General features: G+C 69.8%; 114 protein-coding genes and 1 tRNA gene (2 of these 115 cut by a window edge). 50 read left to right on the plus strand and 65 right to left on the minus strand.

The genetic code is table 11. The features are described from left to right. Both ACM26Y_RS22670 and ACM26Y_RS22675 read right to left on the minus strand, forming a co-directional pair. Positions 1-731, minus strand: partial view of a homogentisate 1,2-dioxygenase gene (locus ACM26Y_RS22670; protein ID WP_054373019.1) — the 5' portion only. The gene continues 466 nt to the left of window position 1, outside the view; 731 of the gene's 1,197 nt are visible here — the first part of the coding sequence; the start codon lies at positions 729-731; its stop codon lies off the left edge, out of view. A gap of 115 nt (positions 732-846) precedes the next feature. Next, entirely contained in the window at positions 847-1,380 is a 534-nt protein-coding gene (locus ACM26Y_RS22675) for a MarR family winged helix-turn-helix transcriptional regulator (protein ID WP_003934374.1), read from the minus strand. Between the two features lie 468 nt (positions 1,381-1,848). Here ACM26Y_RS22675 and ACM26Y_RS22680 point away from each other — a divergent pair, with 468 nt between their 5' ends. From ACM26Y_RS22680 to ACM26Y_RS22690, 3 genes are all read left to right on the plus strand, one after another. Next, entirely contained in the window at positions 1,849-2,181 is a 333-nt protein-coding gene (locus ACM26Y_RS22680) for a hypothetical protein (protein WP_416062036.1), read from the plus strand. A gap of 408 nt (positions 2,182-2,589) precedes the next feature. After that, positions 2,590-3,558 (plus strand): alpha/beta hydrolase, encoded by a 969-nt coding sequence (locus tag ACM26Y_RS22685; RefSeq protein ID WP_416063736.1) that lies wholly within the window; start codon positions 2,590-2,592, stop codon positions 3,556-3,558. 276 nt (positions 3,559-3,834) lie between these two features. Further along, positions 3,835-4,437, plus strand: a complete 603-nt coding sequence (locus ACM26Y_RS22690; RefSeq protein WP_054372122.1) for a C40 family peptidase — start codon at positions 3,835-3,837, stop codon at positions 4,435-4,437. A gap of 831 nt (positions 4,438-5,268) precedes the next feature. Here ACM26Y_RS22690 and ACM26Y_RS22695 read toward each other — a convergent pair. The 3 genes from ACM26Y_RS22695 to ACM26Y_RS22705 form a co-directional block, all read right to left on the minus strand. Continuing rightward, positions 5,269-5,652, minus strand: a complete 384-nt coding sequence (locus ACM26Y_RS22695; protein WP_416062037.1) for a Zn-ribbon domain-containing OB-fold protein — start codon at positions 5,650-5,652, stop codon at positions 5,269-5,271. Then, complete coding sequence (locus ACM26Y_RS22700; protein ID WP_416062038.1) at positions 5,649-6,605, minus strand: alpha/beta fold hydrolase; 957 nt, start codon at positions 6,603-6,605, stop codon at positions 5,649-5,651. The genes ACM26Y_RS22695 and ACM26Y_RS22700 overlap by 4 nt, the downstream gene beginning before the upstream one ends. Positions 6,606-6,683: 78 nt before the next feature. Beyond that, positions 6,684-9,977: a protein kinase domain-containing protein gene (locus ACM26Y_RS22705; RefSeq protein WP_416062039.1), complete on the minus strand. Its 3,294-nt coding sequence runs from the start codon at positions 9,975-9,977 to the stop codon at positions 6,684-6,686. 847 nt (positions 9,978-10,824) lie between these two features. Here ACM26Y_RS22705 and ACM26Y_RS22710 point away from each other — a divergent pair. Continuing rightward, complete coding sequence (locus tag ACM26Y_RS22710; protein ID WP_416062040.1) at positions 10,825-14,295, plus strand: protein kinase domain-containing protein; 3,471 nt, start codon at positions 10,825-10,827, stop codon at positions 14,293-14,295. Between the two features lie 375 nt (positions 14,296-14,670). Here ACM26Y_RS22710 and ACM26Y_RS22715 read toward each other — a convergent pair whose 3' ends face one another. Beyond that, on the minus strand, positions 14,671-15,087 hold the full coding sequence (locus ACM26Y_RS22715) for a DUF4247 domain-containing protein (protein ID WP_371383768.1): 417 nt from the start codon (positions 15,085-15,087) through the stop codon (positions 14,671-14,673). Between the two features lie 192 nt (positions 15,088-15,279). On the opposite strand from ACM26Y_RS22715, the gene ACM26Y_RS22720 reads away from it, so the two are divergent. Continuing rightward, positions 15,280-16,614 (plus strand): YhgE/Pip domain-containing protein, encoded by a 1,335-nt coding sequence (locus tag ACM26Y_RS22720; RefSeq protein ID WP_054372112.1) that lies wholly within the window; start codon positions 15,280-15,282, stop codon positions 16,612-16,614. A 103-nt stretch (positions 16,615-16,717) separates the two neighbouring features. Continuing rightward, a complete protein-coding gene (locus ACM26Y_RS22725) occupies positions 16,718-18,292 on the plus strand; it encodes a bifunctional 3'-5' exonuclease/DNA polymerase (RefSeq protein ID WP_416062041.1) in 1,575 nt (524 codons plus the stop codon). Here ACM26Y_RS22725 and ACM26Y_RS22730 read toward each other — a convergent pair. From ACM26Y_RS22730 to ACM26Y_RS22745, 4 genes are read right to left on the minus strand one after another with little or no spacing between them, the layout of a single operon-like run. Beyond that, positions 18,271-19,128 carry a DNA-3-methyladenine glycosylase family protein gene (locus tag ACM26Y_RS22730; RefSeq protein ID WP_416062042.1) on the minus strand — a complete coding sequence of 286 codons (858 nt, stop codon included), beginning with the start codon at positions 19,126-19,128 and terminating at the stop codon, positions 18,271-18,273. The two genes, ACM26Y_RS22725 and ACM26Y_RS22730, sit on opposite strands and share 22 nt — an antisense overlap. Next, a complete protein-coding gene (locus ACM26Y_RS22735) occupies positions 19,125-19,706 on the minus strand; it encodes a methylated-DNA--[protein]-cysteine S-methyltransferase (RefSeq protein WP_003934428.1) in 582 nt (193 codons plus the stop codon). Before ACM26Y_RS22735 ends, ACM26Y_RS22730 begins: the two co-directional genes overlap by 4 nt. Continuing rightward, positions 19,703-20,194 carry an RNA polymerase sigma factor gene (locus ACM26Y_RS22740; RefSeq protein WP_003934429.1) on the minus strand — a complete coding sequence of 164 codons (492 nt, stop codon included), beginning with the start codon at positions 20,192-20,194 and terminating at the stop codon, positions 19,703-19,705. The genes ACM26Y_RS22735 and ACM26Y_RS22740 overlap by 4 nt, the downstream gene beginning before the upstream one ends. Further along, positions 20,181-20,678 (minus strand): methylated-DNA--[protein]-cysteine S-methyltransferase, encoded by a 498-nt coding sequence (locus ACM26Y_RS22745; RefSeq protein ID WP_416062043.1) that lies wholly within the window; start codon positions 20,676-20,678, stop codon positions 20,181-20,183. Before ACM26Y_RS22745 ends, ACM26Y_RS22740 begins: the two co-directional genes overlap by 14 nt. Positions 20,679-20,969: 291 nt before the next feature. On the opposite strand from ACM26Y_RS22745, the gene ACM26Y_RS22750 reads away from it, so the two are divergent. The 5 genes from ACM26Y_RS22750 (at position 20,970) to ACM26Y_RS22770 (ending at position 24,317) form a co-directional block, all read left to right on the plus strand. Then, positions 20,970-21,260: a hypothetical protein gene (locus ACM26Y_RS22750; protein WP_416062044.1), complete on the plus strand. Its 291-nt coding sequence runs from the start codon at positions 20,970-20,972 to the stop codon at positions 21,258-21,260. Positions 21,261-21,309: 49 nt separating this feature from the next. Continuing rightward, a complete protein-coding gene (locus ACM26Y_RS22755; RefSeq protein WP_416062045.1) occupies positions 21,310-21,987 on the plus strand; it encodes a TMEM175 family protein in 678 nt (225 codons plus the stop codon). A gap of 346 nt (positions 21,988-22,333) precedes the next feature. After that, complete coding sequence (locus tag ACM26Y_RS22760) at positions 22,334-22,456, plus strand: hypothetical protein (RefSeq protein ID WP_255325546.1); 123 nt, start codon at positions 22,334-22,336, stop codon at positions 22,454-22,456. A 234-nt stretch (positions 22,457-22,690) separates the two neighbouring features. Continuing rightward, positions 22,691-22,858, plus strand: a complete 168-nt coding sequence (locus tag ACM26Y_RS22765) for a hypothetical protein (protein ID WP_416062046.1) — start codon at positions 22,691-22,693, stop codon at positions 22,856-22,858. Positions 22,859-22,949: 91 nt separating this feature from the next. Further along, complete coding sequence (locus ACM26Y_RS22770; protein ID WP_416062047.1) at positions 22,950-24,317, plus strand: hypothetical protein; 1,368 nt, start codon at positions 22,950-22,952, stop codon at positions 24,315-24,317. Between the two features lie 120 nt (positions 24,318-24,437). Here ACM26Y_RS22770 and ACM26Y_RS22775 read toward each other — a convergent pair whose 3' ends face one another. From ACM26Y_RS22775 to ACM26Y_RS22805, 7 genes are all read right to left on the minus strand, one after another. After that, on the minus strand, positions 24,438-24,788 hold the full coding sequence (locus ACM26Y_RS22775) for a DUF86 domain-containing protein (RefSeq protein WP_416062048.1): 351 nt from the start codon (positions 24,786-24,788) through the stop codon (positions 24,438-24,440). Continuing rightward, positions 24,785-25,243, minus strand: coding sequence for a helix-turn-helix domain-containing protein (locus ACM26Y_RS22780; RefSeq protein WP_416062049.1), 459 nt, complete (start codon positions 25,241-25,243; stop codon positions 24,785-24,787). The genes ACM26Y_RS22775 and ACM26Y_RS22780 overlap by 4 nt, the downstream gene beginning before the upstream one ends. A 155-nt stretch (positions 25,244-25,398) precedes the next feature. Further along, a complete protein-coding gene (locus ACM26Y_RS22785; RefSeq protein WP_416062050.1) occupies positions 25,399-26,205 on the minus strand; it encodes an acyl-CoA thioesterase domain-containing protein in 807 nt (268 codons plus the stop codon). Between the two features lie 36 nt (positions 26,206-26,241). Next, on the minus strand, positions 26,242-27,495 hold the full coding sequence (locus tag ACM26Y_RS22790; RefSeq protein ID WP_416062051.1) for a hypothetical protein: 1,254 nt from the start codon (positions 27,493-27,495) through the stop codon (positions 26,242-26,244). Between the two features lie 748 nt (positions 27,496-28,243). Further along, positions 28,244-29,863 (minus strand): alpha/beta fold hydrolase, encoded by a 1,620-nt coding sequence (locus ACM26Y_RS22795; protein ID WP_416062052.1) that lies wholly within the window; start codon positions 29,861-29,863, stop codon positions 28,244-28,246. Between the two features lie 133 nt (positions 29,864-29,996). Then, a complete protein-coding gene (locus ACM26Y_RS22800; protein ID WP_054372088.1) occupies positions 29,997-30,257 on the minus strand; it encodes a Txe/YoeB family addiction module toxin in 261 nt (86 codons plus the stop codon). Between the two features lie 2 nt (positions 30,258-30,259). Next, positions 30,260-30,520: a type II toxin-antitoxin system Phd/YefM family antitoxin gene (locus ACM26Y_RS22805; RefSeq protein ID WP_003934441.1), complete on the minus strand. Its 261-nt coding sequence runs from the start codon at positions 30,518-30,520 to the stop codon at positions 30,260-30,262. Positions 30,521-30,835: 315 nt separating this feature from the next. On the opposite strand from ACM26Y_RS22805, the gene ACM26Y_RS22810 reads away from it, so the two are divergent. Continuing rightward, positions 30,836-31,150: a hypothetical protein gene (locus ACM26Y_RS22810; protein ID WP_416062053.1), complete on the plus strand. Its 315-nt coding sequence runs from the start codon at positions 30,836-30,838 to the stop codon at positions 31,148-31,150. A gap of 65 nt (positions 31,151-31,215) precedes the next feature. On the opposite strand, the gene ACM26Y_RS22815 is transcribed toward ACM26Y_RS22810, so the two are convergent. Beyond that, entirely contained in the window at positions 31,216-31,674 is a 459-nt protein-coding gene (locus tag ACM26Y_RS22815; protein WP_416062054.1) for a hypothetical protein, read from the minus strand. 311 nt (positions 31,675-31,985) lie between these two features. On the opposite strand from ACM26Y_RS22815, the gene ACM26Y_RS22820 reads away from it, so the two are divergent. Beyond that, positions 31,986-32,618 (plus strand): ribulose 1,5-bisphosphate carboxylase large subunit, encoded by a 633-nt coding sequence (locus tag ACM26Y_RS22820; RefSeq protein ID WP_416062055.1) that lies wholly within the window; start codon positions 31,986-31,988, stop codon positions 32,616-32,618. 3 nt (positions 32,619-32,621) lie between these two features. Here the strand turns inward: ACM26Y_RS22820 and ACM26Y_RS22825 are convergent, their stop codons facing one another. Next, positions 32,622-33,677, minus strand: coding sequence for a 2,3-butanediol dehydrogenase (locus ACM26Y_RS22825; RefSeq protein WP_010595688.1), 1,056 nt, complete (start codon positions 33,675-33,677; stop codon positions 32,622-32,624). A 220-nt stretch (positions 33,678-33,897) separates the two neighbouring features. Between ACM26Y_RS22825 and ACM26Y_RS22830 the strand changes: the two genes are divergently transcribed. Continuing rightward, positions 33,898-35,163, plus strand: a complete 1,266-nt coding sequence (locus tag ACM26Y_RS22830) for a GAF domain-containing protein (RefSeq protein WP_040274623.1) — start codon at positions 33,898-33,900, stop codon at positions 35,161-35,163. A gap of 4 nt (positions 35,164-35,167) precedes the next feature. On the opposite strand, the gene ACM26Y_RS22835 is transcribed toward ACM26Y_RS22830, so the two are convergent. From ACM26Y_RS22835 to ACM26Y_RS22855, 5 genes are all read right to left on the minus strand, one after another. Next, positions 35,168-35,920 (minus strand): SDR family NAD(P)-dependent oxidoreductase, encoded by a 753-nt coding sequence (locus tag ACM26Y_RS22835; RefSeq protein WP_003934447.1) that lies wholly within the window; start codon positions 35,918-35,920, stop codon positions 35,168-35,170. Then, positions 35,917-36,948, minus strand: a complete 1,032-nt coding sequence (locus ACM26Y_RS22840; RefSeq protein ID WP_416062056.1) for a phosphotransferase family protein — start codon at positions 36,946-36,948, stop codon at positions 35,917-35,919. The genes ACM26Y_RS22835 and ACM26Y_RS22840 overlap by 4 nt, the downstream gene beginning before the upstream one ends. Next, complete coding sequence (locus ACM26Y_RS22845; protein WP_289377434.1) at positions 36,945-38,162, minus strand: acyl-CoA dehydrogenase family protein; 1,218 nt, start codon at positions 38,160-38,162, stop codon at positions 36,945-36,947. Before ACM26Y_RS22845 ends, ACM26Y_RS22840 begins: the two co-directional genes overlap by 4 nt. Before the next feature lie 139 nt (positions 38,163-38,301). Continuing rightward, positions 38,302-38,922: a TetR/AcrR family transcriptional regulator gene (locus ACM26Y_RS22850; protein ID WP_416062057.1), complete on the minus strand. Its 621-nt coding sequence runs from the start codon at positions 38,920-38,922 to the stop codon at positions 38,302-38,304. Between the two features lie 83 nt (positions 38,923-39,005). Beyond that, on the minus strand, positions 39,006-40,133 hold the full coding sequence (locus tag ACM26Y_RS22855) for an NDMA-dependent alcohol dehydrogenase (RefSeq protein WP_416063737.1): 1,128 nt from the start codon (positions 40,131-40,133) through the stop codon (positions 39,006-39,008). Positions 40,134-40,275: 142 nt separating this feature from the next. On the opposite strand from ACM26Y_RS22855, the gene ACM26Y_RS22860 reads away from it, so the two are divergent. From ACM26Y_RS22860 to ACM26Y_RS22870, 3 genes are all read left to right on the plus strand, one after another. Further along, positions 40,276-40,719, plus strand: a complete 444-nt coding sequence (locus tag ACM26Y_RS22860; protein ID WP_416062058.1) for an SRPBCC family protein — start codon at positions 40,276-40,278, stop codon at positions 40,717-40,719. Positions 40,720-40,808: 89 nt separating this feature from the next. Then, positions 40,809-41,678, plus strand: a complete 870-nt coding sequence (locus ACM26Y_RS22865; protein WP_235431173.1) for an IS5 family transposase — start codon at positions 40,809-40,811, stop codon at positions 41,676-41,678. A 166-nt stretch (positions 41,679-41,844) separates the two neighbouring features. Continuing rightward, on the plus strand, positions 41,845-42,288 hold the full coding sequence (locus tag ACM26Y_RS22870) for an SRPBCC family protein (protein ID WP_416063738.1): 444 nt from the start codon (positions 41,845-41,847) through the stop codon (positions 42,286-42,288). A 19-nt stretch (positions 42,289-42,307) separates the two neighbouring features. Here ACM26Y_RS22870 and hppD read toward each other — a convergent pair whose 3' ends face one another. Next, positions 42,308-43,513, minus strand: coding sequence for a 4-hydroxyphenylpyruvate dioxygenase (hppD, locus tag ACM26Y_RS22875; RefSeq protein ID WP_003934454.1), 1,206 nt, complete (start codon positions 43,511-43,513; stop codon positions 42,308-42,310). A gap of 184 nt (positions 43,514-43,697) precedes the next feature. Here hppD and ACM26Y_RS22880 point away from each other — a divergent pair, with 184 nt between their 5' ends. The 3 genes from ACM26Y_RS22880 (at position 43,698) to ACM26Y_RS22890 (ending at position 47,083) form a co-directional block, all read left to right on the plus strand. Then, a complete protein-coding gene (locus ACM26Y_RS22880) occupies positions 43,698-44,207 on the plus strand; it encodes an Lrp/AsnC family transcriptional regulator (protein WP_003934455.1) in 510 nt (169 codons plus the stop codon). 208 nt (positions 44,208-44,415) lie between these two features. After that, entirely contained in the window at positions 44,416-45,681 is a 1,266-nt protein-coding gene (locus tag ACM26Y_RS22885; protein ID WP_416062059.1) for a Glu/Leu/Phe/Val dehydrogenase dimerization domain-containing protein, read from the plus strand. Further along, positions 45,674-47,083 carry an amino acid permease gene (locus tag ACM26Y_RS22890; RefSeq protein WP_416062060.1) on the plus strand — a complete coding sequence of 470 codons (1,410 nt, stop codon included), beginning with the start codon at positions 45,674-45,676 and terminating at the stop codon, positions 47,081-47,083. The genes ACM26Y_RS22885 and ACM26Y_RS22890 overlap by 8 nt, the downstream gene beginning before the upstream one ends. A gap of 80 nt (positions 47,084-47,163) precedes the next feature. Here ACM26Y_RS22890 and fabG read toward each other — a convergent pair whose 3' ends face one another. The 4 genes from fabG to ACM26Y_RS22910 all read right to left on the minus strand — a co-directional run bounded on the left by fabG (position 47,164) and on the right by ACM26Y_RS22910 (position 51,262). Continuing rightward, a complete protein-coding gene (fabG, locus tag ACM26Y_RS22895) occupies positions 47,164-47,925 on the minus strand; it encodes a 3-oxoacyl-ACP reductase FabG (protein ID WP_416062061.1) in 762 nt (253 codons plus the stop codon). A gap of 27 nt (positions 47,926-47,952) precedes the next feature. Continuing rightward, the gene (locus ACM26Y_RS22900; protein WP_003934459.1) at positions 47,953-48,714 is read right to left on the minus strand and encodes an SDR family NAD(P)-dependent oxidoreductase; all 762 of its coding nucleotides are present in this window, start codon (positions 48,712-48,714) and stop codon (positions 47,953-47,955) included. Between the two features lie 148 nt (positions 48,715-48,862). Beyond that, on the minus strand, positions 48,863-50,080 hold the full coding sequence (locus ACM26Y_RS22905; RefSeq protein WP_289377431.1) for an acetyl-CoA C-acetyltransferase: 1,218 nt from the start codon (positions 50,078-50,080) through the stop codon (positions 48,863-48,865). A 36-nt stretch (positions 50,081-50,116) separates the two neighbouring features. Continuing rightward, entirely contained in the window at positions 50,117-51,262 is a 1,146-nt protein-coding gene (locus ACM26Y_RS22910; protein ID WP_003934461.1) for an acyl-CoA dehydrogenase family protein, read from the minus strand. Positions 51,263-51,371: 109 nt separating this feature from the next. Between ACM26Y_RS22910 and ACM26Y_RS22915 the strand changes: the two genes are divergently transcribed. The 8 genes from ACM26Y_RS22915 to ACM26Y_RS22950 all read left to right on the plus strand — a co-directional run bounded on the left by ACM26Y_RS22915 (position 51,372) and on the right by ACM26Y_RS22950 (position 58,003). Then, entirely contained in the window at positions 51,372-51,974 is a 603-nt protein-coding gene (locus tag ACM26Y_RS22915) for a TetR/AcrR family transcriptional regulator (RefSeq protein WP_010595708.1), read from the plus strand. 364 nt (positions 51,975-52,338) lie between these two features. Further along, positions 52,339-53,628 (plus strand): WXG100 family type VII secretion target, encoded by a 1,290-nt coding sequence (locus ACM26Y_RS22920; protein ID WP_416062062.1) that lies wholly within the window; start codon positions 52,339-52,341, stop codon positions 53,626-53,628. After that, positions 53,625-54,383 carry an ESX secretion-associated protein EspG gene (locus tag ACM26Y_RS22925; RefSeq protein WP_416062063.1) on the plus strand — a complete coding sequence of 253 codons (759 nt, stop codon included), beginning with the start codon at positions 53,625-53,627 and terminating at the stop codon, positions 54,381-54,383. Before ACM26Y_RS22920 ends, ACM26Y_RS22925 begins: the two co-directional genes overlap by 4 nt. After that, positions 54,376-54,849: a DUF309 domain-containing protein gene (locus tag ACM26Y_RS22930; RefSeq protein ID WP_289377427.1), complete on the plus strand. Its 474-nt coding sequence runs from the start codon at positions 54,376-54,378 to the stop codon at positions 54,847-54,849. Before ACM26Y_RS22925 ends, ACM26Y_RS22930 begins: the two co-directional genes overlap by 8 nt. After that, positions 54,849-55,469, plus strand: a complete 621-nt coding sequence (locus ACM26Y_RS22935; RefSeq protein WP_289377426.1) for an LON peptidase substrate-binding domain-containing protein — start codon at positions 54,849-54,851, stop codon at positions 55,467-55,469. The genes ACM26Y_RS22930 and ACM26Y_RS22935 overlap by 1 nt, the downstream gene beginning before the upstream one ends. A gap of 163 nt (positions 55,470-55,632) precedes the next feature. Further along, positions 55,633-56,418 (plus strand): hypothetical protein, encoded by a 786-nt coding sequence (locus tag ACM26Y_RS22940; RefSeq protein WP_289377425.1) that lies wholly within the window; start codon positions 55,633-55,635, stop codon positions 56,416-56,418. Then, on the plus strand, positions 56,418-57,638 hold the full coding sequence (locus ACM26Y_RS22945; RefSeq protein WP_416062064.1) for a hypothetical protein: 1,221 nt from the start codon (positions 56,418-56,420) through the stop codon (positions 57,636-57,638). The genes ACM26Y_RS22940 and ACM26Y_RS22945 overlap by 1 nt, the downstream gene beginning before the upstream one ends. After that, the gene (locus ACM26Y_RS22950; protein WP_289377423.1) at positions 57,635-58,003 is read left to right on the plus strand and encodes a hypothetical protein; all 369 of its coding nucleotides are present in this window, start codon (positions 57,635-57,637) and stop codon (positions 58,001-58,003) included. The genes ACM26Y_RS22945 and ACM26Y_RS22950 overlap by 4 nt, the downstream gene beginning before the upstream one ends. 59 nt (positions 58,004-58,062) lie before the next feature. On the opposite strand, the gene ACM26Y_RS22955 is transcribed toward ACM26Y_RS22950, so the two are convergent. From ACM26Y_RS22955 to ACM26Y_RS22965, 3 genes are all read right to left on the minus strand, one after another. Beyond that, positions 58,063-59,571: a cation acetate symporter gene (locus tag ACM26Y_RS22955; protein WP_289377422.1), complete on the minus strand. Its 1,509-nt coding sequence runs from the start codon at positions 59,569-59,571 to the stop codon at positions 58,063-58,065. Between the two features lie 5 nt (positions 59,572-59,576). After that, the gene (locus ACM26Y_RS22960) at positions 59,577-59,903 is read right to left on the minus strand and encodes a DUF485 domain-containing protein (protein WP_054372125.1); all 327 of its coding nucleotides are present in this window, start codon (positions 59,901-59,903) and stop codon (positions 59,577-59,579) included. Positions 59,904-60,010: 107 nt separating this feature from the next. Next, positions 60,011-60,550 carry a MarR family winged helix-turn-helix transcriptional regulator gene (locus ACM26Y_RS22965; RefSeq protein ID WP_054372057.1) on the minus strand — a complete coding sequence of 180 codons (540 nt, stop codon included), beginning with the start codon at positions 60,548-60,550 and terminating at the stop codon, positions 60,011-60,013. A 125-nt stretch (positions 60,551-60,675) separates the two neighbouring features. Between ACM26Y_RS22965 and ACM26Y_RS22970 the strand changes: the two genes are divergently transcribed. Beyond that, positions 60,676-61,638: an MBL fold metallo-hydrolase gene (locus ACM26Y_RS22970; RefSeq protein WP_289377421.1), complete on the plus strand. Its 963-nt coding sequence runs from the start codon at positions 60,676-60,678 to the stop codon at positions 61,636-61,638. Positions 61,639-61,666: 28 nt separating this feature from the next. Then, positions 61,667-63,292 carry an FAD-dependent monooxygenase gene (locus ACM26Y_RS22975; protein ID WP_371383794.1) on the plus strand — a complete coding sequence of 542 codons (1,626 nt, stop codon included), beginning with the start codon at positions 61,667-61,669 and terminating at the stop codon, positions 63,290-63,292. A 140-nt stretch (positions 63,293-63,432) separates the two neighbouring features. Here the strand turns inward: ACM26Y_RS22975 and ACM26Y_RS22980 are convergent, their stop codons facing one another. The 4 genes from ACM26Y_RS22980 to ACM26Y_RS22995 are packed head-to-tail and all read right to left on the minus strand — an operon-like array spanning position 63,433 to position 66,564. Further along, entirely contained in the window at positions 63,433-63,684 is a 252-nt protein-coding gene (locus tag ACM26Y_RS22980; RefSeq protein WP_003934475.1) for a WhiB family transcriptional regulator, read from the minus strand. Then, complete coding sequence (locus ACM26Y_RS22985) at positions 63,681-64,304, minus strand: LutC/YkgG family protein (protein WP_416062065.1); 624 nt, start codon at positions 64,302-64,304, stop codon at positions 63,681-63,683. Before ACM26Y_RS22985 ends, ACM26Y_RS22980 begins: the two co-directional genes overlap by 4 nt. Then, positions 64,301-65,803, minus strand: coding sequence for a LutB/LldF family L-lactate oxidation iron-sulfur protein (locus ACM26Y_RS22990; protein ID WP_371383796.1), 1,503 nt, complete (start codon positions 65,801-65,803; stop codon positions 64,301-64,303). Before ACM26Y_RS22990 ends, ACM26Y_RS22985 begins: the two co-directional genes overlap by 4 nt. After that, a complete protein-coding gene (locus tag ACM26Y_RS22995) occupies positions 65,800-66,564 on the minus strand; it encodes a (Fe-S)-binding protein (protein WP_003934478.1) in 765 nt (254 codons plus the stop codon). The genes ACM26Y_RS22990 and ACM26Y_RS22995 overlap by 4 nt, the downstream gene beginning before the upstream one ends. 187 nt (positions 66,565-66,751) lie before the next feature. On the opposite strand from ACM26Y_RS22995, the gene ACM26Y_RS23000 reads away from it, so the two are divergent. The 4 genes from ACM26Y_RS23000 (at position 66,752) to ACM26Y_RS23015 (ending at position 70,735) form a co-directional block, all read left to right on the plus strand. After that, entirely contained in the window at positions 66,752-68,419 is a 1,668-nt protein-coding gene (locus ACM26Y_RS23000) for an L-lactate permease (RefSeq protein ID WP_003934479.1), read from the plus strand. A gap of 106 nt (positions 68,420-68,525) precedes the next feature. Next, a complete protein-coding gene (locus tag ACM26Y_RS23005) occupies positions 68,526-69,278 on the plus strand; it encodes a FadR/GntR family transcriptional regulator (RefSeq protein WP_416062066.1) in 753 nt (250 codons plus the stop codon). A gap of 12 nt (positions 69,279-69,290) precedes the next feature. Continuing rightward, a tRNA-Met gene (locus tag ACM26Y_RS23010) sits at positions 69,291-69,367 on the plus strand. Positions 69,368-69,571: 204 nt separating this feature from the next. After that, positions 69,572-70,735, plus strand: coding sequence for an AI-2E family transporter (locus tag ACM26Y_RS23015; RefSeq protein ID WP_416062067.1), 1,164 nt, complete (start codon positions 69,572-69,574; stop codon positions 70,733-70,735). Positions 70,736-70,739: 4 nt separating this feature from the next. On the opposite strand, the gene ACM26Y_RS23020 is transcribed toward ACM26Y_RS23015, so the two are convergent. After that, positions 70,740-71,291 carry a peroxidase-related enzyme gene (locus ACM26Y_RS23020; protein ID WP_416063739.1) on the minus strand — a complete coding sequence of 184 codons (552 nt, stop codon included), beginning with the start codon at positions 71,289-71,291 and terminating at the stop codon, positions 70,740-70,742. A 106-nt stretch (positions 71,292-71,397) separates the two neighbouring features. Continuing rightward, positions 71,398-71,901, minus strand: a complete 504-nt coding sequence (locus tag ACM26Y_RS23025; RefSeq protein ID WP_416062068.1) for a MarR family winged helix-turn-helix transcriptional regulator — start codon at positions 71,899-71,901, stop codon at positions 71,398-71,400. Positions 71,902-71,927: 26 nt separating this feature from the next. On the opposite strand from ACM26Y_RS23025, the gene ACM26Y_RS23030 reads away from it, so the two are divergent. Next, a complete protein-coding gene (locus ACM26Y_RS23030) occupies positions 71,928-72,545 on the plus strand; it encodes a carboxymuconolactone decarboxylase family protein (protein WP_416062069.1) in 618 nt (205 codons plus the stop codon). Positions 72,546-72,626: 81 nt separating this feature from the next. Here the strand turns inward: ACM26Y_RS23030 and ACM26Y_RS23035 are convergent, their stop codons facing one another. Beyond that, the gene (locus ACM26Y_RS23035) at positions 72,627-73,280 is read right to left on the minus strand and encodes a CoA transferase subunit B (protein ID WP_003934485.1); all 654 of its coding nucleotides are present in this window, start codon (positions 73,278-73,280) and stop codon (positions 72,627-72,629) included. Further along, complete coding sequence (locus ACM26Y_RS23040; protein WP_003934486.1) at positions 73,277-74,023, minus strand: CoA transferase subunit A; 747 nt, start codon at positions 74,021-74,023, stop codon at positions 73,277-73,279. Before ACM26Y_RS23040 ends, ACM26Y_RS23035 begins: the two co-directional genes overlap by 4 nt. Positions 74,024-74,192: 169 nt before the next feature. On the opposite strand from ACM26Y_RS23040, the gene pcaH reads away from it, so the two are divergent. From pcaH to ACM26Y_RS23070, 6 genes are read left to right on the plus strand one after another with little or no spacing between them, the layout of a single operon-like run. After that, positions 74,193-74,912, plus strand: a complete 720-nt coding sequence (gene pcaH / locus ACM26Y_RS23045; RefSeq protein WP_054372046.1) for a protocatechuate 3,4-dioxygenase subunit beta — start codon at positions 74,193-74,195, stop codon at positions 74,910-74,912. Then, positions 74,905-75,501, plus strand: coding sequence for a protocatechuate 3,4-dioxygenase subunit alpha (gene pcaG / locus ACM26Y_RS23050; RefSeq protein WP_416062070.1), 597 nt, complete (start codon positions 74,905-74,907; stop codon positions 75,499-75,501). The genes pcaH and pcaG overlap by 8 nt, the downstream gene beginning before the upstream one ends. 13 nt (positions 75,502-75,514) lie before the next feature. Next, positions 75,515-76,855, plus strand: a complete 1,341-nt coding sequence (locus ACM26Y_RS23055) for a lyase family protein (RefSeq protein WP_416062071.1) — start codon at positions 75,515-75,517, stop codon at positions 76,853-76,855. Further along, on the plus strand, positions 76,852-78,018 hold the full coding sequence (pcaD, locus tag ACM26Y_RS23060; protein ID WP_416062072.1) for a 3-oxoadipate enol-lactonase: 1,167 nt from the start codon (positions 76,852-76,854) through the stop codon (positions 78,016-78,018). The genes ACM26Y_RS23055 and pcaD overlap by 4 nt, the downstream gene beginning before the upstream one ends. Continuing rightward, positions 78,015-78,812 carry an IclR family transcriptional regulator gene (locus tag ACM26Y_RS23065; RefSeq protein ID WP_054372041.1) on the plus strand — a complete coding sequence of 266 codons (798 nt, stop codon included), beginning with the start codon at positions 78,015-78,017 and terminating at the stop codon, positions 78,810-78,812. The genes pcaD and ACM26Y_RS23065 overlap by 4 nt, the downstream gene beginning before the upstream one ends. Before the next feature lie 28 nt (positions 78,813-78,840). Next, a complete protein-coding gene (locus ACM26Y_RS23070) occupies positions 78,841-80,052 on the plus strand; it encodes an acetyl-CoA C-acetyltransferase (RefSeq protein WP_416062073.1) in 1,212 nt (403 codons plus the stop codon). A gap of 54 nt (positions 80,053-80,106) precedes the next feature. Here the strand turns inward: ACM26Y_RS23070 and ACM26Y_RS23075 are convergent, their stop codons facing one another. The 18 genes from ACM26Y_RS23075 to ACM26Y_RS23160 all read right to left on the minus strand — a co-directional run bounded on the left by ACM26Y_RS23075 (position 80,107) and on the right by ACM26Y_RS23160 (position 95,582). Then, positions 80,107-81,390 carry an MFS transporter gene (locus ACM26Y_RS23075; protein WP_054372038.1) on the minus strand — a complete coding sequence of 428 codons (1,284 nt, stop codon included), beginning with the start codon at positions 81,388-81,390 and terminating at the stop codon, positions 80,107-80,109. A 52-nt stretch (positions 81,391-81,442) separates the two neighbouring features. Beyond that, the gene (locus ACM26Y_RS23080; RefSeq protein ID WP_416062074.1) at positions 81,443-81,847 is read right to left on the minus strand and encodes a RidA family protein; all 405 of its coding nucleotides are present in this window, start codon (positions 81,845-81,847) and stop codon (positions 81,443-81,445) included. Further along, a complete protein-coding gene (locus ACM26Y_RS23085) occupies positions 81,844-82,176 on the minus strand; it encodes a hypothetical protein (RefSeq protein WP_040781011.1) in 333 nt (110 codons plus the stop codon). Before ACM26Y_RS23085 ends, ACM26Y_RS23080 begins: the two co-directional genes overlap by 4 nt. Then, positions 82,173-83,267 (minus strand): Rieske 2Fe-2S domain-containing protein, encoded by a 1,095-nt coding sequence (locus ACM26Y_RS23090; RefSeq protein WP_054372036.1) that lies wholly within the window; start codon positions 83,265-83,267, stop codon positions 82,173-82,175. Before ACM26Y_RS23090 ends, ACM26Y_RS23085 begins: the two co-directional genes overlap by 4 nt. Before the next feature lies 1 nt (position 83,268). Next, positions 83,269-83,511 carry a recombinase-like helix-turn-helix domain-containing protein gene (locus tag ACM26Y_RS23095; RefSeq protein WP_003934497.1) on the minus strand — a complete coding sequence of 81 codons (243 nt, stop codon included), beginning with the start codon at positions 83,509-83,511 and terminating at the stop codon, positions 83,269-83,271. Next, positions 83,508-83,972 (minus strand): alpha/beta fold hydrolase, encoded by a 465-nt coding sequence (locus ACM26Y_RS23100; protein WP_003934498.1) that lies wholly within the window; start codon positions 83,970-83,972, stop codon positions 83,508-83,510. The genes ACM26Y_RS23095 and ACM26Y_RS23100 overlap by 4 nt, the downstream gene beginning before the upstream one ends. Continuing rightward, positions 83,969-85,654 (minus strand): thiamine pyrophosphate-binding protein, encoded by a 1,686-nt coding sequence (locus tag ACM26Y_RS23105; RefSeq protein ID WP_416062075.1) that lies wholly within the window; start codon positions 85,652-85,654, stop codon positions 83,969-83,971. The genes ACM26Y_RS23100 and ACM26Y_RS23105 overlap by 4 nt, the downstream gene beginning before the upstream one ends. 31 nt (positions 85,655-85,685) lie before the next feature. Further along, positions 85,686-86,471 carry an SDR family oxidoreductase gene (locus tag ACM26Y_RS23110; protein WP_054372033.1) on the minus strand — a complete coding sequence of 262 codons (786 nt, stop codon included), beginning with the start codon at positions 86,469-86,471 and terminating at the stop codon, positions 85,686-85,688. A gap of 39 nt (positions 86,472-86,510) precedes the next feature. Beyond that, positions 86,511-87,248 carry an SDR family oxidoreductase gene (locus ACM26Y_RS23115; RefSeq protein WP_003934501.1) on the minus strand — a complete coding sequence of 246 codons (738 nt, stop codon included), beginning with the start codon at positions 87,246-87,248 and terminating at the stop codon, positions 86,511-86,513. After that, positions 87,248-88,015 (minus strand): alpha/beta fold hydrolase, encoded by a 768-nt coding sequence (locus ACM26Y_RS23120; protein ID WP_371383809.1) that lies wholly within the window; start codon positions 88,013-88,015, stop codon positions 87,248-87,250. Before ACM26Y_RS23120 ends, ACM26Y_RS23115 begins: the two co-directional genes overlap by 1 nt. Next, positions 88,012-89,010 carry a VOC family protein gene (locus ACM26Y_RS23125; RefSeq protein WP_416062076.1) on the minus strand — a complete coding sequence of 333 codons (999 nt, stop codon included), beginning with the start codon at positions 89,008-89,010 and terminating at the stop codon, positions 88,012-88,014. Before ACM26Y_RS23125 ends, ACM26Y_RS23120 begins: the two co-directional genes overlap by 4 nt. Positions 89,011-89,027: 17 nt before the next feature. Beyond that, entirely contained in the window at positions 89,028-89,915 is an 888-nt protein-coding gene (locus ACM26Y_RS23130) for a PDR/VanB family oxidoreductase (protein WP_416062077.1), read from the minus strand. Positions 89,916-90,019: 104 nt separating this feature from the next. Then, the gene (locus ACM26Y_RS23135; protein ID WP_416062078.1) at positions 90,020-90,538 is read right to left on the minus strand and encodes a cupin domain-containing protein; all 519 of its coding nucleotides are present in this window, start codon (positions 90,536-90,538) and stop codon (positions 90,020-90,022) included. 29 nt (positions 90,539-90,567) lie between these two features. Then, on the minus strand, positions 90,568-90,939 hold the full coding sequence (locus tag ACM26Y_RS23140; protein ID WP_416062079.1) for a RidA family protein: 372 nt from the start codon (positions 90,937-90,939) through the stop codon (positions 90,568-90,570). Then, positions 90,936-92,495 (minus strand): aldehyde dehydrogenase, encoded by a 1,560-nt coding sequence (locus tag ACM26Y_RS23145; RefSeq protein WP_416062080.1) that lies wholly within the window; start codon positions 92,493-92,495, stop codon positions 90,936-90,938. Before ACM26Y_RS23145 ends, ACM26Y_RS23140 begins: the two co-directional genes overlap by 4 nt. Positions 92,496-92,734: 239 nt before the next feature. Then, positions 92,735-93,256: a MarR family winged helix-turn-helix transcriptional regulator gene (locus ACM26Y_RS23150; protein WP_416063740.1), complete on the minus strand. Its 522-nt coding sequence runs from the start codon at positions 93,254-93,256 to the stop codon at positions 92,735-92,737. A gap of 79 nt (positions 93,257-93,335) precedes the next feature. Beyond that, on the minus strand, positions 93,336-94,088 hold the full coding sequence (locus ACM26Y_RS23155; RefSeq protein ID WP_416062081.1) for an isocitrate lyase/PEP mutase family protein: 753 nt from the start codon (positions 94,086-94,088) through the stop codon (positions 93,336-93,338). A 123-nt stretch (positions 94,089-94,211) separates the two neighbouring features. Then, positions 94,212-95,582, minus strand: a complete 1,371-nt coding sequence (locus tag ACM26Y_RS23160) for an NAD(P)/FAD-dependent oxidoreductase (protein WP_416063741.1) — start codon at positions 95,580-95,582, stop codon at positions 94,212-94,214. A 142-nt stretch (positions 95,583-95,724) separates the two neighbouring features. Here ACM26Y_RS23160 and ACM26Y_RS23165 point away from each other — a divergent pair, with 142 nt between their 5' ends. From ACM26Y_RS23165 to ygiD, 3 genes are all read left to right on the plus strand, one after another. Continuing rightward, positions 95,725-96,627 carry a LysR family transcriptional regulator gene (locus ACM26Y_RS23165; RefSeq protein WP_289377398.1) on the plus strand — a complete coding sequence of 301 codons (903 nt, stop codon included), beginning with the start codon at positions 95,725-95,727 and terminating at the stop codon, positions 96,625-96,627. Between the two features lie 96 nt (positions 96,628-96,723). Further along, positions 96,724-97,560: a lysophospholipase gene (locus tag ACM26Y_RS23170; protein ID WP_416062082.1), complete on the plus strand. Its 837-nt coding sequence runs from the start codon at positions 96,724-96,726 to the stop codon at positions 97,558-97,560. Between the two features lie 25 nt (positions 97,561-97,585). Then, positions 97,586-98,428 carry a 4,5-DOPA dioxygenase extradiol gene (ygiD, locus tag ACM26Y_RS23175; protein WP_003934513.1) on the plus strand — a complete coding sequence of 281 codons (843 nt, stop codon included), beginning with the start codon at positions 97,586-97,588 and terminating at the stop codon, positions 98,426-98,428. 97 nt (positions 98,429-98,525) lie between these two features. On the opposite strand, the gene ACM26Y_RS23180 is transcribed toward ygiD, so the two are convergent. The 5 genes from ACM26Y_RS23180 to catA all read right to left on the minus strand — a co-directional run bounded on the left by ACM26Y_RS23180 (position 98,526) and on the right by catA (position 103,190). Beyond that, a complete protein-coding gene (locus ACM26Y_RS23180) occupies positions 98,526-99,503 on the minus strand; it encodes an alpha/beta hydrolase (RefSeq protein ID WP_054373227.1) in 978 nt (325 codons plus the stop codon). 65 nt (positions 99,504-99,568) lie between these two features. After that, positions 99,569-100,702: an alkaline phosphatase family protein gene (locus ACM26Y_RS23185; RefSeq protein ID WP_289377393.1), complete on the minus strand. Its 1,134-nt coding sequence runs from the start codon at positions 100,700-100,702 to the stop codon at positions 99,569-99,571. 24 nt (positions 100,703-100,726) lie between these two features. Beyond that, complete coding sequence (gene catC / locus ACM26Y_RS23190; protein WP_010595761.1) at positions 100,727-101,014, minus strand: muconolactone Delta-isomerase; 288 nt, start codon at positions 101,012-101,014, stop codon at positions 100,727-100,729. A gap of 69 nt (positions 101,015-101,083) precedes the next feature. Continuing rightward, positions 101,084-102,211 (minus strand): muconate/chloromuconate family cycloisomerase, encoded by a 1,128-nt coding sequence (locus ACM26Y_RS23195; protein ID WP_003934517.1) that lies wholly within the window; start codon positions 102,209-102,211, stop codon positions 101,084-101,086. Positions 102,212-102,338: 127 nt separating this feature from the next. After that, positions 102,339-103,190 carry a catechol 1,2-dioxygenase gene (catA, locus tag ACM26Y_RS23200; protein WP_003934519.1) on the minus strand — a complete coding sequence of 284 codons (852 nt, stop codon included), beginning with the start codon at positions 103,188-103,190 and terminating at the stop codon, positions 102,339-102,341. A gap of 197 nt (positions 103,191-103,387) precedes the next feature. Between catA and ACM26Y_RS23205 the strand changes: the two genes are divergently transcribed. Beyond that, positions 103,388-104,158, plus strand: a complete 771-nt coding sequence (locus ACM26Y_RS23205; protein WP_040781014.1) for an IclR family transcriptional regulator domain-containing protein — start codon at positions 103,388-103,390, stop codon at positions 104,156-104,158. Positions 104,159-104,164: 6 nt separating this feature from the next. Here the strand turns inward: ACM26Y_RS23205 and ACM26Y_RS23210 are convergent, their stop codons facing one another. Continuing rightward, the gene (locus tag ACM26Y_RS23210; protein ID WP_289377391.1) at positions 104,165-105,094 is read right to left on the minus strand and encodes an AraC family transcriptional regulator; all 930 of its coding nucleotides are present in this window, start codon (positions 105,092-105,094) and stop codon (positions 104,165-104,167) included. A 288-nt stretch (positions 105,095-105,382) separates the two neighbouring features. On the opposite strand from ACM26Y_RS23210, the gene ACM26Y_RS23215 reads away from it, so the two are divergent. The 3 genes from ACM26Y_RS23215 to ACM26Y_RS23225 all read left to right on the plus strand — a co-directional run bounded on the left by ACM26Y_RS23215 (position 105,383) and on the right by ACM26Y_RS23225 (position 108,182). Then, complete coding sequence (locus ACM26Y_RS23215) at positions 105,383-105,946, plus strand: flavin reductase family protein (protein WP_054373214.1); 564 nt, start codon at positions 105,383-105,385, stop codon at positions 105,944-105,946. 53 nt (positions 105,947-105,999) lie between these two features. Beyond that, complete coding sequence (locus ACM26Y_RS23220; protein WP_054373213.1) at positions 106,000-107,619, plus strand: 4-hydroxyphenylacetate 3-hydroxylase family protein; 1,620 nt, start codon at positions 106,000-106,002, stop codon at positions 107,617-107,619. A 71-nt stretch (positions 107,620-107,690) separates the two neighbouring features. Beyond that, on the plus strand, positions 107,691-108,182 hold the full coding sequence (locus ACM26Y_RS23225) for a hypothetical protein (protein ID WP_416062083.1): 492 nt from the start codon (positions 107,691-107,693) through the stop codon (positions 108,180-108,182). A 65-nt stretch (positions 108,183-108,247) separates the two neighbouring features. Here the strand turns inward: ACM26Y_RS23225 and ACM26Y_RS23230 are convergent, their stop codons facing one another. Then, on the minus strand, positions 108,248-109,207 hold the full coding sequence (locus tag ACM26Y_RS23230; RefSeq protein WP_416062084.1) for an AraC family transcriptional regulator: 960 nt from the start codon (positions 109,205-109,207) through the stop codon (positions 108,248-108,250). A 138-nt stretch (positions 109,208-109,345) separates the two neighbouring features. Between ACM26Y_RS23230 and ACM26Y_RS23235 the strand changes: the two genes are divergently transcribed. Together ACM26Y_RS23235 and ACM26Y_RS23240 are read left to right on the plus strand one after the other, a co-directional pair. Next, positions 109,346-110,557 carry a cytochrome P450 gene (locus ACM26Y_RS23235; RefSeq protein WP_416062085.1) on the plus strand — a complete coding sequence of 404 codons (1,212 nt, stop codon included), beginning with the start codon at positions 109,346-109,348 and terminating at the stop codon, positions 110,555-110,557. 26 nt (positions 110,558-110,583) lie between these two features. Beyond that, a protein-coding gene (locus ACM26Y_RS23240) for a 2Fe-2S iron-sulfur cluster-binding protein (protein WP_054373209.1) crosses the window boundary here: on the plus strand, positions 110,584-111,222 show its 5' portion. 360 nt of this gene lie beyond the right edge of the window; only the first 639 of its 999 coding nucleotides appear in the window; its start codon is at positions 110,584-110,586; the stop codon falls past the right edge of the window.

The following is a 111,222-nucleotide window of genomic DNA, read 5'->3' on the forward strand; positions in this document are numbered from 1 at the left end:
TCGAACGGGTGGTTGGGCACGAGGTAGCGGGTACCGACGATGCCGTGCGACGTGCGGTGCTTGACCAGGACCTCGACGTTGCTGTCCTCGACCTGGATCAGCTCGGTCGGGCCGTGCAGGTCGCGCTCGCAGAACGGTGCGTGCTCGAGGAACTGGCCGAACCGCGACAGGAAGCGCTTCGGCGGGACGATGTGGCTGTTGGCCTCGATGACGTAGGCGCGCAGCGGCTCGTCGCCGGTGGGAATCCAGCGGTGGGTGGTGGCCATCGGCAGCAGCACGTAGTCGCCGGCCTTCGCGTCGAGCACACCGAAGACGGTCTCGACGCGGGCGGTTCCCGACTCGACGTAGACCATCTCGTCGCCGACGACGTTGCGGTAGAGCGGCGACTCCTTCGCCGACACGACGTACGAGAGGCGCACGTCCGCGTTGCCCAGGATGAGCCGGCGGCCGGTGACCACGTCGGTCTCGGCCCAGACGGTCTGCGGGAACAGATCGTGCAGCTTCAGGTGGCGCGGCTTGAGCGGGTGGTTCGGGGTGGTGGCCTGGTCGGGCAGCTTCCACTCGGTGGCGTCGACGATGGCCGACGGGATGTGCCGGTGGTACAGCAGCGCCGAGTCGGAGGAGAAGCCCTCCTCGCCCATCAGCTCCTCGTAGAACAGTCCACCGTCCTCGTTGCGGTGCTGCGTGTGCCGCTTCGGCGGGATGACGCCGAGCTGTCGGTAGAAGGCCATGGGTTTCAGCTCCTCGGGCTCGTGCTGACCGATCCGCGGTGAACCCCGCGGGATGTTAGTTAATACCTTAACTAGATTTCGGGCGTGAGCGCAACCACATAGGCCGAATCGGTCGTCAGTTGCGGCCGCGGATGTCGAACTGGCTGCGTTTGGTGATGAGCTTGTTGAGCAACATGACCAGAATGTGCTGTTCGGCCTCGGTGAGCACGTCGACCCAAGCCGCTTCCCGCTCGTTCTGCGCCCGGAACGTCTCCACGATCTCGCGTTCGCCGGTCTCGGTGAGCGACAACCGGACCGACCGGCCGTCCTCCGGGTCGGGGGTGCGCGTCAACAGACCCGCCTCGACCAGCGGTTTCGCCAGATTGGAGACGGCGGCGCGGCTCATGCCGGTGAGCTTGGCGGCCATCTTCGGCTCGATCGGACCGGCCAGCCAGGTGACGAACATCAGGCGGTAGGCCGACCACGACCGCCCCCGCGGGCGGTGCACGGCCGCCTCGAGGTCATACGTGACGATGTCGGAGGCGCGGTTGAGGGTCAGCAGCACCTCGGTGGCCTGCTCGTGGTAGTCGCCGTATCGATTGCTCAGACGCCGGTTCGCAAGCTCGACGAAGGACCAGTAGTCGAGTTCGCCGGCGTCCGTTTCGGTCATGGGCGCCACTTTATCCGAGACCGTCTATTTAGTACACGTATTAATCAACATGGGCGGTCCGAGCGGGGACCTGAACAGTTCGCGGCGCTGCACGTCGATACGACGTTGGACGCGGCAGCGGGCGCCGGCAGCGATGTGGGCCTCGATGTACCGGTGCGAGAGGGCGTGGCACAGCCTCTCCTCTTTGCTTGCCAGTCCATGAAGGCCGACGCCGCGATCGGTCCCGTGGTCGCACCGAACCGGTCCCGGTGCGGGCGCACGAACCGTTGCCCACCTCGCTCGAGGGTGCGGGAGGCGAGAAAACAGGTATACCCCGGGTCATTCGGCCGATGCCCTGCGGCCCCGCGGCGGGCAACGATACGACCTGCCACAAGCCGCGAGCCGGTCCCCTGGTGACGCCGACACCGTTGATCGTCGCACTTCGGAACGGACCCGTCGCGTGGACTGCACGGAAAGGGGTCTGCACCGATGACGGCAGAATCGTCCAGCTGGGGTGACTATGTCACGGCGACGTTCTCCCGCGATTTCGCCGCCGAGGGCGTCGACTACGACACCGTCGCACAGATCCATCGTGGTGTCGTCGATGAGTGGCGTGTGGCGCTGGCTCGCTCGGGGCTGTTCACCAACCGCGCCGTCGCCGAGGCGGCGCGCTGTTGGCAGAACAATCCCTCCTCCCTACTGGACGCCCTGCTCGCGGACGCGGACGAGATGACCGTCAAGCGCTACCGGACTGTCTGGGACATCCTGGATCGCACCGCCGGCCAGGCCGATTCCATCCGCACCGCGGCTCGGTACGCGTGAGCACTCACCGCAGCAGAGCGATATGCAGCACGCTCAGGCCTCGGCGCAGCACGCCCAGCGTCGCTGGACGCCGACCGGCAGATACTGCAATCGCCCGGCCGGCATCGTCGGGGCGTGGACCCCCGACCGGCACCGCGACCAGACTCCGACGGCGGCACTGCCGCTGTGCCGATGCCCCTGTAACCCTGTGAAATACGCGCACGCCGACTTCGACGTCGCATTGTGCGTAGTCCCCCGGCAACGCGTGGCCGAACCGCTGGGGCGAAGGAATGAACTGATGTGAGGACCATCGTGACGACCAACCCGCCGTGGGAACCCGGCGATCTCGACGGATGCGCTACGCATGACGAGCCAGGAATCCCCCACTGGCCGGCCCCTCTGCACCAGCGGCATTTCCCCGGAACCAGCGTGCAGGCGCAACTGCTCGCGCGTTCGCTCCAGCTGACCTTGCGCCCGGTGCTCTCCCTGTGGGCGCGCGCGTCCGGGCTGCCGTGGCCGACCAACCTGATCGAATCCGTCGGAAACCTGCTGCCGCCGATCGAGGGCACCCGGTGCCGGCCCGCGACACTGCCGAACTGCGGCGCCCTCTGGGCCGAAGCGAGGGACGTCGGTATCGACCGCGTCGTCCTCTACCTGCACGGCGGCGCGTTTCTGTGCTGTGGCCTGCGCACGCACCGGCGCCTCGTCTCGCGCATCTCCGCCGAGGCACAGGCACCGGTGCTGATGGTCGACTACCGAATGCTGCCCACCCATACGATCGACGACGCCATCGCCGACAGCATCGACGGGTACCGTCTCCTCCTGACCGTCGGCTACCGTCCCGAGCAGATCGTGATCGCCGGCGACTCCGCCGGCGGCTACCTGTCGTTCATGGTGCCGCTACGGCTCCGGGACGAGGGCCTGCCTGCGCCCGCTGCGGTCGTGGCCCTGTCGCCGCTCACGGAGCTGGATCCGGCCCGCAAACTGGCACACGTCAATGCGGACCGATGTGCACTGCTGCCCGGGACCGCCGTGGCGGAACTGTCCCGACTCACCCGGCGCATCGATGCACAGAAGGCGACAGACCCGAACGCGCAGGCCCGGAGGTGCCCGATCGATCACGATCTGCGCGGCATGCCCCCGACGCTGATCCAGGTGGGGTCGGACGAGCTGCTGCTGCCGGATGCCGAAACGATAGCCCACCGGCTCGCGGCGGCCGGAACCGAGTGCGAGCTGCAAATCTGGGACCGCCAGGTGCACGTGTTCCAAGCCGCGGCCGATCTGCTGCCCGAATCCCGCCGCGCCATCGCCGAGATCGGCCGCTTCATCCGGTCCGCGGTTCCGGCCCGGGCACCCGGTGCGGCGTGCCCCGAGAAGGAATCGGGATACCCGGCGTAGCAGTGGATTTCGATTCCGAAGTGGGGTCGATGTCCGCCGACTCACCGACCGATTCCGGCGGGACGAGTTCCAGGGCGGCGACACACCTCAGCGTGGGTGACCCGCCCGCCGGTGCCGGTCGGCAGGCCCGGTTCGTGATCTACCCGCATCACCGAAATAGGTATGCGTATCGGCCGTTCGACCGTTGTCCGAGTCGTTCGTGACCGGAATGTTATGGAGTGTCACGTCCGAGCCGCACAGTCCTCGGACACCGTCCCCCACGAAGGACTCCATTCCATGGCCAAACACAGAGCGCATCGGGGCTCTCGCCTGCAACTTTCGCCCGTAGGTCTCCTGATCGCCGGGAGTGCGACAGCGGCAGCATGCCTGTTTCCGGCGGCTCCGGCCGCAGCGGAGCCGATCACCGTCCCCGGGATCGGCACGTTCGACTTACCCCACCCGCCGGGGCTTCCTCCGGTCCCCACCCCAGCACCCCTCCCGGTACCGGACCCCGCACCGCGCCTCGACACGGCACCCTCCCTGCCGCCGTCACCGTCGACCCACGGTGCGCAGGCGCTCGCCGCGGCCGAGTCGAAGATCGGGTCACCGTACGTCTGGGGTGCGGCAGGGCCGGATGCATTCGATTGCTCGGGCCTGGTCCGGTGGGCGTACCAGCAGGTCGGGGTCGTCGTGCCGCGCACCACCTACGACCAGCTCGACGGGGGACACCCGGTGGATCGGGCCCACCTGCAGCCCGGCGATCTCGTCCTGTTCAACGGAGCGCAGCATGTCGGGCTCTACGCCGGGAACGGCACGGTCATCCACTCCCCCACCACCGGGCAGTCGGTGAAACAGGCACCACTGGACTCGATGCCGTTCTACGCGGCCCGCCGATACTAGCCTCGGCCACCCCTGGTGCCGGTCGAGAAGCCGCCGGCACCAGGGCTGCACGGGCCCTGAGCCCGACGAGTCGCGGGGATCGAATCCACGACCCGGCCGGACTACGCATCGATCCCCGCCTTGCGCCGAACCTTCCTTCCCGCGGGGCGTGCTCGGTGATATCGGTGCTGCGCTCGGTCGGTACGAAGTCGCACTCGACGGGGTCCGCCCCCAGGAGCACGCGCGTGCCCCTCGGGAATATCCCACCCAGAAGCCTGGCATGCCCTGGATGTCAACGCTTTTCGTCAATACGTGCATGCGTTCGGCTCCCGATCGCGATGCCCTTCGCGATCGTCGGTTTCGCGCGCCCGGACCGATGCCGATACCGTGCCCCGTCCCGACCGAGACCACTGGGCACCGCCCGGGGGTGGCCTGTCGCCATCCTCGACGAGCGTGACAGCCGTCCGCATGGTGCACAGCTCTTCGTCACGCCCCGACGGCGCGAACGCCATCCAGGCGATGCCGGGACGTGGGCGCAGGTACGAGCGTGGCGACGTCACCGATAACCCGTCGCCGACGGGACGCCCAAACCGCGAACAACCCCGACTTCCGACCTCTGATCGGCATCACACCCGAGACGGCCGCCCTTTCCGGACGCGTGCATCGTGTCGTGCTGGAAGGAAAGCGCTGTCCAACAGCGGTCGACGACGAGGCGCTGTCCGACTCGGTCGGGTTCTGTGTCACGACACCGGGACAGCAACGACACAGGCTTCGGCGAGGAGTTGACCGCTCCGCGCCTGCCTCCCAATGTTGTTTACCGGCACTGTCCTCCGGTTCAGACAGGACCGGAAGTCAGTCGGGGTCGCGGGGTGCGAAGACCGGGAATCGCTCGCCTGGCTGCGTGGACCGGAACCGCACCCGCACCGGCCGCTCCGACCGCACCGGCACGTCGCCGTCGATCCACGAATAGACCCAGGGGCCCTCGTCGAGCGCGACGATGGCCATGACCGACGGGCACGGCTCGCCGCACACCGGGTCGGGGGTGCGATCGACGACCCGGTACGAGACGATCACGCCCGCGCCGGCCGAGGCGATGGGCTCGAGGGTGCCGGCCCCGCACGAGGGACAGCACCCGGTCAGGGGCGCGAGCAGTGCAGCGCATCCCCGACATTTCCAGATGACGAGTTTCCCGGAGCGGGTGGTCTCGCGCCCGCGACGGGCGAGTCCGGCGCTCACGACGCCACCTCGGTGGGGATCCACTCCAGGACGGTGCGCATCGTGTGCCCGAAACACTCCGGGTCGGTGATCGGCCACCCGTGTCCGCCCGCAACGGTGAACACCGGCGGTCCGCCCAGGCAGGCGCGGAGCGATTCGACACTCGCACGCGATATCAGGCGGTCGCCCCGGCTCCACATCAGCGCTACCGGCAGACGTCGTTGCGCCAGTCGGTTCAGCTCCCCGGTCAGGCCACCACCCGCGGCGATGAGGTCGGTGCGCCCGACGCGTCCCGGAGCACCGACGTCGTGGCCGATGGTGGCGGTGCGGCGCGGCGGCGTGGCCGGGGCGAGCATCCGCAGCGCCAGCGCGTCCCCCAGAGCCGCAGCGCCCCGCTCCCACAGTGGTCCGTCACCGAGCGGGGGCACCGCACTCTCGACATCCGGCCACCCCTCTGCACCCACGGGGTTCACCAGAACCAGGCGCGCTATCCGATCCGGAAGATCATCGGCGGCTCGGACCGCCAGCGCCCCGCCGAACGAATGCCCGACCAGGGTCACCGGACCGAGTCCGGCAGCGTCGAGGAACCGACCGAGCCAGGCGGCGCAGTCTGCCACGGTTCGCTCATCGAGGGGACGGTCCGGCACGCCCGAGAAACCCGGTATCGCCGGGGCATAGACACGACAGCTCCGGGCCAGCCGGGCCAGGGCGTGCCGGTAGATCCAGGGCGTCAATCCCCATCCGGGAACGAAGACCACCGGCGATCCTCGCCCGAGGACGGCACACATCTCCGCTTGTGCGTCGACTCGAACAGTGGACCAGTGCATCGCGGTGGACTGGCCGTCGGCTCGGGTCATGGTCGATCGGCGTCGGTAGTGCATCGGTGGACCTTCGATCGAACGGGTGAGGCATGTCCCACCCTGCCGTATCCATCGAGGATGGACCACGGCCGGAATACCTAGAGGCATACCCATTTTCCCCGAAGGAAGGAAACTGGTCGGTACGAGCTGGCGGCGATCGGTCGCCAGTTCGGAGCGGACCTTCGCATGAGGCTAGTCGTGCGTCTGCTCCGCGACCCAGGCCGCGACCTGGGCCCGAGAGGTGAAGCCGAGTTTGGCCAGGATGTGCTCCACATGACCTTGTGCCGTGCGAGGGGAGATCACCAGCCGACGGGCGATGGCCTGATTCGTCAGGCCTTCGCCGATGAGGTCGGCGACCTGCCGTTCCCTCTTGGTCAGTCGCATCGACGCGTCGGCGCCGGGCGTGGAGGCGGCCGGCGGTTGTTCGCGCAGGGCGTAGGCGATGGCCGCGTCGAACCCGAATTGTTCACCTCGGCGGTGGGCCGACCCGAAATCCTTGTCCCCGAGTATTTTCCGAACATTTCGTACATAATCTTCATGATGCACAACTAGATTGGAATAGATGATCGGGGAACTGCCGATCGCCTGCGCCAGTCCGTCCGCGGCGCCCATCAGAACTGCGGCCCGACGTGCATCGCGCCGGTCGGCGCTGATCCAGGCCAGCGCCGCGAGGGAGGCTGCCGCGGTGTGGGGAGCACGCACTTGTCGGGACAACGCCAGCGAGTCTTCGAGGAACCGGACCGCACGATCTGCATCACCCTGCTGCCACTGGACGATACCCAGGGCCCACAGCGCATACGATCGATGCACCGTCTCGCCGTACGTGTTCGTGATCGCCAGGACCCGCTCATGACATTCGACGGCCTCCTCTGTCAGGCCGGACAGTTCATAGGCCGTCCCCAGTGTGGTCAGGGCGGTTATCTCGAGCGCCCGGTCTCCGCGTTCGCTGAACTGTGCGAGTGCGGATTCGAGGCGAGAGCGGGCATGGTCGAGATCACCGCGCAGGACGCCGAGCCTGCCGTCGGCGGCGTCGACGAACGCGCGGATCAGGGGGTCGGTGGTCTGCGCCGCCAGGGTGCGCCCGTGCGCGACCATTGTTGTCCCGGTGGGGAGGTCGCCCTGGACGCTGGCCATCACGCTGGCGCCGTAGAGCGCCTTGGCCCAGTCGAGCGTGGGCGGGCCGCTGTGGCGGGCGAGCAGTCTCTCGTACCACCGCCGCCCCTCGTGGTAGAGGCCCTGCGAGATCCAGAACGAGAACAGCGCGGCGGCAATACGCAGCCCGGCGGCAGGCTCGTCCTCGACGGAGAAGTCGAGGGCTTCGCGCAGGTTGGGTTGTTCGCGCTTGAGGCGGGCGATCCAGTCGAGCTGACGGGCGCTGATCCACTCGGCCTCCGCGGTAAGAGCCAACGCCTCGTACCAGTCCCGGTGCCGGCGACGCACGGTCAGACCCTCACCGGACTGTCCGAGCTTCTCGGCGCCGTAGTCGCGCAACGTCTCGAGCATCCGGAACCGCACCACCGACCCGGCCTCTTCCCGGATCAGGATCGACTTGTCCACCAGGGCGGTGAGCGTGTCGAGCACCTCTCCCGCGGCGAGCCCCTCACCGCACACCTGCTCGGCGGCGTCGAGGTCGAAGCTGCCCGCGAACACCGCCACCCGAGCCCACACGCGCTGTTCGACGGCGGTGCACAACTCGTAGCTCCAGTCGATGCACCACCGCAGGGTTTGTTGTCGCGTCGGCGCGCCCCGGTGGCCGCGGGTCAGCAGGGTGTAGCGGTCGGTGAGCCGGTCGAGGATCTGCTCGGGCGAGAGCGCCCGCAGCCGGGCCGCGGCCAGCTCGATCGGCAGCGGCAGCCCGTCGAGCCGGTGGCAGATCCGCGCCACCGTCGCCGCGTTGTCCTCGGTGAGCGCAAAACCCGGCACGGCGGCCGCGGCGCGTTCGGTGAACATTTTCACCGCCTCGTATCGCGGCAACTCCCGCATCGAGGGCGGCTGCTGCGGATCCGGGACCGTCAGCGGCGGGACATCCAGCACGGCCTCCCCGCCGACGGCCAGGGGTTCGCGGCTGGTGGCCAGGATCCGCACCCGAGGACACCGGCGCAGCAGCACCTCGACCAGGTCGGCGACCGCGTCGATCACCTGCTCGCAGTTGTCGAGCACCACCAGCACCTGCCGTGGGGCGAGGAACTCGACCAGCACCTCCCGCATCGGCCGGCCCGACTGATCCCGCAGTCCCACGGCGGCGGCCACCGCCTCGAGCAGCGACGCGCGGTCGTGCAGCTCCCCGAGTTCGACCAGCCGGACCCCGTCGGCGTAGTCGCGCTGCACCGCCGCCGCCACCCGCACCGCCAGCCGGGTCTTGCCGACCCCGCCGATCCCGGTCAACGTCACCAGCCGGGATCCGGCCAGCAGGTTCTTCGCCTCGGTCAGTTCGTGGCGACGGCCGACGAAACTGGTCAACTCCAGGGGCAGGCTGCCGGTGGCGCCCGACACGGTGGGCACCGGGGTCCGGCGCCGGCCGCTCCGCACCGGCCCGGGGTCCCCGGCCTCCGCCTCTCCTCCGGCCTCGACGGCTTCGGCCTCGACGTCGGCGCGCAGGGCCATCTCGTCGACCGGTAAGCCGTGGGCGCGTTGCAGGGCTCGGAGCGCCTCCCCGAGGTCGGCGGCGGTGGCCGGACGCTGCTCCGGGGTCCGGGCCATCGCCCGTGCGATCGCGTCGGCCACGTCGTCGGGGATGCCGTGCTCGCGCAGGTCGGGGACCGGCTGCGTGGTGATCCGCAGGAACTGCGCGACCACCTGCTCCCCGCTGCGGCGTTCGAACGCCGCATGACCGGTCAGCGCGCTGAACAGGGTGGCGCCCAGACCGTAGACATCGGCGGCCGCACTCGGCGGCTCCCCGCCCAACACCTCCGGCGCGGTGTAGGCCGGCGATCCGGTGACGGCGCCGGTGGCGGTCTCGAAAGCGCCGGCGATGTGCGCGATGCCGAAGTCGGCCAGCTGCGGTTCGCCGTACTCGGTGAGCAGTATGTTCGCCGGTTTGACGTCGCGGTGCAGGATCCCGAGCCGGTGCGCGGTCTCGAGCGCACCGGCCATCTTCACCCCCAGCCGCAGCGCCTCGCCGAGCGGCAGCGGCCCGCGGCGGCGGAGCCGCACGTCGAGGCAGCCCTGCCGGTGGTACGGCATCACCAGGTAGGGGCGGCCGCTGTCGGTGGCGCCGACCTGCAGGACGGGGACGATGTTCGGGTGCCCGGTCAACCGTCCCATCGCCCGCTGCTCGCGGAAGAACCGCGCCCGGTTCTCCTCGTCGAGGTCGACGGTGAGCACCTTCACCGCCACCGTGCGCTCCAGATCGGTCTGGGTGCAGCGGTAGACCACCCCGAACCCACCGCGGCCGATCTCTTGGGCGTCGTCGAACCCGGCCTCGGTCAATTCCGCGGCCGGGGCGGGCGGGTACCGCTGCGTGTCGAGCGGATCACCTGCACCCATCGGAACGCGCTGCTCACTCCGTCGGCTCGTCACTCCCGCGCACCGGACCCGACGGCCCGACCAGTACACGTTCCTCCGTGACCTCACCTGGTGAGGCGTACCTCCAGGTTATCGCCGTATACGGTCCACGGGACCGTCGACCACCCCCGGCCGGTACCCGACAACGGTCCTCGGGCCGACTCTGTCGCTCGGGATCGTCGAGATACACGTCGAAGCCGGCAAGCAGCTGTACGGTGGCGGCCATGCATGGCCAGGTCGGTCCGCTGGCGCACCGGACGGCCGACGTCGAGACCGCCGGCCGCGTCGCGATCACAGGCGACGCCGCATGGCCGGTGCCGTTCAATCTGCGCGACAGCTTCACGTCGAGTCACACGACCGCGCGCGGTGTGCTCCGCCGTATCGCGCCCGCCCGCGCCGGTCCGGCTTGGCCCCACTCCGGGCGGGGGCGGTGGGGGCCGCGTTGGCGGCGCCCGAGTCGAGCCGATCGGCCAGCGGGGCGAGGGTGTCCCGGATCGTCGTGGCAAGGCGGGACACGAGCTGCAGATCGACCGTGGGTAAGGCCAGTTGCCGACCGAGGGCGCCGATGTTCGCGCCGAGGGCGGGCAGATCCGCACGTGCGCGGCTTCGCCGAACTCATGGCATCCGGTCCTCGGTGTTCCACCACGTCAACGCCGGACCGGGCGAGTGCGGAGGCGTAGTAGCCCCCGTCGTCGTCTGGTCGAGCCACAACACCCACTCCCTCAGTGGAGAGGCCATCGGTCGTCGATTGACGATCACTCCACCTCAGATCCCCCGGGAATATGATGGTGGGGTCATTCGAACAAACCGGCTATGGACGAGGCAACCGATGGCCGAGATCGATCCGTTGGCCACGCAGCGGGAGAACCCGCCGCCCATCGTGGCCGAACTGATCACGGCCGGGTTCGAGGACGTCCACGAGATCGGCCGCGGCGGCTTCGGCGTCGTCTACCGATGCCGACAGCCTGCCCTCGATCGCACCGTGGCAATCAAAGTACTGACCGCCGAACCGGACCCCGACAACCTCGAACGCTTCCTACGTGAGCAACGCGCCATGGGGCGGCTGTCCGGACACCCGAACATCGTCACCGTCCACGAGGTCGGCGCCACCGCATCCGGTCAGCCGTACATCGTGATGGAATACCACCGCCGCAACTCCCTCGAGGCCCGAATCCGAGACCAGGGCCCGCTGGGGTGGGAAGACGCACTCGGGATCGGCGTCAAGATCGCCGGCGCCCTGGAAACCGCGCACCGCATGGGCATGCTGCATCGAGACGTGAAACCGGCCAACATCCTGCTCACCGACTACGGGGAGCCGCAGCTGACCGACTTCGGGATCGCGCGGATCGCCGGAGGGTTCGAGACCGCCGCGGGCGCCGTCACCGGATCCCCGGCATTCACCGCCCCGGAGGTGCTTGCCGGCCAGTCCCCATCCCGCTCGGCCGATGTGTACGGCCTCGGCGCGACCCTGTTCTGTGTGTTCACCGGACACGCGGCGTACGAGCGGCGCCGCGGCGAATCGGTGGTCGCGCAGTTCCTGCGGATCACCGGCGGCCCGGCCCCGGACCTGCACGCCGGCACCGGCATCCCCGATGACGTCGGCGAGGTGATCGCGCGCGCGATGGACCGAGACCCGACCGCCCGCACCGGCACCGCCGCCGAATTCGGCGAACAGTTACGGGCAGTCGAGCAACACCACGGGCTGCTGGTCGACGAGCTACCGGTACCCGACACCAGCGAGCCCACCGCCCCCGGCGCCACTCACCCCCGCGCCACCACCGGCACCGGCCACCGGCGGCGAACCGGATCCGGCCGGCTGACCCCACCGGTGCCCGCCACACGGCTGCGCCCACCGACCGCGACCCGCCCCCTGGTGAACCGCGAGCGTCTGCTGCAGCTGCTGCGCGCAGGCGGGCGGCGCACCCTGACCGCCATCACCGCCCCGCCGGGTTTCGGCAAGACCACCCTGGCCGCACAGTGGTCGCGCGAACTGGCCGACACCGGCGTCCAGGTGGCCTGGCTGTCCGTCGACAGCGACGACAACAAGCCGGTATGGCTCCTGGCGCATCTGGTCGAATCCCTCCGGCAGGTGCGGCCGGCCCTGGCCCAGGACCTCGACGCAGTCCTCGAGGAGTACGGCGACGACGCCACCCAGTATGTGCTCACCGCATTGATCAACGAGATCGAGCAGTCCGGGGAGCACATCGCCCTGATCATCGACGACTGGCACCGGGTCTCCGACCCCGCGACCGTCGCTGCGATGACGTTCCTACTGGACAACGCCGACCCCCGTCACCTGCAGATCATCGTGACCAGCCAGGCACGCACCGGACTGCCGCTCAGCCGCCTACGGCTGCGCGACGAGCTGATCGAGATGGACGCGGCCAGTCTGCGGTTCGACGCCCCCGAGGTGAGACAACTGCTGGTCGAGCTGGCCGGACTGCCCCTGACCGACAACGACATCGACGCCCTGACCCGTGCAACCGGCGGCTGGGTGGCCGCGCTGCAGTTGGTCTCGCTGTCACTGCGCGACAGCGACGATCCGGCAGACCTGATCCACGGCATCACCGGACGCCACCAGGTCATCGGGGAATACCTCGCCGAGAACGTCCTCGACACCCTCGAACCCCGAATTCTCGAGTTCCTGCTCACCACCTGCATCTGCGAATACGTCTCCGCAGAATTGGCGACCGTTCTCACCGGCGACACTCGATGCCAGTCGATGCTCGAGGAAATCGAGGACCGCGGCCTGTTCCTGCGCCGAGTAAACAACGACCGCACCTGGTTTCGCTACCACCACCTGTTCCGGGAGTACCTGCAACGCCGGATCGAACGCGAGAACCCCGAACGCGTGACACAGCTGCACCGCACCGCGGCCCGGTGGTTCGCCGAGCACGGGGTCATCCGCGACGCAGTGACCCACGCCCAGGCCGCAGGCGAGCAGGAGATGGCCGTCGACCTGGTCGAGCAGCACGGCACGAGCCTGCTCGAGCACGCCCACGTGGCCTCCACGCTGGCGCTGCTCGACAAGCTACCTCCGGCGGTGCTGTCCACACGCCCCCGCCTGCAACTGATGCTGGCATGGACCACCATCCTGTCGAACCGCGTTCGCCCCGCCGAGCAGGCCCTCGATACCGTCGAATCCCTCCTCACCACCGCCCCTCTCACCGCTGACGAAACCGAGGACCTGCGCGCCGAGGTCGGGGTGGTGCGCGCCGTCGTAGCGGCCCGATGCGACCGTTTCGACACCATCGACGAGGTGGTCCGCCCCGCCCTGAACCGGGCCGACTCGCTCTCCCCCTGGGTGGTCTCCGCGGCCGCGAACCTTGCCGGCCTGGCCGCGATCTACCGGTTCGATTTCGACGCGACCGAACGGCTCCAGCAGTGGGCCGCGCCCTACCACGCCCGCAACCGCGGGCCGTATGCCCAGACGCTCGGCTACTGCTGTCTCGGCATCGCCGCGCACGAACGACTCGCCATCGCCACCGCCGAAGAGGAGTTCCGGCAGGCGGTGCGGGTAGCCCGCAACCCGGGCGACGGACACTCGCTCACCGCACGGCTCGCCGGGTCACTGCTCGGCGAACTGCGCTACGAGCAGGACCGCCTCGACGAGGCGGAACGGCTTCTCGACGAGGCCTACCTGCTCGGCTCCGAAGGCGGAGCCGTGGAGTTCAAGGCGGCCCGGTACGCGATCGGCGCCCGGATCAAGGCACTACGGGGCGATCGCAGCGCGGCCGCGCAGCGCCTCGATGCCGGCGCCCGGGCCGCGCACACGTTGGCGCTGCCCCGGCTTCGGGCCCGGATCGAGGACGAACGTGTGCGGTTGGGGCTGCCCCCGACCGTCGGCATTCCCCCACCCCCACCGATCCCCCATCCGCAGCGGCGCCGGCCGGTGCACGGAATCGAGGCGATCACCGCCCAACTCGACGAGACCGTCGCCATCTGGGCACTGCTCGCCGACGGCACGCCGGCGTCGAGGGAGCTGGCGTGCACCTGGGCACAGGAATGGGTGGACATGCTCGACGACGCCGACCGCCCGCGGGCGCTGCTGCAGGCACGACGATTGCTGGTCAACACCCTCGCCGCGGCCGGCCGCACCGACGAAGCCAAGAAGTTGCTCGCGACGATCACCGCACAGTGCGCCACCCTCGGCATCGTGCGCTATCTACTCGACGGCGGGTCATACCTGACGGCGCTGCTCGAGGATTTGCGGGCGGACCGGGAGTCCGGGCGGTGGCGAGACGACTGGCCCGCGGTGCCCGACCGATTCTGGAACGCGCTCGCCCCGACCGAACCGTGACGCCAGGCGCCAGATGTCGACTCGGCGCCGGGCTCTGGGTGACCCGCACGCCGACACGGGCACCGTACCCGCTGCCCCGGCGAGCACCCGACCCTGGTGAGCACCCGGATCGCGCAGGCCCGTGACCGTGAACCGCCCTGGACGAGGTGGGGCTTCCGATGCTGCTCGACTGCCCGCTCGCTGAACCGCTTTCCGATCCTATCTCGAACCCATTGCTTTGCACGATTATCGAGGAACGATCCGCTTTCTCCACTGAACGTGATGTCCGGGCGGCCGGCGCGTGCCGCGAGTGACCGAGCAGCATCTCGGATCCTCCGCGGAGAAGTACTCCGGCACCGTCGAACGGGTCCGATCCAGAGCGGTGTAGTGCCGCACCTACCTCACCCCTCGCTCGGATCCCGGCCGGTGCCCCGCTCCGGACGAGTCGGACCCGAACAGCGCCCCCAGCCGCTGCAGCAGACTCCGGCGCGGTCGCCGGTCGAGGTCCCGGACGGTGACTGTGCTGCCGCCCTCGGCCGCGGCCTCGACGGTCACGACGTCACCGGGGAATCGCAGCTCCCACCGGCCGCGATCGACCGTCTGCGCGGTCGGCTCCTGCCTGCGCACGATCGCCTCGACCGTCACCTGCACCGGATCCGGCGAGTGGTAGATCTCGACGCCTCCCCGCGTCTCCCGATGCTCGTAGGTTGCGGCGATGTGATCCCGGCTCCCGCCGCCGCAGCCCACGAGCAGCAGCAACGACGTGAGCACCGGCACCGCCCGTTTCGCGACGGACGCCCGGCTTACGCGCACGATTCCCCCCATGAAATCCCCCCGTATCGAATTGTTCCGCGGGGCACCCTACAGTCCGGAAGTGACATGCCTCGCGCGCGTGCCCGTTTCGTGTCTCGTACCACGAGGAGGCCGACAAGGCCCCACATCTGAACACGTGCGTGCACAATTGAAGGGCACCGCACCGACTCCACGCATCACGGAAGGCCTGGAATGAGTTCGACGGAGATCAGCGCCGACCCGCACGCCGGCACCCTGCGCAGCCCCCGCTTCTGGCTCGCGCCGGTCGTCGTGGTTACCGCTGTGATGGCGGCCCTGGCGGCCCTCTACATCGGCAGCATGATCAATCCGGCCGACAATCTGCACAGGTTCCCGGTCGCCATCGTCAACCAGGACGTCGGCGACGTGCTGCCCGGTTCGGACCAGCAGCGCAATCTCGGCGCCGAGATCACCGCCGCCGTCGCCGACGGGGTCGATCCAGCGGAGATCGACCTGCAGCAGGTCGGGATCTCCGGGGCGATCTCGGGACTCGACTCGGGCCGGCTCTACGGCGCGATCGTGATCCCGAGCGACTTCACCAAGCGCACGTCCATCCTCGCGCAGGGCAGCGTGATCCCCGGCGACATCGAGAAGCCGATCATCACCGTCTACACCAACCCCCGCACCGGCACCTTCGGCAAGGGCATCGTCGAGTCGATCGCCGACCGTGCCCTGACCACCGTGAACACCACCGTCGGGGAGCAACTCACCACCACGGTCACCGACACCCTCGCCACCAGCGCCCCGGATCTTCAGCTGTCCGGCGGCAGCCGGTTGACGCTGGCCGATCCCATCGACGTCCGCTTCGTCGAGCACAAGCCACTGCCCGACGGCACCGGGCTGGGCCTGTCCGCGTTCTACTACACGCTGCTGCTCATCCTCGCGGGCTTCACCGGCGCCACCATCGTCAACTCGCTCGTCGACAGCGCCCTCGGATTCGTCCCCACCGAGTACGGGCCCTGGTACGTCGACCGGAAGACGGCGCATCTGTCGCGGTTCCGGGTGCTACTCGTGAAGTGGGCGATCATGGTGATCCTCGGGTTGATCGTCTCGGCGCTCTACCTGTGGATCGCCACCCTGCTCGGCATGCCGGTGACCCGCGCCCTGCTGCTGTGGGAGTACGGGGCCCTCGCAATCACGGCCGTGGGCGTCACCTCGATCTCGGTGATGGCCGTGTTCGGTTCCGCCGGACTGCTGGTGAACCTGTTGATCTTCATCATCCTGGGTCTGCCGTCGTCGGGCGGGACCGTGCCGCTCGAGGCGATGCCGCCGCTGTACGCGTGGCTGTCGACCTTCGAACCGATGCACCAGGTGTACATCGCGACCCGGGCCATCCTGTACTTCGACGGCAGCGGCCCCGCCGGCCTGACCCGCGGCGTCCTGATGACCCTGCTCGGCCTCGGGATCGGCCTCGTGCTGGGCGCGGTGGTGACCCGGATCTACGACGTGCGCGGGTTCCACCGCCGCAGCGACGCCGAGCCCGCACTCGTTCCGGCGCAGGACGCGTGAGACAGGACCCCGCTGCTCCTCGAGGGCAGAGCAGCGAGGTCCCAGGTCCCGAAGGTAGCGTTCCGCTTCCGCCCGGCCCAGCCGCGACGGGGTGAAACGGGGGATGAAATCGGACGGGGTGCAGACTGGACGGGTGCGTACCGTGCTGGTTCCCGACACCGCCGGCGGGCAGTCGCCCGGCGGATGGACCGTTCCGGTCGACGCCGACGGACGACCGCTCGCCGCGGCCGAACACCACGGCGACCTCACGGCATTCGTCCGGGGGTGCGAGGCGACGGACCCGCCGCGGTGGATCTGGACCGGCACCGCCTCCGTCTACCCCGCACTGCTGCGCGGCGGAGCCCGCGTGCGCCGATGTCACGACCTCGCCTCGACACGCGCGATCCTGAACGTACGCGCCGGGATTCCCGCACCACCGGAGCAATCGGTCGACGAGCGTCCGGGACTGTTCGACGTCGTCCCCTCCGCCGACCTCGACTCGGTGCTCGCCGAGTTCGCCCGGCAGCGCGCCGAACTCGGCGGCCGTGCCCGGCTCGAACTGCTCGTCGCCGCCGAATCGGCGGGCACGCTGGCCGCCGCCGAGATGAGCTTCGACGGGTTGCCGTTCTCCGCCGACGCCCACCGGCAGGTGCTCGAGCGCACCCTCGGCCCACGCCCCACCGACGACGGGCTGCCGCCTCGGATAACCGAACTGAACGCAAGGATCGGTGCGGTGTTCGGTCGTGCGCTCAACCCCGCCTCGCACACCGAGGTGCTCGACGCGTTCCGGCGCGAAGGCATCGAGGTGCCGTCCACCCGCAAACGGGTACTGCGCGAACTCGACCATCCGGCGGTGCCGCTGCTCCTGCAGCACCGGGATCTGTCGAAGCTGCACAGCACCAACGGCTGGCACTGGCTCGACACCTGGGTGCGCGACGGCCGGTTCCGCCCGGTCTATGTACCCGGTGCCGTGGTGTCCGGGCGCTGGGCGAGCCGTGGCGGCGGGGCCCTGCAGATCCCGAAGGCGTTGCGGTCGAGCGTGATCGCCGAGACCGGCCACGTTTTCGTGATCGCCGATGCCGGCCAGCTCGAACCGCGCATCCTCGCCGCGATGTCCGGCGACCCGCGGATGACGACGGCGGCGGGGGCCGAGGACCTGTACGCGCCGGTGGCGGCGACCACGTTCGGCGGCGACCGCGCGAAGGCGAAGGTGGCCGTGCTCGGTGTGCTCTACGGCGCGACGTCCGGCGAGTCACGAGCGTTGCTCACGATGCTGCGGCGGAGTTTTCCCGAGGCGGTGGAGTTCGTCGAGCGCGCCGCGCGGGCCGGGGAACGCGGCGAGGTGGTGCATTCGTGGCTGGGTCGCGCGTGCCCGCCCCCCGACGCCGGCTTCTTCACGCACGGCGACGCGCGGGCCCGGGGACGGTTCACCCGCAACTTCGTCGTCCAGGCGACGGCCGCCGAGTGGGCGCTATGCGTGCTGGCCGATCTGCGCCTGCGCCTGGCCGCCGACGACGCCGGTGAACTCGTCTTCTTCCAGCACGACGAGATCGTGGTGCACACCCGCACGCCGGAGACTGCGACGGCACATCTGTCCGCCGCGGTGGGGTCGGCCACCCGGTTGCTGTTCGGTGACACGAAAGTGCGGTTCCCCATGCAGGTCTCGGTGCGCGACTGCTACGGCGCCGACGAGCCGTAGGCGGTGTACGTCCACAGGTGGAACGCGGCGTAGGCCCGCCACGGACTCCATCGCTGCACCCGGGCCGTCACCGCACCGGCGGTGTCCACGCCGAGGGCCCTGCGCAGCACCAGATCTCCGGCGGGACAGGCGTCGCGGTCCCCGAGCACGCGCACGGCGAGGTAATCCACGGTCCACGGCCCGATTCCCGGCAGCGCGAGAAGGTCCCGGCGGAACCGCACCGGGTCGGACGGGTCCAGACCGTCGGCTGCGGCGCGGGCGAGCACGAGCACGGTACGCACCCGGGCACCGGTCAGCCCCACCGCCGCCTGCAATTCGTGCGGATCCGCACCCGCGAGCCCACTCGGCGACGGGAAGCAGCGCAGACCGTCGCGTCCCGGATCGCCGTAGCGCGCGACGAGGCGGCCGGCGAACGTGGCGGCCGCCGCGACGCTGACCTGCTGTCCCAGCACGGTCTGCACGGCGGTGTCGAACCAGTCCGTCGTTCCGAGCACGCGCAGTCCCGGCCGGGCCGCCACCATCGGCGCGAGGTACGGATCGGCGCCGAGCGCGGCGTCGATCGGGGCCGGGTCGGCATCGAGGTCCAGCCACCGCCGGACCGTCTGCTCGAGCTCGGGTAGGTCGCGACGATCCGCGCCGATCCGGACGGACACGTGCTCGGAGCGGGGCCGGATCGCGACCACCGCGGGACCGTGCCGCCCCCGCACCGACCGGACGTGCGTGCCGGTGTCCACGTCGTGCCGTTCGAGGCCGGGAACGGTGTGGGCGCGCAGCGCGGCGAGCATCGGCGCCGCGGCCAGCGGCGGTGTCACGGTCGGCCGCAGGACGACGCTCACGCCGCGAGCTCGAGCCGGAGCAGGACGCGCTTGGCCTCCACCCCGCCCACGTACCGGCCGAGGTCGCCGTCGCTGCGCACCACGCGATGGCACGGCAGCACGACGGGCAGCGGATTCGTCGCGCACGCCGTGCCCACCGCCCGGACGGCCCGGGGGCTGCCCGCCACGGCCGCCACCTCGGCGTAGCTCGCGGTCCGGCCGTAGCCGGGCAGGTGCGTGATCACCTCGCGCCGGAAGCCCCGCGCCAGGCTCAGGTCGAGCGGCAGGTCGAACGTGGTTCGGGTGCCGCGGAAGTACTCGTCGAGTTGGCGGGCGGCGGTGTCGAGCCGCGCGGGCGCGGCCAGGATGCGGGGGCTGAGGTCGGCGGCGAGCCGGTCGAGGACCGCGTCGTGGTTCTCGACGGCGTAGGCGACTCGCACGAGTCCGGCGGGGGTGGCGGCGAGCAGCAGCGGCCCCACCGGGGTGTCGACGATGCGGTAGGCGACGTCGAGCAGGTCGGCGTCGGCGGCAGCGGCGGTCAGCCGGGCGTGCAGGCGGGTCAGGTCGGCGGTGTCGACAGGGGACGGTTCGAGCGTCATGACGGTTCCTCCGTCGGATAGCGGCGGCGCAGCGCGGCCCGGCCGTCGGCGGCGGCGCGGCGCGCGGCGTCGGTGGAGTTGCCGAGGATCGTGGCGATCTCGGCGTAGGGCAGGCCGACCACATGGTGGTAGACGACGGCGGCGCGTTGGGTGAACGGCAGCGCGGCGACCGCGGACCACAGGTCGTCGTCGGGTGCGGGGATGCCCACCTCGGCCGGGCGCTCCGGGAGAACGGCGACCGGTACCGGCGTGCGAGCCCGGGACCGGTGGACGTCGACGGCCTTGCGATGGGCGATCGTCACGAGCCACGCTTCGACGTTGCTGCCCGGACGCAGCGCCGGGTAGGCCCGCAGCGCGGCGAGGAACGTCTCGGACCAGGCGTCGTCGGCATCGACGGGACCGAGCAGCGCACGGCACACCCGCAGGACGGTGCCACCGTGTTCGGCGACGACCCGCTCGAACGGGGGCAGCGGGTCACTGGCGTGCACGGGTCACCTGCGCCTCCTGGTCGAGCAGGTAACGCTTGCGGTCGAGACCGCCGGCGTACCCGGTGAGGGTGCCGTCGCGACCGATCACGCGGTGGCAGGGCACCACGATGCTCACCGGGTTGCGGCCGTTCGCGGCGGCCACCGCGCGCACGGCGGTGGGGTGCCCGACCGCGGCAGCGAGCTCGGTGTATGTGCACACCGTGCCGTACGGGACGCTCTGCAGCGCCTGCCATACCCGGCGCTGGAACGGGGTCCCGTGCAGCTCGAGCGGCACGGTGAACTCGGTGCGCCGGCCCGCGAAGTACTCGTCGAGCTGCTCGGCGATCTCCTCGAAGCCAGTCGCTGCGGCATCTCCGAAGGCGTGCGGGCCGGGCCGGTGCCGGTGTTCGGCGAGGTACAGGCCGCTGAGGGCCCCGTCGGTCCGCACCACTGTCAGCGGTCCGATCGGTGAGTCGACGACCGTGTGGGTTCGCGTCGCGTTCACAGGTTCGATCCTTCCATCCGGCGTATACGAGGTAGACGCCTCCACGGACGCAAACGTGAGATCGCTCCGTGACGCAGTTCACCGGGGTGTGGCTGGAATACCCGGGAACGGGTCCGTGTTGAAGAGTTCGGATCGGCACGCTCCGTGTCCCCCGGGCTCAATATTTCTGCCTTTGCAGAGTTCCGTCCGGCTGGAGCTGCATTGCGCCTTTCGCCGTGAGGCGACCGAGCGTGCCGGTCCTTCATCTTTCCTCGGGTGCGTGGCTCCGCCCCGGCTGGGGAACCCGGACTCATGGCCAGGCGAACCGAACCCGCGGTCGCGGCGTCGAGCCAGTGGATCGACGACGACGACGGAATCCGATACCCGCGCGGCGATACGCACGCCTGGACGCCCGGCACCAATCAGACCCTGTGCGGAGTCCCGCTCTCCCGTGCCCGCCTCGCCCGGTTCCCGCACGTGCCGTGGAGCGAGGCGCTGTACCTGGCGGACACCGGCGAGCACGGTGTCGTACCGTGCCGCCGCTGCACCGCGGCCACACGCCACGATCGGCCCCGCTGGACCCGCACGGGCCCGCGGCCCTGACCACCGGTTCGGCCCCGAGCCGGGACGCGCGATGCCATGCTGAGGAGCCATGACGGAACCGAGAGAGCGGGCCCGGAGCTTCGAACGGTATCTGACGTTCCTCGACGCGATCGTGGCCATCGCGATCACCCTGCTGGTGTTGCCGCTCGTCGATCGAGCCTCCGATCACGAGGGGACGACGATCGAACTGCTGCACGACGCCGCCGGGGCGCTCGGGGCGTTCGCCCTGAGCTTCGTCGTCATCTTCCGGTTCTGGTGGGGGCAGCACCGGCTGGTGCGCGACATCGTCGCCGACGATCCCTGGGTCGATCGGGCGCTGTTCCTGTGGGTGTTCACCATCATCTTCCTGCCGTTTCCCTCCGCGCTGGTGGCCACGAACTCCGACGAGACCGCGACACGCGCGCTGTACATCGGCACCATGGCGGCCAGCGGGGCGGCGCTGATGCTGTCGGCGTGGGCCGCCGGCCGGCACCCGGCCATCACGGCAGGTGCCGCGCCACCGGATCTGGCGGGGACCGTCGCATTGACGGCGCTCCTGCTGGTCGCACTGGTCCTGAGCGTCACCGTTCCGCCGCTGTCGTACTATCCGCTGCTGCTGTTGCTGCTGTCGGGTCCGTTGACGAGGCTCGTGCGGCGCGGCCGACACCCGTCCGGCGCTCGAGTCAGGTCACCGATGGGAACCGCTCGCCGCCCAGTCATCCGCGGCGACGATCGTCAGAGCGGATGACCGGCCGGAGAGCGGGTACCCGCTCGGACAGCACCCGCTCGAGCTTCCCGGCCGCGCCCCGCAGTACCTCGGTCGCGTTCCTCGGCAGCATCCCGTAGTTCGGTGCCGCGGCGAGCACCGCAAACCCTCCGCCCGTGCAGAATCCGATCACGCCGGCCTTGCCGGTGCAGTCGGCTGTCCACCGGCAACAGCCGCGCGCCGGCCGGTCATCCGCGGCGACGATCGTCGACTCGGATGACCGGGCGACGCGCGGGTGTGGGAACGCCTCACCTCCGAAGTGGACTTATTTTTTCTTTTGGGTATGGTCGAGCCGAGTTCGCGATTGCCGATTCGGAAAGGATTGACAATGGCTGCCAAGTCCGCCGTCAAAAGTTCCAAACAGTCCGCCCGCGCTTTGAAGGAGCGCCGCGCGGAAAAACGCGCCAAGGCTCAGGATGCGGGTCAGCTCATCCGCAAGCGCAAGAGCTGATCACTCGAGCAGAGCCAGGACACTCATTCGAATGCACTCCACGACAACGACTCTGGAGACACTCTACCGGAATATCGGGGAAATGATGACGCGAGGCCGGAATCTCGAAATCGATTTTCCGGGATACCGCCAGGGGCTGGAAACCGCCCGGTTGTACGTACTCGACGAACTCGCCCGATGCTCCGGATTTTCGATGGCGAGAAAGGACAGCACCGAGCAGAAGGCACGAGCCGCATGAAAATCACCAGACGCGCGCTGCAGAATATTCGCAGCAATCTGGAAAACGAACTGGCGACCGTCGGATCGTCCACCCATACCGCGGGCTACCGCCGCGGGCTCCACGATGCCTTGGCGCACGTGGTCGCGCTGCAGGACACCACCGACGCGCGCACACCGCACTGAACATCTCCCCTCGCTCCGTCCCGGCCGATGTATCCGGGACGGAGCGTCGTCTCGGCCCGGTAGGGCCGGTGTCGAAAGCGATGACCGAACCATGATGCGCATCCCTGCGAGCGCGCCCGTAGCCCGGCTCGAGCCGGGCAGCACACCCGTGCGGGCCGCTGTGCTGAAGGTGATGTTCCTACCCCTGGACATCGGCGAACGGCCTGTACCGCCCCCGGTACCCGCCGTGTCCTACGCCGAGCCGTTTCTGCCGGCCCGGATCGCCGGCGGCACCGACTACCTCGAACGCCCCGGGGCCCTCCTGGCGCTCCGGCACCGCACCGAGCCCGGCACCCGCCTGACCTTCGGGACGCCCGCCTCCGCCGCACACTCGCGGCCGTACGACGGACCGGCGGGCGCATGTGCGTCGCTGTGGGAGGTCCCTGGCGCCGGACCGGTACTGGTCTGCGAGATCCTGTCCGCCGACCCACCGGGTGCCGTGCTCACCTGGCACAGCGACCCCCTGTTCGACGGCGCCGAGACGGGCTTCCGGCGAACCCTCGACACCTTCCTCGCCCCGTTCGGGATCACCGCCGACGCCAGTCTGGTGGACCTGTTCCCGCGGCTGGACACGCGGTTGCCCGACACCGAGGTGTACCGCCCGCTCGCGCAGGTGGCCGTCCGCACCGCGCCTTTCCTCACCGACGAACCCTCGATCGAGGGTTTGGTGGTCGAGGTTGCCGGCGACGGGCGCGAGGCGGTGCGCCGGCTGGTGGACTGCCCACCCGCTGGTGCACTGGCCGAAGCGGCCGCACGCTCGTGCGGACGATTGCAGGCCTGGCACCGACCGGCAGCGACGGACGTGGCCGTACGCGGGGACGGCCGGGCTTTGCTACTCGACCTCGTCACCGGCGGCGGACACGTCGGTGCGCACGGCCGGGAGATGCTGTACCACCTGATCGGCTGGGCGGGCCTGCGCGCACAACTGCATGCCGATCACCGTCGCCTGCTGACCGCGCTGCGGCGGCACGAGACGCTCGACCCCGACGAGATCCGCACCGCCCTCGACGATGTCGCCCGGGCACGGGTGCGACTCGTCGAACTCGCCCTCCTGTCCGCCGAGGCCCGTCCGGCGCACACCGACTCGACCTGGGTACGCACCTTGCTCGTGGCGTTCGGCGCCGAGGAGGTCACCGCGGCGCGGGCGGCTGTGGAGGAGTTGTGCGACGCCGCAGAGCGGGTGTTGTGGCAGCGCTTGCACCTGCGCTCGACTCGTCGGTCGCGGTGGGCCGACCCGAAGGCGATGGCGGCCGCCGCGACCTGGGTGGTGTTCGTCGTTGCGGTCACCGCGTTCACGGCGTCGACGCAGGTCCTGGCAGCTGCGGCGATCGTCGCCGTGGCCGCCGGCGCGGCCCTGGGGTTCGTCGAGTCCGTCGAGCGCCGACGGGTGCCGAAGCGACGACGTCGCGACCGCCGGTGAGTTGCGCCGCAGGGCGTTGCGCCCGCCCCTCCACACCTGCTCCGGACATCGACAACGAACGCGACGGTTGTCGATGTCCGGCGTTGTCCAGCCTGCGAGGCGGGCGGCGGAGAACCGAGCTCAATGCCCCAGCGTGGCGCTCAGCTCGGGGATCCGCGTCGCCAAGGCCGAGTACACGAGACGGTCGTTCACCTGGTCGTAGTGGTGTGCGATCAGGTTTCGCATCCGTCCGATCGCCACCCAGTCGACGCCGGGGAACTCGGACTTGAACGTCTCCGGCAGCTTCTCGACGATCGTGGCCACCTGGATCAGGATGTGCCGGCCGTTGTTCCGCAGCACGCGCCCGTAGGGACTGTCCTCCAGGTAGGCATCCAGACCGAGTCCCACCGTGTAGGCCGCATCCGCCGCGAAATCGGCGACGTCCTGTAAACGACGGCGAACGCGCTCGTCTGCATTCTCCTCCGACGTCACAGCGCCACGGCTTCCTCCCGGGCCCGGTCCCCCACGCGCCCCCCGGCTCGCCCGTCGATGGTCTCGACCCGCACGGTGAGCATGTCTTCCAGAGCTTGCTGCAACCCGAGAAGGTCGACGATGTCGTGGCGATCGCTGAAATCCACGATGAGGTCGACATCCGAGGCGAAGTCGTCGTCGCCACGCGCCACAGATCCGAACACCCTCGGGCTCGGCAGCCCCGCCTCGGCGAAGAGCTCGCACACTTCCCCACGTCGGGCTGCCAGAGCCTCGGAGGGACGAACGGGCAGCGCTGCCGTCAGCGCCGAACGGGCCGGCTCGGACGGTTGCCGTCGTCCTGCCTCGATTTCGGCGATCAGAGGTTGCTTGATGCCGGAGCGCTCGGCGAGCTCCCGCTGCGAGAGACCCAGAATCCCCCGCCGGATGCGAACGAAGTCACCGAAGCCGACAGCCACGACATCACGATGACAGATTTTGTTATCACTTGAGGCGATGTAGGCCGCACGCGGCCCATGTCCCGCAGCCAGTCACGGGCTCGTTCGGATGTGCAGTTCTCGTGACGACTCGCCGGGCAACTACCACGAAAACTGCGCGCTCGGCACAGCGCCGCTCAACCGAAGTTCACCTGACGACGAGCGTTCGCGAGGCACGTGACGGCGCCCGTCCCGAACGGGCCGAGCCGGTCGAACAGCACCGAGGTGCCGACCGCGACGCCGTCGGCGCTGAGGTGGTGATCAGCTTCGACGCCGACCTCGGTGCCGACGGGCAGCCGCGAGAGGGTCAGGGTGAGGTCGCCGTTGATGAAGCCGACGCCCTCGTCGCTCCAATTGGCCATGAAGCTGGTGCCCTCGCCGACGACCGCGGTCCGCACGAACGGCGACATCTCCTCCCCTACGATTACCGGAATCTGCCGGGACCACATGCGTTTCCGGCTCGCGTTCTGGTGTTCGGCCCGCACCTGCGACCAGCCGTCGGGGTGCGCGTCGCTGCCGAACCAGGTGCGCGCGAATCCCGTCTCCGGGTCGTCGAGCGCCTCGATGGGCGGCGTCGGGTGCTCGTCGCGGGTCCAGACGGTGCCCGGCGGCTGCTCGGACGGGCGCAGGTAGACGACGGTTCCGCGGGCGGTGACGTCGTCGCCCTGGATCAGGTAGGCGTCGGCGACGCGGATGCGGTTGCCGTCTCGCACGCGGGTCGTCTCGAACCGGACGGGCGCGTTCTGCACCGGGCGGAACAGGTCGACGGTGAGCCGGGCGGGAACGAACCCGTCGGGACCGTGATCCTTGTCGAGTTCCCGGGCGAGCAGGCCGGTCACGCACGGCCCGGCCAGCATGGTCGACGACCAGGGGCTGACGGCGTACTTCGTGGGAAGGTACGTGCCGTCGGATTCGGTGAAGTATCCGCACGTGGAGTCAGGCATGGCCGGATTCTCGCAGTGTCCGTTTCCGCGGCTGTATCAGGTTCCGGCGTCCTCACTCCCCCTGCGGTATCGAAGCCACGCCATCGCCGCACCGCAGGCCAGCACGGCGGCGGTCGACGCACCCACCGACATCCATACCCACGCACTCGGGCTCCACCCGGTTGGGTTCTCGGTGAGCGGGGTGTAGGCGGTCCACCCGAACTGCGCGAGCAGCGGCAGCGCCAGCACCGCCGGCAGAGCCAGCGAGGTGGCGGTCACGGGCGCCGTCGACGGCAGTGACGCGACGATCGTGTACGCCGCGGCGAACGGCACCACGAGGACCGTCGCCGCGAAGTTCACGTTGTCCCACGGCGGACGATCGAAGATCCCGGAAGCCGCGACGAGCGCGAGCAGACCGACCCCGATCAGCGGCATCGGCCTGCGGCGACCCAGCCACACACCGACGGCCACAAGAGCCGGCGCGATCAGCAGCGCCGGCCACGCGGCCGGCGACCACGAGACGGCGCCGCCCACGGCGACGACCATCGCCGTCGCCGCCAGGAGCACCGTCCCCGTCCGTCCCCGCAGCCACAGCGCCGCGACGATGAGCACCGGCACCGCCACCAGACCCCACAGCCACCGACCCTCCCCGAAGTCGTCCAGAGCGAACAGCGCGTGGTGGAACGACCAATACAGCCCCACCCCGAGGATCGGCACACCGATACCGACGGCCACCTCCCGCCCGCGGGCCCGGGACGCGTCGACCGGCGCCGTGTCGTTTCCGGCGGTCAGCGCCACCACCCCCGCCGCGACGGCGGTGACGATCGCCAGCGACAGCCACGCGGCATTGACCGGCTGAACGCTCGCTGCGAGATAGGACGCGTACCGCTGAGGCGCCGAGTCCAGCTCCCGGAACTGCGCGAGCGGCTCGGCCGTCAGCAGCCCGGCGACCACCGCTCCGGCCAGCGCGGTATGCAGCTTCTCGGCGCCCAGCACGACGAGCGCGCCGAGCAGCAGGCCCGCGCCGATCGTCGCGACGTACACGTCGAACCGCCATCCTCCCGGCAGCGCGACGACGGCCACCGCCATCGCGCCGACCAGGGCGGCCGCGAGCACGCGCCGGCGAATCGCTGCCGCCACGGCCAGCGCCGCGAGCGCTCCCGCTGCAGCGGCGGCGACGTCGGAGGTGAACACCGGGCCGGGCAGCAACCCGTCGGCCAAGGGATAGGTGTCGACGCTCGGGGCGGCCAGCACCAGCCCGGCGGTGAACCCGCCGACGACAAGAAGGACATATCGGAAAATTGACGCCACGCCCTACCATCGCCGGGCGTCCCACCTCGGGCGTGCTCGACGCGCCGGACTCTCTTCGGATTTCGTTACGCGCGCCCCAGAATCCGAACGCGCGTTCGAGTTGACGGCACGTGCCGGTCGTGCCACCATCCCTCCATTGGCCTGAAAACAGGTCGACCCCGGCAGGTGTTGCAGCACCGCACCGGGGTCTGGGCACACGACAGAAAGAGCTGTCATGCACCGTAGGGTGGAGTCTATCCACACGCCCGGCAGGCGCGGGTATCCGCAACCGCGCGCACGTTCCGTCGCGCCGATCTCGCACCGCCGCACCCGGTCCACGTCCTGACGCACGAGCCCCTCGGCACCGAGGGGCTCGTCGTGCATCGCTGTTCCCGGTGTGCGCAAGGGTAACCGAGGCACACCGGCCCACGTCGCTCATCTCCCGTGGTCCGACGTCAGCGCACGGACGCTGCGAGCGCGAGTTCGTCGCGCTCGAAACCGACTGGGCACCAGTACCTTTGTCCCCGTAGCTGGTGGCGGGGCACCTGATCGCGCGGGTCGACACGTTCGTTCGGGTCCAGCACAGCCGCACGTCGCCCGCGACGTGGGGCCGAAAGTGCTGGCCGAGACGGTCTATCGGGGTATGGCGACTGGGCAGCGTTGGGGAAGGGGCCGAAGAACACAGGGACCCGCAGGGTCTCCGCTCGGTCGAGGGCAGCCGCCCGCAGGGCGTCCGCTTCCGCAACGTGCCTCATCCTGGGCACATTCGTCATCCGCCGGGAACCCCGCCACCGAGGAAGTCCGTCACCGCCTCCATCACCTCGGCGGTCTGCTCGTCGTGCGGGTTGTGCCCGGCACGGTCGATGATCCGAAGGCGCGCATGGGGAATGCCGGCGGCCAGCTCCAGTTGGCACTGCGGCGGGAACACGAAGTCCTCGCGCCCGGCCACGACGAGCGTGGGGGCGGTGATCTCACCGAGCCGATCCACGACCGTCCAGTCCCTCATCAGGTGCCGGCCCGCGAAGATCAGCGGCTCCGCCCGCGGCCTCGAGCGCCACGCCCCGCTGCTCAGTTCGCGCGCCAGCATGGCGAGGCCGGAGCCGTCGAAGTACGCGTCCCCGATCTGCGAGAAGATCGAAAAGTACTCGCGGGGGGTGAATTCTCCGTTGAACCACCGCCGCGCCAGCTCCGCCTTCTCCCGGCCGTAGCCGCGTGCGATCAGTACCTCGGACGCGTTCTGCCGCTCCCAGTGACTGTCGGCGCCCGTGTCGAGCAGCACGAGGTGCGTGACCCGCTCGGGGTAGCGCAGAGCGTACTCGAGCGCGACCTGCCCGCCGAACGAGTGGCCGAGCACCGCCCACCGCTCGAACCCGAGCCGCTCGCGCAGGGCGTCGGCATCCGCAGTGAGGTTCTCCCACGTCATCGTTTCGACGGGTGGCCCGATCGAGCGTCCGTTGCAACGGTGGTCGTAGAACACCAGGGTGAACCGGTCCGCGCACTGCCGGAAGGCCTGCATCGTCCACAGGTCCGCCGACGGTCCGCCGTGCATGACCACCAACGGAGGTCCCTGCCCGACCACATCGACATAGAGGGAGGTGTCCCGGATCGGGACCCGGCCGGGCCGGACGCGGTGCAGGCTGCCGCGCCATTTCACCGCTACCGACGAAAGACCACGAGAGTGACGTCGTCGCACCTCGCCTGTTGCCGTGTTCGAACCCGTTGCCCGCGAGCTATTTTCGATGTTGCGCTTGAGGACTGCCAGCATGCGTGCCTGCATGATCCACACGACCGGCGGAAAGATCCCGGAGTAGACGAGGCGCGCGACCCATCGCGGTCGGCCCGCTTGATACCCACTGACGACGAGGCGGGTGCGTCCGCCGGGCAGCTCCTTCAGCTGGAAGCCCCACAGTCCTTCCAGATAGGCGGACGGGCGCGGCTGACCGGGGTCGAGGGCGCCGCCCCGCAGATCGATCAGCCCGTACAGCCCGAGGAACCGGTTCGGCTCGACCCGCGCGACCTTGTACGCGTCCAGAGGTCCCGCCCCGGGCGCCCAGTACTTCAGTTGGTCGCCGGGCCGGATGTCCTGCCATTCCGGGTGCACTTCCCGCGCGCTCGGACGACCGGCGTTGTCCAGGTGATCCCAGGAGTACCAGCCGCCGCGGTCCCAGCCCATCTGCACCAGCCACGGCCACACCTGTTCCGGCGGCGCGTCGATGGTGACGGCCATCGCGCCCGATCTCTCCCCGTCGGGCACCAGATCGGCGCCGGGGAACGGCCCGCTGACCTCCTCATCGGTGGCGCCCCACCGCACGAGCCGCGGGCGCACGAAGCGTCCGTAGACCACGGCTGCCGCCGCGCCTGCTACCGCCACCTTCGGTGCGACTGCCATGTGTCCAGCGTGCGCCGGTTTCCCCGTGCTTCACAAGGGACAAGCGGCCCTCGTCATCGCAGCTCAGCCGCCGGTAACACGGCTGCCGCTTCGCAGGCCCGAATCCCTGGTTCGAGAGTCTCGCCGAGGCCTCTCACCGGCCGTAGTGATAGCGGCACGCAGCGATGCGGACCTCTGTGTCGGTGATCTTGTAGACCAGGCGATGTTCATCCGTAATGCGCCGGGACCAATAGCCTGCGAAATCATGTTTCAACGGCTCAGGCTTGCCGATTCCTTCGTTACCGTTGCGCAGGATGTCCTGTACCAATGCGTTGATGCGTCTCAATACCTTCCGATCCTGGGTCTGCCACCACAGGTAGTCCTCCCAGGCATTGACGTCCCACACCAGCCGCACGGTCAGTCGTCACCCTCGATCAGTTCGTGCACTTGCCCCTCGCCTGCCTCGAGCCGTTCCATCGCGTCGAGCAGACGTCGAGCGTTCGCCGGTGAACGCATCAGGTAAGCCGTTTCCCGCAGCGACTCGAAGTCCGCCAGGGAGACGATCACAACGGGCTCGTGGCCCGAGCGGGTAATGACGATCTCCTCTCGGTCGTTGACGACAGAGTCCAAGACCTCGGCGTACCGGGCGCGCGATTCGCTGTAGCTCATAGTTCGCATGACGACCTCCATCCTTGTACAGAAAATTGTACCTATAGCCGCGGCGGCTGGCCCCTTCCCCTCGATCCCCCTGATCGATATCGGTTGCGGACCATTGGGGGCTTGCTCGCGCTGCCGCCGCCGACTCGATCGGCCAGTACGTCGACTGACGGCTCACCCCTACGTCCGCCGCGGTCTGAAGCGAGCCCACCTCTCCGAGCGAAATCGGCCGAACCGGCAGATGGTCGACGACTCCGGCCGAAAGCGAGCCCTAGGATCGAGGATGGAAGCCTGGAGATGCGTCCCGAGGACGCACAGCTCACGAAAGAGATAGCCATGGCCGACGAACAGTCCTTCTGGCAGTCCCATCGCACTCTTGCCGGTGTGGCCCGCGACGCCGAACGCTTCGCGGTGCACCTGCCCCTGGTGGGCCGGCTCGGCATTCCCCGGCCCGAACAACTCGCCTATTTCGCCGGCCTCGGCCTGCTCGTGGCGTTGGATCTGATCGAGTGGCCCGTGGCGGTGGCGATCGGTGTGGGCCAGGTCCTGGTCACCGAGCATGCCAAGTCCGCCGCCGAAGGTCCTGACTCGCCGGCCCAGGCAGCGGCGACGGACGGCAGCCCGGGCGTCGCAGTCGTCCCTGCGACGTAGCCGAGCGCACCGGACGCCGTCCCCGCGGCGGTGCACTCAGGACGGCGGTGCACTCAGGACGGCGATCACCGCTTCCGTGCCGGTGCCTTCTTTGCCGGTCGCTCCCCCGTCGTCGGCTTCCCGGCCGACGGCTTCGCCGCTGCCGCGGTCGGGGCCGCGCCGGGGCTGGTCGGTGTGGTGTCCGGGGTCGGCGCCGGCGCACGCTCGATCGTGGGAGCGCCGGGTGTCGGGGTGGGGCGGGGTGTGAGCAGCCGGATGGCCAGGGCCGTGGCGCCGAGTCCGGCCAGCACGGGCGCGGCGGCAATACCGGTTGCCAGTCCGGTAGCGCCCAGCACGACGATCGTTGCCGCTGCCGTCGTCGTCGACTCGGCTCCACTGCCGAGACCGGAGCGAGCTCCTTCGGCGGCGCCGCGCACGCTGCCTGTCAGTGCGCCCAGGGCGGCGCCGCCGACGGCACCGGCGGCGCGGGTGGTGGCGTCGGCGGTGCCGACGACTACCTGCGTGGTCTTGTCGAGGACATTCATCACTGCTACCTCCCGATCCGAGCGAAATGCGTCGCGGGTTGCCCCCGACCGCAGTGTCGCGCGACCGCAGCGGCCCGGGCTCGGAATCGGCAGGTTCGAATGCCACTTGCGGAGACGCGCTCCCGGATCTCCGGTCGACACGGCCGATGCTCGCCCGAAGACCTGGTGACGAAAACGATACGGCGTCCGCCACTGCGGTGTCACACCCCGACGATCGGCGCCGATCTCGGAATGCCGTCGAGACTGTCGGCGCCCAGAACCGTCGCCGGTCCCCGCGCGGGCCGGGCACCTCCGTCCGGCAGGATGAGCACATGATGTCGCTTCTCGCCGCGCCCATCGGAGCCGCCCGCCTCGTCCTGGACCGGACCGTGGAGGTCGCCGAGTTCGCGGTGTCCGTCCCCGGCCGCGTCGTCAACCTGCTCGAGACGACCGAGGCCCTGGTGGGGCGTATCGACGGCGTCGTCACCGAGGCCCGCGAGATCGTCGCGCGGATCGACGACGTGGTCACCGACGCCCGCGCGACCGTCGGGAGGGTCGGCGAGGTCGTCGACAGCAGTTCGGCGGTGGTCGGCGAGGCGGCGACCGTCGCGCACCGAGCGCAGGACGTGGTGGCGTCGGCCGGCCGCACGTCCGACTCGGCGGGCGAACTGCTCGACACGTATGCCCCGATGGCGACGCGGGCCGCGCCACTCGCCGGCCAGTTCATCGACGAGCTCAGCGCCGAGGAGGTGCACGCGGCGGTCGTGCTGCTCGATCAGCTGCCCGAGCTCGCGGACCGGATGACGGCTCTGATGCCGATCCTCGGCACGCTCGAGACCGTCGCCCCGGAGATCCACGAGCTGCTCGGGGTGGCGAAGGACGTGCGGCAGGCGATCGTCGGCGTGCCAGGGTTCAACTTCCTGCGCCGCCGCGGCGAGGACAAGGAGAACGGCGACGACGACTGACCGTCACGGCCGGACGAGGATCTTGACGTTCTCCTCCTTGTTGGAGATCAGTTCCTCGAACCCGTGGGCGACGATGTCGTCGAGGTCGATGCGGCCGGTGATGAACTGGTAGGGGTCGACCTTGCCGGAGGCGATCATCTCGATCGTCGCGGGATGATCGTTCGCGTAGGCCAGGCTGCCGAGCAGGTTGACCTCGCGGAAGACCAGATCGTTCATCGCGACGGACGCCTCGTGGCCCCAGATCGCGACGTTGACGCACGTGCCGCCCGCCCGGGTGGACAGGATCGCGGACTTCAGCACCGCGTCGATGCCGGCGCATTCGAAGGAGACGTCGGCGCCGCGTCCGCCGGTCAGCTCGAGGACCTGCTCGGTGACGTCGCCGTCGCGCGGGTCGATGATGTGGTCCGCGCCGGCCGGTTCGGCCTTCTTCTTCCGCACGTCGGCGGGTTCGACGACGATGATCTGGTCGACACCGGCGGCGCGCAGGGCCGACGTGGTGACGAGCCCGATCGGCCCGGCGCCGAACACGAGCGCCGAGTGGCTCGGTCGCGCTCCGGACAGGCGTACGGCGTGGTAGGCCACGGCGAGGGGTTCGACGAGTGCGCCGACGTCGGTGCCGAGTTCGCCGAGTGGGTGGATCCAGCGCCGCTCGGCCACGACGTACTGGGAGAACCCGCCGCCGTAGCCGGACAGTCCCACGAATCCCAGTGTGCCGCAGACGTTGTAGCGTCCGTTGCGGCAGGCGTCGCAGCGTCCGCAGATGATGTACGGCTCGACCGCGACCCGGTCGCCGACGCGCAGATCGTCGACGCCCTCGCCGACTTCCGCGACGACGCCGGCGAACTCGTGCCCGAGGGTGATCGGCACGGTCTCGCCGGTGATGGGGTGCGGTGCGTCGGCGGGCGGGGCGAAGATCGGGCCCTCGAGGTACTCGTGCAGGTCGGTGCCGCAGATGCCGCACCACTCCACCTCGACCTTGACGGTGCCGGGGCGGGTGGCCGGTTCGGGAATGTCCTCGACCCGGATGTCCCCGGGGCCGTGGAAGCGGGCTGCCTTCATGGGTCGATCTCCTCGCTGTACGGGCGTCGGATCTTGGTCGGCCGAGTCCGACGCGGGATCATCCGGGTGCGCCGCTGCCGAGGTCGGCGCGTGATCCAGCACACATCGAGCGCGCCGCCGCGGCAAACGTTGCAGCGCGTTGCGCGTACCGCCGGGTGTGGTGCCGGACACACCCGAGGGCATATGCTCGCGACAACTCGACCGACGAGAGACGGAGACCGTGGGCAACTTCAGCGCCATCGAACCGGGCACCGACCTGCACCGATACGCGCGCGAGCTGGCGCGTATGCACGACGCGGTGATCGGTGGCGGCCGCTCGCCGCTGCGGCCGCGGTCGGTGGTCGCGCGGTCGTGGACGCGGGTGCTCGGCGCCGGTCTCGCCCCCGACGGCAGCAACGCCCGCGCCCTGCTGCCGCTCGCCGAGGTCGAACGCCGGCGCCGCGCCTCGCCCCTGTCGGGGGTGATCGGCGACCTCGAGCAGGTGGTGTGCTCGGTGGCCGAGGCGTCGCACATGCTGATGGTGGTGACCGACGCGGACGGGATCGTGCTGTGGCGGGCCGGGTCGGCGAAGGTTCGCAGCCGGGCGGACAGCCTGGGGTTCAGCGAGGGCGCCCGGTGGACGGAGTCGACCGTGGGCACCAACGCGATCGGCACGGCGCTCGCCGAGGCCGCCCCGGTGCAGCTGTTCTCCGCCGAACACTTCGAGCAGTCCCAGCACCCCTGGTACTGCACGGCCGCCCCGATCCACGATCCCCGCACCGGGGAGTTGCTCGGCGTGGTCGACGTCAGCGGCCCGGCGCTGACGATCCACCCCACGATCAGCGCGCTGGTGGAGACGGCGGTGCGGCTGGCCGAGGCGCAGCTGTGGCGGCTGCACGAGAACCGGCTCGAGCGGCTGCGCACGGTCGCGGCGCCGGTGCTCGCCTCGATGAGCGGTCCGCTGCTGCTCGTCGACGAACACGGGTGGGTGGCGCACGCGTCGGGCGTCGCGGCCACCAAGCGGGTCGCGGCACCGACCGCCGACCGCACCCTGAGCGTCCCGGGCCTGGGGATGTGCGTCCCGGAGCAGCTCGCGCACGGCTGGTTGATCCGGCCCGCCGGCGGCCCGGCGCGGATCACGATGGAGCTCGACCTGTCCGGCGCGCCGACGGTGGTCGTCAGCGGCGCGGACTCGACGTGGCGCAGCGCGCTGTCCGCGCGGCACGCGGAGATCCTGCTGATACTGCACCTGCGGGGCCGCGAGGGGATGACGGTCACCGAGCTCAGCAACGGCATCTACGGCGACCCGGACCACGCCGTCGCGGTGCGGGCGGAGGTGTCCCGGCTGCGCCGCGCGCTCGGCTCCGTCGTCGAGAGCCGCCCCTACCGGCTCGCCGACTCGGTCGATCTGACGCTCACCCTCGGTGCGGCCGAGCGGCTCTCGGACTGTGCGTTCGTCCGGCACAGCGCGAGCCCGGCCGTCCGCGCGCTGGCGGACGGCCGGTGAGTGCTCACGCCCGGTAGGCGTCCGTCCCGGCGCGGCTGAGCACCAGGCGCGGCAGCACCGCGCGCGACGACAGCCGCAGCACCGCGTCGACGAGTTCGACGACGTCGTTCACCTCGAGCATCTCCTCGGCGGGGATGCGGTCCTTGATCCAGTCGGACATGTCGGTGTCGACGTAGGCGGGCGCGATCGCGGACGCGCTGATGCCGTTGCCGGACTCCTCGGCGTTGAGCGTCTCCACGAGCGAGATCAGCGCCGCCTTCGTCGCCCCGTACACGGCCAGGCCGGCCTCGGCATACACGCCGGTGATCGACGACAGCGCAACCACTTTCGCCCCACGACGCGGAGCGGCCGATGCGGCCTTGCGCAGCAGCGGCAGTGCCGACTGGACGAACGCGAACGGAGTCTCGAAGTTCACCGACACCGTCTTGCCGAACCGCCGCATCGGGAACTCGGCGATGGTGCCGGCGGTGCCGACGCCCGCGTTGAGGACGAGCGCTCGCATGCTGCCGAACGTCTCCTCGTGTGCCGCGACGACGCGGCTCGCGGTTTCGGGATCGCCGAGGTCGGCGGCGACGACGCGCACCTCGGGCGCGCCCGCGTCGCGAAGGTCGGACGCGACCGCGTCGAGCCGGGCCTCGTCGCGCGCGGTGAGTGTCAGACCGTAGCCCTGCTGCGCGAGGCGGGTGGCGACACCGAGCCCGATGCCACGGGACGCGCCCGTGACGAGCGCACTGGGGTTGGCGAGATCGGTTGTCATGCGACGCCTCCCCGCAGTGCGGCGAGTCCGGCGGCTGCGAAGACCGGTACGGCCTCCCCCGCCTTGTCGAAGCCGTCGCCGACGGTCGCGCCGACGCGCCAGCGGTGGTTGATGCCCTCGGCGATGACGGCGAGCTTGAAGTTCGCCAGTCCCATGTAGAACTCCCAGTGGGCGAGCTCGCGCCCGGTCGCGACCGCGTAGCGCTGGGCGAGGTCGTCGGCCGACGGCAGGCGCGGGCTGGTCCATGCGGCGGACTCGCCGAGCACCTGGTCGAGCGCGGGGTTGCGGTACACGCACATCAGGGCGACGTCGGTGAGCGGGTCGCCGAGCGTCGACAGCTCCCAATCCACCACCGCCGCAATCTTTCCCGCGTCGCCGGGATCGAGGATCGTGTTGTCGATGCGGTAGTCGCCGTGCACGATCGACGCCGCGGACGATGCCGGAATCGAGTCGGCGAGAGCGGCGTGCAGGCGGTCGAGGTCGTCGAGGTCGCGGGTCTTGACCCGGCCCCACTGACCGGCCCACAGCTTGACCTGACGCGCGACGTACCCGTCGGGGCGACCGAGGTTCCCGAGACCGACGGCTTCGTAGTCCACCGAGTGCAGGGTGGCGAGCACACGGACGAGTTCGCCGGTGCACGCTTCGATCTCGGTGTCACTCAGGGTGGCGAGGTCGTCGGTCGTGCGGATCACCCGCCCGGTGACGTGCTCGACGACGGTGAACGGGGCGCCCATCACGGAGTCGTCCTCGCACAGGGCGACCGTGCGGGCGACCGGCACACCGCAGCCCTGGAGCGCCGAGGTGATGCGGAATTCGCGGGCGACGTCGTGGGCGGACGGGGTGAGTCCCGCCGTCGGCGGCCGCCGCAGCACCCACCGCGACGTGCCGTCGGAGATCGCGTACGTCAGGTTCGACTTGCCACCGGAGATGAGATCGGCGCGCAGTTCGCCGTCGAGGGCGATGCCCGAGTCCTCCAGGTAGCGTTGCAGGGCCCCCAGGTCGAGTCCCTCGTGCTGTGCGGTCTTCATGCCCGGCCCTCCTTCGCGGCGGCGGCCTTCTTCGCGGCGCCGACGGCCCGCTTGGCGATCGCCCAGCGATGCACTTCGGACGGTCCGTCGTAGATGCGGAACGGGCGGACCTCGCGGGCCAGGCGCGCGACGGGCAGGTCGGCGGAGACACCGAGCCCGCCGCACATCTGCATCGAGCGGTCGACGATCCGGAACACCGCCTCGGCAGCGAAGGTCTTGGCGATGGACGTGGAGTTCGACGCGTGGGAGCCCTGGTCGAGTTCCCAGCACGCCTGCGTCAGCAGGGCGCGGGTGGCGGCGATGTCGATCTCGTTGTCCGCGACCATCTTCTGGATCATGCCGAGGTCGCCGAGTTTGCTCCCGAATCCTTCGCGTTCGGCGACGCGGGCGACGGCGATGTCGTGGCCGCGACGGGCGGCGCCGAGCCAGCGCATCACGTGCGTCATGCGGGCGGGCCCGAGCCGCACCTGCGCGTAGGCGAAGCCTTGGTCGACCTCGCCGAGGACGGCGGAGTCCGGCACGAACAGGTCCTCGAAGAAGACCTCGCAGTGGCCCCCGATCATCGCGCGGTCGATGGTGTCGATGTGCCGGCCGACGGTCAGGCCGGGAGCGTCCGCGGGCGCGAGGAACATCGTCGCCCCGCCGCGCTGCCCGGGTTCGCCGGAGGTGCGGGCCATGATGATGAAGAACCCTGCGCCGTCGGCGCCGGTGATGAAGTACTTGCGGCCGTTGATCTTCCAGCCGCCGGGGGCCTTCTCGGCGCGGGTGGTCAGGGCGTTGGGATCGGATCCGGCGCCGGGGGCCGGTTCGGTCATCGCGAAGCCGGACCGCACGTCGCCGTGGGCGAGCGGCGCGAGGAACTGCTCCTTCTGCTCCGGGCTGGCGATGTGCGCGAGCATGTGCACGTTGCCCTCGTCGGGCGCGGCGATGTTGAGTGCGATCGGCCCGAACAGCGAGTACCCGGCCGCCTCGAACACCGGGGCGCGGTCGACCATGCCGAGGCCGTGGCCGCCGTACTCGACGGGCGCGTGCGGCGCGAAGACACCGGCCTCCTTGGCCGCCTGCTGCAGCTTCACGCGCAGGTCGTCACCCCCGGCGGCGGTGATGTCACCGTTGTGGGCGTCCTCGACGGGCAGCACGTGCTCCCGGACGAACTCCTCGGTCTTCGCCACCAGCGCCTGGACGTGTTCCGGGTACGACAGATCGACAGCCATCGCGATTCCTCCTCCTCACCCCGACCGATCGATCGCTCGGTTGCCTCAACCGTGACATACCCCACCCCGCGCGGTCAACCCAGGGCGCCCTACCGAGCGCCTACGGCGCCGTGCCTACCGAGCGCCTACGGCGCCGTGCCTACCGAGCGCCTACGGCGCAGCGCGCAATGGCGAGGTAGCGGCGGACGACCTCGTCGGGAGACAGCGGTCCGTCCGGCCGGTACCACGAGGCGACCGCCACGCACATGGTCGTCACTGCCCGGCTCGCATCCTCCGGGAACTCGGTACCGAACTCGCCGCTCGCCACCCCGTCCCGGACGATCTCGTCGAGCATTCGCTGCTGCTCGTCGCGCAACGCGATGTAGGCCTTCCGGTTGCCCGGTTCCATGCTGCGCATCTCGGTGGAGGCGACGAACGCCTGGTTGCGCCGGAACATGTGGTACCGCAGCAGCGACTCGACGACGGCGTCGAACCGCTCGGATGGTGTCGGTCCCGCCTCCTCGAGGGCTTGTCTGCTCCGGTCGAGCAGATCACGCATCACCAGCGTCGTCAACGACACCAGCAGCGCCTGCTTGGACGGATAGTGGTGATACAGACCCGGAACCGACAACCCGGCCCGGGCGGCGACCTCCCGGATCGAGGTGCCGTCGTAACCCCGCTCGGCGAACGCCTCGAGGGCAGCCTCGAGCGGCTTGGGCAGGGTCGACGGCCCGTACTGCCGCCATGTCCCCGGTTCGACGGCTTCCTCACGCGTTTCCATGGCATCACCGTAGGCGACCCTGCGGGGCCGGCCGAACGTCACCGCCGGCCGGCCACGGAGCGAGGTGCCGGTATTCGCTCTCGTCAGTAGTCGTCGTCGCCGTAGAGCACCATGCCGCGCAGGTTCCGACCCTCGTGCATGTCGGCGTAGCCCTCGTTGATCTCCTCGAGCCGGTACGTCTTGGTGACCAGCTTGTCGAGTTCGAGCTGTCCACTCCGGTACAGGTCGAGCAGCTTCGGGATCTGCGATCGCGGACCGACGCCACCGAAGATCGCACCCTGCAGCCGCTTCTGCAGCAGGGTCAGCTCGAACAGGCTCAGCGTGACCTGGGTGTCGGCGGCGCTACCCATGCCGACCACGACCACCTGACCGCCCTTGCCCGTCAGCGCCATGGACGGGGCGATGATGTCGCCGTGGATCTCGCCGACGGTGATGATCGTGACGTCGGCCATCGCACCCCAGGTGATCTCGCCGATCACCGGGAGCGCCTCCTCGATCGAGGCGAAGGTGTGGGTCGCCCCGAACTTCTTGGCCTGATCCCGCTTGAACTCCACCGGATCGACGGCCACGACGTGCCGGGCACCCGCGTGCGCAGCACCCTGCACCGCATTGATGCCCACGCCGCCGATGCCGATCACGACGACGGAGTCACCCACCTTGGTGCCGCCGATCGCGGTCGCGGAGCCCCAGCCCGTGGCGACGCCACAGCCGAGCAGGGCGGCCTTGTCGAGCGGGATGTCGTCCTCGATCTTGATGACCGACGCCTCGTGCACGGTGACGTACGGCGCGAACGTGCCGAGCAGGCACATCTGGATCACCGGGTCACCGTTGAGCGTCACCCGGTGGGTCTTGTCGGCGATCGCCTGCCCGGTGAGGAGGTTCGCCCCCTCGTCGCAGATGTTCTGCAGGCCCTTCGCGCACGCGCGGCACCGTCCGCAGGCCGGGATGAAGGCGAGCACCACATGGTCGCCTTCTCGAATATTGGTCACGCCCGGTCCGACCTTGGTGACCACGCCGGCACCCTCGTGCCCGCCGAGGATGGGGAAGGACGCCATCGGCGTCGCGCCGGTGCGCAGATGTTCGTCGGAATGGCACAGTCCGGACGCAGCCAGACGCACCTGTACTTCGCCGGCGACCGGATCGCCCAGGTCGATCTCCTCGATCTCCCACGGTTGATTGAGCCCCTTGATCACCGCAGCCTTGGTCTTCACGAACCCTCCCACCGGATCCACTGTGAACTGTGTCACCATGAGTAGAGCAGGACGAGCGTCCGAACGGACCGCTTTGAGGATCTCCCCAGGACGCGAGTTACCTGATACTTTGGGTAACAGAAATGTCCCCACGGAGGTACAGATGATCCACATCCGTCACAGCGCCGTCGCGGAGGTCCCCGTCGACGTGGCGTTCGCCTACCTCGACGACCACCGCACGGTCCCCGAATGGATGTACGGCGTCCACCGCTTCGAACCGGTGGGATCGCAGGTCAACGGCATCGGCGCAATCTTCGACGTCACCATGCAGATCGGCCCGAAGGGCCTCGATTCACGCCTGGCGATCGTCGACTGGGAACTCGACCGCAGGATCGTCCTCGACTCCATCGCCGGGTTCCGCACCTCTTCGTGGTGGGAACTCGCCGATCTCGGCGACGGCCGGGTCCGCCTCGATGTCGACTTCGCTTACCAGCTCCCCGGCGGGCTGGCCGGACGGGCACTGGGCAAGCTCGTCGAACCGGTGGTGAGTACCGCGATCCGCCAGACGGAACAGGCGCTGCGCTCGAATCTCGGCCGCGTCGCCTGAGAGAGTGTTGTGGAACCCTGTGCGGACGCGGCGTGTCGGCCGTGGTATCCGAACGTGATCGATGATCGTCTCGGTACGTGTGTCCGTGTGTGTGCAAGCCCGCCTACGACTCGTCGCTGACCGATGCGCAGTGGGCGGTGATCGAACCGCTGCTGCCTCGACCGAGTCCGCGGCTCGGGGGCCGGCCGCCGGTGCACCCGCGCCGACTGGTCGTCGACACGATCTTGTACGTGCTGGCCACCGGCTGCGCCTGGCGGCTGGTCCCGCACGATCTGGCCCCGTGGAGCACCGCCTACCGGATCTTCGCCGCCTGGAGCGCGGACGGCACCTGGGCGCGCATCCACGACACCCTGCGAGATCGGTTGCGTGCCAACGACGGACGTGATCCGCAGCCATCGGCGGCGGTGCTGGACTCGCAGTCGGTGCGCAGCAGCGAGGGCGGCGAGCAGATCGGCTACGACGCCGGCAAACGCGTCCGGGGCCGCAAGCGTCATCTGCTGGTCGACACCCTCGGGTTGATGTTGGTCGGGCTGGTGCACTCGGCGTCGGTGCAGGACCGGGCCGGGGCCCGGCTGGTGCTGGCCGGGGCCCGGACCCGGTTCCCCGGCTTGGGGCTGGTGTGGGTCGACGGCGGGTACGTCAACTCGGTCGATGCGGGCCTGGTCGACTGGGCGGCCCGCACCGAGAATCTCGAGGTCGTGGTGGTACCTCGCAACGCGGACGTGAAAGGCTTCCAGGTGCTGCCCCGGCGGTGGGTGGTCGAGAGGACCTTCGGATGGTTGACGAGGTGTAGACGGTTGGCACGGGACTACGAACGCAAGACGGCACATGCCGAGGCCATGATCCAGGTCGCGATGATCAGGCTCATGGCGGCCCGCCTGGCCGGCGAAGACATCGAGCCCCGCGGTCCGATCGAAGCCGAAGCGGCACGCCGGCTAGCAGAGGACCTCACCGACTGACAGCGCGGGTTCCACAACACTCTCTGAGCAGCGCGCGCTGTCTGCGAACAGGAAAATTCGCCCGCTCGTCCGGAATTCGCCCGCCCTGTGGCACGGGCGGATTCCGAAGGCGCGAGCAAGTCCGCTAGGTTCCCGGCGGAGGTGCCCGATGCCCGACGACCGTCACATGATCCACGTGCGCCACGACGGGGTGGCGCACGTCGAACTCGACACCGCCTTCGCGTATGTCGCCGACCACCGCACGGTCCCGGAGTGGATGTTCGGAGTCACCCGCTTCGAGCCCGTGGGCAAGCAGGTCCGCGGTGTGGGCGCGGTGTTCGACGCGAGCATGCGGATCGGGCCGGCCACCTTCGATTCCCGGCTCGAGATCGTCGAATGGGAGGACGACCACCGGATCGTGCTGAGCTCGATCTCCGGGTTCCGCACCCGGTCGGCGTGGCAGTTCGACGACCTGGGCGACGGCGACATGCGGCTCGCCGTCGACTTCGGCTACCAGCTGCCCGGCGGTCTGGCCGGGCGTGCGGCCGGGCTGCTCATCGAGCCCCTGGTGGGCACGATCGTGCGGCGAACCGAGAACGCGCTGCGGGACCAGGTCGTCCGGAACGCCTGATCCCGCAGCGCGGAAGTGGTCAGAAGTTGCCGCGCGCTTCCTGCTCCCGCTCGATCGCCTCGAACAGGGCCTTGAAGTTGCCCTTGCCGAAGCCGAGCGAACCGTGCCGTTCGATCAGTTCGAAGAAGACGGTGGGCCGGTCGGTGATCGGCTTGGTGAAGATCTGCAGCAGGTAGCCGTCCTCGTCGCGGTCGACGAGGATGCCGCGCTTCTGCAGCTCCTCGATCGGCACCCGCACCTCGCCGATCCGCGCCCGCAGCTCGGGGTCCTCGTAGTAGGCGTCCGGGGTGGCGAGGAACTCCACACCCTCCTCGCGGAGCCGGTCGACGGCGGTGAGGATGTCGTTGGTGGCCAGCGCCAGGTGCTGCGCGCCGGGACCGCGGTAGAAGTCGAGGTACTCGTCGATCTGCGAGCGCTTCTTCGCCACGGCCGGCTCGTTGAGCGGGAACTTGACGCGGTGGTTGCCGTTGCAGACCACCTTGCTCATCAGGGCCGAGTAGTCGGTGGCGATGTCGTCGCCGATGAACTCGGCCATGTTGGTGAATCCCATGACGCGGTTGTAGAAGTCGACCCACTCGTCCATGTGGCCGAGTTCGACGTTGCCGACCACGTGGTCGAGCGCCTGGAAGATCCGCTTGGGAGCGCCGTCGCGCTTGCGGTAGGTCGACGACTTGTCCACGTAGCCGGGCAGATACGTGCCGGAGTACCGCGAGCGGTCGACGAGGGTGTGCCGGGTCTCGCCGTAGGTGGCGATCGCGGCGAGACGGACCGTGCCGTGCTCGTCGCTGATCTCGTACGGCTCTTCGAGCACCGTCGCGCCCTGGGCCCGGGCGTGCGCGACGCACTTGTCGACGTCGGGCACCTGCAGCGCGATGTCGACGACCCCGTCGCCGTGCCGGCGGTGATGTTCGACGAGCGGGCTGTCCGGATCCACCGCACCCTTGACGACGAACCGCACCGCCCCGCTCCGCAGGACGTAGGCGTGGTGGTCGCGGTTGCCGGTGGTGGGACCGGAGTAGGCGATCAGTTCCATTCCGAACGCGGACTGGTAGTAGTGCGCGGTCTGCGTGGCGTTACCCACTACCCAGACCACCGCATCCCAGCCACTGACAGGGAACGGGTCCCGCTCGGCGTCGTACTCGACGAGGCCGACGAGCTGCCGCAGTTCCTCGGCGTTCAGCTGGGCGAGCTTCTCGCTGTCGGTAAGGGTGAACTCGAGAGTCATGGCGATTCCTCCTGCCGCCGGACGCGGCGCCATCGGTGTGTCGTGTGTCACCAGGAAAAACCCGTCGCGAGGGCAGCGCAATCTCCCCCTTTCCAGCTGGCCGACCTGACTGGAAAACGAGGGAAGCCGGGCGTGCCGCTATACAATCGGCACAGTTTCCGCCGCCTCTTCGGAAGGAACGGCTATGCGTGACGCCGTGCAGCTGGACGAGTTGGATTTCGCGCTCCTGGAGACGCTGCACACCGATCCGAAGATCGGCGCGCTGGAGTTGTCCCGGCGGCTACGGGTGGCGCGCGCGACGGTCTCGGCACGGCTGCGCCGGCTCGAAGAGTCCGGCGTCATCGCCGGCTACGAACCGCGCCTGAACCTGGCGGCCGCCGGATTCGAGGTCCAGGCGTTCGTGACGATGGAGATCGTCCAGGGCGCGCTCGAAGCGATAACCGATGTGCTGGAAGCGATTCCGGGGGTACTCGAGGCGTTCGCGACGACCGGCGCCGGCGACATCCTGTGCCGGATCGCCGCGGACTCCCACCTCGGGCTGCAGCAGACGCTGATCGAACTGAACCGCTCGTCGATCGTCGCCCGGTCGACCAGCGTCATGGTGTTGTCGGAGGTGGTCCGCTACCGGGCCATGCCGCTACTGCGCACGCTCCAACCGGGCAGAACTGCCAAAGCGCCCGCCTACCGCCGGTAGAGCTGAAAACCGGACCACCAGCCCGCCCCCGCCGAAAACGGCGAGTCAGCTCTGCACACTGCACAGAAAATCAGCGGCCCGCTGCACTACAGCTCTTCAGGCTGACCAGTAGCGCAGGCCGCACTTGCGCGCCCTTTGTAACCACGGTCACAGTCTTCTTCATTCGCCCGCACCGGGCACCGCACCGTCCCGACTCCCGAGAGAAGACATGAAGAACCTGCTGACCCGTTTCGAGGACAAGGCCCCCGAGATCGTCTTCGAGTGGCACGACACCGAGACCACTGCCCGCGGCTGGGTCGTCATCAACTCCCTGCGCGGCGGAGCGGCCGGCGGCGGCACCCGCATGCGCCGCGGCCTCGACCGCCGCGAGGTCGAGTCCCTGGCCAAGACGATGGAGGTCAAGTTCACCGTCTCCGGCCCGGCCATCGGCGGCGCCAAGTCCGGCATCGACTTCGATCCGTCCGACCCCCGCAAGGACGGGGTGCTGCGCCGCTGGTTCGCGGCCGTCGCGCCGCTGCTGCGCGCCTACTACGGCACCGGCGGCGACCTGAACGTCGACGAGATGACCGAGGTCGTGCCGCTCACCGAGAGCAACGGTCTGTGGCACCCCCAGGAGGGCGTCGTCAACGGGCACTTCGCCGCGGACGAGCGCGAGCGCATCCAGCGGGTCGGGCAGCTGCGGCTCGGTGTGGCCAAGGTCGTCGAGGACACCCGCTTCACCCCCGCCCCCGACGCGAAGTACACGGTGGCCGATCTCATCACCGGTTGGGGCGTCGCCGAGTCGGTACGCCACCACTACCGCATCTACGGGGACGCGGCCGGCAACCGCGAGCTCGCCGGTAAGCGCGTGATCGTCCAGGGCTGGGGCAACGTCGGTGCGGCCGCGGCCTACTACCTGGCGCAGGCCGGCGCCCGCGTCGTCGGCATCATCGACCGCGACGGCGGCATCCTCGACACGGACGGGCTCGACTTCGACGAGGTGCGCACCCTGCTGCTGACCAAGGACGGCAACGCGCTCCGCAGCGACCGGATGCGCCCGTTCACCGAGGTGCACGACGCGATCTGGGACCTCGGTGCCGAGGTCTTCCTCCCGTGCGCCGCGTCCCGGCTGGTCACCCGTGAGCAGGTCGACCGTATGGTTGCGGCGGGGCTCGAGGTGATCGCCAGCGGAGCGAACGTCCCCTTCGCCGACGACGAGATCTTCTACGGTCCCACCTACGAGCACGCCGACAAGTCCGTCTCGGTGATCCCCGACTTCATCGCCAACAGCGGCATGGCCCGCGCCTTCGCGCAGCTCATGGAGGGCGACGTCGAGGTTTCCGACGCCGCGATCTTCGGTGACGTCTCCGACACCGTCGCCGGTGCGCTGCAGCGTTGCCACGATCGCAGCGCCGACCATACGGGCGTCGCGGCCACGGCGTTCGAGATCGCCCTCGACCAGCTGGTGCCGGCCGGGGAGCGCATCGATGACTGATACCTTGGCCACTCCACCGGTCACCACGACCGCGCCCGCACCGCGGGCAATGCTGCACCAGGCGATGCGACCGCGGCAGCTGGTGATGATGAGCCTCGGCGGCGCGATCGGTGCGGGTCTGTTCGTCGGCTCCGGCGCCGGTATCGCGGTCGCCGGCCCGGCCATCCTCGTCTCGTTCCTCGCCGCCGCCGCCCTCGTGGTCCTCATCATGCGGATGATGGGCGAGATGGCGGCCGCGAACCCCGCCAGCGGTGCGTTCTCGGTGCACGCGGAGAACGCCCTCGGTTCCGTCGCCGGTCGCACCATCGGCTGGCTGTACTGGATCCAGGTGGTCATCGTGATCGCGGCGGAGGCCACCGGCGCCGCCGCCATCACCGCCGCCTCGATCCCCGGGATCCCGCAGTGGGCCGCGGCCCTGTTCTTCATGGTCGCCCTCACCGGCGTGAACCTCGTCGGCGTGCGCCGGTTCGGTGAGGTCGAATTCTGGTTCGCGGCACTGAAGATCGTCGCCATCGTCGCCTTCCTTGCGATCGGCGTCGCGATGATCGCCGGGTGGGTGCCGGCCTTCGACAGCACCGGGTTCGCAAACCTGACCGCACACGGAGGCTTCGCCCCCACCGGTATCGCCGGCATCGCCGCCGGCCTGCTCATCGTGGTGTTCGCGTTCGGCGGCACCGAGATCATCGCGATCGCAGCCGCCGAGACCTCGGATCCGCGCCGCAACGTCGGCCGCGCTGTGCGCACGCTGATCTGGCGCATCCTGGTCTTCTACATCGGCTCGGTGCTGATCATGGTGACGGTGCTGCCGTGGACGTCCGAGGATCTCGTCACGGGGCCGTTCGTCGCGGTGCTGAACGCCGGCTCGGTGCCGGGGGCGGCCGCGGTGATGACCGTGATCGTCGTGGTGGCGCTGCTGTCCTCGCTCAACGCGATGCTCTTCAGCGCCTCACGGATGATCTACTCGCTCTCGCAGCGCGGTTCGGCGTACCCGGTGTTCGGCCGGGTGGCCGCCAACGGCGTGCCCCGCAACGCGGTCCTGGCCTCGGTGGCGTTCGGATTCGTCACCGTCGCACTCAACTACGTGCGTCCCGACAAGGTCCTGCCGCTGCTTCTCAACGCGGTCGGCTCGACCATCCTCGTGCTGTGGACGTTCGTGGCGGTCTCGCACCTGGTGCTGCGTAAGCGGGCACGTCGCGACGGCACCGAAGATGCTCTGCCGCTGAAGATGTGGGGCTTCCCGTACCTGTCGTACGCGACGCTCGGACTGCTCGCCGGCATCGCCGTGCTGGCACTGTTCGACTCGGCCGCGCGCACCCAGCTCGTCGCGACCGGCGCCCTCACGGCCACGATCGCGGGCGCGTGCTGGCTCCTGCACCGCCGGCAGGCGGCCCGGCAGTCGTAACGACCGTACAGACGACGACGCCGTGCGTCCTCCCGCAGGGGGGAAGGACGCACGGCGTCGTCGTGGTTCGGTCCTCGTTGTCAGTCCTTCGGACCACCGGCGACGTAGATGACCTGGCCGGAGACGAAGCCCGCGCCCTCGCTCGCGAGGAACGACGCGGTGTGCGCGATGTCCTCGGGCTTTCCGGTGCGGGCGACGGGGATCTGCGAGGCCGCGGCGGCCTTGAAGTCCTCGAACGACATCCCGACCCGCTCGGCCGTCGCCGCGGTCATCTCGGTCTCGATGAAGCCGGGGGCGATCGCGTTGGCGGTCACACCGTACTTGCCGAGCTCGATCGCGAGGGTCTTGGTGAAGCCCTGCATGCCGGCCTTGGCCGCGGAGTAGTTGACCTGGCCGCGGTTGCCCAGCGCGGAGGTGCTCGACAGATTGACGATGCGACCGAACTTGGCTTCCACCATGTACTTCTGCGTCGCACGGGACATGAGGAACGCGCCCCGCAGGTGCACGTTCATCACGGCGTCCCAGTCGTCGACGGTCATCTTGAACAGCAGGTTGTCGCGGGTGATGCCGGCGTTGTTGATCAGCACCGTGGGGTCGCCCAGTCCGTTCGCGACCTTCTCCACGGCCGCGGCGACGGACTGCTCGTCGGCGACGTTCGCGCCGACGGCGAGGGCCTTGCCGCCGGCCGCCTCGATGGCCGAGACGGTGTCGGCGCACGCGGACTCGTCGAGGTCCAGAACCGCGACCTGGAATCCGTCCTCGGCGAGACGCTTGGCGACTGCGGCGCCGATGCCGCGCGCGGCGCCGGTGACGATGGCGGTGCGGGTGCTTGCTTCGCTCACTGCTTACCTCCGGTGTGGTTGGAAACTTCAGTTGATGGTCAGGCCGCCGTCGACCGCGATCGTCTGTCCGGTGACGTAGCCGGCGGCCGCCGAGGTGAGCCACACGGCGGTGGCAGCGATCTCGGCGGGATCACCGGTGCGGCCCAGAACAATTCGCGGCTTCATGCTGTCGAGGTAACCGGGCTGGTATTCGTCGGTCATCTCGGTCGCGAAGAATCCCGGCGCGATGGCGTTGACGCGGATACCCTTGCGGGCCCCCCACTGCTGGGCCAGGTCGCGGGTCAGGCCGATCACGCCGGCCTTGCTCGCGGCGTAGGCGGCCTGCGGCAGTCCGGCGGTGGTGAGGCCCAGGACGGAGGAGATGTTGACGATGGCGCTGCCCGGCTGCATGACGCGCCCGACGGCCTGCGCTGCCCAGTACGAGCCGTTCAGGTTGATGTCGATGACGCGCCGGAACTGGTCCGGAGTCTCCTTGGTGGCCGGGACGGCCGTGCCGATACCGGCGTTGTTGATGAGGATGTCGACCTTTCCGAAGTGCTCGACCGCGGCGTCGACCATCCGCTGCGCCTGCTCGGGCTCGGCGATGTCGGTCTCGACGGTCAGCGCGCGACGGCCTGCCGCACGGACGAGTTCGGCGGTCTGTTCGAGTCGGTCCGCGCGACGGGCCGCGAGCACCACGTCGGCACCGGCCTCGGCGAGGGCCTGGGCGAAGGCGACGCCGAGGCCGGAGGAGGCGCCGGTGACGATCGCGACGCGGTCGTCGAGGCGGAACTGGTCGAGTACGGACATGGGGGTAGTCTCCTCCGGAAATTGGTACCTACGCGACTTGTATAGTTGAATTCGCGCTCGAGTTCAATATGTAGTTTTCGAAAAAGGCGCGGTCACAAGCCCTTTCGGGCCCGCGGCCGCGCCTCGTTCGCGTTCCGGTCGGAAGGGATCAGCTCAGGCGCTCGAGCACCATCGCCATGCCCTGACCGCCGCCGACGCACATGGTCTCCACGCCGAACTGCTTGTCGTGGGTCTGCAGGTTGTTGAGCAGCGTGGCGGTGATTCGCGCGCCGGTCATGCCGAACGGGTGACCGAGGGCGATCGCGCCACCGGAGACGTTCAGCTTGTCCTCGTCGATGCCGAGCTCACGGGCGGAGCCGAGCACCTGCACGGCGAACGCCTCGTTGATCTCGAACAGGTCGATGTCGGAGATGGTCTTGCCGGCGTGGGCGAGGGCCTTCTTGACCGCCTCGATCGGGCCGAGACCCATGATCTCCGGCGACAGACCGGACACGCCGGTCGAGACGATCCGCGCCAGCGGGGTCAGACCGAGTTCCTTGGCCTTGGTGTCGGACATGATCACCAGGGCCGCGGCGCCGTCGTTGAGCGGGCAGGCGTTGCCCGCGGTGATGGTGCCGTCGGGTCGGAAGACCGGCTTGAGCTGGCTCACGGCCTCGTAGGTGGTGCCGGGCCGCGGGCCGTCGTCGGTGGTGACGACGGTACCGTCGGCCAGGGTGACGGGGCTGATCTCGCGCTCGAAGAAGCCGGACTTGATGGCTTCCTCGGCCCGGTTCTGCGACCGCACACCCCACCGGTCCTGGTCCTCACGGGAGATGCCGGTCATCGACGCGACGTTCTCCGCGGTCTGCCCCATCGCGATGTACACGTCGGGCAGCAGACCCTCGCTGCGCGGATCGGTCCACGCCGTGCCGCCCTCGGCGAGCGTGGCGGTGCGGGCCTCGGCGTCGGCGAAGAGCGGGTTCTTGGTGTTCGGCAGGCCGTCGGCGTTGCCGGTGACGAAGCTCGAGACGGACTCGACACCCGCGGAGACGAACACGTCGCCCTCGCCGGCCTTGATCGCGTGCAGTGCCATGCGGGTGGTCTGCAGCGACGACGAGCAGTAGCGATTGACGGTGACGCCGGGCAGGAAGTCGTAGCCCAACTGCACCGCGACGACGCGGGCGATGTTGAACCCGGACTGGCCGGCGGGCTGACCGCAGCCGAGCAGCAGGTCGTCGATCTGGGTCGGGTCCAGATCCGGCACCTTCGCCAGGGCGGCGGCGACCATCTGGGTGGCCAGGTCGTCCGGGCGCACGGTCTTGAGCGACCCCTTCATCGCCCGCCCGATGGGAGAACGGGCGGTGGAGACAATCACAGCTTCGGGCATCACGCGCTCCTTGTTCGGTGTTGACGCTTCGAGTCTCTACAGGCCCAGATCGCGGCCGATGAGTTCCTTCATGATCTCGTTGGTGCCGGCCCAGATCTTGGTGACGCGGGCGTCCTTCCATGCACGAGCCACACGGTACTCGTTCATGAACCCGTAGCCACCGTGGATCTGCACGCACGCGTCCAGGACCTCGGACTGCGTCTGCGCGCTCCACCACTTCGCCTTGGCCGCATCCACTGCGGTGAGCTTGCCGTCGGCATGTGCCTCGACGGCCTGGTCGACGTACGCCTCGGCGACCTCGATCTTGGTGACCAGTTCGGCCAGCAGGAACTTGTTGTACTGCATGGCACCGATGGCCTGGCCGAACGCCTTGCGCTCCTTCGCGTACTCAATGGTCTCGAGCAGGATGTGCTTGGCGTGGTGCACGTTGTTGACCGCGGAGCCGAGTCGCTCCTGCGGCAGCATCTTCATCATCGAGATGAAGCCCATGCCCTCCTCGCCGATGAGGTTGGCGTGCGGGACGCGAACGTCCTTGAAGAACAGCTCTGCGGTGTCGGCCTCGGGCTGGCCGACCTTGTCCAGCTTGCGGCCGTTCTCGAAGCCCTCCATCCCGCGCTCGACGGCGAACAGGGAGATGCCCTTCGCGCCCTTCGACGGGTCGGTGCGAGCCGCGACGACGACGAGGTCGCAGTTGTAGCCGTTGGTGATGAACGTCTTGGCGCCGTTGAGGATCCAGTCGTCACCGTCGCGCACGGCGGTGGTCTTCAGGTTGGCGAGGTCGGAGCCGCCCGACGGCTCGGTCATGCCGATGGCGCAGATGAGCTCGCCGGTGGCGCAGCGCGGCAGCCAGCGCTCGCGCTGCTCCTCGTTGCCCAGGTGGACGATGTAGGGGACGGTGATGTCCGAGTGGATCCCCATCGACGAGGACAGCGCCATGTTCGCGCGGGCGAACTCTTCACCGAGGATGGCGTTGAAGCGGTAGTCGTTCGCTTCCATGCCACCGAAGCGCTCCGGGATCTCGAGTCCCAGGAAGCCGGCCTTGCCGGCCTCGATCCAGATGTCACGCGGAATCTCGTGACGTTCGATGAGCTCCTCCGCACGGGGCATGACGAACCGGTTCACGAACTCGCGAGCCGACTCGCGGAACGCCTCGTGATCGGGGCCGTACAGGGTGCGTCGCATCAACCGCTCCTCAAATCTGTAAGCATCTGCTTATTTTCTAAGCGTGCGCTTATAGTGAACCGCGGCCGCTATCTTGTCAACCAGGCCGTAGCAGGAACGGGAGCACGACGTGAGCACATCCAGGGACGCGGTGATCAGCGGATCGAAGGCCGCGGCCCGGCTGCGTGAGGCAGCCGTCGAGGTGTTCGCCGAGAACGGCTACGGCGGCACCACCACCCGGCAGATCGCCGCTCGTCTCGACATGAGCCCGGCCGCGATGTACCCGCACTACAAGTCCAAGGAAGAACTGCTCTACGCGATCAGCTACGAGGGCCACGACCTGGCCCTCGAGGTGGTGCGCACCGCAGACCTGCCCGACGAGGACGCCACGACGCGCCTGTCCACCGTGATCGCCCGGTTCGCGGAGTGGCAGGCCGAGCACCATCGCCGCGCCCGCGTCGTCCAGTACGAGCTGACCGCCCTCACCCCGGAGCACTACCGCGTCATCACCGGTCTGCGCCGACGCACCACGCAGGTCGTCCGCACCATCGTCGACGCCGGCGTCGCCTCGGGTGAGTTCACCGTCCCCGACACCGAGGGCGTCACCCTGGCCCTGATGTCGCTGTGCGTCGACATCTGCCGTTGGTACCCCTCCGGCCGCTACAACGAGCCCCACGCCATCGCGAACCTCTATTCCGATCTGGCCCTGCGCCTCGTCGGCGCCGTCCGCTAGGATCTGCCCCCACACGACGGATCGGGGGGTCCATGAGCGGGGGCATGTTCTCGCGCGGCGATCGGCCGTCCGCGCACGCAACCGGTGTCGGGTGTGATCGGAGAACGCACGGCTTCCCGAGTCGTGCGGTATCCGCGCGGGCGCCAGTCACCCGCGAACGCAATCGAGGCAGCGTACGACTGGGGAACGCGCGGATGGGAGGAGAACGATCCCGGCACCACCGGCACGACTCGCCACAGACTGCCCGGTCCGCTAGCATCCTGCGCACGACCACGGAATCGGGGGGACTCCATGGGCATGTCAGTCGAGGATTCACACGGCACCGGAAGACGCACGACGCGGCTGGCCGCAATCGTGAGTGGAAGTGCCGGATAAGTTGTCGCACAACGAGAATCCGATCGAATCGATGCTCGCACCGCTGCTCGATCCCGCGGTACCGGATCGGGTCGACGCGCTGACGAACTGGCACACCAGCCTGGTGGCACGGCTCGACGGCAGTTTCGACCCGGACTACGCCACCGTGTTCGAGAACTTCCACGGCATGGAACACGACGCCATCTACCGGGACGTGCAGACAATGGACCCGGGGGCGATGCGCAGCCTGGCGGAGAGTTGGCGCACGATCGCGACCGACATGAGCGTCGGCTTCATCTTCGGAACCCAGATGATCTGCAAGAAGATTGCCGAGGGATGGGACGGTGAGGCGGCGCGGCAGGCCGTCGCGGCGACCCGCTCCTTCGCGAAGTCGACCGAACAACTGGTGGCGGCCCTGCTGGCGGTGTCGACGAAGCTCGCTGCGGCGTCGGAGATCGCCACGGCCGTGCGAACCAATGTGCAACCGCCGCCGGCACGGATCCCGCTGCCGTCGGGCGTGGTGGTGCCCCAGGACGCGGCGGAGTTCGCGCGGGCGGCGGAGGCTGCGCGCACCGAGGCCGTGCGCGTCATGGAGTCGCTCTACGTCCCGCACTACCGTGAATCCGGCACGGCGGTCCCGATCCTGCCGTCCCCGCACGAGGCGACGGCAGGATCGGGACCGGTCGGATCGAGCCCGGTCCGGCACGCCGCGGACGCCGCGGACGCCACGAACACCGCGGACGGCGCGGACGGCCCAGGTGGCGGTTCCGAGCCCGCAGGAGCCGACAGCGACGGCGGACCGGCCACGGGCACCCCGTCCACCGATGCTCCTGCGACAGACCGTCCCGCAGCGCCGAGCGGCCCGGCGACGGATGGTGCCGAGTCCGCGACGACCGTCCCGGCGGCGGCGACGACGACGGCCGGCACGGCCACGGCCCCGGAGCGCTACCCCGGCGGAGTCCCGGGCGGACCCGCTGGAGCGACGTCGGGGGGTGGCGGCGTGGGGGCCGGTCCAGGCGGCGCCGGCGCTCCGGGACTCGTCGGACCCGGTCCCGTCGGGGGTGCGCCGACGGCGAACGGAACGACCGGTTCGGCGACGTCGGGTCCCGGCACCCGCGCCGGTTCCGCCCGCGCGAGCGGCATGTACCCGGGCATGCTGGGCGCCCCCGCACGTCCGGCGCGTGACGACGAGGCCGCTCGCACGGTGCCCAGCTACCTGGTGGGCGTCGACAACGGGAACGAGCTGATCGGCCCGATGCCGCTCACCGCGCCGCCGGTGCTGGGGGTCGATCCGGCATGACGTGGCGGCTCACACCCGACCGGTTCCTCGCGCTGTGGACCGCGACAGGACTCGACGAGATCCCGTTTCCCCTGCGCTACCGCTCGACCGCACTGTGGGAGGACGAGCACGCCGCGAACATGGAGGCGGCCCAGCGGTGGCGGCGCGCGAATCCCGACGAGCAGCTCACCGCGGCGATGGCAACGATGCGGCATGCGGAAATCACCGTCGAGGTGTACGGGCAGGTCTCGGGCGACTCCGAGCTGCGGCTTCGGGGCTGCATCAGGCACGACGCCGCAGTTCTGGTGCGACAGGAACCGGGACGTGCCGGCGATTTCGTCGTCACGACCTCGGCGGCGTACGCCCTGGCGGACGCCGTCGTGCAGTGTCTGCCCGACGCGCCTGCAGGCACGGCGCCGGCGCTGTCGGCACCCACCGCGGAGGTGGCCGAGTTCTCGACCCCGACGCAGATCCTGCGGACCGCGCAGGCGCCGCCGGCGGTCCGGTTGCGACGGCTGCTGACCGATCCGCGGTCCGGGACGGGCAACCTGCGGGTGCTGTGTTCACCCGACGGTCTGACCTTCACGCCGGTCACCGATCTCGGTTGGTTCGACGTCGTGGGCGACGGGCGGTACCTGTTCCGCACCGGACGCCGCACTCAGGTCTGTCCCGCGACGCCGGCGCTGCTGCGCGACGAGCTGGCCGTCGCCGTCGACGGGGCCCGCGAGAAGCGGAGTCGGGTCGGCGATACCGGTTTACGCTGGGTTCATGGCTGAACGGGATCGAACCGTCGACGGCAAACCGCAGAACGCCCGTCCGCGCGACGCGCTGGGGCGCCCCCTGCCCTACGGCGAGGAGGGCGTCGAGCGGGTCCCGGAGGACCTGAACCTCGAGCCCGACGAGGCGATCACCGAGGCCCAGCGGCTGCTCGACCACGGCCATCCGTTTCATGCGCACGAGGTGCTGGAGAGCACGTGGAAATCGGCGCCGGTCGAGGAGCGGCCCCTGTGGCAGGGGTTGGCGCAGCTCGCCGTGGGACTGACGCACCTGCTGCGGGGCAATCCGGTCGGCGCCGCATCGTTGTTGCGGCAGGGGGAGGCTCGGATCCGCCACTACGAGGACGAGCCGCCGCACGGGCTGGACATCGACGGCCTGGCGGCGTGGGCCGAGCACCTGCTGACCGAGATCGAACGCGGCGAGCCGATTCCGGCACCGCCGATTCCCCGGCTGCGGCTGCCCTGATGCCCGTGCTCCCGATGTTCCCGCTGGGAACCGTCCTGCTTCCGGGCGACGCCCTTCCGCTCCACGTCTTCGAACCGCGCTATCGCCGTCTCGTCCAGGACTGCCTCGCAGATCCGGACGGGCCGCGGTTCGGCGTCGTGCTCATCGAACGAGGACACGAGGTGGGGGGCGGCGAGACTCGCCACGACGTCGGCACGGTCGCGCGGATTGTGATGGACACCGAACTCGACGACGGTCGATACGTCCTGGAGTGCATCGGTGAAGAGCGGATCCGGGTGAAGAACTGGCTTCCGGACGATCCCTATCCGCGCGCAGAGGTCGAGCTGTGGCCGGACACGGACTCCGGCCCGGTGGATTTCGCCGGACTGAGCGTGGGACTCGGCCGGCTCTACGGTCTGCTCGACCGGCTGTCGAACGGGCGGATCGAACCGCCGAGCATCACCGAACTGCCCGACGAGCCCGGCGCGCGGCTGTTCGCGCTGGCACGATTCGTTCCGATAGGCGAAGCGGATCGCCTGCAGATACTCACGGCACCCGGCCCCGCCGAACGGTCGGCGGTGGTGACCGAATGCGTCTCGAACGCAGTCCAGCTCGCACAGTGGCGTCTCGACAGCATGTGAGGTCGAGATCGACCGGTCCCCCGGACCACACAGCCCCCGTTCGCGCACGTCCGACGGCCGCTGCCCACCCGGCGGGCCGAGTTGTCCACACCCTCGGAGCACGGAAACCCCTGTGGACCAGATCAACTGGTATTGTTCCGCTGTCGACAAGGGGGGTCGAGAAATGTCGAAGTGGGGCGTCGTCGTCTTCGAGCTGGGCAAAGTCGTGTTGTGGTGTGTGGCGGGTGCGCTCGCCATCGGCGGGATATCGGCAGCAGGGAGCCTGCTGGCTCCGGATGTTCCGGAGGCGGTGCCGGAGTGGGCCCCACCGGTCACGACGTCACGGACCGAGTCACCCACTGCCACAACGCCACGACGTGAACTGCCACCGGGATTCCCGTCGATGGAGCGGGCGCCGGACCTGCCCGACGTTCCCGAGGGCGCACCGCAACCGGTACCGACGAAGTTCGGACTCACGTACACCACGCCACCCGGCTGGTTCGGGGGAGAGTCCGTGATGGGTTGGAAGGGCCGTGACGGTCGAATGCTGGTGATCGGTTCGGCGTCCTCTCTCGGGAAGGGGTACTGCGCCGCGGAAGACACGTCCACGCTGGCGTCCGTGGGTATCACGGGGCGGTCCGCCGGTGACCTGCTGACCGTGGCTGCTCACGAGGTTCGAGCAGTCGAGTCGATGTACTCCGGCGGGGAACAGTCGCCGACGGTCGAGTATTCGGACCCGGTCCATTTCGACATCGACGGAAATCCGGCGGTCCGGATCACGGCGCTGGTATCCGACATTCCTCCCGTCCACGAATGTGCCCCGCCGGCAGCACGGTGGGACTTCGTGGCCACCACCGGTCTGGCCTCCGCGGAGGTCGTGGTCTTCGTCGTGCAGACGGATCGCGGTGTGGCCGGCCAGCTCGACGACGACTCCATCGACGGCCTCGTCGAGTCGCTGAGGAGGTCGTGATGTCCGAGACATACGAGAGGTTCAGTGCCACCGCGAATCAGATTGCCGGCGCTGCCGTCGCTGCGCAGGAGATCGGCAACGATGTGTTGTGGGCCAACCGGTACCTCGCCGTCCACGGTGAGCCGACCGTCACACTGGACGGTGCACTGTTGCGGACGATCCAGGAAGGGTTCCGGGCGGTTCTGCCGTCGGCACAGTCTCGATACTTCGTCCTTGCCGACCTCTGCCTGAAGACCGGCATCGAATTGAACCGCTGCGCGTGGATCTACTACGACACGGAGAAACGCAACTACGAACGGCTCAACGCCAACCTCCTCTTTCCGGAATCGATCGACGCACACGGTCCCGAGGCACCGGCCACAGGGCCGGCGCGACCGTACCCCGATCCCGTGCGGCACGGGGGTGCGCGCAGGATCGAACTCCCCCACCCCGAAACTCCCGACGAGGACGTCCGTGAGGTCGTCGCGGAGGCGGCCGGCTGGCTCGGCGACGTCGACAAGACAATCGAGATGCTGACCGGGTGGAGCCCGATCGCGCAGGTGCTCGAACCGCTGGGCGGTAACTGGAACAAACTGGAGCGCCTCGGCAACGTATACCGCGTCGCCGGGGAGGCGGTGGAGACGAGCGGTGAGAACCTCGCCGCCGTCGTCGGGACGCTGGATCCCCACTGGGACGGGCAGGCTGCGCGGGTCTTCACGGACTACGCCGCCCGGATCGTCGATGCCCTCCGATGGGAGGGACCGGTCGGACGAGTGATCGAGGAGACGTGCCACCTGGTTGCGGACAAGATCCGGGAAGGGATCGTCACCGCGGTTCGGTCGCTGAGGGAGATGCTCGAGGAAGAGGTAGCGTTCGACGACGGGGTGCAGAAGCTGAAGTTCGCGCTGAAGAAGGTTCCGTTCGCCGGCACGGCCGTACAGATCGTCACACTCGCCAGGATCGTCCGGGACACTATGGAATTCGTCGACGACGTCGTGGCCCGCATCCGGGAACTCACGGACGCGCTGACGATGTTTCTCGACGCACTGGCGTCGCCGGCGAACGCCCTGCAGGAGCGGGTCGAGCAAGACCTGGCGCCGCTGACCGAGGCGTACGAGCGCACCGGGCACCGGGCGGCGGTGGCCGTCGATCTCGCCGGCGTCGCAGACGTGAGCGGCCCCACGAACAGGCCCACCGAAGCGTATTCGGTCGGCGGGGACCCGTGGGCGGATGCGCCGTGAGGGACGTGCCCGCGCACCTCGACGGTCCGCTCCGGCGCATCCACCGGGCCGTGACGGACCTCGACAGCGCGGTGATCCGCGCGCAACGATTCGCCGGTGCCGGCCGGGACCGACGTATCGAGGTCGACGAGACGTTACTGGAACAACTCGCGGCAGGTGAGGACGCGTCCCCCGAGTTGCGCCGGTACGCGGCGAGAGTTGCTGCCGGACAATGCCACTGGTTCGAGATCGAGATGGTGGCACGTCCGGTTCCGCCGGAGGTGGCCGAACTGCGGGCGGACCCCCGGCTCCGGTGGTTCCCGCAGTCGCCGCGTTCCGCGCCCGCAGCCGAGCAGGAGCCCTACCGGATCCCCTGGCAATCGTAACGTCCACGGCGGTGTGTCCTTCGGGCTGCCAGGGCAACCCGAAGGACACTCCGGCCGCGTCAGCGGCCGAGGAGGGCCAGGCGTTCGATGTCGGTGAAGTCGGTGCCGGCCGCCTCCGGACGGGACCGCCCGACGAGCGAGCCGACGTACGCGAGCAGGAAGCCGGCGGGTACCGAGACCAGAGCAGGGATGGTCAGCGGGAAGAGCGGGTCGATTCCGTGGATCAGGCCGGTGGGTCCGAGGATGTTGGGGCTGATCGCGACGAGACCGAGGCTGACGGCGAGGCCGCCGACGAGCGCCCAGGTGGCGCCGACGCGATTGAAGCCGCGCCAGTAGATGCTCAGCAGCAGCACGGGCAGGCTGGTGCTCGCGGCGACGGCGAACGCGACGTTGGCCAGGAAGCCGAGGTTGAACCCCTTGGCACCGAGCGCGAGGAACATGGCGACGACGGCGATGCCGAGCAGTGAGAGCCGAGCAACCTTCAATTGCTGCTCCCCCGTCGCCTTTCCACCCTTGATCACATGGGTGTACAGGTCGTGGGCGAACGCGCCGGACGTGGCGATGGCGACGCCGGCGAGGACCGCGAGGATCGTGGCGAGCGTGATGCCGATGATCACCGCTTCGAGGGCGGGACCACCGAGGGTGCCGGCGAGCTGGACGACGGCGAGGTTGCCCTGCGGATGCGCCGCGGCGATGGTGTCGGAGCCCAGGGCCCGGATCGCGCCGTACCCGATGAAGGGCAGCACGAGGTAGAAGCCGCTGAAGATCCACAGGGCGACGACGCCGGACTTGCGTGCGGCACGGGCGTCCTTGACGGTGAGGAACCGGACCATCACGTGCGGCAGACCCATGACGCCGAGAGCGAGCGCGAGCTGCTGGGAGATGATGTCGAACGTCTTGGTCGTGGTCTGCGGCTGCGAGGACGTGGACGCGTCGGGCAACGACTCGACGACGTGCAGGGGACTCGGACCGTACTTGGCGAGGACCAGGAACAGGATCAGTGCGGTGCCGGTGAGCAGCAGCCCGGTCTTGAGAACCTGCACCCACGTGGTGGCGAGCATGCCGCCGAACATGGTGTAGACGACCATGAGCATGCCCAGGACGACGACCGCCACCCAGAATTTGATGCCGAGCAGGGCCTGCACGAGCAGACCGGCGCCCACGAACTGGATCACCATGTACATCGCGGAGATGACGATCGTGGTGACGGCGAGGGCGGCGCGCAGTCCGCGGCCGTCGAACCGGGCGGCGACGGCGTCGGCGAGGGTGAAGCGGCCGAGGTTGCGAAGCGGTTCGGCGATGATGAGCAGTACCAGCAGGTACGCGAGAGGCACGGCGGTGGCGTAGTAGAAGCCGCTGAAACCGGCGATGCCGATCATGCCGGTGATGCCGAGAAACGAAGCGGCCGAGACGTAGTCGCCGGAGATGGCGAGGCCGTTGCCGACGGGCCCGACCTGCCCTTCGGCGACGTAGTGCGAGTCGGTGGAGGTGTTGCGCTTGGCGGCGAGGTAGGTGATACCGAGGGTGACGCCGATGATGGCGACGACGATCGTGACGCTCAGTCCCATCCCGGTCACCGCCCTTCGAGCGCGGCGAGATGGGCGTCGACGACCGCGTCCATGCGGCGTGCCCAGCGGGTGTAGACCTGCGCGACGACGAGGATCACCCCGAAGACGGCGAAGCCGACCCAGTAGGCGAGGCCGAGCCCGCCGAGGCGGCCCGAGAGGAGGGTGGTCGACGTGGTCAGGGCGATGTAGCCCATGAACACGACGAGCAGGACGGCTGCGGAGCCGAGCGAGAGGCGCCGGCGCTGCCGGGCCAGGGCGAGGACCGCGTCCAGGTCGGCCCCGGCCGGCCGGGCTGCGACGCCGTCGGCGGGTGCAGAGATATCGAGCGACATGATCACCTCGGTGCGAAGACGGGATCAATCAATCAATGGTTTGATTGATTGGCTGCTCCTACGGTAAGTGAGGACCATCACAGAGCGCAAGGGGGTGCGGGTGCGGCTCAGTCGCGGGTGTGGATCTCCAACTCGTCCGCGGCGGTTGCGAGCTTCTCCAGCAAACCGATCAGGATCGTCTGCTCGGGCTTGCTCAGGACACCGGTCCACGTCTGTTCGCGCCTGTTGTGCGCGGCATACGTGCTGGTGATGGCGTCGACGCCGGCTTCGGTCAGAGCCAGCTCGACCGCACGACGGTCGTGCTCCGCACGCCGCCGCGTCACCAGGCCGTCCCGCTCGAGGGTGTTGACCAGGGCGGACACCGCAGCGCGGCTCATTCCGGAGAGCTTGGCGACACGCTTTGCGTCGCTCGGCCCGGAGAGCCAGAGCATGAACAACACCCGGAACCCCGGCCAGCTCCAACCCTGGGGGCGATGGACGCTGGACTCGAGGTCGTAGACGAGGGCGCTGGCAACGCGAGTCAGCTCGAGGACGAGTCGCATCGCCTGCGGGTCCACCTCCGGCATGACCCGCGTCGTCTTGCGCACGGCGAAGTCCACGAAGCTCAGAAAGTCCAGGTCGTCGACGTTCTCGGCAGGCTCGGTCACGCTGCCAGCGTAGAGGCGACAACCCCGGATACGGGCACGAAGTGGTCAAAGGCTTGCACATTCGGTGTGACGCCACTTACATTGGATCCAGTTTTATTCAAACCTTTGATCAAAGGTGGTTCCACATGACCTCACTGTCCTTCGCCTCTTCCGCCGATCTGGGCGAGAAGACGCAGACTCTGGAAGTTCTCGCCGACGGCGTGTACGCCCTCACCGCCGAGGGCGATCCCAATCTCGGAGCCATCGAGGGCGAAGACTTCCTCGTCTGCTTCGAGGCGCTCGCCACTCCCGTCGCGGCCCGCGAATGGCTGGCGAAGCTGCGCGAGCACACCGACAAGCCCGTCCGGTACCTGGTGCTCTCGCACTACCACGCGGTGCGGGTGCTCGGCGCCTCCGCATTCGATGCGCAGACGATCGTCGCGCACGAGGCCACCGCCGCGCTCATCGCCGAACGCGGACTCGAGGACTGGGCCTCCGAATTCGGCCGGATGCCGCGACTTGCCAAGGGCGCCGACTCGGTGCCCGGGCTGACGTGGCCCACCGCGACGTTCGCGGACCGCATGACCATCGACCTCGGCGGCGACCGTGGGGAACTGGTGCTCGAACACGTCGGCCGCGGCCACACCGAAGGCGACCTCGTCGCGTGGCTGCCGCAGCAGAAGATCCTCTTCGCCGGTGACCTCGTCGAGGCCCAGGCTGCCCTCTACACCGGCGACGCCTTCCACCGCGACTGGTCCACCGGCACCCTCGACCGGATCAAGGCGTACGGCGCCGAAGCGTTGGTCGGCGGACGCGGCGCCGTCAGCCACGGCCGGGCCGCGGTCGATGCCGCGATCGAGCAGACCCGCCATTTCCTGCAGGTGATGCTCGACGAGGTCGGAGCGGTGCAGCGCCGCGGCGGCACCCTGAAGGAGGCCTTCGACGCCACGCACGCCGCCCTGCACGAGCAGTACGGCCACTGGCCGATCTTCGAGCACTGCCTGCCCTTCGACGTCTCCCGTGTGTGGGACGAGCTGGCCGGCATCGAACGCCCCGTGATCTGGACCGCGGAACGCGACCGCGAGGTGTGGGCCCAGCTGCAGGGCTGAGCCTGCCACGGCACGAGAGGGAAAGATGATGACAGCGCGCAATATTCACAACGGCACCGTTGCGGTGCTCGGTAACGGGCCCGTCGGTCAGACCACGGCTCTGCTGCTCGCCCGGTGGGGCATCCGGGTGATCGTCCTCGACGGCCGCCCGGAGCGCGACCCGATCGGGTCGAAGGCGATCTGCCAGCAGCGTGACGTGCTCGAGGTGTGGGCGGCGGTAGGGGTCGGCGAGCAGGTCGCCGCCGAAGGCGTCACCTGGGACACCGCAAGCACCTTCTACCGCAACGAGAAGTTGTTCACCCAGCCGTTCGTCGACAACGGCCGCTCGGCGTTCCCGCCGTTCGTGAACATCTCCCAGGCCCGCACCGAGGAACTCCTCGACGAGCGCATCGCGGCCGAACCGCTGATCGAGGTCCGCTGGGGGCATCACGTCGACGGCATCGACCAGGACGAGGCCGGCGTACGCGTGCTGTGCACAACGGCGGACGGCCCGGCCGTCGTGCCGGTCGACTACGCTGTCGCGACGATGGGAGCCCGGGCCGACGCGTTCCGCAGGCACCTCGGTCTGGATTTCGCAGGACGCACGTTCGACGACAAGTTCCTCATCTGCGACATCAAGACCGACATCCCCGACTGGGCACACGAACGCCGGTTCTACTTCGATCCGGAGTGGAACCCCGGACGCCAGGTGCTCATCCATCCGTGCCCCGACTCGACGTTCCGGATCGACTGGCAGGTCCCCGGCGACTACGACCTCGACGCCGAGGCCGCCTCGGGTGCTCTCGACCGCCGCATCCGGCAGATCATCGGCAACGATCTCGACTACGAGATCGTGTGGAAGTCTGTGTACCGCTTCCACGCTCGGCTCGTCGACCGGATGCGCGTCGGCCGGGTCCTCGTCGCCGGTGACTGCGCGCATCTCGTCTCCCCCTTCGGGGCCCGCGGCCTGAACTCCGGTGTCGGCGACGCCGAGAACGCCGCGTGGAAGCTCGCCTTCGTGCTGCGCGGCTGGGCCGACGAGTCGCTCCTGGACACCTACGACACGGAGCGCCGCGCCGCGGCCCTGGAGAACATCGAGGTCACCTCCGCGACGATGGACTTCCTGGTGCCGCAGACCGACGAGCTGCGTGCGCGCCGCGTCCGGATCCTCGGCGCCGCAGCCGGCGACCCGGACGCGCGCGCCCAGGTCGACTCGGGTCGCCTCGCCGAGCCGTTCTGGTACGTCGACTCGCCGCTGACCACCCCGGACCCGACCCGGCCCTTCACCGGGCGACCCGCCAAGGGTGTCGCTCCGCAACCGGTTCCGGGCGTCCTGCTGCCGGACATGCCGGTCCGCGCCGGGCGGGCCGTGCGGCTGCGGGCGCTGGCGCGCGAGGGATTCCTGCTCCTGCACGGCAGCGCCGTGGACCCGGAGTCGGTGCGCACGCTCGCGCTGGGCGCAACCCGAGCGCCGGTGCGCATCCACGGCATCGACGATCTCGACCCGAGCGCAGCGCTCGCCGAGAGTCTGTCCGCAGCGCCGCACGAGGTGTGGGTGATCCGGCCCGACGCCCACATCGCCGCCGTCGTCGACGGCACGGACCCCGAGGCTCTGGTCGCCGCCGTCCAGGCTGCCGCCGGCCGGACTGCGACGCCGCTCGCGGCCGTGGGGTGAGGCCGCTCGCAGCCGTGGGGTGAGGCCGCTCGCGGCCGTGGGATGAGGCCGCTCGCGGCCGTGGGATGAGGCCGCTCGCGGCCGTGGGGTGAGACGGCCGCGAGGCGCTCCCGGCCCAGCGGAGCGGGAGCGCCTCGCCGTCACCACCCGGGGCGGCGCTCCCGCTCCGACAGCCCGCCCCACACGCCGTGCCGCTCGCGGCCGAGGACCGCGTGGGTCCGGCACTCCGTCAGCACCGGGCAGCTCGAGCAGATCCGTTTCGCAGCTGCCTCACGCCGGCGCCGCAGGACAGGGTCCTCACCGTCCGGGGCGAAGAAGTAGAACTCGCCGAGGGAGCGGCAACTGCCGCGGAACTGCCACCCGAACCCCGGCCGGGTGCGGGTGGCGGTCATCCGACGATCACCACGATCAGGGTCCGTGGCCCGTGCACCCCCTCGACCCGTTCGAGTTCGATGTCGGACGTCGCGGAGGGGCCGCTGATCATGGTGGTGGGGCGTTCCGGCACCAGGCGCATCAGCGTCTCCGGCACCCCCACTTCGACGTCGGCGAGGGGCACGACGCACACGTGCAGGTCCGGCACGAGGGTCAGCGCACGCCGGCCCTGGTCGGGCTCGCCGTCGAGGAAGATGGTGCCCGTCTCGGCACACGTGACCGCGGAGGCGGTGACGACGCCGTCGAGGCCGCCGAGGTCCGGTGCGGGGATCTCGGACGAGTCCACCACCACGTCGCCGTCGAACCGTGCGAGCCACGACCGATCCAATCCCGCGGGAACCCCCACACGGCGCACGCCGTGCTCGGTCAGCACCCGGGCGAGCACGCCGGGAAGCTCGGCCGGCACGCACTCGTGCACGTGCGCCTTGTAGTCGACGAGCCGGTCCACGAGCAGTTCCCGCCGCTGCGCGTCCGGCAGGGTGCGCCCGGTGCGGTAGTCCCGCGGCACCTGCACCGGTACCGGTGGGGCAAGTGTCCGGGCGTCGCGGATCCGGCCGAGGATCACGTCGCGGGTGCTCACTGCTGCCGTCCCTTCTCGCGCGCCTGCGCCAGCGCGGCACGTCCCTCGTCGGAGTTCCACCATTGCCGGAAGGTCTGTTTGGGCGGCGCCGGGATGTCACGGGCTTCCGTCCAGCCGGCGAGCGGGCCCGGCAGCGAGGTGATCTTCCCCTTCTTCCCGGCCAGGAGCCGGCCGAGTCCCGCCGCCTTCTGCGCCGCCGTCCAGCGACGCGACGACGACATCGCCAGGGAGGCCGCCTTCATCGCGGCCGCCTCGATTCCGAACGACGCGTGCTCGACCTTCTGGTGTCGCAGTTCGACGAGCAGCGACGGGATGTCGATCTTGACGGGGCACGCGTCGTAGCACGCCCCGCACAGGCTCGAGGCGAACGGCAGGGTCGCGTTCGGATCCCCAGGGGCATCCATCCCGGCGAGCTGCGGGCTGAGCACGGCCCCGATCGGCCCGGGGTACGTCGAGCCGTAGGCGTGGCCGCCGGTGCGCTCGTACACCGGGCACACATTCAGGCACGCCGAGCACCGGATACAGTGCAGCGCCTCACGTCCCACTTCGTCGGCGAGCGCGGCGGTGCGCCCGTTGTCGAGCAGCACGAGATGGAACTCCTGCGGACCGTCGCCGGGGGTCACGCCGGTCCACATCGACGTGTACGGGTTCATCCGCTCGCCCGTGGACGAGCGGGGCAGCAGCTGCAGGAACACCTCGAGGTCCCGGTAGGTGGGCAGCAACTTCTCGATGCCCATCACGGTGATCAGGGTCTGGGGCAGTGTCAGGCACATGCGGCCGTTGCCCTCGGATTCGACGACCGCGAGCGTGCCGGTGTCGGCGATTCCGAAGTTCGCACCCGAGACCGCGACCGGCACGGTCATGAACTTGTGGCGCAGGAACTTCCGGGCCGCAGCCGCGAGATGCCGCGGATTGTCGTCCAGGTCGGGATCGACGCCCGGCATCTCGCGCAGGAAGATCTCACGGATCTCGGCCCGGTTGCGGTGGATGGCGGGAACGAGGATGTGCGAGGGCTTGTCGTGCCCCAGTTGGACGATCAGTTCGGCGAGGTCGGTCTCGTAGGTCGCGATACCCTGCTCCTCGAGGTGCTCGTTGAGCCCGATCTCCTGCGTGGCCATCGATTTGACCTTGATGACCTCGTCGGAGCCCGTCGCGCGGACAAGCTCGGCGACGAGGGAATTGGCCTCGGCGGCGTCGGCCGCCCAGTGCACGACGCCGCCACGGGCGGTCACCGCGGCCTCGAACTGGATGAGCAGCTCCGGCAGCCGGTTCAGCACGTCGGTCTTGACAGCAGCGCCGGCGTCGCGCAGCTGCTCCCAGTCGGGGAGCTCACCGGTCACGCTCAGGCGCTTGGCCCGGATGGTGTGGGTGGCCTTGCCGATGTTGCGGCGCAGCTGGGTGTTTGCGAGTTCCTCGTGCGCCGCGGCAGGAAACGTCACGGCACCCCGCAGATTTCCGGAGCCGCGCGGAGGAAAGGGCGGCATGCCGAGAGCGGTCACGCGGGCACTCCCTTCGGGGAGACGGCCGGTTCGACCGCGGCGAGGATCTCGGCGAGGTGGATGGTGCGGGTTCCGGTGCGCAGACGCGACAGTCCGCCGCCGATGTGCATGAGGCACGACGAATCGCCGGCGCTGCAGTACTCGGCGGCCGTCGACGTGACGTTGCGCAGCTTGTCCCCGAGCATCGCCGTGGAAGTCTCGGCATTCTTGAGCGCGAACGTGCCGCCGAATCCGCAGCAGGCGTCGGCCTCGGGCAGTTCCACGAGGTCGATCTCGCGGACGGCGCGCAGCAGCTGCAGCGGCTTGTCTCCCACCCGCAGCATGCGCAGCGAATGGCAGGTGGGGTGGTAGGTCACGCGGTGCGGGAAGTAGGCCCCGACGTCGGTGACCCCGAGGACGTCGACGAGGAACTCGGAGAGTTCGTACGTCTTGGCTTTCACCTCGTCGACGCGGCTGCACAGCGCCGGCGAACCGTAGCGACCGGCGACGATCTCGTGCTGGTGCCGTACGGACCCGACGCAGGATCCGGACGGGGCGACGATCGCGTCGATGCCGTTGTCGCCGAAGGCATCGGCGTAGTTCTCGACGAGCGGCAACGCGTCGGGCTGGTAGCCGGTGTTGACGTGCATCTGACCGCAGCAGGTCTGGCCGTCGGGGAAGACGACGTCGTGGCCGAGCCGCGTGAGGAGGAGGGCGGTGGCCGAGACGGCGTCGGGGAACATCGTGTCCCCGAGGCACGTCGCGAACAGGGCGATTCGCATGTGGATCTCCGCATCGGGTGTATGTGGTCAGACCACAGTAACCCATGGTAGGTGCCCTGCGTCACCCCCTGTCCGATTTTCTTCCGAATCCCCTACGGCCCTGGATTGTGACCGAGGTCATGGTGTACGGTCCTGTGGTCTGACCACAGATCCCGTCGCGGTCCGCGGCGCAAACCTGGAGTTTCATGTGGAAACCGAACTGCTCGCGGTGACGTACACACCGTCGACCACCGCCGTCGCCGGCAACCTCACCGCGACGGCTCTGCTGGGCCTGGTCCCCCTCCTGACCTTCTTCGTGCTCCTCGCCGGCCTCAAACTCAAGGCCTGGTACTCCGGACTCGGTGCGCTCGCCGTGGCCCTCGTCGTCGCCGTCGTCGGCTTCGGCATGCCGGCGCCGCTGGCCGGCCTGTCCGCCCTGCAGGGCTTCACGTTCGGCCTGTTCCCGGTCATGTGGATCGTCGTCACCGCGATCTGGTTCTACGAACTCACCGTCGTCAGTGGACGTTTCGAAGACCTACGGCACGTGTTCAACTCCGTCGGCCACGGCGACATGCGCATCCAGGCGATGCTCATCGCTTTCTGCTTCGGCGGAATGCTCGAGGCGCTCGCCGGTTTCGGGGCACCGGTCGCCATCACCGGTGCGATGCTCATCGCGATCGGCATGCCGCCGATCCGCGCCGCAGTCACCGTACTCGTCGCGAACACCGCCCCGGTCGCATTCGGCGCCATGGCAATTCCGATCACCACCGCCGGAAACCTCACCGGTATCCCGGCGACCGAGATCGCTGCCGTCGTCGGCCGGCAGACGCCGGTGCTCGCCTGGTTCGTGCCGATCCTGTTGCTCTTGCTGGTCGACGGCCGGCGCGGCGTCCGTCAGGTGTGGCCGATTGCGCTGGTCACCGGCTTCGCGTTCGCGATCGCGCAGTACTGGTGTTCGAGCCACTTCTCGTACGAGCTCACCGACGTCGTCGCCTCTCTCGTCGGCCTCGCCGCAGCCGTGGTCATGCTGCGCTTCTGGCGGCCGAGCACCCCCGACGACCAGCACTCGCACGTGACCGCGGAACCGATCGGTGCCGCGCGCACGGCGATGGCGCTGTTCCCGTACCTGCTCGTGATCGTCGTGTTCGGGATCGCCAAGCTGTGGACGCTCGGCGTGGACGTGCCGAAGTGGCTGGCGAGCACCGACATCAAAATCGAATGGCCGGGCTTGTACGGGAATCTGCTCACCGCGAGCGGCGATCCGTCGACCGGCGCGATCTACACACTGCCGTGGTTGTCGAATCCCGGCACTCTCCTGCTGTTCTCGGGCATCGTCGTCGGCATCGTGTACACGGTGTTCAGCGGCGGCGGCCGGTTCCCGATGACCCTGCGCCTGACCCTCAGCACCTTTCCCGAGACACTGTGGAAGATGCGGCTTTCCGTCGCCACCGTGGCCACGGTACTCGGCTTGGCCTACGTGATGAACCACTCCGGGCAGACCGTCGCCATCGGCACGTGGCTCGCCGGGACCGGCGCGATCTTCGCGTTGCTGTCGCCGATCCTGGGCTGGCTGGGCACCGCGGTGACCGGTTCGGACACCTCCGCGAACGCACTGTTCGCCCGGCTGCAGCAGACCGCGGGACAGGCCGCGGGCATCGACCCGACGCTGCTGGTCGCGGCGAACACCTCGGGTGGTGTCGTGGGCAAGCTCATCAGCCCGCAGAACCTCACCATCGCGGCGACCGCCGTCGGCCGGCCGGGCAGCGAGCCGCTGCTGCTGCGCAAGGTCGTCGGCTACAGCGTCGGCATGCTGGCCCTGCTGTGCGTGCTGGTCTACCTCCAGTCGACTCCGGTGCTGTCGTGGATGCTGCCGTGAGTCGTCCCCCGGGCGGGCAGGCACGGGGCCTGCTCTGCCGCACGCCGGACCGTCGCGCGCCCGGCCGCCGGGCGTTCGGGTCCGGCGACCGGCATAGGCTCACACCATGCCGCACTCCGAGCCCCGCGCATGGGAGACCGTGTTGAACCACCTCGAGCAGCAACTGGTCTCGGGACAACTCGCGCCCGGCCAGCGGTTGCCCGGGGAGCGCATCCTGGCTGCCGATCTCGGCGTGGGCCGCTCGTCGGTGCGGGAGGCCCTGCGCGTCATGGAGGCACTCGGGTTGCTCAGCGCGCAGACCGGATCCGGGCCCACGGCGGGCGCGATGATCGTCTCGCGTCCGACCGGGGGCATGTCGATGCTCATGCGCATGCAGGTGGCGGCGCAGAGCTTCCCGGTAGCGGACGTGGTCCGGACCCGGCTCGTCCTCGAGACGGAGGTGATGCGCGCCCTGGCCGAGAGTGATCCGGCGCCCGACCTTGCCCACGCGGAGCAACTGCTCGACGCGATGGACGACGCCGAGCTCGCGGCCCACGAGTTCCTGGTGCTCGACGCCCGGTTCCACATCGCGATGGCGGACGCAGCCGGGAACCAGGTGATCGCGGCGATGATGACCGGACTGCGCGACTCCATCGAGAGCTACGTGCTCGCCGGCGCTCCGCTGGGTACCTGGCCCACGACGTGTGCCCGGCTGCGGTGCGAGCACCGGGGACTGCTCGAGGCGGTCCGTGCCGGCGACGCCGACCTCGCCCGTTCCCGCATCGTCGATCACATTCGCGGCTACTACGCGGAGAGCCTCGGGCGTGACCACACCCGTCCGGACGACCCCGAAACGGAGCACTCTCCGCCTCGTGTATAGTCGGTGATGCAACGCGGGGTGGAGCAGCTCGGTAGCTCGCTGGGCTCATAACCCAGAGGTCGCAGGTTCAAATCCTGTCCCCGCTACCACCGCCGGCCCGGACTCTCACGAGTCCGGGCCGGTTTCGTCGTATCGGCCTCGTCCGGCTCGCCTCGCGCTCGTCCCGGCCTCGTCGAGCGAAGGCATCGTCCGTCTCGATAGTGGTGGCGACCGATACATTCGCTCTGTCCGGGCGGCGCGGACGGGTAGATTCCGGCTGTGAACGGATCTGTCGGGCGACCGCGGAGAGTGCGATGAGCGAGGACGGGCCGGCCCCGCTGCCGGCACACCGCAAACGCAACGGACCCCGGGCTCCACAATGGCTTCGCCCGGCGATCCTGTACGTCCTCCTTGCCGTCGCCGCCTACCAGCTGTCCGGTTGGCTGTTCCACAATCTGCGCGGCTTCCTCGGACTGCTGTTTCTCGCATGGCTGCTGAGCATCACGCTCGAGCCCGTCGTCGACCGGCTCGAGCGTTACGGCCTGCGCCGGGGAGCGGCCACCGGATTGGTGCTGTTCGGACTACTGGCGTTCGCCGTCGGATTCGTCGCTCTGTTCGGGACGTTGCTCGCCGAACAGCTGGGCCAGTTGCTGAAAGCCTTGCCGGACGCGCTGACCGCGGTCACCGAGTGGGCCAACCGTGTCTTCGACACGAACTTCACCACGGGCCCGGAACTGCTGCGGCTGACCCCCGAGACGGTGCGCGACCTGGTCCAGCGGTTCACCCCCGGCGTGCTGGGCGTGGTGTCGTCGGTGGTGGGCGTGGTCTTCCAAGCCATGACGATGCTGCTGTTCGTGTTCTACATGTCGGCCGAGGGCCCGGCGATGCGCCGCACGATCTCGAGTTGGTTCCCGGCCCGGCAGCAACGAGTCATCTCGACCGTGTGGGAGATCTCCGTCGAGAAGGCCGGTGGGTACGTCGTCTCCCGCCTCATCCTCGGTGCGATCAGCGCCGTGGGCACCGGCATCTTCCTCATGATCATCGGCGTGCCGTACTGGCTGCCGCTCGCGTTGTGGACCGGGATCGTCTCGCAGTTCGTGCCCACCCTCGGGACGTACCTGGCGATCGCGCTGCCCGCGATCATCGCCGCGGCCAACCAGCCGATCGACGGGTTGTGGGTGGTGCTGTTCGGCACGGCCTACCAGCAGGTCGAGAACTACGTCCTGCACCCGCGCATCACGTCGAAGACCGTGTCGATCCATCCGGCCGTCGCGTTCGGATCGGTGATCGTGGGGGCGTCGCTGTTCGGTGCGATCGGCGCGCTGGTGTCGGTCCCGGTCGTCGCTGTCCTCCAGGCTCTGGTGGAAACGTACGGCCGGCGCTACGAACTCGTCGTCGACACCGTCGACACCGGCGACACCGGCGACACCGGCGACTCGGACGACGCCGCGCCCGGCCCCGAACCGGGCGACCGCTGAGCGGCTACGCCCGGGGGATCCGGCCCATCAGGTAGAACTCCGGATTGGGCATCATGCCGGCGACACCGGCCATCCTGTTGCTCAGACCGAAGAACGCGGTGACGGAGGCGATGTCCCAGGCGTCCTCGTCCGTGAAGCCGTGTGCGTGCAGAGCCTCGAAGTCCGCGTCGTCGATCTCGTACGCCCGCTCGTTGACCTTGGTGGCGAAGTCGAGCATCGCGCGCTGACGCGCAGTGATGTCCGCGGTGCGGTAGTTGATCGCCACCTGGTCCGCCACGGTCGGCTGCTTTTCGTAGATCCGCAGGATCGCCCCGTGCGCGACGACGCAGTACAGGCAGTTGTTGGCGGCGGAGATCGTCGTCACGATCATCTCGCGGTCACCCTTGGTCAGGCCGGAGTCCTCGCGCAACATGATCGCGTCGTGGTAGGCGAAGAAGGCTCGCCATTCCGCGGGACGTCGCGCGAAGGTGAGGAACACGTTGGGCACGAAGCCCGACTTCTCCTGCACTTCGAGCACCCGGGTGGCGATGTCCTCGGGCAGGTCCTTCAGTTCCATGGCGGGAAAGCGCGTACTCACGGGGCCTCCTGGTCCGTCGCGACAACGAACCTCGAAGTTAATCGCTGTTAACCGAGTTGTCCAGATCGCCCGGCTCGCGGCACGACTACCGGTCGAACCACGCCTGCGCGTCGAGCCGGACGTCCTGACCGCGCGTGACGGCGCGCAGGTCGCCCTCCAGGCGCTCGAGCCGGTCCGCGCCGAGCGTGCGTCCCCACTCCGCCCGCAGGTCGTCGAAGATCACCGCCGACCGCCGCAGGCAGTCGAGGCCACGGTCGGTGAGCACGACGATCCGCGCCCGCGCGTCCGACGGATCCGGCTCGCGCCGAAGGTAACCGAGACGCTCGAGCCGGTCGACTGTCTTGCCGGCGGCTTGCTTGGAGACGCCGAGGCGGCGTCCGATCTCGCTCGCCGACGCGCCGGTCGCCCCGACGGCCTGCATCGCGAAGCCGTGGGCCGGCCGCACGTCCGGGTGACCCTCCTCGGCCAGCCGTCGATGCAGTGCGTCGACGAGCGAACGGAATCCGGCGAACAGGAGAAGAGGTAATTCGTAGCCCGGGGTCGGGTCTTGCGCCGTTTCGACAACTCGGTTTACTATTTCGTCAACCACGTTGTCTATCGTATCGGAGGCCACCCGTGTCCACAGCATTCCTCCACCATCGACCCGAGACCGCACCCCCGGCGTCGCGGTCCACCATGGCAGCGATCGAGCAGAAGTTCGGCTACGTGCCGGCAGCCGTGGCGCTCATGGCGGAATCCCCCGAACTGCTGTCCGCCTTCACCCGCGCCGGCGCGCTGTTCGAGCGCAGCAGCCTCGACGAACTCGAGCGCGAGGTGCTGGTGCTGACGATCGCCACGCGCAACGAATGCCACGTCTGCGTCGCACTGCACACCGCCGCGCTGACACGGATGGGCGCGCCGGGCCACCTCGTCGACGCCCTGCGGGCCGGCCGGCCGCTCACCGATCCGCGACTCGAGGCCCTGCGGACTTTCACCCTCGCCGTAATCGACTCGGCGGGCGCGGTCCCGGCCGACCGATGGGCCACGTTCACCGCCGCCGGCTTCACCACCCGCCATGCACTCGACGTCGTCCTCGGCGTCGGCACCTTCACCCTCTCGACGCTCGCCAACCGCCTCACCGGTGCCGAACTGGACCCGCCGCTCGCCCCGTTCGCGTGGCACCCCGCTCCCGCTCCCACGCCGACGCCGACGGGCCGAATGTCACATTCGGTCGGTCAGATCGACGCGGTGTGACATTCGGCCCGTAGGTGTTCGGCCCGTAGGGTGTTCGGCCCGTAGGGTGTTCGGCCCGTGAGACTTTCGGGGACGGTGAGGTCAGACGAGAAGGGTCGCGGCCGTCGCGGCGACGACGTCGTCGACGCTCACGCCGGGCGCGGTCTCGACGAGCTTCAGGCCCTCGTCGGTGACGTCGATGACGGCCATGTCGGTGATGATCCGCTGGACGCAGCGCTTGCCCGTGAGGGGCAGGGTGCACTCGTCGAAGATCTTCGGGTCACCCTTCTTCGTGACGTGTTCCATCATCACGATGACGCGCTTGGCACCGTGGACGAGGTCCATCGCACCACCCATGCCCTTGACCATCGCGCCGGGAATCATCCAGTTGGCGATGTCGCCCTTGGCGGAGACCTGCATCGCGCCGAGGACGGCGACGTCGATCTGGCCGCCGCGGATCATCCCGAACGACTGCGCCGAGTCGAAGAACGACGCGCCGGGGATGGTGGTGATGGTTTCCTTACCGGCGTTGATCAGTTCGGGATCGAGCTCGTCCTCGGTCGGGTACGGGCCGACGCCGAGCACGCCGTTCTCCGAGTGCAGGATGACCTCGACGCCCGGGTCGAGGTAGTTGGGCACCAGGGTCGGCATGCCGATGCCGAGGTTGACGTACTGCCCGTCCGAGAGTTCCCGGGCCACACGCGCGGCCATCTGCTCGCGGGTCAGCTTCTTCACGGTGGTGGCGGTCTGGGTCATGAACGAACCGTCCGATTCTCGATGCCGACAGTGACAGGTCCGACGGGCACGACGCGCTGGACGTGGATGCCGGGGGTGTGGATCTCGTTGGGGTCGAGCTCGCCCGGTTCGACGAGGTGCTCGACCTGCGCGATGGTGATGCGGCCCGACGTGGCGGCGGGCGGGTTGAAGTTGCGGGCGCTCGCGCGATAGACGAGGTTGCCGTGCCGGTCGCCCTTCCAGGCGTGGACCAGGGCGTAGTCGGCGACGATTCCGCGCTCCATGACATAGGTCTCGCCGTCGAACTCGCGGACCTCCTTCGGAGGCGACGCGACCGCGATGCCGCCGTTGCCGTCGTAGCGCAGCGGAAGCCCGCCCTCCTCGACCTGGGTGCCGACGCCCGCCGGGGTGAAGAACGCGGGGATACCCGCACCCCCGGCGCGCAGCCGCTCGGCGAGGGTGCCCTGCGGGGTCAGTTCCACCTCGAGCTCGCCGGCGAGGTACTGGCGGGCGAACTCCTTGTTGGAGCCGACGTAGGAGGAGATGGTGCGGCGGATGCGCCCCTTCTCCAGCAGCACGCCGAGGCCGAAGCCGTCGGTGCCGCAGTTGTTGCTGACCGTCTCGAGGTCGGTGGCGCCCTGTTCGAGCAGCGCGTTGATGAGGATTTCCGGGACGCCGACCAGGCCGAATCCACCCACGGCGATGGTGACGCCGTTCGGGATGTCGGCTACGGCCTCGGCGGCGGTGGCAACGACTTTGTCCATGCCTCTACGATAGCGATAGTCGTGCGGAATGTGAACCCTCGTCCGTCATACGAACCATTTCGATACTGTTTCATTTTGGAATATTGATTCGTACCGAGGGAGCCACTAGCCTTGTACGCATAGCGTCCCTCCGTCCATATCGCGAACACGCGCCGAACACCGAGGTCTCATGCTTCATCTGCCGCCCCGCTTTGCGCGCCCCGAAGGCGCACACCCGCCGCTGGACTTCCCCGACTACCGGACCACCGCGCTGCGCCGCCCGGCCCAGCCGCTGACGTTGATCCCGCAGCGGCTCGGCGAACTCACCGGACCCGTCTTCGGCGAGGACCGCGTCCAGGAGGGCGACGCCGACCTGACCCTCGCCCACGGAGGCGAAGCCGCCGGGCAGCGCATCATCGTGCACGGCCGGGTTCTCGACGGCGACGGCAAGCCGGTGCCCCACGCGCTGGTCGAGGTGTGGCAGGCCAACGCCGCCGGCCGGTACCGGCACGTGAACGACAACTGGCCCGCCCCGCTCGACCCGCACTTCGACGGCGTCGGCCGGTGCGTCACCGACGCCCAGGGCAATTACCGGTTCACCACCGTCAAGCCCGGCGCCTACCCGTGGCGCAACCACCACAACGCGTGGCGCCCCGCCCACATCCACTTCTCGCTGTTCGGCACGGCGTTCACCCAGCGGCTCGTCACCCAGATGTACTTCCCCGACGACCCGATGTTCTTCCAGGACCCGATCTACAACTCGGTGCCCGCCGAGGCACGGCACCGCATGGTCAGCGTCTTCGACTACGACGCCACCGTCGACAACTGGGCCCTCGGGTTCCGCTTCGACATCGTCCTGCGCGGCCGCGAGGCCACCCCCTTCGAGAACGAGGAGGACGACGATGAGTGAGTTCGCTCCTCGTTACCCCGTCACCGCCGGTGACCAGAGCACGGCCCCGTTCGGCCCGACGCCGTCGCAGACCGTCGGCCCGTACTGGAAGATCGGCCTCGACTGGGGCGCCGACGGCGAGAACGTCGTCCCCGCCGACACCCCGGGCCGGATCACCGTGCGGATCACCGTGATCGACGGCGACCGTACGCCGATCGCCGACGCGATGGTCGAGACCTGGCAGGCCGACGCCGACGGCCGGTTCGGCACCGACGGTTTCCGCGGCTTCGCCCGCAGCGCCGCCGACGAGACCGGCACCGCCACCGTCCACACGATCAAGCCCGGCGCCCACGAGTCCGACACGGACGCCGACGAGGCACCGCACCTGAACGTCGGGATCTTCGCCCGCGGCATGCTCGATCGTCTCTACACCCGCCTGTACTTCCCCGAGGACCTCGCCGCGCACGCGACCGACCCGGTGCTCACCGCGCTGCCGGAAGCGCAGCGGCGCAAGCTGATCGCCGAGAAGTCCGACGACGGGTACACCTGGACCGTGTACGTTCAGGACCTCGATCCGAACGGTGTGGAGACACCGTTCTTCGCGATCTAGACGGGAGCGTGCCTTGACCGTGCCGGCGCAGTCCGACCCCACCCGCGGTGCCCTCTTCGACCCCGTGTTCGGCGCCGGCGACCTCGCACCGCTGCTGTCCGACCGGGCCTGGATCACCGCCCTGCTCGAGGTGGAGGTGGCGATCACCCGCGCCGCCGAGAAGCACGGTCGGGCAACCCCCGCCGACGTCGCCGGCGTCGCCGTCGCGGCCGAGGACCTCGCCCGCGAGCTGGACCCGGCCGAACTGGGCCGGCTCTCGGCGGCCGGGGGCAACCCGGTGATCCCGCTGGTGAAGATCCTGCGGGAGCGCGCCGGCGTCCCCGCCGCCGCGGTGCACGTCGGAGCCACCAGCCAGGACGTGCTCGACTCCGCGCTCATGCTGCTCGCCCGCGAGGCCGGCCGGCACGTCGTCGCCGAGCTACGCGCCGCCGCCGACGCCGCGGCGCACCTGGCCCGGCGGCACCGTGACACCCCCACGGTCGCGCGCACCCTCGGCCAGCAGGCGCTGCCCACCACCTTCGGTGCCCTCGCCGCGACGTGGCTCGTCGCACTCGACGACGCCACCTTCGAACTGGACCGCGCTCTGAGCGCCCTGCCGGTCCAGTACGGCGGGGCGGCAGGAACTCTCGCGGCCGTGCACCCCGACGGACTCGCGTTCGCGGACACCCTCGCCGACCTGCTCGGCCTCGCTCGGCCCCTCGTGCCGTGGCACACCGCCCGCACCCCGATCACCCGGCTCGCGACGGCGCTCGGCGTCGCCGCAGGTGCCGTCGCCAAACCCGCCACCGACGTCGTGCTCATGGCCGCCACCGAGTTCGGCGAGGTGAGCGAGGACGCGCCCGGCGGATCGTCGGCGATGCCGCACAAGCGCAACCCGGTCGCCGCGATCACCGCACGCGCCGCCGCCCGCCGGGTACCCGGCCTGGTCGCGACCGTGCTCGCATCGACCGACCACGAATTCGCCCGCGCCGCGGGCGCGTGGCACGCCGAATGGGAGCCGCTCACCGACCTGCTTCGCCTGACCGGTGGTGCAGCACATCAGCTTTCGACCAGCATCGGCGGACTGCACGTCCACCCGGACGCACTCGCCCGCAACCTCGACCGCACGGGCGGCGCGATCCTCGCCGAGAAGGTCACCGCCGCCCTGGCTCAGCACACCGACGATGCCCGCGACCTCGTCACCGCCGCCGCACAGGCCGGCACCCCGCTCGACCACGACCCGGCGATCACCGGACACCTCGGTGCCGATCGGGTTCGCACCCTGCTGGACCCCACCCGCTACCTCGGCCACGCCGGCGATCTCGTCGACCGTGCCCTCGCCCACCACGACCGGCTCCTCGGAGGACAAGCATGACCGTCACGCTCAACTACGAACAGTACGGCGACCCCTCGGCCCCGCCGGTCGTGCTGCTCGGCTCCCTCGGCTCCGACCTGTCGATGTGGACGCCGCAGATCACCGCGCTGTCCCCGATCGCGAACGTCGTCGCCGTCGACCACCGCGGGCACGGCAAGTCACCCGTCGTGGACGGGCCCTACACGGTGGCCGATCTCGGCGGCGACGTCGTCGCGCTCCTCGATTCCCTCGGCCTCGACTCGGTGCACTTCGTGGGCCTGTCGCTCGGCGGTGCCGTCGGCCAGTGGCTCGCCGCGCACCGTCCCGAGCGCATCCGCACCCTCACGCTGCTGTGCACGTCCGCCGCGTTCGCCCCGCCCCAGCCGTGGCTCGACCGCGCCGCCACCGTCCGCACCGACGGCCTGGCATCGATCGCCGAGTCGATCGTCGGCCGCTGGTTCACCCCCGAACTCGCCGAGCGCGACCCGGAACTCGTCGCACGGCACGTCCAGATGGTCTCCGGCACGAGCGACGAGGGCTACGCCGCCTGTTGCGAGGCGCTCGCGACGTGGGACGGGCGCCCCGACCTGGCCCGCATCGTCGCGCCCACCCTCGTCGTCGCCGGCGAGCAGGATCCGGCCACCCCGCCGGACACCATGCAACTCATCGCCGACGGCGTCGCCGACGCCGACTTCCACGTCGTCGGCCCGGGCGCGCACCTGGCCAACGTCGAGCAGGCCGGCCGGATCACCGCGCTCGTCCGCGAGCACATCACCCGTGCGACGCCCGCCGGTGCGCAGCGCACCGCCGCGTTCGAGCAGGGCATGCGGGTGCGACGCGCGGTCCTCGGCGACGCCCACGTAGACCGGGCCGTGGCGTCGGCCACCGAGTTCACCCGGCCGTTCCAGGACTTCATCACCCGCACCGCGTGGGGCGACATCTGGTCCCGGCCGGGCCTGGACCACCACACCCGCCGGCTGCTGACGCTGGCGATCCTCACCGCCGTCGGCAACGACCACGAACTCGACATGCACATCCGGGCCGCGCTGCGCGCCGGTGTGGACCCCGACGAGCTCGTGGAAGTATTCCTGCACACCGCGATCTACGCGGGAGTGCCGAACAGCAACCGGGCCTTCGCGCTCGGTAGGCAGGCACTCGCAGACGGCGAGGGGAGCACCGCATGACGATGACCGACGGCGAACCGATCGCGGCATCGCCGGACTACGTGCAGTCGCTCGCGCGCGGCCTGTCCGTCATCAAGGCATTCGACGCCGAGCATCCGCGCCGCACCCTCAGCGAGGTCGCCAAGGCCACGGACCTGACTCGGGCCACCGCGCGACGGTTCCTGCTCACCCTGGTCGAGCTCGGGTACGTACGTACGGACGGCTCCCAGTTCTGGCTGACGCCGCGCGTGCTCGAACTCGGCTACAGCTACCTGTCGAGCCTGACGCTGCCGGACGTCGCCCGCCCGCACCTCGAGGCGCTCGCCCAGAAGGTCCACGAGTCGACGTCGGTGTCCGTGCTCGACGGCGGCGACGTCGTGTACGTCGCGCGGGTGCCGGTCAGCCGCATCATGACCGTCTCCATCACCATCGGCACCCGCTTCCCGGCGCACGCCACGTCGATGGGCCGGGTGCTGCTGGCCGGCCTGTCCCCCGCCGACCTCGACGCCTACCTCGCCACCGCGACGCTCGAGCCCCTCACGTCGCGGACCCTCGTCACTCCCGACGACCTGCGCGCCGAACTCGACCGGATCCGGCGGGACGGCTACTGCATCGTCGACCAGGAGCTCGAGGAGGGCCTGCGGTCGCTGGCCGCACCCATCCGCGACGCCTCGGGTGCCGTCGTCGCGGCCGTGAACATCTCCACCCAGGCCGCCCGCTACAGCCTCGACGCCGTCCACAGCGACCTCGTGCCCGCTGTCGTCGACACCGCGGCGGCGATCTCGGCCGACCTGGCCCGGACCCAGAACCACTGACCCCCCGATTCCCCGACAAGGAAGTGCCATGCGCGACGTCGTGATCTGCGAACCCCTCCGTACCCCCGTCGGCCGCTTCGGCGGCGTCCTGAAGGACGTCGCGCCGGAAGATCTGGCCGCCACCGTGATCCGCGAGCTCGTCGCCCGCACCGGCCTCGCCGGCACCGACGTCGACGACGTGATCCTCGGTCAGGCCTCACCCAACGGCGAAGCTCCCGCGCTCGGTCGCGTCGCCGCACTGAACGCCGGTCTGGGTGTGGAGGTTCCGGGACTGCAGGTCGACCGTCGCTGCGGCTCCGGCCTGCAGGCGATCCTGCAGGCCGTCATGCAGGTCCAGTCCGGCGGCAGCGACCTGATCCTCGCCGGTGGCGCCGAGTCGATGAGCCAGGCCGAGTTCTACGCCACCGGCATGCGGTGGGGCGTCAAGGGCGAGGCCGTGGCCCTGTCCGATCGGCTGGCCCGGGCGCGGGTCACCGCCGGCGGCCGGGACTTCCCGGTGCCCGGCGGCATGATCGAGACCGCCGAGAACCTGCGGGCCGAGTTCTCCATCAGCCGCGCGGACCAGGACGCTCTGGCGGTGCAGTCGCACCAGCGCGCCGTCGCCGCGCAGAAGAACGGCGTCTTCGCGCAGGAGATCGTTCCCGTGGCGGTGCCGCAGCGCAAGGGCGAGCCGCTCGTCGTCGACACCGACGAGCACCCCCGCGCCGACACCAGCGTCGAATCGCTCGCCAAGCTGCGCCCGATCCGCGTCAAGATCGATCCGGAGTCGACCGTCACCGCCGGCAACGCCAGCGGCCAGAACGACGGTGCGGCCGTCGCGATCGTCACCACCGCCGAGAAGGCCGCCCAGCTGGGACTGCGTCCGCTGGCCCGCCTGGCGAGCTGGGCGGTGGCGGGAGTGCCGCCGCGCACCATGGGCATCGGCCCGGTCCCGGCCACGGAGAAAGCCCTCGGCCGGCTCGGCCTGACCCTGGCCGACATGGACGTGATCGAGCTCAACGAGGCGTTCGCCGCGCAGGCCCTCGCCGTGACCCGCAGCTGGGGCCTCGAGCCCGACGACGCCCGCCTCAACCCCAACGGCTCCGGCATCTCCCTCGGCCATCCGGTCGGCGCGACCGGCGGCCGGATCCTCGCGACGCTGCTGCGCGAACTGGACCGTCGCGGGGGTCGCTACGGCCTCGAGACGATGTGCATCGGCGGCGGTCAGGGCCTGGCCGCGGTGTTCGAAAAGGTGGCGTAGCCCCCGGTGTGTCCTTCGGGCTGCCAGGGCAGCCCGAAGGACACACCGGTCGCGTCAGCGGCGGGCGGGCACAGCGGCCGGTTCCGTCGTCGAGAGCGCGTTCGGTGCGGTGATCCGGCCGAGCACCGCGATGAGGACCAGAGCGACGAGGACCGGGACGCAGGCCACGAGGACGATGGTGCCGGTGGGAACGCCCAGGCCGATCAGTGCGCCGCCCAGGACGGGGCCGACCACGGAACCGAGCCGGCCCATCGACGCCGACCAGCCCACCGCCGTCGTCGCGGTGGCCTGCGGGTACATCGAGACCGACAGTGCGGTCTGGCCGATCATGCCCGCCTGGATGCCGAGCCCCACTCCACCGAAGACGATCAGCAGCAGCACCTTGTCGGCGCCGAGGAAGGCGGACACGACGAGGAAGACGATCGCCAGCGACGTCGTGACCACGAGCACCGACGGCATCCGGAACCGCAGCGCACCGATCATCAGGACCGCCGCGCCGACGATGCTGCCGATACCGAGCGCCGCCGACCCCAGCGGCGCGAGGCTCGTCGAGAACCCGTAGCTCGTCAGCAGCGTCGGCAGCCACGACGAGAAGACGTAGAACACGGTGAACATCAGGAACGAGAAGCCCCACAGCAGCAGCGTGCGGCTCCGCAGGCCGGGATCGAACAGGCGCGCGACGGAGGCCTGCCGCGCCGCCGACGAGGTGGCATCCGGTGCGGGCTCACCGGCGGCGGCGCGCCCGTCGGGCAGTCCGATCCACAGCAGCGGCAGCAGGACGGCGGATGCGGCGGCGCCGGCGAGGAACACCGACTCCCAGCCGAACGCGGCGATCAGGCGCGTGCCGACCAGACCGGCGAGCAGCGCACCGAGCGAGATGCCCATCGTGACGAACACCGCGATGGACTGCCGCAGCCGGGGCGGGTTGAGCGCCGTCGCGTGCGACACCGCGGCGGGCAGTACCGCGCCGAGACCGAGTCCGGTGAGCACCCGCAGGGCGGTCAGTTCGGTGATCGTCGACGCGAACGCCGTCAGCAGCGAACCGACGGTGAACACCACCACGGCCGCCAGCACGACGCGGCGGGCACCGAACCGGGCGACGAGGCGGCCGCAGGCCAGATAGCCCAGGGCGACGCCGACGCTGGTCAGCGACAGCGCGGGGGTGAAGTGGGACGGGGCGACGCCCCAGTCCTTCGCCAGTGCCGGGACCGACAGTCCCAGGGCGATCGTGTCGTAGCCGTCGAGGACGACGGCGACGAAGGTCAGGACGAGAACCAGCCAGTTGGGCGAGGCCTCGTCGGTTCGGGTGAGGGACGGTGTGCTGTCGGTTCCGCGCATGGTGGCGTCCTCGGGTCGGTCGATGCCCTACCAAGGGCGTCGAAAAGGAAGATTACGCGTCCGCCGTCGCGGTCGCTGAGATGATTCCCTGTGCTTCGACCTCGACACCGAGGCCGGCCTCGACCAGGGCCGACACCTCGACCAGGGTCGAGCACGGGAAGTCGCCGCGGAACACCTCCGCGCGGGCCCGCCCGACGGCGGCCTTGTCCGCGATGTCCGTGACATAGATCCGCAGGGCGAGGATGTCGTCGACCTGCGCCCCGCAGGCTTCGACCAGGAGGCGGGTGCGCCGGAACGCCTCCCGCGCCTGCCGGTAGACGTCGCCGCCGCCGACGGGACCGTCGGGGGTGCCGGCGTGCATGCCGGAGACGAAAAAGTGCCGGCCGACGACCCGGGCGTTGCTGAACATGCCCGGACGCGGGGGTTCCGGAACGGTGGGGTGGCCGACCCGGCTCATCGGAGCACCGCGCCGCGACGAGCGTCGGATTCGCGGGTCAGCCGCTCCCGTACCGGCACGAAGTCGTAGGTCGGATAGCACTCGGTGTGGAACACCCCCCACGCGCGACGTTCGAGTTCGACGTTGACGGCGGCCAGCCGATCGGCGGGCAGCCGCAGGGTCACGATCTGTCCGATCCCCATCGCGACGACCCACGAGACGACCTCGCATCCCTCGGGCGGGAACCCGTGCCACCAGTCCGCGTCGTCGAGCCGGCCCTGCAACTGTTCGAGGTTCCGGCTCTGGTCGTGCCGCAGGACGACGGTGAGCATCAGGGTCCCGCCACTCATGCCGGCACTCCTGCGAGCACGGCCGCCTGCTGCTTCGCGTCGGCCCGGTAGATCCGGCGGATCCGGGAGACACCGAGGTCGTGCTGGTAGAGGTGTTCCTCGACGTCGGCGTCCGCGGCCAGCGCCTCGAGGACGGCCCGGTCCTGTTCGAGGACCTCCCAGTGCCGTTCCTCGAGCCGGGTCCGGTACAGGAAGCGCCACGCCTCCCGTTCCCAGCCCGACACCCGCCGGGTGCGCCAGTGGAAGATGGCGGAGTGGTCCCGGTCGATCGGGGTGCACATCCCGACGATGCCGAACACCCCGCCGGGACCGGCGTTGGGGGCGTACGGGATCTCGAGGTCCACGTAGTCCATCGATCCGCGCACGAACTCGACCCAGTCGAAGTTCACGCCGCGCTGGTCGGTCTTCTCGAAGAAGAACCCGCGGTCGGTCTCACGGATCCGGAACCGCGCCGACGTGTCGCCGCCGAACATCGAGTGCGAATTGCGGTGCAGGAACGCCCCGTGCATCGGGTCGAGCACGTTGTCCATGTAGAACCGCCACGGCCCGGCCCACTCCGCGTAGTTCGGGAACCACGACACCTCGTCGTCCGCGAGCCGGTCCGGCAGCACGAACGGGGTGGGGACGGAGTCGTGGGTCAGGGGCACGAACGCGAAGATCGTGTCGGCGGCTTCGACCACCGACAGCGACGCGGTGGCGCGCTTGCCCTCGAGCGCGCACCCGGGCATGCCGGGCACGGAGACGACGGTGCCGGTGCCGTCGACCTGCACGCCGTGGTACAGGCAGGCGACGCGGTCACCGAGATGCTGCCCGACGGACAGCGGGGCGCTGCGGTGCGGGCACCGGTCCTCGAGCATGTGGACCGCGCCCCGCGCGTCGCGGAACAGCAGCCAGTCCACGCCGAGGCGGGTGACCTTGACCATGGCGCCCGGTTCGACCATGCGCGACGGCAGGATCGGGTACCAGCGGTCGCGCAGGCCGGTCGCGGCGATCTCGTCGGCATCCATCGGCCGACGGGTGCCGACGGCGAATCGGGGTCCGGCCGGGCGCGGGCCGCCGGTGGTGGTCTGTGTGGTCTCGAAGGTGGTCATCTCATCTCCCCAGTCGTCGCATCTCGGCGCGGAAGGTGTCCTCGGTCCAGGGCCGGCCGTCGGGGCCGTGCAGCCCCAGGCCGTTGAGTCCCTCGACGACACCGGGCAGGTCGTGGGTGCCGGTCCCGAAGATCTCCATCAGGGAACCGGCGAGCTTGTCCTCGTAAGGGGTCAGCGGATCGGGATGGGTCTGTCGAGGTTCCAGGTACGGTTCGGCGGATCGTGCCGTCGCGGTGCGGTTCACGCGAGAACTCCTTCGATGTGGGGGGTGGGGGCGGCGAGCCCGGATCGGTAGCGGGCGGCGAGTCCCTCGGCGATGGCGGCGAAGGCGCTCGTCCATTCGGCGAACGACTCGGGCCGGGTGAGGTGGACGGGCGCCGGACATCCGTCGACGACGACGAAGACTCCGTTGTCGATCTCGCCGGCGAGGCGCTGCGGCACGGACAGATCGGTGTCGTCGCCGAGCGCGGAGGCCACCACCAGGGTGGGGACGGTGATCCGGCCGAGGACGCCGCCGACGGTGTCGACGTCGAGCACGGGATCGGCCAGGATCAGGCTGCGCAGCAGGGTGCCGTGACGGTCGGCCGCGCGCAGGGCGGGTCCGGCATCGGTACCCGCGGCGTACAGGTGCACCGCGCGGCCGTCGCGCAACGCCGCCTCGGCCTGCCCGTCGGCCCACCACAGCGCCTCGGCCGGCGAGTTCATCGCGCACCTCCCGTCGGCACGTGCACCGGAGGGACGAACGGTCCGGGCGGGGGGTCGAGGGCGGTCACGTCGACCTCGACCAGGGCGGGCCGACGCGCCGCGACCGCCTCCGCCAATGCGGCCTCGAAGACCCCTGGCCGCTGCACGAGGGTGTACGGCATGCCCATGGACGCGGCGAGCAGATCGAACCGCGGCGTGTGCAGGTCCACACCGGATCGTCGGAACCCGTTGGCTTCCTGCATGTTCCGAAGCACACCGTAGCCGCCGTCGTTGAACACCAGCACGACGCACCACGCGTCGGTGCCGGCGAGCGAGGCGAGCTCGCCGAGGTGCACCGCCAGACCCCCGTCCCCGGCCATGACCACGGTCGGCACGTCCCGGCGGGCATGGGCGGCACCGAGTCCCATGGCCAGGCCCTGCCCGATGCCGCCGCCGAGCGGGAAGATGTTGGTCCCCCGCTCGTAGAACGGCAGCAGGCGGTTGCCCCACTGGCTGGACGGAATCGTCACGTCGCGGGCGACCACGGACCGGCGGGGCAGCACGCGGCGCATGCCCTCGCAGATCTCGGCGTAGCCGCCGATGTACTTGGTGAGCGCGGCCCGGCTGCGCTTACGCACCGCCTGCACCCGGGCCGCCCAGTCGTCGCGCCGGCCGGCACCCTCGAGCGCGTCGAGGAGGCCGTGCAGTGCCGTGCGGGCGTCGGCGACGATCCCGACCGTGGCCGGATACACCCGGCCGATCGCGGCGGGATCGACGTCGATCTGCACCTGCGTGCCGGGCAGCGCGAGGCGGTAGCTCTTGGTCTCGTTGGACCGGAAGTGGGTTCCGACGGCGAGCAGGACGTCGGCATCGGCGAGGAGACCGGCGACCTCGGGGGACGCCGCGAAGTTCCCGACGACGAGATCGTCGTCCTCGGGCACGATGCCCCGCCCGGAGTTGCTGGTGAGGATCCCCGCCCCGAGCCGGTGCGCGAGGACGCGCAGTTCCTCGCCCGCGCCGGCCGCTCCCCCGCCGAGCCACAGCAGGGGCCGCTCGGCGGTGGCGAGCACCGCGGCGGCCCGGTCCAGTGCCGCGGCGGCGGGGGCCGGCGGCTGCACGCTCCGGACGTCGGCGGTCCGCTGCTCCTGCGGCGACGCCAGATACTGCAGGTCGGTGGGCCATTCGACGCTCGCCGGCCCCTGCGGTGCCGACAGGATGCAGGCGATCGCGGCCTCGAGTTCTGCCTCGGCGTCCTTGGCGTCGGTGATCGTCGCCGCGTAGGCGGACACGGCATCGAGCATCTGCCGTTGCCGGGGGAATTCGTGGATCACGCCGCGGCTCGACGAGGCCGGTTCGGGCGTGAGGAATTCGCTTTCGATCTGACCGGTCACGTGCAGGACGCGGCTGCCGGCGGTGAGCGCCTCGATCATCGACCCGGCGGCGTTGCCGGCGCCGGTGCCGGTGCTCGTCAGCGCCACGCCGATGCGGCCCGAGGCGCGGGCGTACCCGTCCGCGGCGTTGACCGCGGCGGCCTCGTGCCGGACCTCGACGAAGGTCAGGTCGCGGGCGACGGCCTCGACGAGGGGCAGGTTGTGGATGCTGACGACGCCGAACGCGGTGTCGATGCCGTGCCGGCGCATGACCGACACGAGGACGTCGCCGCCGGTGGTGCGCCGAGCCGGCTCGGTCGAGGGGATGTCCATGTTTCCTCCGTTGCAGATGACCACTGGGGGGTCAGACGTAGCGTCCGACTCCGCCGCCGACGTCGACGGTCGCGCCGGTCACGTAGCTGTTGCGGGGTGAGAGCAGGGTGGTGACGGGGAAGGCGACCTCGTCCGCAGTTCCGAAGCGGCCCAGTCCGATCCCTCGATCGGCGGCAATCTCGGCGCTCCACTCGTCGAAGTCGCGGCCGTCCCCGGATTCGGCGTGGCGGCGCTGCCACTGCCCGGTGTCGACGAGGCCGAGCAGCACCGAATTGACGCGGATGCCCTCGGGGGCGAGCTCCCCGGCGAGGGACTGCGCCAGGTTGAGCAGTCCGGCGCGGGCGGCCGAGGTGACGGCGAGCCGCAGTTCGGGTTGCCGCGCGAGGATCGCGTTGACGATCACCACGGAGGCCGCATCGGACTTCGCGAGCGCCGGCCGGGCCGCGCGGATCAGATGCAGCGCGCCGAAGATCTTGAGCTCGAACTCGTCCCGGATCTGCTCGTCGGTGGTGTCGGTGAGTGTCGACATCAGCGAGCGCCCGGCGTTGCACACTACCCCGTCGATCCCGCCGAACCGGTCGACGACCGCATCGACGAAGGCCTGCACGGAATTCCGGTCGGTGACGTCGCACGCGACGGTCAGGACGTCGGCCGGGTCGGCCGCCAGGGTGCCGGCGGCGGCGCGCAGGCGTGCGATATCGCGTGCGCACAGTGCGACGCGGGCACCTTCGGCGGCGAGCATCCGGGCGGTGGCGAGGCCGACCCCGGAACTCGCGCCGGTGACGATCACCGTGCGTCCGGTGAGGTGCAGGTCCATTGAATCTCCGTGGGTTCGGGTGCTCGCCGGGCGAGCAGGTCAGTTCAGGACGAAGCCGCCGTCGACGACGACGGTCTGGCCGGTGACGAAGGCGGCGTCCTCCGAAAGGAGGAACCGGACGACCCCGGCGACGTCCTCGGGGGTCTGGTCGCGCGGGAGAGCGCGGCCCTGCGCGTAGGTGGCGTAGCGGGCGGCCGGAACGGATTCGGTGGCCTCGACCCGGACGAGTCCGGGGGCGACGGCGTTGACCCGCACCCCGTGGGGGCCGGCGTCCCGGGCCATCGAACGGGTCATCGCGACGACTGCGCCCTTGGAGGTGACGTAGTGGATGAGCCGCGGTGATCCGTAGAACGCCACGTCGGAGGCCATGTTCACGATCGCGCCACCGGTGGCGGCGAGCAGCGGCCACAGGTGCTTGGTCACGAGCCACGTGCCGCGCACGTTGACCGAGGTGATCCGGTCGAATTCGGGCTCGGACAGCTCCCAGAAGGTGTCCCCGCCGACGCCGTCGGCGACGGCGGCGTTGTTGACCAGGCCCACCAGCGGCCCCTCCTCGGCGACGCGCGCGGCCAGAGCGCGCACGGACGCGGCGTCCGCGATGTCCGTGACCACTGCGACCGCCTCGCCACCGCGGGCGCGCAGGGCGGTGGCGGCGGCTTCGGCGTTCTCCGCGTTGCGCTCGGCGATCACCACGCGTCGTCCGTCGGCACACAGCCGTTCGGCGATGCAGTAGCCGAGTCCGCGACCGGCGCCGGTCACCACGACGGTTCCGCTCATCACGCCACCTCTTCCCAGAATCGGACGAGTTCGCCGGCGACCACGCGGGGCTGCTCCTGGATCGCGGCGTGACCCGCACCGGCGACGACGGTGAGCCGCGCGCCGGGAATGGCGTCCGCCAGGAGGCGTGACTCGGCGACGCCGGTGACGTGGTCGTGCTCGCCGACCACCACGAGGGTGGGGACGGCCAGCTTGTGCAGGATGGGCCCGTGGTCGGTCGACGCCATGCATTCGGCGGCGGCCGCGTACCCGGCGGGCCGGACGGCAGCCATGTCGGCGGCGACGCGAGCCCGGACGTCCTCGGCTGCGTCCGGCGCGGTCAGTTTCGGTGCGCGTTCGGCCGCGAAACGTTCGGGGCCGGCGGTGCGCAGCGCCGGGACCCGGTCACGCATGGCGGCAGCGCGGGCGGGCGACGTGCCCGATCCCCGGGTGCTGTCGGCGAGGACGAGCGTGCGGACCCGGCCGGGCCGACGGCGCGCGACCTCGAGCGCGACCACTCCGCCCCAGGACGTTCCGACGAGATGCACGGGCCGGTCCGGGTCGATGTCGCCGAGGACGGTCAGGACGTCCGTCGCGTGGTCGTGGTGGACGTCGGCCGGGTCGGCGGAGCGGCCGTACCCCGCGGCGTCGAGCCGGTACGTCGCGTGTCCGCGGGCCGCGAGTTCCGCGGCGAGCGGTGCACACGAGTTCGCGTTCCCGCCGATGCCGTGCAGCAGCAGCACCGGATCTCCCGTCCCGAGCCGCTCGACGTGCAGGTGCCCGGTCACGACAGCGCACCGGCCGCGACGGCCCCGTAGAAGTAGCCGGCGTCGCGGGCTTCGACGCGGTCGCGGTGACCCGGGTCGGGGCTGCCCGCCATGGCGGAGCGCACGGTCGTGGTGGGCGGCCCGGCCGTCCCCCACTGGTCGGACAGTTCCGGGGTGCGCTTCCAGGTGCGGCACAGCCAGGCGTCCTCGTCGATCTGGGCGACCTCGGAGGTGTACTCGCACACCAGGCCCGACGGATCGGTGAAGTAGGAGAAGGTGTTGTCGCCGGGACCGTGCCGGCCCGGTCCCCACTGCGGTGCGATGCCGTGGGCCTTGAGGCTGCCGATGCCGCGCATGAAGTGATCGAGACTCTGCATCTCGTACGCCACGTGGTTGAGCGAGGGCCACGGCGCCCGGTTGAGGGCGATGACGTGGTGGTCGGAGTTGCAGCGGAGGAAGGACATCTGCCGTTCCGACCAGTCGGAGACCCGCATGCCGAGTACCTGGGTGTAGAAGGCGGTGGTGCGCTCGATGTCGGTCGTGTTGAGCACGACGTGGGCGATCTTGCGGGGGACGGCGCGACGCCCCGCCGGTTCCTGCTCGGTGACGGCGTGGGTGTCGGCCGACAGCTCGACGCAGCGTCCCTCCGGATCGACGAGCTGCAGCCCGTAGCCGCCCCCGGCATCGTCGAAGGGTCCCGGGGTGCGCAGCATCGGGATGCCGAGCCGGTCGAGGGCCAGTGCGGCGTCGTCGATCTCACGTGGGGTGGCGACGGCGAAGCTGATCCGTCCCAGCGCGTTGGTCTCCCCTCGTTCGACCGTCAGCACGTGGTGCTCGGGTCCGGTGGCGCGCAGCCAGAATCGATCCCCGTCGGCCTCGACGGTCGTCAATCCCCAGGCCTCGTGGTAGAAGTCCCGCGACGCGGCCGGATCCGGCACCGACAGAGTCACCGAGCGCAGTGCGCGCAGCCGGCAGGCGGGCGAGTCGCTGTAGCGCGGAAGTTGGTGGTGGTACATGCGTTCCGGTTCCCTTCTCACAGGTCCAGCACGAGTTCGGCAGAGTGGCAACGGGACACGCACGGGAACATCGTCGATCCGGCGGCGTGTTCGGACTCGGTGAGCAGGAAGTCGCGGTGGTCCACGTCGCCCTCGAGTACCTTGACTTCGCAGGTCCCGCAGATACCTTCGGTGCACGAGTTCGGCACGGGCACACCGGCGGCGGTGAGGGCGTCGAGCACCGACACGGTCGGCGGCACCGGGATGCGCCGGCCGGTGCTCTCGACGATCACGTCGAAGGCGGTGTCCTCGCCCGCGCGCGGCGCCGGTTCCGGGGCCGCGAACCGCTCGGTGCGTACCTGGCCGGGGTCCGGGGCCGCGGCCGTGACCGCATCGATGAGCGGTGCCGGTCCGCAGCAGTAGACGACGGCGGTCGGGGCGAGGCCCGACAGCGCCCCCGCCAGGTCCGGCAGACCACCGGCCTCGTCGTCGGCGTGGACGGTCACCTGTCCGGCGGGTCCGGCGGCGATCTCGTCGACGAACGCCATCGCCGCCCGGGAGCGTCCGGCGTAGAGCAGGCGCCACGGCCGTCCGTCGGCCTGCAGTTGCCGCATCATCGCGACGATCGGGGTGATGCCGATACCGCCGGCCACGAGGACGTGCTCGGTCGCGGCGTCGTCGAGGGCGAAGGCGCTGCGCGGTCCGTCGACGTCGATCTCCGCGCCGATCTGCAATGATTCGTGCACGTAGGCGCTGCCGCCGCGGGAGCGCTCGGCGCGCAGCACGGCGACCGTCCAGCGCGTGGTGTCCCGCGGATCCGAGCACAGCGAGTACTCGCGCACCACACCGTTCGGCAGGTGCAGGGCGAGATGTGCACCCGGCTGCCACTGCGGCAACGCGGCACCGGTCGGATCGACGAACGTCACGCTGGTGACTCCGTCTGCCTCCCAAGTTTTCTGGTGGACGCGGAGGCGACGTCGGACGGACTGCTCCATCGGGATCTCCCTGTCGGCGGGTCTTCTCGGTGGCGTCAGCGAGTGACGCCGTACATCTCCGAGCTCGGCGGGTAGGTGGGCAGCTGCGGCTTGGCGGCGCCGATGATCACGCAGAACAGCGCGTCGGTGTCGCCCACGTTCGCGAGGCTGCGCGGCACGCCGGCGGGCACGCGGATCATGTCGCGGTAGCCGAGCCGGCGGACGGCCTTGCGGGTGCCGTCCTCGACGTCGTGGACTGCGACCTCGAGCTCGCCCTCGAGCACGAAGAACACCTCTTCGACGTCGTGGTGGGTGTGCTCGGGTCCGACCGCGCCGGCGGGCAGCCGCATGTTGGACAGGGTGAAGTGTTCGGCGGGCAGCGCGCGGGCGTCGCCCTCGTGGTTGCCGGTGGCGCCGGAGCCGATGTAGCGGATCTGGGCACGCTTGAAGCGGTCTCCGCCCTTGGCCGCCTGGAAGCCGAGGGTGTCCCAGTCCTCGTAGCGGCTGTCGCGGCTGGCGATGCAGGAGTCGATGAGGGTTTCGAGGTCGACGGTGGTCTTCTCGGGTGCGGCCATGTCGGTGGTCCTTTCGTGCGGTGGGTGGTTCAGGCGCGGTAGGCGACGGCTTCGATCTCGACGGTGGCGCCGTAGGGCAGGGCGGCGACCTCGACGAACGAGCGGGCGGGCCGGGGAGTGGCGAAGATCTTCTCGTAGTGGCGGTTCGCCTGGTCGCGGAGCGACACGTCGGTCACGAAGTACGTGGTCTTGACGACGTCGGACAGGGTCATGCCGATGGTGGCCAGGCGCTCGCCGAGGCGGGCGATCGCGGCGTCGAGGGCGGCGGCCGTGCCGTCTACGGCGATGCCGTGTTCGTCGACCGACAGGGCGCCGGAGACGAACCCGAAGCCGGCGACGGCGTAGGCGGGACTGTACGGATGGGCGGTGGGTTCGTGCGTGACGGCAATCGAATCGGTCACCGGGAGGGGTCCTTTCGGATTTCGGTCGGGTCGGGGGTGGCCCAGGCGATCGGTTCGCCGGACAGGTCGAGGTAGATGCTCTTCTGATCGCAGTACTGGCGGATGCTGTCGCGTCCCTTCTCGGTGCCGAGACCGCTGTCGCCGAGACCGGTGAAGGGGGTCGAGATGCTGAACTGCTTGTAGGTGTTGATCCAGACGGTGCCCGCCTTCACCGCGCCGGCCACGCGCCACGCGCGCCGGTAGTCGGCGGTCCAGATGCCGCAGGCCAGCCCGTACACCGAGTCGTTCGCCTGCGCGATCAGGTCCTCCTCGTCGTCGAAGGGCAGCACGACGGCCACCGGCCCGAAGACCTCCTCGCGGCAGATCGTCGCGGAGTTGTCGACGCCGGTGAGCACCGTGGGCGGGTAGTACGCACCGGAGGCGAGCCGCTCGCCGGTCGGGATCGCGCCCCCGCACAGCACCCGGGCTCCGGCGGCGACGGCGTCGTCGACCATGGCAGCCACGCGGTCCCGGTGGGCGAAGGTGACCAGCGGGGCCACCCGGGTGTGCGGGTCGGTGCCGGGCCCGAGGCGCAGCGCCGCTGCGCGCCGGACGAGTTCGGCGGTGAAGGTCTCGGCGATGCTGCGGTGCACGAAGATCCGCGATCCGGCGATGCAGCTCTGCCCGGCCGAGGAGAAGATGCCGTAGAGCACGCCGGCGAGGGCCTGTTCGGGATCGGCGTCCTCGAACACGATCGTCGGGGACTTGCCGCCGAGTTCGAGGGTGATCGGCATGAGCTTGTCGGCGGCGAGATGCGCGAGGTGGCGGCCGGTGGCGGTGCCACCGGTGAAGCTGACCTTGGCGACGTCGGGGTGCCGGACCAGCGCCTCGCCGACTGTGCGCCCCGAGCCCGGCAGGACCGAGAGGACGCCGGCGGGCAGACCGGCCGCCTCGCAGATGCGGGCGAGGAGCAGGGTCACCCACGGGGCCCACACCGGCGGCTTGCTCACGACGGCGTTGCCGGCGGCGAGGGCCGGGGCGATCTTCTGCGCGTCGGACGCGATCGGAGAGTTCCACGGCGTGATCGCGGCGACGACACCCATCGGCTGGTACGTCGACATGGTCAGCCACGGCCCCCGGGGCGTGGTCACCGCCGAGTCCATTGTCTCGAGGGCGGCAGCCGTGTAGCGAAAGGTGTTGGCGGCGCTGGCAACCAGCGCCCGGGTCTCGGTCAGGGTCTTGCCTGTGTCGAGGGTCTGCAACCGGGCGACGCGTTCGGCCTCGTCGTCGAGGGCGTTTCCGATGCGGTGCAGCACGCGGGCCCGTTCGTGCGGGAGCAGCGACGACCATCCGCCGTGCGCGGCCCGAAGACCTTCGGCGACCGCGCGGTCGACGTCGTCGACGGTCGCCGTGTGCAGGCCGGCGAAGACCCGGCCCGTCGCGGGGTCGACGGATTCGAGGCACTCTCCGAGTCCACGCTGCCAGCGGCCGGCGACAAAGATCTCGTCGACCGTGTCGACGGACTCGGCGTGCTCGGCGGTTCCCGCCTGGAGCGGGGACGCGTACGCAATGGGCATGAGGGGGGTCCGTTCGATGGGGAGGGACGCGGACCACGGTGCTCGTGGAGGGTGGTGCGCGCCGGATCGATATCTTTGCACTAAGAGATTTGTAGCGTCTTAGCACTAAGAGGTCAAGACTCGAATGCCCAGATCAGCCGGTCGTTACGCCGCATTTACGGCCGGGAAACGGAGGAGACGCAGGTCACAGCGGTGTGGCGGGCATCATAAGTTTCTCGAAATTTTTCCCGGCCGGACCGTCAGACCCGACGATCGGCACCCGAATCCGCGTCGGCATCGAACTCGGCCGCGCGGGCAGAGCGCTCCAGGCGGGCGAGCAGGCGCGAAAGCGTCTCGCGCTCGGTCGCGTCGAGGTCACCGAGCATCGCGCGCAGTTTGGCGAAGTGCGCGTCGGCCACCGAGTCGACGAGCGCGGCGCCGGCAGAGGTGAGCTCGACGTACACGACGCGGGCGTCCTGGCTGTCCTTCGACCGGGTCACCAGGCCCGCCTCCTCGAGCCGGTTCACCCGCAGCGACAGCCCGCCGGTGGTGACCAGCGTCTGCTCGGCGAGTTCCCCCGCGGTGAGCCGATGACGGGGTACCGCGCGGCGCAGGCAGGCGAGGACGTCGAATCCCGAATCGTTGATCCCGTGCTCCTCGAAGGTGGGCGCGATCCGGGACTTGTAGACGAGAAAGCTCCGGTGCAGACGCCCGAAAACCTTCAGTCCCGAGACGTCGAGTTCGGGACGGGCCACCGCCCAGTGCGCGACGATGGCGTCCACGGCGTCGCGTTCTCCAGGCTCTCCCACAATGCCGGGAGTCTACCCGTGGCGCGTTCGCGAACGCGCGCTGCGGAATCGTTCAGCGCCACTGCTCCAGCAGCTGACCCGCCCGCTCGGCCAGAGCGGCCTGCAGCAGAGGGCCGAAGCTGATCCGGCCGACGCCGAGAGCAGCGAACGACGCGCGATCGTTCTTCGCCGGGTGGGCGATCGCATTGACCGGCAACGGCAGCTCCGACGTCAGGCGCCGCTGAATCTCGTCGCTGTGGAAGCCGACCGGATAGAGCACATCGGCCCCTGCGTCGGCGGCCAGCTTCAGACGGTCGATCGCCCGGTCCACCCGATCGGACTCGGCCCCGACCTTCTTGACGAACAGATCGGTACGGGCATTGACCACCAGGTGCACACCCGCGGCGTCCGCAGCGGCACGCAACCCGGCCACGTACTCGGCGTGCTCGGCCGGCTCGCGCAGCCGGCCGCCCTCACTGTGCACGGTGTCCTCGATGTTCAACCCCACAGCACCCGCGCCCAGCAGCCCCTCGACGATCCGAGCAGGGACCTCACCGTAACCGGCCTCCACATCCACCGAGATCGGGACGTCGACCGCCGCGGTGACCTGCCGTACCCGAGTCAGCAGCTCCTCGAATGTCATTCCCTCGTTGTCCGGCTTGCCGACCGAGTCGGCCACCGGATGGCTGCCCATCGTCAACGCGGAGAAGCCGGCCTGTACCGCCAGATTCGCCGACCAGGCGTCCCACACGGTCGGCAGGACCACCGGGTCACCCGGAACATGCAGGGACTTCAGGGCTACGGCCTTCTCGGCGAGAGTCGTCATGCCGCATCCAACCACACCCACCCGCAGCATTTCCGCCGAACGGCCCACCCCCGGGTGCGAGAAAACCGGGCCCCGCACCGTTCGTGACGAACGGCCCGGGGCCCGGTTTCTCGTCGAGCCGCCCTATCGGACGCTGACCTTCTCGGGTTCCGGCTCCTTCTCGGGAGCGCGGTCCACCCGGGGCGGTACAGCGGCGACGGTCATGTCGTCGGGGACGTCCGCGTCGAGCGTCACCGATTCCTGCGCGTAGTGGAAGTGGGGGCGACGGTGACCGAGGAAGGATCCGAACCACGACATCACTGCGACGTAGCGGTTGCGGAAGCCCACCATGTAGACCAGGTGCACGGCCAGCCACAGCACCCACGCGACGAAGCCGCTCAGCTCGATCTTTCCGACGCGGGTGATCGCGCGGAAGCGGTTGATGATGGCCATGCTGCCCTTGTCCCGGTACTTGAACGGGGTGCCCTTGCCCTGCTTCCCGAGGATGGTCCGGGCCACGTGGCGGCCGCCCTGCATCGCGACGGGCGACTGGCCGGGCAGGTTGTTCAGCGACGTCATGTCACCGATGGCGTACACGTCGGCGTAGCCGCCCACGGTGAGATCCGGGTTGACCAGCAGCCGGCCGGCACGGTCGGTGGCGCAGCCGGTGCGCTCCGCGAGGACGCCGGCGAAGTCGTTGGCCCGCACCCCGGCCGACCAGATGATGGTCTCGGCGGTGATCCGGCGCTCCTCGTCGTTCTTCGCCTTCAGAGTGGCACCGTGCTCGTCGATGTCGGTGACGAAGGTGTCGAGCACGACGTCGACGCCCGACTTCTGCAGCGACTGCTTGGTGTACTCGCTGAGCTTGCCGCCGAAGGCCGGAAGAGCCTCGCCCGCGCCCTCGACGAGGGTGACGGACACGTCGTCGGCGCTGATGTCGTGGAACGACTGCTCGAAGTAGCGGCCCGCGAGTTCCTTGATCTGGCCCGCGAGCTCGACGCCCGTCGCACCGGCACCGATGACCACGAAGCTCAGGAGGTTGCGACGGCGTTCCGGATCGGCGGTGGTGTGCGCCTCCTCGAAGCACCGCAGGATCTGCCGGCGCAGCCGCTCGGCGTCCTCCACGGTCTTGAGGGCGTAGGTGACCTTCTCGAACTCGTCGCGGCCGAAGTACGCCTGCCGGGCGCCCGTCGCTGCGACGAGCGAGCGGTAGCCGACCGTGTGCACGGCGCCGCCGGCGACGTAGTCGACCTCGTGCTCGTCGGGCCGGACGTCGACGACACGGCCGAGCCGCACGTCCGCGTTCGGGTACTTCGCGAGGATGGAGCGGATCGACGGAGCGATCTCGCCGGCCGAGAGGACACCGGTGGCGACCTGGTACAGCAGGGGCTGGAAGAGATGTTCGGTGGTCTCGGAGATCAGGACGAACGGCGTCCCGGCCTTGGCGAGTTTCTTCGCCGTCGCCAGCGCGCCGAAGCCCGAACCGACGACGACGACCTCGGTCCGGTCGGTCACTGCTGTGCTACTCACGATTACCTCTACCTCCACACTGAAGTCGATGTATGACACCCACCGTATGGACGGGAGGCCGTGAAGACCACCAACCTGCCGAAGTCGGGGAGCTCTTATCTCGATCGCTCATAAGTAGGATGGGGGTATGGACTTCCGGCAGCTGCGGTACTTCCTCGCCGTCAGCGAGGAGCTGAGCTTCAGCAAGGCCGCCCAGAAGTGCTTCATCTCCCAGTCCGCGATCAGCCACCAGATCACCCGGCTCGAGAAGGAACTCGGCGCGTCGCTGTTCGAGCGGTCGACGCGGATGGTGCGGCTCACCCCGGCCGGCTCGCGCCTGGTCCCCATCGCGCAGCAGGTGCTGAGCCTCGAAGCGCAGGCGTTCTCGGTCGCACGCGAGCCGCGCAACCGCATCCGGATCGCCGCGAACATGACCTTCGCGTCCCAGAGCCTCGACGCCATCGCGCATGTTCGGGAGCAGTACCCGGCGATCGACATCGAGTTCGTCATCAAGAGCTTCGCCGACCGGATCGACGCGGTCGCCGGCGGCGACGCCGACATCGCCCTGATCCGGGGTGAGGTCGACCGTCCCGGACTCGAGACCGTGGAACTGGGCATCGAGGATCTGGTCATCGTCACATCGAGCCGGCACCCGCTCTCCGCGTTCTCCACCGTCGACCTCGGCGATCTCGCGCCCTATCCGCTGCTCCTGCCGCCCCGGCACAGCCAGGTGCTCATCCACACGGTGATCGAGGACGCCTTCCGGGCGGTGGGACGACGGGTGCAGCTCGGACCCTCGATCGCGAGCGACCACACCGCCACCCTCGACGTCATCACCAACCCGCGGGCGTGGACGGTTCTGTACCCGAGCACCGCCGCGGAAACCCCCAGGACCGGCCTGGCCTACATGCGCGAGGCGCGCAACCGGCTCAGCATCCCGGTGTGCGGAGTGCTCCGCAACGACGCCCCCCGGTCGTCGGCCATGTCGAGTCTGATCCTCGCGCTGCGCCAGTCGATGACCAGCCCGGCACCACCGGGATCGGAGAGCTGAACACCGCCACCCGGTCGTCGCAATGCGTACCGATCCGGTGCCGTTTCGTGGAAGGATGACCGAGCCGACGGCGGACCCACGCGGTGAGGAGCGATCATGCAGCGAACCGAGACCTCGTTCACCAGTGCCGACGGCACCCGCGTCGTGTACGACGTGTGGTCGCCCGGCGCAGACCCCACAGGTGTGCTGGTGCTCTGCCACGGCTTCGGCGAGCACGCCCGCCGGTACGACCACGTGGTCGAACGCCTCGGCGAGCTGGGTCTCGTCGTCTACGCCCTCGACCACCGCGGGCACGGTCGCTCGGGCGGACGACGGGTGTTCGTGCGGGACATGGACCAGTTCACCGGCGACGTGCATCGCCTGGTCGGCATCACCGCGTTCGATCAGCCCGGCCTGCCGCGGGTCCTGCTGGGCCATTCGATGGGCGGAGCCATCGCCCTGGCCTACGCGCTCGAGCACCCCGACGAGCTCACGGCCCTCGCCCTGTCCGGTCCCGCCGTCGACGTCACCTCCGGCACGCCGCGGCCCGTCGTCGCACTCGGCAAGGTGATCGGGCGCGTCCTACCGCAGCTGCCGGTGCAGAAACTCGACTCGGCGGGCATCTCGCGCGACCCCGACGTCGTCGCCGGGTACGAAGCCGATCCCCTCGTGCACCACGGTCTCGTACCTGCCGGCATCGCCCGCGCGCTGGTCACCACGGGCGAGAGCCTGCCGGCCCGGCTGCCCGCACTGGATCTGCCGATCCTGCTGCAGCACGGCACCGAGGACCGGCTCACCGCGCCGTCCGGCAGCCGGCTCGTCGCCGAGCTGGTCGGGTCGCAGGACGTGACGCTCAAGATGTACGAGGGCCTCTACCACGAGGTGTTCAACGAGCCGGAGAAGAAGCAGGTCCTCGACGACCTGGTGGAATGGCTCCGGCCGAGGCTCGGCTGAGGTGGCGGCTGCTCCGCCCGCGCGCATGCCGGCCGCGTTCGTCGGCCACGGCAGCCCGATGAACGCGCTCGAGTCGAACCGCTACACCAGGGCGTGGCGGGAGTTCGGTTCCGCGGTGCCGACGCCCCGGGCGATACTCGCGATCTCGGCGCACTGGTACATCAACGCCACCGCGGTGACCGCGATGCCGAACCCGCGCACCATCCACGACTTCTACGGATTTCCGCAGGAGTTGTTCGACGTCGACTACCCCGCGGCCGGGCTGCCGGAACTGGCCGAGGAGATCGCCGACGTCGTGCATCCGACGTGGGTGGGCGCGGACGTCGACTCGTGGGGTGTCGACCACGGCACCTGGTCGGTGCTCACCCACGCCTTCCCCGAGGCGGACGTGCCGGTGGTGCAGTTGAGCCTGAACGCCTACCGCGACTTCGACTACCACCTCGAGCTCGGCGCGAAGCTCGCCCCGCTGCGTGACCGCGGCGTGCTGATCGTCGGCAGCGGCAACATCGTGCACAACCTGGCCGGCATGGACCGTCGCCGCCCGGACGAGGGGTTCGACTGGGCGCACCGGTTCGACGCGGCCGCACGGGTCATGGTCATGGACCGCCCCGAGGGAGTCGCAGGTCTCGACGGGCACGCGGACTTCGACCACGCGGTTCCCACCCCGGACCACTTCCTGCCGTTGCTGTACTTCGCGGGCCTGGCGGGCGTGGGCGAGGACCTCGTCGAACCGCTGATCGACGGTTTCGCGTACGGGTCGCTGTCGATGAGCGCCTACACCCTCGGTCTCACGTGCACGGCCGGTGACGGCGGTCCCCCGTCCGCTGGGTTCCCCGCCACCCCGGACCCGGTGAACACCAACGCGTGATCGTGATCGTGATCGTGACCGAATGTCACATCGCGTCGATGCAGTCGACCGAATGTGACATTCGGCCACCCCGGGGCGGCCATCCCGAGGGGCAGGGTCATGCCGTGTGGCGACGCTCCTCCGCGACGACCGTGCGCCGCGCGAAGTCGATGCTGTGCTGCAGCAGTGTCCGCGCCTCGGGCAGCACCTGCCCGATGACGGGGAAGGCGTGCACCTGGCCCGCCCACAGGTGCGTCTCGACCGTCGTGCCCACCTCGTCGAACGCCTCCGTCATGATCTCGACGTCGGGACGGGTGATCTCGTATTCGGCGACGGAGAAGAACGCGGGCGGGAACAGTGCCGGATCGGCGCGGACCGGTGACTGGGCACCTTCGATGTAATCGGGACCGGCGAGCCAGCGGTCGCGCAGCTTCTCCACCTGCCGCATCGGCAGGTACGCGTCGCGCTTCATGAAGTCGGGATCGTGCTCCTCGAGATCGAGGTTGAGCAGCGGTGAGTACCCGATCACGGCGGCCGGGCGGATCATGCCGCGCAGCGCGGCGATCTCGGCGACCTTCATCGCCAGATATCCCCCGGCCGAGTCGCCGGCGACGACGATGCGCGTGGGGTCCTCGGCCGTCTCCAGCAACGCGGTGTACGCAGCCATCGCGTCGATGACGGACGTCCCGATCGAACCGACAGGTAGCTGCCGGTAGGCGACGGAGTACACCGGCACCCCCGATTCGGTAGCGAGCAGGGAACACACCGTGCGGTGCGTGGCGAGCCCGCAGAAGACGAAAGCGCCGCCGTGGAAGTAGAGGATCGTCGCGCCGGCGAGGGAGTCCTCGGCGGGACGCGGCGGTTCGATGCGTTCGCTGGGCACCCCGCCGAGAGTGAGGGGATCGATGTCGACGTTGCGCGGGCGGGGCAGCATCTTGTCGACGCGACGGTCGAGCCGGCTGAGGGTCTCGATCCCGCGGTCGGTGGCCGGCCAGTAGGCGAACAGCGGCTTGACGAAGATCCGCACGAACCAGAAGACGAGGATCGCCCGCAGGCTCACCGTCCAGTGCCAGATCGTCGATCCGTGGGTGCGCATGTACGCCACGATAGGACGGGTCCGGCACCGGGTCGAGGTACTCTCCGTCACACGTATCCGTTGCCTCAGACCTGCAACAACGGCACCAACAGCTCTTCGTCGGTCAGCGCACCGTGCTGTCCGGGCAGTTGCGACATGACCAGCTCGCCGTCGGTACGGATCACCGTGGACTCGCCGAGTCCGATCGCGACGACGTCACCGATGCGGCGGCACGCGGCGGGCGAGGGGTCCGGGCCGAACAGTCCGCCGGCGATCACGTCGTCGCGGGTGCCGACCCACAGGTCGTCACCGAGTTCGTTGCGCCAGCGCTCGAGCACCGCGTCCGGTCGCCGGGTGTGCACGTGCCGGCAGCGCGGTTCACCGGCTATCACGTCGACGTCCTCGGAGAGAGCAGGCAGGTGGTCGAAGTCGGCGCGTCGGCCCCGGGAGGCGTCGACCATGCCGTGATCGGCGGTGATCAGCAGCCGTGTCCCGGTGGGTAGGGCGGCGACGAGTTGCTCGACGAACCGGTCGACGACGGTCAGCTGCGCGATCCACGAGGGGGACTCGGGTCCGTACAGGTGCCCGATCGTGTCGACCTCACCGAGGTAGCAGTAGACGAGGGTGCGGTCGCCGGTGGTGACGGCGGCGACGACGTGGGCGAGCAGGTCGCCGTAGGCGGAGACACCGACGAAGTTGCCGCCGCGGAGCACGGCCCGGGTGAGGCCGCTGCCGTCGAAACTGCGGGGAACGACGGTGGTCACCGTCAGCCCGGCCGCGTCGGCTCGTTCGAACACCGTCGGGTGGGGCTGTATCCATTCGGGGACGAACCGCTCGCGCTGATCGACGGCGGTCCCGGCGAGGGTCCAGCGGAGCCAGTTGAACGGGGCGTCGATCTCCTCGACGTAGGACTGGTAGCCGGTGACGGCATGGGCGCCGGAGGCCAGCCCGGTGCCGAGCGAGGCGATGCTCACCGCGGTGGTGGTGGGAAATCCGGCGCGGAGCGGCCGGCCGTCGAGTCCGGCGAGAAAGGGCGCGGCGGCCGCATTCCGTCGCAGGAGGTTCCATCCCATGCCGTCGACGAGCAGCACGACGGTGCGGGACTGCTCGGGCAGGGCGAGACGGTTGGCCTCACCGGGCACCCCCGCGGACGCGAGGACGGACGGCATCAGATCCGCGAGGGTGGGTTCGGCGTAGACGTCGTGCAGCGGCAGGTCCATTACCCGAGTATGGCCTGCCGGGCGTCACTGGTCCTTGATGTCGGACCCGTGCTTGGTCAGCGGCATGATCTCGATGTTCATGTACGGGAACAGCGGCAGGTTCCAGAGGATCTCGTGGAGTTCGTCGGCGGAGTCGACGTCGAAGATGCTGATGTTGCTGTACTTGCCTACGATGCGCCAGATCTCCCGCCACTTGCCCTCGCGCTGCAGTTCCTGGCTGTATGCCTTCTCCCGCGCGACGGTCTCGGCACGCACCTCGGGGTCGAGGTCGCGGGGGATGTCGACGTCCATGCGAACGTGGAACAGTGCCATGGTCGGTACTCCTTTCGGGCCGTGCGCGGTTCCGGTAGCGGGTGCTACCGGAACCGCGCACGGGGGTGGTCAGTCGCGGGCGAGGTGCTTGACGACGTCCATGTCGAGTTCGACACCGAGGCCGGGTCCCTGGGGCAGGTGCACCTGGCCTTCCGAGTAGTCCAGCGGAGTCTGCAGCAGCTCGACGGCGAACAGCTGCGGCCCGAACAGTTCGGTGCCGTAGTTGATTCCCGGCTCGGCGCAGGCGAAGTGGACGGATGCCGCGGTGCCGATGGGCCCCTCGATCGAAGTGGCGCCGTGGCAGCGGATTCCGGCGGCCTTGGCGACCGCCACGACCTCCTTGCTGCGCTGCAGGCCACCGCACTTGGTGGTCTTGAGGGCGATGACGTCGGCGGCCCCGAGCTTGGCGATCTCGAGGGCGTCGTGCGGGGTCTGCACGGACTCGTCGGCCATCACCGGGGCAGCCACGAGCCGGTTGATCTCGGCGAGAACTTCGCGCTGCTCCCCGGGGGTGGGCTGCTCGATGAGTTCGACACCGCCGTCGACGAGTTGCGGAACGTATCGCAGCGCGGTGAACCGGTCCCAGCGGGCGTTGACGTCGATGCTCACGCCGGCCTTGCCCTCGAGGGCTTGCGCGATCGTGACGACACGCTCGGTGTCGACCTTCGGGTCGAGCGCACCCATCTTGAGCTTGAACGCGAAGTTCAGTCGTGCCGCCATCTTCTCCTCGACTTCCTCGAGGATTTCGTCGACCGGCGCGGCACCGAGCGCCCACCGCACGTCGACGCCGGTGCGGAACGCGCCACCGAGCAGGGTGTGCACCCCGACGCCCAGGGCGCGGGCCCACGCGTCGTGCAGGGCGACGTCGACGGCTGCCTTGGCGAAACGGGCCCCGGAGACGACGCGTTCGATGTCGACCATGATGCCGCTGATCTCGTCTACGCCGCGGCCGGTGATGTAGGGGGCGATGTAGCGGTCGACGATCGCCTTCATGGTCTCGACGGACTCGCCGCCCCACCACGGACCGCCGGGGACGACGCCCTCGCCGTGGCCGGTGACGCCGCCCGCGGTGGTGATCGCCACGAGCAGGATGGGCTGCTTCTCGGCGGTGGTGGTGGCGAACTTGTGGGGACGCACCAGCGGTACGTCGACGATCGTCGTATCGATCGAGACGATCTTCAGGTCGGGGTCGGACATCGAACAGCTCACAATCGGATTTCGGCGGTGATGCGGGTAACAGTCGGGCCTCCGCGACGACGAATGCCGGTGCCCTTGGCGGACACCGGCATTCGTCACCACGCGTGGACCCGGTTCACAGGAGTGCTCAGGCCTGGGGGTCGAGCGCGAAGTTGTAGGTCACTTCGTCGACGCCGTCGGCGTTCGGCTGCGGATCCAGGATCAGCTCGGGCTTGGTCGCGGTCGCGACGTCGTCCTCGACCCACTCGCCGCCCTGGAAGTAGAGCTGGGTGGTGATGGCGCGCTTGCCCGGGGCCTTCACCATGAGGTGCAGGTGGGCGGGACGCCACGGGTGGCCGCCGTAGGAGTCGATGAACCAGCCGGTCGGGCCGTCGGCCGGGATCTTGTAGGGCGCGGGCTTGAGCGTGGTGATCTCGAAGTTGCCTTCGTCGTCGCACTCGATGGTGCCGCGCAGGTTCCACTCGGGGATGCCGGGGGCGAACTGCGAGTAGTAGCCCTCTTCGTCGGCGTGCCACAGCTCGATGGTGGCGCCCTGCAGGCCCTTGCCCTCGAGGTCGGTGACCTGACCCTTGAAGATCAGCGCCTTGGCGGCCTTGTCCTGCTCACGCATCGGCATGGTGCACTTGGCCGGCAGCTTCGGCGAGTCCGGCACGTAGTAGGGGCCCTCGATGCTGCCCTTGGTGCCGGAGAAGTGCTTGCGGTTGTAGTGCACTTCCTCGATCTCGTGCTCGACGAAGACGTCCAGCCACAGCGGCCACTCGCCGTACTCGCCGACGTCGATCATCCACTGCTTGAGCACCCGGTACTCGTCGTAGGTGACCTGGTGCTTGTGGATGATCTCGGCGAACGCACCGAGCACGTCCTTGTAGATGGCGGCGGCGCGCTCGACCGACGTGTCAGACGAGACCCGCTCGCTCTTGAACTTGTCGGTGGCGGCGTTGCCCGAGGCGTGGGCGGTGGGGTTTTCGGTGGTGGTCATGTGTCCTCCTCGGCGAGGCTCGAACGGTGGTCGCGAAAGCTGTGGGTGGTGATCGCGGGGCTGGCGCTCTCGCCACTCGGGTTGTACGCTGTGCGTACTTATATATCGCAGTGCGTACACATACTGTGCGTCCAGTCACAGGTGATTGTCAACACCCGGGTGTCCGAATGGCCCGAAACCGCAGGTAGGAGACCACAATGCCTAGTCAGGACCGGGATTTCGTCCAAAGCATCGAGCGGGGCTTCGCGGTGCTGCTCGCGTTCGATGAGCGGCACCCCAATCCCTCCCTCGCCGAACTGGCAGCGAAGACCGACCTGTCCCGACCTGCGGTGCGCCGCATCCTGCTCACCCTGCAGAAGCTCGGCTACGTGAACAGCACCGGCAGCCGCTGGACGCTGACCCCGCGCGTGCTCAGCATCGGCCAGCACTACTCCGCCTCCCACGCCCTGGTCGAGGCGGCCATGCCGAGGCTGGTGGAGATCGCCGAGCACACCGGCGAATCCGCCTCCCTCGGCGTGCTCGACGGCGCGGAGGTCGTCTATGCCGCCCGCGTGCCCGTACGCCGCATCATGAGCATCAACGTCTCGGTCGGCACCCGGGTCCCGGCATACGCCACGTCGATGGGCCGGGCGCTGCTGGCGTGGGCGCCCGAGGAGATCGTCGAGCAGGTCGTCGCCGAGACCCGCTTCGAGAAACTCGCCACCGCCACCGTGCGCAACGCCGACGAATTGCGCGCCGAGCTCGCGCGCGTGCGCACCCAGGGCTACGCGCTCACCTCCGCCGAGCTCGAGGAGGGGCTGATCTCGGCCGCGGCGCCGGTCCGGGACGCCACCGGCACCGTGGTCGGCGTGCTCGCCTGCTCGACGTCGACGGCCCGGCACACGCCCGGAGAGTTCCGCGAGCTCGCCGCGGAATGCCTGATGAAGTCCGCGCACGCCCTGGGCGCCGACCTCGGATACCGCGGATAGGGCGCGTCAACCGCGCAGGGTCGCCGAGGGCGCCACACCGTACTTGCGGCGGTAGGCGGCCGCGAATCGACCGGTGTGGGTCATCCCCCAGCGCAGGGCCACATCCGTGACCGACGTCGTCGCCGGGTCGCCGGCCGCGAGTTCCTCGTGGATCCGCTCGAGCCGCAGATCGAGCAGGTAGTCGCGGGGACAGACACCGAGGTACTCGCGGAAGCCCTCCTGCAGCCGTCGCACACTCACGCCCGCCAGCTCGGCCATGTCCGCGGTGGTCCACGGCTGTGCCGGGTCCTCGTGGATACGGTCGAGAACGCGCTTGACGATCCGAGGCCGCGCCGCCGTACCGGCACCCGCATTCGGCATCACGGCGAGCACGAACGCCGAGGTCAGCGCCCCCGAAAGCTGGTCGGCGACGAGGGGGTTGCGCCACAGTCCCTCGTCCGCCCGCAGCTGCTCGACCACCGACTGCAGCAGGGCCATCCAGCTCCGCCCCGCTTCGCTCGTCAGGTCCACCTGGTCGGGCAGCCCCAGGTCGGGACGACCGAGGATCCGGTGCATCTCGCGGTCGAGGTAGTCGCGGTCGAGCTTGACCCCGACGATCTCGCAGTCCTCGGTCCACCGCGTGATCCGCGCCGCCGTGTCGGGCCGGAACACCGAGGCCTGCCCCTGTGCGGAACTCACTTCCCGTCCCGCCGCCACCGACTCGATGTGGCCGGACAGCGGGATGTTGACCGCGTACGCACCCGGATGATCCGAGTCCACGGCGACCTCGGCCCCCCAACCGATGCGGGCGAGCCGCAGCGGACCGAGCTGCAGCGACCGCACGTTGACGTGCGGTTCCGAACCTCGTGCGAGCGGAGTCAGGGTGTGCGGGAAATACGCGTCGGACACCACATGCTCGGCCTCGTCCCAGTCGGCCGGCTCCGGCGTCGACACCACCTGCGCACCTCCCGTGTGCGTTCTCGGGACCTTCGGCCCGTGTCTTCGGGGGCTTTCAGCCCGTGTCCTCGGGGGCTTTCGGCCCGTGTCCCCGAGGGGCTTCCAGCCCGTGTTCGCGAACCCTACTACCCAGTGTGATGGGCAACACGTCCCCGGGCAAACAGCATCGTTCGTCACAACGACCGCGCCGAACGGATAGCGACCGCGCTCAGCGGATCGCGAAGGCCGTCCGGTCGCTCCTATGGTCTACATCACACCAGGACGGAACGACCGGCAAGGAGCGCCGAAATGGAACAGCGTCGTCTCCGAAACATCTTCGGACAGTTCGCAAGTGGCGTCACCGTGATCACCTGCGCCAACCACGAGGGCACACCTCACGGTGCAACGGTCACCGCGTTCACCGCGGTCTCCCTCGAGCCCCGCCTGTGCCAGGTCACCCTGACCCGTACTTCCAAGGCGTGCGCCTTCCTCTCCGGCGCGCCGTTCGCGGTGAACATCCTCGCCGCCGACCAGGTCGACACCGCCCTGCACTTCGCCGGCCGACCGCAGACCCCCGGCCCGGTGTTCGAGGACGGACCCACCGCACCGGTGCTCACCGGCGCAGCGGCAACCCTGTCCTGCGTTCCGTGGCGCGAGTACGACGGCGGCGATCATGTCATCTACATCGGCGAGATCGTCGACGCGCAGTGCCGCGACACCGAGCCGCTGCTGTTCTACCGCAGCACCTTCCACGAACTCGGCGCACCGAGCGCCTCCGCGGCGTGGAACGGGTCGATGGACGACCCGCACAGCGGCTGGTTCGACGCCCGGACGCGGTTCACCCCGCTGTACGTCGACACCGCCGTCCGCTGACCACGAGCCCCCGAAACCTTTCATCCCAGTCACCCAGTCGCAAGGAGACAGCCATGACCACCCTCGAGTCCCGTCCCGACGAGAATGCGATCGACCGTTCGAAGGTCAACGTCGCCGCCGACGCCCCGGCGAACCGGCAGCAGAACTTCGCCACGCGACCGATGACCGGCGACGAGTACATCGAGTCGATCAAGGACGGCCGCGAGATCTGGCTGCACGGCGAGCGCGTGAAGGACTTCACCAACCACCCCGCGTTCCGCAACTCCATCCGCATGACCGCCCGGCTGTACGACTCGCTGCATACCGGCGAGCACGTCAACACCCTCACCTGCCCCACCGACACGGGCAACGGCGGGGTGACCATGCCGTTCTTCCGCACCCCGAAGACCTCCGACGACCTGCTGAAAGAGCGCGACGCCATCGCCACCTGGGCGCGGATGACCTACGGCTGGATGGGCCGGTCCCCCGACTACAAGGCCTCCTTCCTCGGCACCCTCGACGCCAACAGCGAGCTCTACGCCCCGTTCCAGGACAACGCGAAGCGCTGGTACCGCGAGTCGCAGGAGAAGGTCCTGTACTGGAACCACGCCATCATCAACCCGCCGGTGGACCGCCAGCTCCCGCCCGACCAGGTCGGCGACGTGTTCATGAAGGTGGAGAAGGAGACCGACGCCGGCCTGATCGTCTCCGGCGCCAAGGTCGTCGCCACCGGCTCGGCGATCACCAACTACAACTTCATCGCCCACTACGGCCTGCCGATCAAGAAGAAGGAATTCGCCCTGATCTGCACGGTGCCGATGGACGCCCCGGGCATCAAGCTGATCTCCCGGGCCTCCTACAGCCAGAACGCCGCCGTCGTCGGCTCCCCGTTCGACTACCCGCTGTCCTCGCGCATGGACGAGAACGACGCCATCTTCATCTTCGACAAGGTGCTGGTGCCGTGGGAGAACGTCTTCATGTACGGCGACGTGGAGAAGATCAACGCGTTCTTCCCGCAGTCCGGCTTCCTGCCCCGGTTCACCTTCCAGGGCTGCACCCGCCTGGCGGTCAAGCTCGACTTCATCGCCGGCCTGCTGATGAAGGCGCTCGACGCGACCGGCGCCGGCGGGTTCCGCGGCGTGCAGACCCGTGTCGGCGAGGTCATCGGCTGGCGCAACCTGTTCTGGTCGCTGACCGAGTCGATGGCCCGCGATCCCGAGCCGTGGATCGGGGACACCGTCATCCCCAAGCTCGAGTACGGCCTGACCTACCGGATGTTCATGATCCAGGGCTACCCGCGCATCAAGGAGATCATCGAGCAGGACGTCGCCTCGGGCCTGATCTACCTGCCCTCGTCGGCCGCGGACTTCAAGAGCCCCGAGGTGCGCCCGTACCTGGACAAGTACGTCCGCGGCTCGGACGGCATCACCGCGGTGGACCGGGTCAAGGTGATGAAGGCGCTGTGGGATTCGATCGGCTCCGAATTCGGCGGCCGCCACGAACTCTACGAGCGCAACTACTCCGGCAACCACGAGAACGTCAAGGCCGAGCTGCTGTTCGCCGCCGAGAACCGCGGCATCGTCTCCGGCATGAAGGGCCTGGCCGAGCAGTTCATGAGCGAGTACGACCTCGACGGCTGGACCGTGCCCGACCTGATCGGCAACGACGACGTCAGCGCCTACTACCGCAAGTAACCCCAGCTGCCGCGCGCGGGCGATCCCCTGCCGCCCGCGCGCGGCGTTCCACCCGCGAAGGAGTGCCCCAGATGACCACTGCCTCGAAGTTCGTCCTCCCCGCCCCGGTACCGGAGTTCGACGTCGTGGTCCTCGGGCACTCCTTCGCCTCCCGGCGGGCGGCCACCCGCCTGCGCGACGAGGTGCGCCTGGCCGTGCTGGAGGCGGACGAGGCCACCGCCGCCCGCTACGACGAGGTCGACCACCGCTGGGAGATCGTCGACGGAACGACCGTCGTCGCGCGGGCCAAGTTCGTCGTCGACGGGGACGGCACCCTCCCGCTGTACGGCCGCGACGGTGCAGGATGCACAGCGACCACCTTGACGGAGAACGGTTTTCCCAATCTCTTCCGGCCGGTCACCGCCGCCCACCCCGATCCCGTCGGATACACCGTCGCGTGCCTCGGTTACATGCGCGACTTCGGCCACGACTACGCCGAGCGCCGCGCCCGGATACCGATCTGCGACGACGACTTTCCGGAGTTGTCGTTCGACCGGCCCACCCCGCAGTTCTGGGTCGAGTAGGCCCACAGCGACACAGGTCCCGGACATCGACAACCGTCTCGGCGGTTGTCGATGTCCGCTGTGTGTCACCGGCCGCGCAGTACCTGCGCCGGCGTCGTCCCGTAGCGCCGCTTGAACGCCGTGGCGAACCGTCCGGGGTGACCGAACCCCCACCGGTACGCCACGTCGGCGACGGTGCCGGCTCCGGCAACCAGGTCGTCGTGCGCACGGCTGAGCCGGATGTCGAGCAGGCACGCCGACGGACTGGCCCCGACGTACTCGGCGAACGCCTCCTGCAGGCGCCGGACGCTGGTCCCGGCCAGCTCGGCCATGTCGGCCGCGGTCCACGCCCGCGCGGGATCGTCGTTCAGGGCGTCGAGGACGCGACGGACCATGCCCGGCCGCGCCGGAGCGACCGGCCCGTCCTGCGGCGAGACGGCGAGGACGAACGCCGCGGTGACCGCCCCGGCGAGCTGGGCACCGACGATCGGGTTGCTCACCATCTCCAGGCCACCGTCGAGCTGTTCGGACAGCGCCCGTACCAGCCCGTGCCATTCGCTCGCCGGACCGGACAGGTCCAGCTGGTCGGGCAGCACCAGCTTCGTGCGCACCGGCGAACCGAGGATCCGGTCGGCCTCCCGCTCCAGACGGTCCCGGTCGAACTTGACGCCGAGAACGGAACACGTTGCGCCCCAACGGGTGATCATACTCGGCGTGTCGGCCCGGAACACGGTGGCCTGACCGGGCGCCGACACGACCTCGCCGTGGCTGCCACGCGACTCGAGCCGGCCGGTGAGCGGGATGTTGACCTCGTACGCGCCGGGGTAGTCGCAGGCGATCGCGACGTCGGCACCCCAGTGCAGGCGCCCGAGGGTCACCCCGCCCAGGTCGACCGTCCGCAACGACAGCGCGGGCCGGTCCGTACCCGACAGATCGGTCAGCTCGTGCGGGAAGTACGCGTCCGCCACCGCCCGGGACGCGGCGTCCCAGTCTCCGATCTCGGCCGTGCTCACACCACGAGGGTACGGATCCGAGACCCCGATCACACAAAGTCGCGCGATGTGTCCCGCCGCCGCGCACATCGTCTCGGTGTCGGCGTGACCCGCGTCATATGTTCCAGGTCACACGACGACGACCCACCCGGGCGTGCGTCCCGGCCGACGACACATCCAGGAGCAGAACCCATGACGAGCACCCTCTCGTGGATCGACGAGATCACCATGACCCAGCTCGAGCGCAACCCGTACGCCGTGTACGAGCGGCTGCGCGCCGAGGCACCCATCGCCTACGTGCCGGTGCTCGGCGCCTACGTCGCCTCGACCACCGAGACCTGCCATGCCATCGCGACCAGCGACGACTTCGAGGCGATCATCACCCCGGCCGGGGGCCGCACCTTCGGGCATCCCGCGATCATCGGCGTCAACGGCGACATCCACCAGGATCTGCGCTCGATGGTCGAGCCGGCGCTGCAGCCGGCCGAGGTGGACCGGTGGATCGACGACCTGGTCCGGCCGATCGCCCGCCGGTACGTCGAGGCCTTCGAGTCCGACGGCAGAGCCGACCTCATGGCCCAGTTCTGCGAGCCGGTCAGCGTCCGCGCGCTCGGCGACCTGCTCGGCCTGAAGGACGTCTCCTCCGACACGCTGCGCGATTGGTTCCACCGGCTGTCGCTGTCGTTCACCAATGCGGAGGTCGACGAGAACGGCGAGTTCGCCAACCAGGAGCGGTTCGCGGACGGCGACCGTGCGAAGGCCGAGATCCAGGCCGTCGTGGACCCGCTGATCGACCATTGGATCGAGCACCCGGACGACAGCGCGATCTCGCACTGGCTGCACGACGGCATGCCGGAAGGACAGACCCGCGGCCGGGACTACATCTATCCGACGCTGTACGTGTTCCTGCTCGGCGCCATGCAGGAACCGGGCCACGCGATGGGCTCGACCCTCGCCGGCCTGTTCACCCGGCCCGAGCAGTTCGAGGCCGTCGTCGACGACCCGGATCTGATTCCCCGCGCGATCGCCGAGGGCATGCGCTGGACGTCGCCGATCTGGTCCGCGACCGCGCGCATCGCAACCCGCGACACGACGGTGGCCGGCATCGACATCGCCGAGGGCACCGTGGTGATCCTGTCGTACGGCTCGGCCAACCACGACACCGGCAAGTACGACGCCCCCACCGCGTACGACATGACCCGCCCCCCGCTGCCGCACCTGGCGTTCGGCGCCGGCAGGCACGCGTGCGCCGGCATCTACTTCGCCAACCACGTGTGCCGCATCGGACTCGAGGAGCTGCTCGAGACCATCCCCAACCTGGAGCGTGACACCGACGCCGATGTGGAGTTCTGGGGCTGGGGTTTCCGCGGCCCCACCGCGCTGCACGTCACGTGGGAAATCTGACCTCGCCGAGCGATCAGGAAACTGCCATGACCCAGCACACCGTCACCGTCGGCACCACCACCGTGCCGTGCGGACCCGATCAGACCGTCCTCGACGCCCTCCTCCGCGGCGGCGTGTGGATGCCCAATTCCTGCAACCAGGGCACATGCGGCACGTGCAAGATCCGCGTCCGTTCCGGCTCGGTCGAGCACAACGCCTCGCCCGAGGACACCCTGCCGCAGACCGAGCGGGCCGACGGATTCGCCCTGGCCTGCCAGGCGACCGTCTGTGCGGACACCGTCGTCGAACCTCCCGCGGGCGAGCAGACCACGGCCACGCACGTGTTGCGGGATCTCGTCGCCACGGTGACCGAGGTCCGCGACATCGCACGCGACACCCGGCGCGTCCTGCTCACCCTGGACGCCCCGCTCGAGTTCTCGGCGGGGCAGTACGTCGAGGTCACGGTGCCCGGCACGGACGTCCGGCGGCAGTACTCCCTCGCGAACCCGCCGAGCGAGCCGAAGCTGCTCGAACTGCACATCCGCCGCCGGCCCGGCGGGGTGGCCAGCGACGGATGGATCTTCGGGGCCGTCTCGGTCGGGGACCGGGTCGACGTCACGGGACCGTTCGGCGACTTCACCTTCGATGCCGAATCGACGGGACCGATGGTCCTCCTCGCGGGCGGG

Origin of the sequence: Rhodococcus indonesiensis (genome assembly GCF_047782815.1) — a bacterium.
GTDB lineage: Bacteria > Actinomycetota > Actinomycetes > Mycobacteriales > Mycobacteriaceae > Rhodococcus > Rhodococcus indonesiensis.

What these genes read in the sequence shown, in the direction of transcription:
- ACM26Y_RS22675 (WP_003934374.1), bottom strand. Translation starts at nt 1,380, where the DNA reads ATGACCGAAACGGACGCCGGCGAACTCGACTACTGGTCCTTCGTCGAG.
- ACM26Y_RS22680 (WP_416062036.1), top strand. Translation starts at nt 1,849, where the DNA reads ATGACGGCAGAATCGTCCAGCTGGGGTGACTATGTCACGGCGACGTTC.
- ACM26Y_RS22690 (WP_054372122.1), top strand. Translation starts at nt 3,835, where the DNA reads ATGGCCAAACACAGAGCGCATCGGGGCTCTCGCCTGCAACTTTCGCCC.
- ACM26Y_RS22700 (WP_416062038.1), bottom strand. Translation starts at nt 6,605, where the DNA reads ATGGGTATGCCTCTAGGTATTCCGGCCGTGGTCCATCCTCGATGGATA.
- ACM26Y_RS22705 (WP_416062039.1), bottom strand. Translation starts at nt 9,977, where the DNA reads ATGGGTGCAGGTGATCCGCTCGACACGCAGCGGTACCCGCCCGCCCCG.
- ACM26Y_RS22710 (WP_416062040.1), top strand. Translation starts at nt 10,825, where the DNA reads ATGGCCGAGATCGATCCGTTGGCCACGCAGCGGGAGAACCCGCCGCCC.
- ACM26Y_RS22720 (WP_054372112.1), top strand. Translation starts at nt 15,280, where the DNA reads ATGAGTTCGACGGAGATCAGCGCCGACCCGCACGCCGGCACCCTGCGC.
- ACM26Y_RS22725 (WP_416062041.1), top strand. Translation starts at nt 16,718, where the DNA reads ATGAAATCGGACGGGGTGCAGACTGGACGGGTGCGTACCGTGCTGGTT.
- ACM26Y_RS22735 (WP_003934428.1), bottom strand. Translation starts at nt 19,706, where the DNA reads ATGACGCTCGAACCGTCCCCTGTCGACACCGCCGACCTGACCCGCCTG.
- ACM26Y_RS22750 (WP_416062044.1), top strand. Translation starts at nt 20,970, where the DNA reads ATGGCCAGGCGAACCGAACCCGCGGTCGCGGCGTCGAGCCAGTGGATC.
- ACM26Y_RS22755 (WP_416062045.1), top strand. Translation starts at nt 21,310, where the DNA reads ATGACGGAACCGAGAGAGCGGGCCCGGAGCTTCGAACGGTATCTGACG.
- ACM26Y_RS22760 (WP_255325546.1), top strand. Translation starts at nt 22,334, where the DNA reads ATGGCTGCCAAGTCCGCCGTCAAAAGTTCCAAACAGTCCGCCCGCGCT.
- ACM26Y_RS22765 (WP_416062046.1), top strand. Translation starts at nt 22,691, where the DNA reads ATGAAAATCACCAGACGCGCGCTGCAGAATATTCGCAGCAATCTGGAA.
- ACM26Y_RS22770 (WP_416062047.1), top strand. Translation starts at nt 22,950, where the DNA reads ATGATGCGCATCCCTGCGAGCGCGCCCGTAGCCCGGCTCGAGCCGGGC.
- ACM26Y_RS22785 (WP_416062050.1), bottom strand. Translation starts at nt 26,205, where the DNA reads ATGCCTGACTCCACGTGCGGATACTTCACCGAATCCGACGGCACGTAC.
- ACM26Y_RS22795 (WP_416062052.1), bottom strand. Translation starts at nt 29,863, where the DNA reads ATGGCAGTCGCACCGAAGGTGGCGGTAGCAGGCGCGGCGGCAGCCGTG.
- ACM26Y_RS22805 (WP_003934441.1), bottom strand. Translation starts at nt 30,520, where the DNA reads ATGCGAACTATGAGCTACAGCGAATCGCGCGCCCGGTACGCCGAGGTC.
- ACM26Y_RS22810 (WP_416062053.1), top strand. Translation starts at nt 30,836, where the DNA reads ATGGCCGACGAACAGTCCTTCTGGCAGTCCCATCGCACTCTTGCCGGT.
- ACM26Y_RS22815 (WP_416062054.1), bottom strand. Translation starts at nt 31,674, where the DNA reads ATGAATGTCCTCGACAAGACCACGCAGGTAGTCGTCGGCACCGCCGAC.
- ACM26Y_RS22820 (WP_416062055.1), top strand. Translation starts at nt 31,986, where the DNA reads ATGATGTCGCTTCTCGCCGCGCCCATCGGAGCCGCCCGCCTCGTCCTG.
- ACM26Y_RS22825 (WP_010595688.1), bottom strand. Translation starts at nt 33,677, where the DNA reads ATGAAGGCAGCCCGCTTCCACGGCCCCGGGGACATCCGGGTCGAGGAC.
- ACM26Y_RS22835 (WP_003934447.1), bottom strand. Translation starts at nt 35,920, where the DNA reads ATGACAACCGATCTCGCCAACCCCAGTGCGCTCGTCACGGGCGCGTCC.
- ACM26Y_RS22840 (WP_416062056.1), bottom strand. Translation starts at nt 36,948, where the DNA reads ATGAAGACCGCACAGCACGAGGGACTCGACCTGGGGGCCCTGCAACGC.
- ACM26Y_RS22845 (WP_289377434.1), bottom strand. Translation starts at nt 38,162, where the DNA reads ATGGCTGTCGATCTGTCGTACCCGGAACACGTCCAGGCGCTGGTGGCG.
- ACM26Y_RS22850 (WP_416062057.1), bottom strand. Translation starts at nt 38,922, where the DNA reads ATGGAAACGCGTGAGGAAGCCGTCGAACCGGGGACATGGCGGCAGTAC.
- ACM26Y_RS22860 (WP_416062058.1), top strand. Translation starts at nt 40,276, where the DNA reads ATGATCCACATCCGTCACAGCGCCGTCGCGGAGGTCCCCGTCGACGTG.
- ACM26Y_RS22870 (WP_416063738.1), top strand. Translation starts at nt 41,845, where the DNA reads ATGATCCACGTGCGCCACGACGGGGTGGCGCACGTCGAACTCGACACC.
- hppD (WP_003934454.1), bottom strand. Translation starts at nt 43,513, where the DNA reads ATGACTCTCGAGTTCACCCTTACCGACAGCGAGAAGCTCGCCCAGCTG.
- ACM26Y_RS22880 (WP_003934455.1), top strand. Translation starts at nt 43,698, where the DNA reads ATGCGTGACGCCGTGCAGCTGGACGAGTTGGATTTCGCGCTCCTGGAG.
- ACM26Y_RS22885 (WP_416062059.1), top strand. Translation starts at nt 44,416, where the DNA reads ATGAAGAACCTGCTGACCCGTTTCGAGGACAAGGCCCCCGAGATCGTC.
- ACM26Y_RS22890 (WP_416062060.1), top strand. Translation starts at nt 45,674, where the DNA reads ATGACTGATACCTTGGCCACTCCACCGGTCACCACGACCGCGCCCGCA.
- ACM26Y_RS22900 (WP_003934459.1), bottom strand. Translation starts at nt 48,714, where the DNA reads ATGTCCGTACTCGACCAGTTCCGCCTCGACGACCGCGTCGCGATCGTC.
- ACM26Y_RS22905 (WP_289377431.1), bottom strand. Translation starts at nt 50,080, where the DNA reads ATGCCCGAAGCTGTGATTGTCTCCACCGCCCGTTCTCCCATCGGGCGG.
- ACM26Y_RS22910 (WP_003934461.1), bottom strand. Translation starts at nt 51,262, where the DNA reads ATGCGACGCACCCTGTACGGCCCCGATCACGAGGCGTTCCGCGAGTCG.
- ACM26Y_RS22925 (WP_416062063.1), top strand. Translation starts at nt 53,625, where the DNA reads ATGACGTGGCGGCTCACACCCGACCGGTTCCTCGCGCTGTGGACCGCG.
- ACM26Y_RS22930 (WP_289377427.1), top strand. Translation starts at nt 54,376, where the DNA reads ATGGCTGAACGGGATCGAACCGTCGACGGCAAACCGCAGAACGCCCGT.
- ACM26Y_RS22935 (WP_289377426.1), top strand. Translation starts at nt 54,849, where the DNA reads ATGCCCGTGCTCCCGATGTTCCCGCTGGGAACCGTCCTGCTTCCGGGC.
- ACM26Y_RS22940 (WP_289377425.1), top strand. Translation starts at nt 55,633, where the DNA reads ATGTCGAAGTGGGGCGTCGTCGTCTTCGAGCTGGGCAAAGTCGTGTTG.
- ACM26Y_RS22945 (WP_416062064.1), top strand. Translation starts at nt 56,418, where the DNA reads ATGTCCGAGACATACGAGAGGTTCAGTGCCACCGCGAATCAGATTGCC.
- ACM26Y_RS22955 (WP_289377422.1), bottom strand. Translation starts at nt 59,571, where the DNA reads ATGGGACTGAGCGTCACGATCGTCGTCGCCATCATCGGCGTCACCCTC.
- ACM26Y_RS22960 (WP_054372125.1), bottom strand. Translation starts at nt 59,903, where the DNA reads ATGTCGCTCGATATCTCTGCACCCGCCGACGGCGTCGCAGCCCGGCCG.
- ACM26Y_RS22970 (WP_289377421.1), top strand. Translation starts at nt 60,676, where the DNA reads ATGACCTCACTGTCCTTCGCCTCTTCCGCCGATCTGGGCGAGAAGACG.
- ACM26Y_RS22975 (WP_371383794.1), top strand. Translation starts at nt 61,667, where the DNA reads ATGACAGCGCGCAATATTCACAACGGCACCGTTGCGGTGCTCGGTAAC.
- ACM26Y_RS22980 (WP_003934475.1), bottom strand. Translation starts at nt 63,684, where the DNA reads ATGACCGCCACCCGCACCCGGCCGGGGTTCGGGTGGCAGTTCCGCGGC.
- ACM26Y_RS22995 (WP_003934478.1), bottom strand. Translation starts at nt 66,564, where the DNA reads ATGCGAATCGCCCTGTTCGCGACGTGCCTCGGGGACACGATGTTCCCC.
- ACM26Y_RS23005 (WP_416062066.1), top strand. Translation starts at nt 68,526, where the DNA reads ATGCCGCACTCCGAGCCCCGCGCATGGGAGACCGTGTTGAACCACCTC.
- ACM26Y_RS23015 (WP_416062067.1), top strand. Translation starts at nt 69,572, where the DNA reads ATGAGCGAGGACGGGCCGGCCCCGCTGCCGGCACACCGCAAACGCAAC.
- ACM26Y_RS23020 (WP_416063739.1), bottom strand. Translation starts at nt 71,291, where the DNA reads ATGGAACTGAAGGACCTGCCCGAGGACATCGCCACCCGGGTGCTCGAA.
- ACM26Y_RS23035 (WP_003934485.1), bottom strand. Translation starts at nt 73,280, where the DNA reads ATGACCCAGACCGCCACCACCGTGAAGAAGCTGACCCGCGAGCAGATG.
- ACM26Y_RS23040 (WP_003934486.1), bottom strand. Translation starts at nt 74,023, where the DNA reads ATGGACAAAGTCGTTGCCACCGCCGCCGAGGCCGTAGCCGACATCCCG.
- pcaH (WP_054372046.1), top strand. Translation starts at nt 74,193, where the DNA reads ATGCTTCATCTGCCGCCCCGCTTTGCGCGCCCCGAAGGCGCACACCCG.
- pcaG (WP_416062070.1), top strand. Translation starts at nt 74,905, where the DNA reads ATGAGTGAGTTCGCTCCTCGTTACCCCGTCACCGCCGGTGACCAGAGC.
- pcaD (WP_416062072.1), top strand. Translation starts at nt 76,852, where the DNA reads ATGACCGTCACGCTCAACTACGAACAGTACGGCGACCCCTCGGCCCCG.
- ACM26Y_RS23065 (WP_054372041.1), top strand. Translation starts at nt 78,015, where the DNA reads ATGACGATGACCGACGGCGAACCGATCGCGGCATCGCCGGACTACGTG.
- ACM26Y_RS23070 (WP_416062073.1), top strand. Translation starts at nt 78,841, where the DNA reads ATGCGCGACGTCGTGATCTGCGAACCCCTCCGTACCCCCGTCGGCCGC.
- ACM26Y_RS23075 (WP_054372038.1), bottom strand. Translation starts at nt 81,390, where the DNA reads ATGCGCGGAACCGACAGCACACCGTCCCTCACCCGAACCGACGAGGCC.
- ACM26Y_RS23080 (WP_416062074.1), bottom strand. Translation starts at nt 81,847, where the DNA reads ATGAGCCGGGTCGGCCACCCCACCGTTCCGGAACCCCCGCGTCCGGGC.
- ACM26Y_RS23085 (WP_040781011.1), bottom strand. Translation starts at nt 82,176, where the DNA reads ATGAGTGGCGGGACCCTGATGCTCACCGTCGTCCTGCGGCACGACCAG.
- ACM26Y_RS23090 (WP_054372036.1), bottom strand. Translation starts at nt 83,267, where the DNA reads ATGACCACCTTCGAGACCACACAGACCACCACCGGCGGCCCGCGCCCG.
- ACM26Y_RS23100 (WP_003934498.1), bottom strand. Translation starts at nt 83,972, where the DNA reads ATGAACTCGCCGGCCGAGGCGCTGTGGTGGGCCGACGGGCAGGCCGAG.
- ACM26Y_RS23105 (WP_416062075.1), bottom strand. Translation starts at nt 85,654, where the DNA reads ATGGACATCCCCTCGACCGAGCCGGCTCGGCGCACCACCGGCGGCGAC.
- ACM26Y_RS23110 (WP_054372033.1), bottom strand. Translation starts at nt 86,471, where the DNA reads ATGGACCTGCACCTCACCGGACGCACGGTGATCGTCACCGGCGCGAGT.
- ACM26Y_RS23115 (WP_003934501.1), bottom strand. Translation starts at nt 87,248, where the DNA reads ATGAGCGGAACCGTCGTGGTGACCGGCGCCGGTCGCGGACTCGGCTAC.
- ACM26Y_RS23125 (WP_416062076.1), bottom strand. Translation starts at nt 89,010, where the DNA reads ATGTACCACCACCAACTTCCGCGCTACAGCGACTCGCCCGCCTGCCGG.
- ACM26Y_RS23135 (WP_416062078.1), bottom strand. Translation starts at nt 90,538, where the DNA reads ATGGCCGCACCCGAGAAGACCACCGTCGACCTCGAAACCCTCATCGAC.
- ACM26Y_RS23145 (WP_416062080.1), bottom strand. Translation starts at nt 92,495, where the DNA reads ATGCCCATTGCGTACGCGTCCCCGCTCCAGGCGGGAACCGCCGAGCAC.
- ACM26Y_RS23155 (WP_416062081.1), bottom strand. Translation starts at nt 94,088, where the DNA reads ATGACGACTCTCGCCGAGAAGGCCGTAGCCCTGAAGTCCCTGCATGTT.
- ACM26Y_RS23165 (WP_289377398.1), top strand. Translation starts at nt 95,725, where the DNA reads ATGGACTTCCGGCAGCTGCGGTACTTCCTCGCCGTCAGCGAGGAGCTG.
- ACM26Y_RS23170 (WP_416062082.1), top strand. Translation starts at nt 96,724, where the DNA reads ATGCAGCGAACCGAGACCTCGTTCACCAGTGCCGACGGCACCCGCGTC.
- ygiD (WP_003934513.1), top strand. Translation starts at nt 97,586, where the DNA reads ATGCCGGCCGCGTTCGTCGGCCACGGCAGCCCGATGAACGCGCTCGAG.
- ACM26Y_RS23180 (WP_054373227.1), bottom strand. Translation starts at nt 99,503, where the DNA reads ATGCGCACCCACGGATCGACGATCTGGCACTGGACGGTGAGCCTGCGG.
- ACM26Y_RS23185 (WP_289377393.1), bottom strand. Translation starts at nt 100,702, where the DNA reads ATGGACCTGCCGCTGCACGACGTCTACGCCGAACCCACCCTCGCGGAT.
- catC (WP_010595761.1), bottom strand. Translation starts at nt 101,014, where the DNA reads ATGGCACTGTTCCACGTTCGCATGGACGTCGACATCCCCCGCGACCTC.
- ACM26Y_RS23195 (WP_003934517.1), bottom strand. Translation starts at nt 102,211, where the DNA reads ATGTCCGACCCCGACCTGAAGATCGTCTCGATCGATACGACGATCGTC.
- catA (WP_003934519.1), bottom strand. Translation starts at nt 103,190, where the DNA reads ATGACCACCACCGAAAACCCCACCGCCCACGCCTCGGGCAACGCCGCC.
- ACM26Y_RS23205 (WP_040781014.1), top strand. Translation starts at nt 103,388, where the DNA reads ATGCCTAGTCAGGACCGGGATTTCGTCCAAAGCATCGAGCGGGGCTTC.
- ACM26Y_RS23215 (WP_054373214.1), top strand. Translation starts at nt 105,383, where the DNA reads ATGGAACAGCGTCGTCTCCGAAACATCTTCGGACAGTTCGCAAGTGGC.
- ACM26Y_RS23220 (WP_054373213.1), top strand. Translation starts at nt 106,000, where the DNA reads ATGACCACCCTCGAGTCCCGTCCCGACGAGAATGCGATCGACCGTTCG.
- ACM26Y_RS23225 (WP_416062083.1), top strand. Translation starts at nt 107,691, where the DNA reads ATGACCACTGCCTCGAAGTTCGTCCTCCCCGCCCCGGTACCGGAGTTC.
- ACM26Y_RS23235 (WP_416062085.1), top strand. Translation starts at nt 109,346, where the DNA reads ATGACGAGCACCCTCTCGTGGATCGACGAGATCACCATGACCCAGCTC.